89 protein-coding genes and 2 pseudogenes (2 of these 91 cut by a window edge) are annotated in these 115,343 nt (G+C 43.8%); 61 read left to right on the plus strand and 30 right to left on the minus strand.

The annotated features are described in order from the left end of the window. The 3 genes from smc to ligA all read left to right on the plus strand — a co-directional run. Positions 1-1,457 carry the 3' end of a chromosome segregation protein SMC gene (smc, locus tag ACFI6L_RS02270; RefSeq protein ID WP_462573350.1) on the plus strand. It extends 2,083 nt beyond the left edge of the window, so the window shows 1,457 of its 3,540 coding nt (coding positions 2,084-3,540); its start codon lies beyond the left edge, outside the window; its stop codon occupies positions 1,455-1,457. A gap of 20 nt (positions 1,458-1,477) precedes the next feature. Next, the gene (gene zipA / locus ACFI6L_RS02275; RefSeq protein WP_462573351.1) at positions 1,478-3,055 is read left to right on the plus strand and encodes a cell division protein ZipA; all 1,578 of its coding nucleotides are present in this window, start codon (positions 1,478-1,480) and stop codon (positions 3,053-3,055) included. Between the two features lie 291 nt (positions 3,056-3,346). Next, complete coding sequence (gene ligA, locus ACFI6L_RS02280; protein ID WP_462573352.1) at positions 3,347-5,383, plus strand: NAD-dependent DNA ligase LigA; 2,037 nt, start codon at positions 3,347-3,349, stop codon at positions 5,381-5,383. A 225-nt stretch (positions 5,384-5,608) separates the two neighbouring features. On the opposite strand, the gene ACFI6L_RS02285 is transcribed toward ligA, so the two are convergent. Continuing rightward, complete coding sequence (locus ACFI6L_RS02285; RefSeq protein WP_014949426.1) at positions 5,609-6,136, minus strand: DUF2062 domain-containing protein; 528 nt, start codon at positions 6,134-6,136, stop codon at positions 5,609-5,611. Positions 6,137-6,346: 210 nt separating this feature from the next. On the opposite strand from ACFI6L_RS02285, the gene ACFI6L_RS02290 reads away from it, so the two are divergent. The 6 genes from ACFI6L_RS02290 (at position 6,347) to ACFI6L_RS02315 (ending at position 13,708) form a co-directional block, all read left to right on the plus strand. Next, positions 6,347-8,941 carry a DNA internalization-related competence protein ComEC/Rec2 gene (locus tag ACFI6L_RS02290; protein WP_462573353.1) on the plus strand — a complete coding sequence of 865 codons (2,595 nt, stop codon included), beginning with the start codon at positions 6,347-6,349 and terminating at the stop codon, positions 8,939-8,941. A 207-nt stretch (positions 8,942-9,148) separates the two neighbouring features. Then, positions 9,149-10,897, plus strand: coding sequence for a lipid A export permease/ATP-binding protein MsbA (gene msbA, locus ACFI6L_RS02295; RefSeq protein ID WP_462573354.1), 1,749 nt, complete (start codon positions 9,149-9,151; stop codon positions 10,895-10,897). Beyond that, a complete protein-coding gene (gene lpxK / locus ACFI6L_RS02300; protein ID WP_239219948.1) occupies positions 10,894-11,925 on the plus strand; it encodes a tetraacyldisaccharide 4'-kinase in 1,032 nt (343 codons plus the stop codon). Before msbA ends, lpxK begins: the two co-directional genes overlap by 4 nt. Positions 11,926-11,930: 5 nt before the next feature. Continuing rightward, the gene (locus tag ACFI6L_RS02305; RefSeq protein ID WP_014949430.1) at positions 11,931-12,125 is read left to right on the plus strand and encodes a Trm112 family protein; all 195 of its coding nucleotides are present in this window, start codon (positions 11,931-11,933) and stop codon (positions 12,123-12,125) included. A 42-nt stretch (positions 12,126-12,167) separates the two neighbouring features. Next, complete coding sequence (kdsB, locus tag ACFI6L_RS02310) at positions 12,168-12,917, plus strand: 3-deoxy-manno-octulosonate cytidylyltransferase (protein ID WP_458731651.1); 750 nt, start codon at positions 12,168-12,170, stop codon at positions 12,915-12,917. A 131-nt stretch (positions 12,918-13,048) separates the two neighbouring features. Then, positions 13,049-13,708, plus strand: coding sequence for an SDR family oxidoreductase (locus ACFI6L_RS02315; RefSeq protein WP_462573355.1), 660 nt, complete (start codon positions 13,049-13,051; stop codon positions 13,706-13,708). A gap of 174 nt (positions 13,709-13,882) precedes the next feature. Here the strand turns inward: ACFI6L_RS02315 and ACFI6L_RS02320 are convergent, their stop codons facing one another. Together ACFI6L_RS02320 and rimO are read right to left on the minus strand one after the other, a co-directional pair. After that, complete coding sequence (locus ACFI6L_RS02320; RefSeq protein WP_462573356.1) at positions 13,883-14,695, minus strand: substrate-binding periplasmic protein; 813 nt, start codon at positions 14,693-14,695, stop codon at positions 13,883-13,885. Between the two features lie 161 nt (positions 14,696-14,856). Continuing rightward, positions 14,857-16,317, minus strand: a complete 1,461-nt coding sequence (gene rimO / locus ACFI6L_RS02325) for a 30S ribosomal protein S12 methylthiotransferase RimO (RefSeq protein ID WP_171337079.1) — start codon at positions 16,315-16,317, stop codon at positions 14,857-14,859. Positions 16,318-16,623: 306 nt separating this feature from the next. Here rimO and ACFI6L_RS02330 point away from each other — a divergent pair, with 306 nt between their 5' ends. Then, positions 16,624-17,094 (plus strand): DUF2919 family protein, encoded by a 471-nt coding sequence (locus ACFI6L_RS02330; RefSeq protein WP_014976532.1) that lies wholly within the window; start codon positions 16,624-16,626, stop codon positions 17,092-17,094. A 90-nt stretch (positions 17,095-17,184) separates the two neighbouring features. Here the strand turns inward: ACFI6L_RS02330 and ACFI6L_RS02335 are convergent, their stop codons facing one another. Further along, a complete protein-coding gene (locus ACFI6L_RS02335; RefSeq protein ID WP_014949436.1) occupies positions 17,185-17,598 on the minus strand; it encodes a hypothetical protein in 414 nt (137 codons plus the stop codon). A gap of 111 nt (positions 17,599-17,709) precedes the next feature. Beyond that, positions 17,710-18,486: a tRNA cyclic N6-threonylcarbamoyladenosine(37) synthase TcdA gene (gene tcdA, locus ACFI6L_RS02340; protein ID WP_462573357.1), complete on the minus strand. Its 777-nt coding sequence runs from the start codon at positions 18,484-18,486 to the stop codon at positions 17,710-17,712. A 220-nt stretch (positions 18,487-18,706) separates the two neighbouring features. Between tcdA and ACFI6L_RS02345 the strand changes: the two genes are divergently transcribed. From ACFI6L_RS02345 to ACFI6L_RS02360, 4 genes and pseudogenes are all read left to right on the plus strand, one after another. After that, the gene (locus ACFI6L_RS02345; RefSeq protein WP_462573358.1) at positions 18,707-19,672 is read left to right on the plus strand and encodes a glutathione S-transferase family protein; all 966 of its coding nucleotides are present in this window, start codon (positions 18,707-18,709) and stop codon (positions 19,670-19,672) included. 84 nt (positions 19,673-19,756) lie between these two features. Then, positions 19,757-20,619 (plus strand): annotated as a pseudogene (locus ACFI6L_RS02350) (pirin family protein). A gap of 115 nt (positions 20,620-20,734) precedes the next feature. Further along, the gene (locus ACFI6L_RS02355; protein ID WP_014976535.1) at positions 20,735-21,238 is read left to right on the plus strand and encodes a GNAT family N-acetyltransferase; all 504 of its coding nucleotides are present in this window, start codon (positions 20,735-20,737) and stop codon (positions 21,236-21,238) included. Positions 21,239-21,432: 194 nt separating this feature from the next. Continuing rightward, positions 21,433-22,893 (plus strand): phosphohexomutase domain-containing protein, encoded by a 1,461-nt coding sequence (locus ACFI6L_RS02360; protein WP_110289625.1) that lies wholly within the window; start codon positions 21,433-21,435, stop codon positions 22,891-22,893. A gap of 263 nt (positions 22,894-23,156) precedes the next feature. On the opposite strand, the gene ACFI6L_RS02365 is transcribed toward ACFI6L_RS02360, so the two are convergent. Further along, a complete protein-coding gene (locus tag ACFI6L_RS02365; RefSeq protein WP_014949443.1) occupies positions 23,157-23,579 on the minus strand; it encodes a DUF3429 domain-containing protein in 423 nt (140 codons plus the stop codon). 99 nt (positions 23,580-23,678) lie between these two features. Continuing rightward, positions 23,679-24,956 (minus strand): citrate synthase, encoded by a 1,278-nt coding sequence (locus tag ACFI6L_RS02370; RefSeq protein WP_014949444.1) that lies wholly within the window; start codon positions 24,954-24,956, stop codon positions 23,679-23,681. Between the two features lie 704 nt (positions 24,957-25,660). Between ACFI6L_RS02370 and sdhC the strand changes: the two genes are divergently transcribed. The 19 genes from sdhC to ACFI6L_RS02465 all read left to right on the plus strand — a co-directional run bounded on the left by sdhC (position 25,661) and on the right by ACFI6L_RS02465 (position 58,863). After that, complete coding sequence (gene sdhC / locus ACFI6L_RS02375) at positions 25,661-26,035, plus strand: succinate dehydrogenase, cytochrome b556 subunit (protein WP_423088258.1); 375 nt, start codon at positions 25,661-25,663, stop codon at positions 26,033-26,035. Further along, positions 26,029-26,376: a succinate dehydrogenase, hydrophobic membrane anchor protein gene (gene sdhD / locus ACFI6L_RS02380; protein WP_014949446.1), complete on the plus strand. Its 348-nt coding sequence runs from the start codon at positions 26,029-26,031 to the stop codon at positions 26,374-26,376. The genes sdhC and sdhD overlap by 7 nt, the downstream gene beginning before the upstream one ends. Before the next feature lies 1 nt (position 26,377). Next, positions 26,378-28,150, plus strand: coding sequence for a succinate dehydrogenase flavoprotein subunit (gene sdhA, locus ACFI6L_RS02385; protein WP_014949447.1), 1,773 nt, complete (start codon positions 26,378-26,380; stop codon positions 28,148-28,150). A 14-nt stretch (positions 28,151-28,164) separates the two neighbouring features. Further along, a complete protein-coding gene (locus ACFI6L_RS02390; protein WP_012518362.1) occupies positions 28,165-28,875 on the plus strand; it encodes a succinate dehydrogenase iron-sulfur subunit in 711 nt (236 codons plus the stop codon). Between the two features lie 176 nt (positions 28,876-29,051). Further along, the gene (sucA, locus tag ACFI6L_RS02395; RefSeq protein ID WP_462573359.1) at positions 29,052-31,871 is read left to right on the plus strand and encodes a 2-oxoglutarate dehydrogenase E1 component; all 2,820 of its coding nucleotides are present in this window, start codon (positions 29,052-29,054) and stop codon (positions 31,869-31,871) included. Between the two features lie 9 nt (positions 31,872-31,880). Further along, positions 31,881-33,392: a 2-oxoglutarate dehydrogenase complex dihydrolipoyllysine-residue succinyltransferase gene (odhB, locus tag ACFI6L_RS02400; protein ID WP_014949449.1), complete on the plus strand. Its 1,512-nt coding sequence runs from the start codon at positions 31,881-31,883 to the stop codon at positions 33,390-33,392. 152 nt (positions 33,393-33,544) lie between these two features. Further along, the gene (sucC, locus tag ACFI6L_RS02405) at positions 33,545-34,711 is read left to right on the plus strand and encodes an ADP-forming succinate--CoA ligase subunit beta (protein ID WP_014949450.1); all 1,167 of its coding nucleotides are present in this window, start codon (positions 33,545-33,547) and stop codon (positions 34,709-34,711) included. Further along, positions 34,711-35,583, plus strand: a complete 873-nt coding sequence (gene sucD, locus ACFI6L_RS02410; protein ID WP_012518366.1) for a succinate--CoA ligase subunit alpha — start codon at positions 34,711-34,713, stop codon at positions 35,581-35,583. The genes sucC and sucD overlap by 1 nt, the downstream gene beginning before the upstream one ends. Before the next feature lie 328 nt (positions 35,584-35,911). Beyond that, positions 35,912-38,773: a TonB-dependent receptor gene (locus ACFI6L_RS02415; protein ID WP_014949451.1), complete on the plus strand. Its 2,862-nt coding sequence runs from the start codon at positions 35,912-35,914 to the stop codon at positions 38,771-38,773. Positions 38,774-38,903: 130 nt separating this feature from the next. Beyond that, positions 38,904-40,424 (plus strand): tryptophan halogenase family protein, encoded by a 1,521-nt coding sequence (locus ACFI6L_RS02420; protein WP_014949452.1) that lies wholly within the window; start codon positions 38,904-38,906, stop codon positions 40,422-40,424. A gap of 290 nt (positions 40,425-40,714) precedes the next feature. Further along, on the plus strand, positions 40,715-43,765 hold the full coding sequence (locus tag ACFI6L_RS02425; protein ID WP_462573360.1) for a TonB-dependent receptor: 3,051 nt from the start codon (positions 40,715-40,717) through the stop codon (positions 43,763-43,765). Positions 43,766-43,848: 83 nt separating this feature from the next. Further along, the gene (locus ACFI6L_RS02430) at positions 43,849-48,180 is read left to right on the plus strand and encodes an alpha-1,6-glucosidase domain-containing protein (protein WP_239246694.1); all 4,332 of its coding nucleotides are present in this window, start codon (positions 43,849-43,851) and stop codon (positions 48,178-48,180) included. 166 nt (positions 48,181-48,346) lie between these two features. Continuing rightward, positions 48,347-49,207 (plus strand): patatin-like phospholipase family protein, encoded by an 861-nt coding sequence (locus ACFI6L_RS02435; RefSeq protein ID WP_239246695.1) that lies wholly within the window; start codon positions 48,347-48,349, stop codon positions 49,205-49,207. Positions 49,208-49,990: 783 nt separating this feature from the next. After that, positions 49,991-50,479, plus strand: coding sequence for an RNA methyltransferase (locus tag ACFI6L_RS02440; RefSeq protein WP_207198495.1), 489 nt, complete (start codon positions 49,991-49,993; stop codon positions 50,477-50,479). Between the two features lie 96 nt (positions 50,480-50,575). After that, a complete protein-coding gene (locus ACFI6L_RS02445) occupies positions 50,576-51,472 on the plus strand; it encodes a PEP-CTERM/exosortase system-associated acyltransferase (RefSeq protein ID WP_014949457.1) in 897 nt (298 codons plus the stop codon). Between the two features lie 122 nt (positions 51,473-51,594). Then, the gene (locus tag ACFI6L_RS02450) at positions 51,595-53,547 is read left to right on the plus strand and encodes an alpha-amylase family protein (protein ID WP_462573361.1); all 1,953 of its coding nucleotides are present in this window, start codon (positions 51,595-51,597) and stop codon (positions 53,545-53,547) included. Positions 53,548-53,703: 156 nt separating this feature from the next. After that, positions 53,704-55,644: a glycoside hydrolase family 13 protein gene (locus ACFI6L_RS02455; protein ID WP_462573362.1), complete on the plus strand. Its 1,941-nt coding sequence runs from the start codon at positions 53,704-53,706 to the stop codon at positions 55,642-55,644. A gap of 38 nt (positions 55,645-55,682) precedes the next feature. Next, the gene (locus tag ACFI6L_RS02460; protein ID WP_462573363.1) at positions 55,683-57,164 is read left to right on the plus strand and encodes an MFS transporter; all 1,482 of its coding nucleotides are present in this window, start codon (positions 55,683-55,685) and stop codon (positions 57,162-57,164) included. 1 nt (position 57,165) lies between these two features. Next, on the plus strand, positions 57,166-58,863 hold the full coding sequence (locus tag ACFI6L_RS02465; protein WP_462573364.1) for an alpha-amylase family glycosyl hydrolase: 1,698 nt from the start codon (positions 57,166-57,168) through the stop codon (positions 58,861-58,863). Between the two features lie 88 nt (positions 58,864-58,951). On the opposite strand, the gene ACFI6L_RS02470 is transcribed toward ACFI6L_RS02465, so the two are convergent. After that, complete coding sequence (locus tag ACFI6L_RS02470) at positions 58,952-59,974, minus strand: LacI family DNA-binding transcriptional regulator (protein ID WP_039227862.1); 1,023 nt, start codon at positions 59,972-59,974, stop codon at positions 58,952-58,954. Between the two features lie 296 nt (positions 59,975-60,270). Between ACFI6L_RS02470 and glnS the strand changes: the two genes are divergently transcribed. Continuing rightward, positions 60,271-61,938: a glutamine--tRNA ligase gene (gene glnS / locus ACFI6L_RS02475; RefSeq protein WP_039227768.1), complete on the plus strand. Its 1,668-nt coding sequence runs from the start codon at positions 60,271-60,273 to the stop codon at positions 61,936-61,938. Between the two features lie 95 nt (positions 61,939-62,033). Here the strand turns inward: glnS and ACFI6L_RS02480 are convergent, their stop codons facing one another. Beyond that, the gene (locus ACFI6L_RS02480) at positions 62,034-62,777 is read right to left on the minus strand and encodes a YciK family oxidoreductase (protein WP_462573365.1); all 744 of its coding nucleotides are present in this window, start codon (positions 62,775-62,777) and stop codon (positions 62,034-62,036) included. Between the two features lie 320 nt (positions 62,778-63,097). Here ACFI6L_RS02480 and ACFI6L_RS02485 point away from each other — a divergent pair, with 320 nt between their 5' ends. From ACFI6L_RS02485 to ACFI6L_RS02500, 4 genes are all read left to right on the plus strand, one after another. Then, positions 63,098-65,695, plus strand: a complete 2,598-nt coding sequence (locus ACFI6L_RS02485; protein ID WP_462573366.1) for a VolA/Pla-1 family phospholipase — start codon at positions 63,098-63,100, stop codon at positions 65,693-65,695. Between the two features lie 240 nt (positions 65,696-65,935). Then, on the plus strand, positions 65,936-68,458 hold the full coding sequence (locus ACFI6L_RS02490) for an acylase (protein ID WP_462573367.1): 2,523 nt from the start codon (positions 65,936-65,938) through the stop codon (positions 68,456-68,458). A 120-nt stretch (positions 68,459-68,578) separates the two neighbouring features. After that, positions 68,579-69,625, plus strand: coding sequence for a protease SohB (gene sohB / locus ACFI6L_RS02495; RefSeq protein ID WP_462573368.1), 1,047 nt, complete (start codon positions 68,579-68,581; stop codon positions 69,623-69,625). Positions 69,626-69,726: 101 nt separating this feature from the next. Next, on the plus strand, positions 69,727-70,350 hold the full coding sequence (locus tag ACFI6L_RS02500; RefSeq protein WP_014949468.1) for a TetR/AcrR family transcriptional regulator: 624 nt from the start codon (positions 69,727-69,729) through the stop codon (positions 70,348-70,350). A gap of 175 nt (positions 70,351-70,525) precedes the next feature. Here ACFI6L_RS02500 and ACFI6L_RS02505 read toward each other — a convergent pair whose 3' ends face one another. Beyond that, on the minus strand, positions 70,526-70,873 hold the full coding sequence (locus tag ACFI6L_RS02505) for a hypothetical protein (RefSeq protein WP_101564591.1): 348 nt from the start codon (positions 70,871-70,873) through the stop codon (positions 70,526-70,528). A 230-nt stretch (positions 70,874-71,103) separates the two neighbouring features. Here ACFI6L_RS02505 and ACFI6L_RS02510 point away from each other — a divergent pair, with 230 nt between their 5' ends. Then, positions 71,104-71,865: a Nif3-like dinuclear metal center hexameric protein gene (locus tag ACFI6L_RS02510; protein ID WP_462573369.1), complete on the plus strand. Its 762-nt coding sequence runs from the start codon at positions 71,104-71,106 to the stop codon at positions 71,863-71,865. A gap of 15 nt (positions 71,866-71,880) precedes the next feature. Beyond that, the gene (locus ACFI6L_RS02515; RefSeq protein ID WP_101564594.1) at positions 71,881-72,627 is read left to right on the plus strand and encodes a methyltransferase; all 747 of its coding nucleotides are present in this window, start codon (positions 71,881-71,883) and stop codon (positions 72,625-72,627) included. A 94-nt stretch (positions 72,628-72,721) separates the two neighbouring features. On the opposite strand, the gene ACFI6L_RS02520 is transcribed toward ACFI6L_RS02515, so the two are convergent. Together ACFI6L_RS02520 and ACFI6L_RS02525 are read right to left on the minus strand one after the other, a co-directional pair. Continuing rightward, entirely contained in the window at positions 72,722-73,762 is a 1,041-nt protein-coding gene (locus tag ACFI6L_RS02520) for a 2-hydroxyacid dehydrogenase (RefSeq protein WP_101564596.1), read from the minus strand. 174 nt (positions 73,763-73,936) lie between these two features. Beyond that, positions 73,937-74,422: a glutathione peroxidase gene (locus ACFI6L_RS02525; RefSeq protein WP_061094989.1), complete on the minus strand. Its 486-nt coding sequence runs from the start codon at positions 74,420-74,422 to the stop codon at positions 73,937-73,939. A gap of 88 nt (positions 74,423-74,510) precedes the next feature. Between ACFI6L_RS02525 and ACFI6L_RS02530 the strand changes: the two genes are divergently transcribed. Further along, on the plus strand, positions 74,511-75,386 hold the full coding sequence (locus ACFI6L_RS02530; protein ID WP_371343130.1) for an NAD(P)-dependent oxidoreductase: 876 nt from the start codon (positions 74,511-74,513) through the stop codon (positions 75,384-75,386). A 145-nt stretch (positions 75,387-75,531) separates the two neighbouring features. On the opposite strand, the gene ACFI6L_RS02535 is transcribed toward ACFI6L_RS02530, so the two are convergent. Next, complete coding sequence (locus ACFI6L_RS02535; RefSeq protein WP_187446632.1) at positions 75,532-77,115, minus strand: response regulator; 1,584 nt, start codon at positions 77,113-77,115, stop codon at positions 75,532-75,534. Between the two features lie 259 nt (positions 77,116-77,374). On the opposite strand from ACFI6L_RS02535, the gene ACFI6L_RS02540 reads away from it, so the two are divergent. The 3 genes from ACFI6L_RS02540 (at position 77,375) to ACFI6L_RS02550 (ending at position 80,704) form a co-directional block, all read left to right on the plus strand. After that, entirely contained in the window at positions 77,375-78,529 is a 1,155-nt protein-coding gene (locus ACFI6L_RS02540; protein WP_039227752.1) for an acyl-CoA dehydrogenase family protein, read from the plus strand. Between the two features lie 59 nt (positions 78,530-78,588). Further along, positions 78,589-79,719, plus strand: a complete 1,131-nt coding sequence (locus ACFI6L_RS02545; RefSeq protein WP_462573370.1) for an enoyl-CoA hydratase/isomerase family protein — start codon at positions 78,589-78,591, stop codon at positions 79,717-79,719. 136 nt (positions 79,720-79,855) lie between these two features. Beyond that, positions 79,856-80,704 (plus strand): putative RNA methyltransferase, encoded by an 849-nt coding sequence (locus ACFI6L_RS02550; protein ID WP_039227749.1) that lies wholly within the window; start codon positions 79,856-79,858, stop codon positions 80,702-80,704. Positions 80,705-81,141: 437 nt separating this feature from the next. On the opposite strand, the gene ACFI6L_RS02555 is transcribed toward ACFI6L_RS02550, so the two are convergent. Beyond that, positions 81,142-82,668: a DUF3413 domain-containing protein gene (locus tag ACFI6L_RS02555; protein ID WP_039227748.1), complete on the minus strand. Its 1,527-nt coding sequence runs from the start codon at positions 82,666-82,668 to the stop codon at positions 81,142-81,144. A gap of 8 nt (positions 82,669-82,676) precedes the next feature. Further along, entirely contained in the window at positions 82,677-82,895 is a 219-nt protein-coding gene (locus tag ACFI6L_RS02560; RefSeq protein ID WP_014949499.1) for a YejL family protein, read from the minus strand. Positions 82,896-83,054: 159 nt separating this feature from the next. Between ACFI6L_RS02560 and yejK the strand changes: the two genes are divergently transcribed. The 3 genes from yejK (at position 83,055) to ACFI6L_RS02575 (ending at position 86,050) form a co-directional block, all read left to right on the plus strand. Next, the gene (gene yejK / locus ACFI6L_RS02565) at positions 83,055-84,161 is read left to right on the plus strand and encodes a nucleoid-associated protein YejK (protein WP_014979307.1); all 1,107 of its coding nucleotides are present in this window, start codon (positions 83,055-83,057) and stop codon (positions 84,159-84,161) included. A gap of 66 nt (positions 84,162-84,227) precedes the next feature. Next, the gene (locus ACFI6L_RS02570; RefSeq protein ID WP_014949501.1) at positions 84,228-85,103 is read left to right on the plus strand and encodes a 6-carboxytetrahydropterin synthase; all 876 of its coding nucleotides are present in this window, start codon (positions 84,228-84,230) and stop codon (positions 85,101-85,103) included. Between the two features lie 38 nt (positions 85,104-85,141). Next, entirely contained in the window at positions 85,142-86,050 is a 909-nt protein-coding gene (locus tag ACFI6L_RS02575; RefSeq protein WP_283622743.1) for a M23 family metallopeptidase, read from the plus strand. Positions 86,051-86,146: 96 nt separating this feature from the next. Here the strand turns inward: ACFI6L_RS02575 and ACFI6L_RS02580 are convergent, their stop codons facing one another. After that, a complete protein-coding gene (locus tag ACFI6L_RS02580; RefSeq protein ID WP_462573371.1) occupies positions 86,147-87,973 on the minus strand; it encodes a M61 family metallopeptidase in 1,827 nt (608 codons plus the stop codon). A 192-nt stretch (positions 87,974-88,165) separates the two neighbouring features. On the opposite strand from ACFI6L_RS02580, the gene ACFI6L_RS02585 reads away from it, so the two are divergent. From ACFI6L_RS02585 to ACFI6L_RS02600, 4 genes are all read left to right on the plus strand, one after another. Then, positions 88,166-88,849: a PilZ domain-containing protein gene (locus ACFI6L_RS02585; RefSeq protein WP_014949504.1), complete on the plus strand. Its 684-nt coding sequence runs from the start codon at positions 88,166-88,168 to the stop codon at positions 88,847-88,849. A gap of 60 nt (positions 88,850-88,909) precedes the next feature. Continuing rightward, entirely contained in the window at positions 88,910-89,371 is a 462-nt protein-coding gene (locus ACFI6L_RS02590; RefSeq protein WP_014949505.1) for an Mpo1 family 2-hydroxy fatty acid dioxygenase, read from the plus strand. Positions 89,372-89,518: 147 nt separating this feature from the next. Then, the gene (locus ACFI6L_RS02595) at positions 89,519-90,592 is read left to right on the plus strand and encodes a sensor histidine kinase (RefSeq protein WP_014949506.1); all 1,074 of its coding nucleotides are present in this window, start codon (positions 89,519-89,521) and stop codon (positions 90,590-90,592) included. A 1-nt stretch (position 90,593) separates the two neighbouring features. After that, positions 90,594-91,421: a LytR/AlgR family response regulator transcription factor gene (locus ACFI6L_RS02600; RefSeq protein ID WP_014949507.1), complete on the plus strand. Its 828-nt coding sequence runs from the start codon at positions 90,594-90,596 to the stop codon at positions 91,419-91,421. Between the two features lie 112 nt (positions 91,422-91,533). On the opposite strand, the gene ACFI6L_RS02605 is transcribed toward ACFI6L_RS02600, so the two are convergent. Next, the gene (locus ACFI6L_RS02605; RefSeq protein ID WP_462573372.1) at positions 91,534-92,538 is read right to left on the minus strand and encodes an ATP-dependent 6-phosphofructokinase; all 1,005 of its coding nucleotides are present in this window, start codon (positions 92,536-92,538) and stop codon (positions 91,534-91,536) included. Positions 92,539-92,715: 177 nt separating this feature from the next. On the opposite strand from ACFI6L_RS02605, the gene ACFI6L_RS02610 reads away from it, so the two are divergent. Next, entirely contained in the window at positions 92,716-93,558 is an 843-nt protein-coding gene (locus ACFI6L_RS02610; protein WP_131136395.1) for a DUF6279 family lipoprotein, read from the plus strand. Positions 93,559-93,628: 70 nt separating this feature from the next. Here ACFI6L_RS02610 and ACFI6L_RS02615 read toward each other — a convergent pair whose 3' ends face one another. Continuing rightward, positions 93,629-94,528 (minus strand): LysR family transcriptional regulator, encoded by a 900-nt coding sequence (locus tag ACFI6L_RS02615; protein WP_273001385.1) that lies wholly within the window; start codon positions 94,526-94,528, stop codon positions 93,629-93,631. 119 nt (positions 94,529-94,647) lie between these two features. On the opposite strand from ACFI6L_RS02615, the gene ACFI6L_RS02620 reads away from it, so the two are divergent. Then, positions 94,648-95,763 (plus strand): alpha/beta hydrolase, encoded by a 1,116-nt coding sequence (locus tag ACFI6L_RS02620; RefSeq protein WP_462573373.1) that lies wholly within the window; start codon positions 94,648-94,650, stop codon positions 95,761-95,763. Between the two features lie 109 nt (positions 95,764-95,872). Further along, positions 95,873-97,105, plus strand: a complete 1,233-nt coding sequence (locus tag ACFI6L_RS02625) for an MFS transporter (RefSeq protein ID WP_462573374.1) — start codon at positions 95,873-95,875, stop codon at positions 97,103-97,105. Here the strand turns inward: ACFI6L_RS02625 and ACFI6L_RS02630 are convergent. Next, entirely contained in the window at positions 97,095-97,280 is a 186-nt protein-coding gene (locus ACFI6L_RS02630) for a hypothetical protein (RefSeq protein ID WP_462573375.1), read from the minus strand. The two genes, ACFI6L_RS02625 and ACFI6L_RS02630, sit on opposite strands and share 11 nt — an antisense overlap. 19 nt (positions 97,281-97,299) lie before the next feature. Beyond that, positions 97,300-98,940 (minus strand): response regulator, encoded by a 1,641-nt coding sequence (locus tag ACFI6L_RS02635; RefSeq protein WP_462573376.1) that lies wholly within the window; start codon positions 98,938-98,940, stop codon positions 97,300-97,302. Between the two features lie 121 nt (positions 98,941-99,061). On the opposite strand from ACFI6L_RS02635, the gene ACFI6L_RS02640 reads away from it, so the two are divergent. The 4 genes and pseudogenes from ACFI6L_RS02640 to ACFI6L_RS02655 all read left to right on the plus strand — a co-directional run bounded on the left by ACFI6L_RS02640 (position 99,062) and on the right by ACFI6L_RS02655 (position 102,776). Continuing rightward, positions 99,062-99,616 (plus strand): VC2046/SO_2500 family protein, encoded by a 555-nt coding sequence (locus ACFI6L_RS02640; RefSeq protein ID WP_014949512.1) that lies wholly within the window; start codon positions 99,062-99,064, stop codon positions 99,614-99,616. A 149-nt stretch (positions 99,617-99,765) separates the two neighbouring features. After that, positions 99,766-100,761 carry an oxygen-dependent tRNA uridine(34) hydroxylase TrhO gene (trhO, locus tag ACFI6L_RS02645; RefSeq protein WP_014949513.1) on the plus strand — a complete coding sequence of 332 codons (996 nt, stop codon included), beginning with the start codon at positions 99,766-99,768 and terminating at the stop codon, positions 100,759-100,761. Positions 100,762-100,813: 52 nt separating this feature from the next. Further along, a complete protein-coding gene (locus ACFI6L_RS02650) occupies positions 100,814-101,062 on the plus strand; it encodes an EF-hand domain-containing protein (RefSeq protein WP_039220280.1) in 249 nt (82 codons plus the stop codon). A gap of 299 nt (positions 101,063-101,361) precedes the next feature. Next, positions 101,362-102,776: pseudogene (locus tag ACFI6L_RS02655) on the plus strand (transposase). Positions 102,777-102,986: 210 nt separating this feature from the next. Here the strand turns inward: ACFI6L_RS02655 and ACFI6L_RS02660 are convergent. Together ACFI6L_RS02660 and ACFI6L_RS02665 are read right to left on the minus strand one after the other, a co-directional pair. Next, positions 102,987-103,577 (minus strand): DsbA family protein, encoded by a 591-nt coding sequence (locus ACFI6L_RS02660; protein ID WP_462573377.1) that lies wholly within the window; start codon positions 103,575-103,577, stop codon positions 102,987-102,989. A gap of 62 nt (positions 103,578-103,639) precedes the next feature. After that, positions 103,640-104,368, minus strand: a complete 729-nt coding sequence (locus ACFI6L_RS02665) for an SDR family NAD(P)-dependent oxidoreductase (RefSeq protein ID WP_462573378.1) — start codon at positions 104,366-104,368, stop codon at positions 103,640-103,642. 219 nt (positions 104,369-104,587) lie between these two features. Here ACFI6L_RS02665 and ACFI6L_RS02670 point away from each other — a divergent pair, with 219 nt between their 5' ends. Continuing rightward, complete coding sequence (locus tag ACFI6L_RS02670) at positions 104,588-105,475, plus strand: LysR family transcriptional regulator (RefSeq protein ID WP_462573379.1); 888 nt, start codon at positions 104,588-104,590, stop codon at positions 105,473-105,475. A 62-nt stretch (positions 105,476-105,537) separates the two neighbouring features. Here ACFI6L_RS02670 and ACFI6L_RS02675 read toward each other — a convergent pair whose 3' ends face one another. The 5 genes from ACFI6L_RS02675 to ACFI6L_RS02695 all read right to left on the minus strand — a co-directional run bounded on the left by ACFI6L_RS02675 (position 105,538) and on the right by ACFI6L_RS02695 (position 110,294). Then, positions 105,538-105,696 carry a hypothetical protein gene (locus ACFI6L_RS02675; protein ID WP_462573380.1) on the minus strand — a complete coding sequence of 53 codons (159 nt, stop codon included), beginning with the start codon at positions 105,694-105,696 and terminating at the stop codon, positions 105,538-105,540. An 873-nt stretch (positions 105,697-106,569) separates the two neighbouring features. Continuing rightward, positions 106,570-107,103, minus strand: coding sequence for a hypothetical protein (locus ACFI6L_RS02680; protein WP_069944406.1), 534 nt, complete (start codon positions 107,101-107,103; stop codon positions 106,570-106,572). A 242-nt stretch (positions 107,104-107,345) separates the two neighbouring features. Next, a complete protein-coding gene (locus ACFI6L_RS02685) occupies positions 107,346-108,671 on the minus strand; it encodes a DEAD/DEAH box helicase (RefSeq protein ID WP_014976575.1) in 1,326 nt (441 codons plus the stop codon). A 262-nt stretch (positions 108,672-108,933) separates the two neighbouring features. Beyond that, positions 108,934-109,587, minus strand: coding sequence for a CoA transferase subunit B (locus ACFI6L_RS02690; RefSeq protein ID WP_014949519.1), 654 nt, complete (start codon positions 109,585-109,587; stop codon positions 108,934-108,936). Then, positions 109,587-110,294, minus strand: coding sequence for a CoA transferase subunit A (locus ACFI6L_RS02695; protein WP_014949520.1), 708 nt, complete (start codon positions 110,292-110,294; stop codon positions 109,587-109,589). Before ACFI6L_RS02695 ends, ACFI6L_RS02690 begins: the two co-directional genes overlap by 1 nt. Positions 110,295-110,416: 122 nt before the next feature. Here ACFI6L_RS02695 and ACFI6L_RS02700 point away from each other — a divergent pair, with 122 nt between their 5' ends. Further along, positions 110,417-111,301 carry a LysR family transcriptional regulator gene (locus tag ACFI6L_RS02700; RefSeq protein WP_014949521.1) on the plus strand — a complete coding sequence of 295 codons (885 nt, stop codon included), beginning with the start codon at positions 110,417-110,419 and terminating at the stop codon, positions 111,299-111,301. Between the two features lie 37 nt (positions 111,302-111,338). On the opposite strand, the gene ACFI6L_RS02705 is transcribed toward ACFI6L_RS02700, so the two are convergent. Both ACFI6L_RS02705 and ACFI6L_RS02710 read right to left on the minus strand, forming a co-directional pair. Further along, on the minus strand, positions 111,339-112,097 hold the full coding sequence (locus ACFI6L_RS02705) for a hypothetical protein (protein WP_014949522.1): 759 nt from the start codon (positions 112,095-112,097) through the stop codon (positions 111,339-111,341). A 95-nt stretch (positions 112,098-112,192) separates the two neighbouring features. Beyond that, positions 112,193-112,897: a sensor histidine kinase gene (locus ACFI6L_RS02710; RefSeq protein WP_014976578.1), complete on the minus strand. Its 705-nt coding sequence runs from the start codon at positions 112,895-112,897 to the stop codon at positions 112,193-112,195. 208 nt (positions 112,898-113,105) lie between these two features. Here ACFI6L_RS02710 and cysB point away from each other — a divergent pair, with 208 nt between their 5' ends. Further along, entirely contained in the window at positions 113,106-114,080 is a 975-nt protein-coding gene (gene cysB, locus ACFI6L_RS02715; RefSeq protein WP_014949524.1) for an HTH-type transcriptional regulator CysB, read from the plus strand. 87 nt (positions 114,081-114,167) lie between these two features. Here the strand turns inward: cysB and ACFI6L_RS02720 are convergent, their stop codons facing one another. After that, positions 114,168-115,343: the 3' portion of an L-serine ammonia-lyase gene (locus ACFI6L_RS02720; protein WP_014949525.1), read on the minus strand. 198 nt of this gene lie beyond the right edge of the window; 1,176 of the gene's 1,374 nt are visible here — the last part of the coding sequence; the start codon falls outside the window, past its right edge — the gene reads right to left on this strand; it ends in the stop codon at positions 114,168-114,170.

Consider the following 115,343-nt stretch of genomic DNA (forward strand, 5'->3'; position numbering starts at 1 on the left):
AGCGCGCCAAACAGGCACTTGAACAGAGCGTAGCGCAAAAGCAGGCTATTCAGAGCGCCTTGGGTGAAAAAGAAAACCAGCGCGCACAGATTAAAAATAAACTTTCTTTGCTTGAAATGCAGCAAGAGCAGCAGTCTACACGCACTGCCAAACTTAATGACGAGTTAGCAAAGCAAGAGTTAATGTTAGCGAAAGAAGAAGAGCAGTTAGCTCAGCTTTCGGAAAAATTAGAGCTTCAAGAGGCACAAATTCTTGAACACGAAGTACACATTGACGATGTGAACGCTAAGCGTGATGCAAATGAGCGAACTACGTCAGAGTTGCGCGCGTTAGTTGATACATTAACGTCGCAAAATCATGAGCTTGCACTTAAGAAGCAGCAACTAGAGAACCACCAGAATTTATATAGTCAACAGGTTACACGTAACCTTCAGCAGCGTGAAGAGTACATAAAAAACAAAGAAAGATTACAAAAAGAACTTACACAGCTGACGTCTCCTGAAGAAATTCAAGAAGCAGAGCTTCAGTCGTTGTTGGAAAACAAAGCGGAATTAGAACAGCTGAAAAGTGCTAAGCAAAGTAGTCTTGAAGATATAGAGCAGTGGTTGCGAGAAGCTGAAAAAGGGCATCAAGCTCTGGGTAAAGACATTCAAACGCGACAAACCAATATCGATAAACTCAACATTGATATTGAAGGGTATCGGGTACGTGCGAATACGATTTTAGAACAGCTTGATGAAACGCAGCAGTCGCTGAAGAGCATTCTAGAAACCTTACCTGAAGATGCCGAAGAGAAACGCTGGCAAGAAGACCTTGAAAAAACGCAGGCTAATTTGCAGCGTTTGGGGGCAGTGAACTTAGCTGCGGTTGAAGAATATGAAACCCAGTCGGAAAGAAAGTCACATTTAGATACACAGCACAACGACCTTACTGAAGCCTTGGAAACGCTACAATCGGCCATTCGGAAAATTGATAAAGAAACCCGCACGCGCTTTTCTACTACCTTTGAACAGGTTAACGAAGACCTTAAAACGTTATTTCCCAAAGTGTTTGGGGGCGGTTCGGCGTATCTTGCGCTTACCGATGACGATTTGTTAGAAACTGGGGTGACGATAATGGCTCGCCCCCCTGGTAAGAAAAATAGTACGATTCACCTCTTAAGCGGTGGAGAAAAAGCACTAACCGCTTTATCATTGGTGTTTGCTATTTTCAGATTAAATCCGGCTCCATTTTGTTTGCTGGATGAAGTAGATGCACCATTGGATGATGCAAATGTAGGGCGCTTTTGTAACTTAGTGTCAGAAATGTCACAAACAGTGCAGTTTATTTATATCACCCACAATAAAATAGCGATGGAAATGGCCAGTCACCTCACCGGTGTTACCATGGCGGAACCGGGAGTTTCGCGCATGGTGGCGGTAGATGTGGACGAGGCTGTAGCCTTCGCAGAAGCATAACAAAGGGCGAAAGAAATTAAATGGAAGATCAATTACGTCTATTTTTACTCCTTGGAGGCACGGTTTTTATCATCGCAGTGCTTGCCCATGGTATTTGGAAAATTCGTAAAAACAGTAAGCCTTCGGAAAAAGAGCGCTTAGAGCCCCGTCAGTGGCAAGATGATGACAACGATTTCGAGTCCGACGAGCAAGAAGGCTTTGACGAGCTTGGCATTGGCGCGGTGCGCGTGGTTAGCAAATCACAAAACCAAGAGCATGAGGCTGCAAGCAATGTATCGACGAATACGGCAAATGGCCCTGCACATCACGATATCAATGAAAAACATGCTTACAGCAGCGAAGAACTTGATGACGACGATAGCTTGTCTCAACATGCCACGTCAAAAGAGCACGGTGATGGAAAAGAGGGCGCACACGGTGAGCATGCGGGTAAACGCTCAAGCAGCGTTGGTAATTCAGCTATGCCGTCTGACGGGAAAGAAGAAGCTGAGAAAGCACCAAAGCTCTATGGCTCTGTGGTTACGAATCCGAAGCCACACATGAAAGGGCAAACTCGTCCCGATGGCCCATCAACAAAAGGTGCTAACAGAGGCGACGAAAACCTTGCCGCGTTCCCTGATCCTCCTGGCTTCTTACTTCGTGAAGGCGAAGAGCAAGAGGAAACGTCTTTAGCGTCACATGCTCAGCGTGAAGAAAGCGAACAGCCAAATGCTCCAAGTAATCAAGAGAGAGCGGATAACGCGCAATCGCATGATCCAATTCAGAGTCAGGCGGGCGGTCATCAAGAAAGAGGGCGTGCAGAGCCTGTTCGTCCTGCACAGAAGTTTTATATTGACCCAACGCTGGAGGAAGAGCCTGAAACAGTGCAGCCGCCGGCTAAAGACGAAAGAGAAGTTGCTGATTTTAGTTTAGATGCACCCGAAGAGTCTGTTTCATCCAGCGATGTTCATGAAGAAAATGAACAGCCGCGACGTTTTGCACGTAACAAACGAAGCAAAACGCCAGTGAGAAGACGTGAAGAGCCGAATTTTGGTGACGATCAAATGCGTATTGATTTTGACACCAGCGAAGCAGCTAGCGCTGATTTCGGCGATGAAAGCTTTAGTGCTAATGAGTCAGGTAATGATGGTGCTGGAAGTACACCAAAGACCGCTAAGTCGTCGATTGAACCTGAGGTTTTAGTATTAAATGTAAGAACGCCAGAAGGCGAGCCTATCTCAGGCGCGGCGCTACTACCTATGCTATTAACATTAGGGTTTAAATTTGGCGATCAAGACATCTTCCATCGCCACGTAAACTCAAATGGCAAAGGGCCAGTATTGTTTAGCCTTGCTAACATGTTTAAGCCTGGGGTTTTCGATATTGATAACCTAGAGAACTTTGAAACCCAAGGTATTTCACTGTTTATGATATTGCCTATTGAGGGTGACCCTCATCAAGTGTTTAACATGATGCACAATGCCGCCCGCAAATTGGCAGATGAGTTCGGCGCACAAGTACTTGATGGGCGCCGAAGCGTATTAACGAAGCAGGGCTTACAGCAATACGTCGAGAAAATTCGTGAGTTCGAGCGCAAGCGTATGATTGCGCGCAGCTAGCGTTAACTTATCACTTGCGCCTCAATCTTGTGGATTATTCATGCAGGTGCAACAACAAAAAAGGACTTGGCTCATACCCAGGTCCTTTTCTGTTGATTAGGGTCTATTGATCTTTGATGTATAACAAGGGCTAGCAAGCCATAGCATTGTAGCGTGGCTGTACGTTTCACAACCTGACTGAAATAGATCAGGTTTTTGCAGCCCATTTGGAACATACAGTGGCTTGGGCGAATAGGCCTTGGCAACGAATTGTAATACTTTTAACTATTTAAACGGCGTGACAACAACTCCATGTCAGATTCTTTAGAACAAGCAAAGCAACAAATAGCAACACTTCGCAACACACTTAATGAGTACAACTATCAGTACTATGTGATGGATGACCCTTCGGTTCCTGATGCAGTATATGATAGAGATATGCAGGCGCTTATTGTGCTAGAAAAACAATATCCTACGCTTCAAAGCCCGAATTCTCCCAGTCAAAAAGTAGGGGGCGCAGCGTTATCGGCCTTTGAACAAGTTACCCATGATGTTCCTATGTTGTCGCTGGATAACGCCTTTGATGAAGAATCACTGCTTGCCTTCGAAAAACGTTTAAAAGACAGACTAAAAGATTCGGCAACGTTAGATTTTAGCTGCGAACCCAAGCTAGATGGTTTAGCGGTAAGTATTCTGTATGAAAATGGTGAATTAGTGCGTGCTGCAACCCGTGGTGACGGTCAGGTAGGAGAGAATATCACGGCGAACGTTCGTACCATCTCTAATGTGCCGTTAACGCTTCGTGGTGACCATTTTCCTGAGCGCGTAGAAGTGCGCGGTGAAGTGTTTATGCCCCGTGATGGCTTTGCAAAATTAAATGAGCATCAAAAAGAGGCCGGAGGCAAGGTTTTTGCCAACCCCCGTAATGCAGCGGCTGGCAGTTTACGACAGTTAGACTCTAAAATTACAGCCAAGCGCCCGCTGATGTTTTATGCTTATTCGCTAGGCGTTGTGCAACCCGAAAGTTTTGAACTGCCCACAACACACAGCGAGCGCCTTAAGCAGTTGGGTAATTGGGGGCTGCCGCTGTGCCCTGATATTGACACCGCCGAGGGCGGTAAGGGCTGCTTGGCATACTACAACCACATTTTGGAAAAGCGCGACAGTTTGCCATACGACATTGACGGCGTGGTGTTTAAGGTAAACCGTATTGACCTGCAAAATGCCCTTGGCTTTGTGGCTCGAGCGCCTCGCTGGGCAATTGCGCAGAAGTTTCCTGCGCAAGAAGAAGTGACTAAGTTACTGGACGTTGAGTTTCAGGTAGGAAGGACTGGTGCGATCACGCCGGTTGCCCGCTTAGAGCCCGTGTTTGTAGGCGGAGTTACAGTATCTAATGCTACTCTTCACAATCAGGACGAAATTTCCAGATTAGGCGTTAAAGTTGGCGACACCGTGGTAATTCGACGTGCGGGTGACGTAATTCCTCAAGTGGTATCTGTGGTAGAAGCTAATCGCACAGGTAGCGAAACTGACATTACCTTCCCAAGCCAATGCCCAGTGTGTGATTCGCAGGTTGAGAAACTAGAAGACGAAGCGGTTGCCCGTTGCACCGGTGGGTTAATTTGTGCAGCACAACGCAAGCAGGCGCTTAAGCATTTTGCTTCGCGTAAAGCATTCGATATTGATGGTCTGGGCGACAAGTTAGTCGATCAGTTAGTTGACGCTGATCTTGTGCACAGTCCCGCCGACTTTTTCACGCTTTCGTTAGGCGACGTTGTTGGGCTAGAGCGCATGGCTGAAAAGTCTGCCAGTAAGCTACTGGCATCGCTAGAAGCTTCAAAGCAAACCACGCTTGCCAAGTTCCTATACGCATTGGGGATCCGTGAGGTTGGCGAAGCTACTGCGGCAAACTTGGCTGCGCACTTCGAAACCTTGGAGGCTATTCGCGAGGCGTCGCTTGAAGCACTGGTTGAAGTCCAAGACGTTGGTGAAGTGGTGGCTACCCACATTTTCAATTTCTTTAACGAGTCACACAATACTGATGTTATTGATGCGCTGTTAAAAGAAGGAATTAACTGGCCAGCTATTGAAAAGCCTGATTCGGATAACTTGCCTCTTGAAGGCAAAACGTGCGTTATTACCGGTACACTCAGTGAAATGGGACGTTCTGACGCGAAAGCACGTTTGCAGTTACTTGGTGCAAAAGTGGCAGGCTCGGTAAGTAAGAATACCGACTTCCTAGTTGCAGGAGAAAAAGCGGGTTCCAAGCTAACCAAAGCACAAGAGCTAGATGTGGAGGTATGGGACGAAGCTGCGCTTATCGCTTTTTTATCAGAGCATGAAAAGTAGCCTGTCTGGCTTAAATTCAATAAGAGCGCTCGGCGTAATGGTTTTCCTGAATAGATTGACGCCGAACTCATATTGATAGATACCAAAAAAAAACGCCACTTCTATGAAGTGGCGTTTTTTTATAATTCTTGTTTTGTCTCTTACTGCGTAATTTGTACTGAACGTTGTAAAGGGCTTGAGAAAAGGTGAATATTTCTACAAACCCTCAAGTGTAGGGCTCTCACGCTAGTGGGCTTCTTGATTCCGCATTTGTCTGCGCCTTTCCCAAGCTTTTTTCACTTGAAAGCGCCAAACCCAGTTTAAAGAGAAATAACCCGCTAGACCAAACACAACCGAGCAAATTCCACACCCGACTAAAAATGCAGGGCCAATGGTATTAATGCTTTCTACAACCCACTGCCAACTAAACTGAAATTCAAAATGCTCAGGCTTGGTCCCAAGTACAGTAGTACCAACCTTGTAAGCCCCATAGAATATAGGCGGAATAGTAAATGGGTTAGTCACCCAAACAGTTGCAACAGATAAGGGCAGGTTTGCTCGAAATGGAATAGCTAAACCGGCAGAAAGCCACATTTGAAACGGTACCGGCCAAAACGCGAAAAATAAACCTATGCCAAATGCACCAGATGCAGAACGACGGTTTAAGTGCCAAAGATTAGGCTCGTGCAATACGCTACCAAAAATTTTTAAAGCTTTGTTTTGCTTAATGCTTTGGTGATCTGGCAAAAAACGTCGGATAAATTTCTTAGGCATAAATATCAATGCATCTCGAAAATAAAATCAAAAAAGACAGAAAAAATAACAGTAAACGGAATTGCGCAACATGAATTTGCACCACCCACATTCACTCACTGTCAATTGCTACGTGAAAACATGGTCAATCGTATCACAATTTGCTTAAGCTGTTTTTGCGCTAGCGCAATAAGTGCAGTTTCCTGGCAAAAACTTCCAAGTACTCACAGCATGGCATTGATGATTGCCATTTTAATAATATCTGTGACTATCATTATATTCATTTCGACGACAAAACCCGCTGAACATCATGCATTTCCAGAGGTGCTGCTATGTTGGGCAGTGAGCGGGCTGCTGTCTGGAGTACTTTGGGTGGCGAGTGTAGGGCATTTTTACTACGCTTGGCAACTGCCCCAAGGGAAAATTCAACAAGATGTCACAATTTCAGGTCGAGTTGTGTCGGGGGGATGTGTCTTCGGCACAGCTAGGGTGCCGGAAGCGACTTATCACTATGTTGTCGCTATTGAGTCGGTCAACCGTGAAAGCACAGCGACATTTCTAGACAAGGGTATACTTTCCCCCTTGCCTAAGCGTGTTTTAACTAGCACGTTTAATTTCAAAGCTCGTCTTAGTCACCAACGTTATGAATTCCCAAATGATCGAAAAAGCGAAAGCTTAGCCAATAAGAAAATCGCATATGCTCAACAGGGAACTAAAGGCGTGCGACCTCAATCAGTTTCTCCGTCTCAGGTGAAATTAAATTGTTTGCACAACGGCGATACCTTCACCGCAATTGTAAAACTTAAACCAGCATACGGTACAGCTAATCCTGTTGGAGCTAGCCGACAACAGCAGTTGGTTAGCCAATTTATTCATGCAACTGGCTATATCAAGTCGATAGAGCACGATAAAACAAAGCATAATCACTCAGTGCGTTATGAACTTGCTACAACATTGCAGAAGCTAGACCTGGTTCATGAAAAATGGTGGCGCGCATTGCTGCTAGGGGATAAAACGGGCTTTACGTTGGGTGATTGGACGCTGTTACAACGCACCGGCACTGGGCACATGTTTAGTATATCAGGCATGCATCTATCACTTATCGCTGGGGTCTGCTTATTGTTTTTTAACCCCGTTATATTTTTACTCACGCATGTTACAGGCCTATTAGGCAGAGCGAAATATTGGTTAGTACGTTCAGCCTCCATCAACTATCCGGCAACAGGTCGAAAGAACAGAGAGCAGCAAACAAGTAAGATGTTTCAAACCAGCGCGCCAATTAGAGCCTCTGTGCTTTGTGTGCTTGTCGCTGCTTGTTTTTGTTACGCGTTGCTTAGTGCAAGCGCATTGCCGGTTGTGCGTGCGCTGATACTGGTAACTATGGGGAGCGTGCTGTCTCTTTCTCGACATGCATGGCGGCCAGTAAATGTTGCGTTGACAATGCTTACTTTGAGCTTGTTGCTGTTTCCTCTTTCTATACTAAGCGCTAGCTTTTACTTGAGCATAGGGGCTGTACTGTGCATTTGGTTTTTAGTTGTTGTTTGGGGGCTACAGCGAGCACCATGGTATGTGTCTTTGTTTAAACTACAAGTAGCACTTACCGTAATAATGATGCCCCTAACCCTAATATGGTTTGGTAGCGCCAGTTTTATTGCAGTTGTTACCAACTTAATCGCCTTGCCCGTCATATCGTTACTTTTACCTATTTGTTTAATTTCGTTGTTAGTCCTTCATTTTGCTGAGTTGCCTTTCGCACAACAAGTTACGGGCATGCTTATGCATTACAGTGATGTGTGTTTAGGGTATTTGTTATCGCTTTTGAACGTTCTTAGTCAGTTTTCTGGGAGCGCTATCAATTTTTACGTAAGTAGTGGTGCGGCACTTTGTCTAATTGTCGCTTTTTTTATTTTTCTTTTGCCAACATGGCGGTACAAAGCTATCTGCGTAGCGCTTCTCTTGCTCCCATCGCTAAGCATTTTTCAAAAGTGGTTACCTACCAATGAATCGGCATGGGCGCTGCATGTATTTGATGCGGGCCAGGCCAGTGCTATTGCAGTGACTGCGGGTGGTCGGGCTATGATTATTGATTCTGGCGCTCAGTTTAATGGCAATGCTCATACTGCAACGAAACACCTGTTACCTTTTTTAGAAAGTAAGCATATTTCGAATATAGATGTTGTAGTTCATACGCATAGTGACAACGATCATGCAGGTGGGGCATTAGCCATTGGACAACACGCCTTAGCTAAAAAAGCCACTTTCTACACACCAACATTAGGTTGTGAGCGAGGAAAGCGTATACGCTGGCAGAACTTAACAATCAATTTTCTATGGCCGCCAAATGGCAACAAAGAAGACAACAATGCCATGTCGTGTGTGGTTAAAATAACAAGCGACGCTGGTAGCGTGTTAATTCCTGGTGACATTGAGAAAACAAGTGAGTACGCGTTGATAACCCGTGAAATCATGGATGGTTTTTCAGAGGGGGCTTCAATGGATACTTTAGCGAGTTCTACAAATCTAAGTGCCGACATTCTTATTGCGCCGCATCACGGAAGCAAAACGTCTTCTACTAATGTTTTTATAGAACACGTTGCACCAAAAGCTGTGATCTTTACGCAAGGTTATGAGAATCGATGGCAGTTTCCTGCGTATGTTGTGGCTAAACGTTACGAGCGTTTGGGCGTAACGCAATATTTAACAAGCTATCACGGATATATAAGCGCAACCTTCGATAAGAATTCTTTCCATATAGATTCCCAACGTGGAACGTTGAATAAACGCTGGTATTTACCAGGCATTACACCGCGACACCTCAAAGACTAAGTAATATCGCCAAATGCCAAAAATATTAGCTTGTAACGAAACGAAGAAGTACACGAATACCTTTAAATAGGTATGAAGTGGCCACACATTATTCACTTAGTTGGCAGACTAACCAATTTTGCCGCTATATTAGTGAATTAGAGCGAGAACGAGTACAATACTTCCAACGCGTTATTGTTAACGTTTCAAACAGGTTAAAAAAACTACATGCAACAAGCCGACAACTCGGATTATCAAATTAAGCGCTTTTTACAGTATCTTAAAGCGTATAAAGTGCCTTTCGTTTTTGCCATCATCGGTATGATTGGTTATTCCGCGGTAGATACCTTCGTATTTTCCCAGCTTCAGCCAATGATTGACGAATCACTGGGGAAAAACGACCATGACTATCTACGTCTAGCCGCATATGCGATTGTGCCGCTCTTTTTGTTACGGGGTGTTTTCAACTTTTTAGGTAGTTACACGCTAAGCTGGATTGGTGCTCAGGTGGTAATGCGCATGCGCCAGCAGTTGTTTGAAAAATACATTCATCTTCCAGTGGCATTTCACGATAATCATGCGGTTGGCGGGCTTATCAGTAAAGTCACCTACGATACAGAGCAAGTGGCTAATGCATCTGGTAAGGCGCTGCTAACATTGGTGAGGGAAGGCGCACTGGTCATCGGTTTGCTGTGTGTCATGTTCTATTACTCATGGCAGCTTTCTCTCATATTTCTTTTAATTGGCCCGATTGTGGCAGCGATTGTTTCTATCGTTAGTAAGCGTTTTCGCGTTGTAAGTAAAAACATTCAACAATCAATGGGCAACCTAACATCGTCGGTAGAGCAAGCGGTGAAAGGTCACAAAGTTGTGATCATGTTTGGCGGTCAAGAAATAGAGCAAAAGCGTTTCGAGCAGAAAAACAATCACAACCGTCAACAGTCAATGAAGCTGAATGTCACCTCTATTTTGAGTGTGTCTTCAATACAGGTAATAGCGTCAATTGCCCTTGCAGTCGTTCTGTTTATTGCCAGCACGCCCGGTATGCTTGAAAAGCTTACAGCAGGCGTATTTATTAATGTGGTCTTTTGTATGGTGATGCTGCTTAAACCTCTTAAACAGCTCACTACCATTAATAACCAATTTCAAAAAGGTATGGCAGCCTGCGCCAGTATTTTTGAAATTCTTGATGAAGCAGACGAAGAAGATAAAGGGAAAACCAAAGTAGAGCGCGCAACAGGAAAAATTGAATTTGACGACGTTACGTTCTCTTATCCAGGAAAACAGACGCCCGCGTTATCGAATGTGAGCTTTATCGCAAACCCTGGGCAGTCGATTGCTTTGGTAGGGCGCTCGGGAAGTGGTAAATCGACCATCTCGTCGCTGCTTACACGCTTTTATGTACCGCAAGAAGGTGAAATTCGCTTGGATGACACGGCGCTCAACGATATTGATCTTAAAGATCTGCGGGCGCAGTTTGCCGTGGTATCGCAAAACGTTACGCTATTTAACGATACCATAGCCAACAATATTGCTTATGGTGCGCGCCAAAATGTATCTCGCAAAGACATCGAGAATGCGGCAAAAATGGCGCATGTTGAAGAGTTCTTATCGAACTTACCTGAAGGACTAGATACGGTAATTGGTGAAAACGGCTTGATGCTTTCTGGTGGTCAACGTCAGCGTATTGCCATTGCAAGGGCAATACTTGCCGAAGCGCCCATACTTATTCTTGACGAAGCGACATCTGCCCTTGATACAGAATCTGAGCGTTTGATCCAAGACGCATTAGAAACGCTGCAAAAACGATGCACCAGCATTGTTGTGGCGCACCGCTTGTCTACCATCGAAAACGCAGATTGCATTATGGTAGTGGAGCAGGGGCGCATTATTGAAAAAGGTAAACACAACGAATTGCTTGAAAAAGGTGGTCACTACGCGCAACTGCACGCGTTGCAATTTGGTGAGACTAAGTGAGTCAATCACAAAGTAAAACCAAGCACGATAAATGGTATTTCGGCCATCCTTTAGTGTGGCTGCTCTCACCATTTGCGCTGCTGTTCTACTTTATTTCGGCAATTCGACGATTACTTTTTAAAATTGGACTCAAAAAGGCCTTTAAGGCTAATGCTCCCGTGATTGTCGTTGGCAACATATCAGTGGGCGGCAACGGAAAAACGCCAGTCGTATTAGCTTTAGCCGATTATTACCAGAAGCAGGGCATAAAGGTCGGTATTTTAAGTCGTGGTTATGGCGCTAAATCATCAGAATACCCGCGATTAGTGAAAGGCGAAGATGATGCGTCTGAAGTGGGTGACGAACCTCGTTTACTGGCCATTAGAAGCCAGTGCGACGTTGTTATCGATCCAGTCCGCGCGCGCGGAGCCGCGTACTTAAGTGACGAATTACACTGCGATTTAATTATTTGTGATGACGGCCTTCAACATTACGCACTTCATCGCGACGTTGAAATTGTGGTGATGGACGATAGAAAAGTAGGCAGTGGTTATTTGCTGCCAATGGGGCCCCTTCGCGAAGGACAATGGCGCCTTGGTACCGTTGATGCGCTAGTACATAATAGCCGTTCAATGCCGACATTTAGCCATGCTGTAGCGCCTCAATATCTAATGACCTTAGTACCAGGGGACTTCACCTCTGTTTCAAACAGAGTAAGAACCAGTCCCCTTGAAGAGATACAAAAAGTGCCGTGCAGCGCAATTGCTGGAATAGGTTCACCTCAGCGTTTTTTCTCTCAGCTTAAAGAAATGGGTATCCAGCTTTCTTCGGCTACACCGCTGGCGGATCACCACGCAATCACACGGTCAGACATACCGAATGGCAGAGTCTTAATGACAGAAAAAGACGCCGTTAAAGCTGCACCTTTTGCTCATAACGACTGCTGGTTTTTACCTGTTACCGCGCATTTAGCGCCAGACTTTTTTAATTTAGTAAATGTGAAACTTGCCAAGGCAGGTTTGAAGATCAACCAAGACGGACAGGAATAATAACAATGGCCTTTGATAAAAAGCTTTTAGAAGTTTTGGCTTGCCCAGTGTGTAAGGGAAAATTAGTTCTGAGTGATGATAGCACCCAGTTAGTGTGTCGATTTGATAGATTGGCTTTCGATATTAAAGATGGCATCCCTGTACTTATCGAAAGTAAAGCAACAGCATTGTCGTTAGACGATGTAGACGCAACACGGTAATAAAACGTTAAACTAAGTGGTAGATAAGGGCGAAATAAAGTTATGTCATTTACAGTTGTGATCCCTGCTCGATACGGCTCAAGTCGGTTTCCTGGCAAACCCTTAGCGCTTATTGACGGAAAGCCGATGATTCAACATGTGGTTGAACGTGCTAAAGAAGCTGGAGCAGATAACGTCATTGTTGCCACCGACGATGAACGTATTCAAAACGTCGTGCTAGGTTTTGCTCAAGTATGCATGACGTCTGTCAACCACCAATCTGGAACAGAGCGCATTGCCGAGGTTATCGAAAAAGAAGGCATTGCGAGTTCTACGATTGTGGTTAACGTACAGGGGGATGAGCCATTTATTCCCGCCGAAAACATCAGGCAGGTTGCAGATAATCTAGCCAATGCGCCTCAGTGTCAGATGGCTACGTTATCTACGCCTATTGAACGTGTTGAGGATGTGTTTAACCCCAATATCGTTAAGGTATTGGTAAACGAAAAGGGTGAGTCTATCTATTTTTCACGTTCTCCTATTCCTTTTGAACGCGATCACATGATGGCAAACCCGCAATCTGCAAATACGTCGCTGTACAAACGCCATATAGGTATTTATGCCTATCGTGCTGAATACATTAAGCAATATGTTGCCTATGCGCCTAGCTCTCTGGAGCAAATTGAATCCTTAGAACAGCTTCGAGCCATATGGTATGGCGATAAGATTCACTGTGAGGTGGCGATAGCGCCACCGCCAGTTGGAATTGATACCCCAGAAGATCTAGAACGTCTTTTAAAGACTATAAGTTAATAAGAAATGAGTGCTGAAATAGGGCTGACGCTTTGTAGTAAATTAGCAACAAGCCTTATCTAAACAGCCAGTTCTTGTAAAAGGTGAGTGAAACCTTTTAAACGCATACACATAGTAACAAGGGAACCGTTATGAACGTAGTTATTACCGGTGGCAACAGAGGCATAGGCCTTGCGCTTACCAAGCAATATAAAGCACGTGGTGCGAAAGTTTATGCTACCTGTCGAAACAGTTGCGACGAGCTAAACAGTGCAGGTGTGACAATCATCAAAGGTGTGGACGTATCCCAACCAGAAATGTTGGCTGAAAAGCTTGCACCTTTAATGGATGTTAACATCGATTTGCTCATTAATAATGCCGGAGTGCTCGGACGCGAGAGTATTGACGATTGGGATCCAAATACCATCGATTATCAATTTAGGGTTAATGCATTAGGTCCATTGTTAGTTACTCAAACACTATTACCGGCAATGGCAAATGACGGTAAAATTGCCATGATTACCAGTCGCATGGGTTCAATGGCAGACAATGGGTCAGGCGGCTACTATGGCTACCGAATGTCCAAAGCCGCACTAAACGCGGCGGGAGTGTCCATGGCGAATGATCTGAAACCCAAGGGGATTGCAGTAGGTATTTTCCATCCTGGATTCGTTCAAACAGAAATGGTGAATGGAGCGGGAGATATTGATGCTGATACCTGTGCTGAGCGTTTGTCACAACGCATAGATGAGCTAAATGTATCTAACGCAGGTCGCTTCATCCGTTCAAATGGTGACGAGTTGCCTTGGTAGGTTTAATGTGGCTTGCCACAAACTCAATCAATAATGCATCACACCAAGAGAGCGCTTACGAAAAGCGCTCTTTTACTTTTAACTACACCTGTCTTTAACTGTACGTGTCTTTAACTGTACGTGTCTTTAACTACACGTGTTCTTAACTACATGATTCCAACGCGCCTTAGCTTTTTAGCGCGTTAAATCATACGTATCAATGATTTGCTTAATAGACCCGTCTTTTAAACGAGCGCTAAGGGCTTGGTTAAACTCTGGAAATAGTGATGCGCACTTAGATTTGGCGGAGATAGCAAAATGTACATTGTTTGAAGATATAGGTGACTGGCTTATTAGCATGCCGTCATTTTCTGGGTCGCTCAAGTGGCTTAGTGCTGCGCTTTGTGGTGAAACTGCGTAATCAGCGCGATGTCGACGCATCATTTCATACATTTTGTCGTGGTCTTTAACTTCGATAATATTCAAGTTTGATTTAATGCTATCGAATTTTTCACCTAAGCTTATTCCTCGAGGCATCACACCAATATATTGCGCGAGTGCGTTAAGCGAAAGGTCGGTACCTCGCGTTTGAGAAAGTGAAGGAGAGAGCACAACGTAAACCTCTTCTGCTGCAAACGGTGCGGTGATAAGCCATTTTCGACTACGAGCTTCGTTCCAATAGTTTCCCGCCAAAATATCAAGCTCGCCCGCGTCGAGTTTGGATTCTATTCGTTTCCAGGGGAGCCCGGTTTCTATCTTTAGTGCGACACCTAAATCCCGTGCTAGCAGGGTTAGAACGTCAAATGCTATCCCCGTGGCTTTCAACCTTCCTTCAAACTCGTTAAATGCGTAGGGAAACCACTGTTGTGCTCCCGCGGTGTGTAAAGTCTTACACTCTGTACTGGCAAGTGCACGAGGGTTGAATACGAAAGTTAAAATGAGCACTATGCCAAATGACAAGATGTGGCGGGAAAAGTGTTTAAGTTTGGAGTAGGGTAACATTGCCATATTTTATTCACGTACCACAGAAGATGGCATTGATAGTTTTACTTGTTTAATTATGTATAGGGTCTGTTATACATAAAACCCTATCGACTGGCAATTAGCCGATAGGGTTACAAACATAACGAATAGGTGACTTTCGAGTATAGACTGCAGTTAATCGAAAGTTACAGCGCGGGATCAGCTACTTCGCCTTCGTCTTCTTCGTCTTGGTCTTCAGACAATACTGCCCATACGTCGTGTTCGTTAGCGTGAATAACTTCAGCCCAAACACGATCGCCAGGTTTTACGTCATAAACGCCGTTTAAATGAACCAGACCATCAACTTCCGGTGCGTCTGCATAGGTACGGCCGACGGCACCTTCCGCATCAACGCTGTCGATAACAACTTGATATTCGTTACCGATTCTCGCTTGAAGTCGCGCTGCGCTTATTTCGCCCTGTACTTCCATAAACCGTGCAAGGCGAGCTTGTTTCACTTCTTCTGGCACTGGGTCGGGGAGGTCGTTTGCTCTTGCACCTTCAACAGGGGAATAGGCGAATGCACCAACACGATCAAGCTGCGCTTCGCGAAGGAAGTCCAATAACTCTTCAAACTCTTCTTCCGTTTCGCCCGGAAAGCCGACGATGAATGTCGAACGAATGACTAATGATGGGCACTGTTCGCGCCACTTTTTAACGCGCTCTAATACGCGCTCAGCACTACCTGGGCGTTTCATTAACTTAAGAATACGTTTGTTGGCGTGTTGAAACGGAATATCCAAGTAGGGAAGGATCTTACCTTCGTTCATTAGTGGAATTAGGTCATCCACATGCGGGTAAGGATACACGTAATGTAATCGGACCCAAATGCCCATTTCGCCCAGCTTTTCACACAACTGTTGCATGTGTGCTTTAACCGGCATGCCGTTCCAAAAGCCTGTTCTGTGCTTAACATCAACACCATAGGCGCTAGTGTCTTGTGAAATAACTAATAGCTCTTTAACACCAGCGTCTTTCAAACGCTTAGCTTCATCGAGTACGTTACCCACTGGGCGGCTGACAAGGTCGCCACGCATAGAAGGAATGATACAGAACGTGCAACGGTGGTTACAGCCTTCTGAAATCTTTAAATAAGCATAATGACGAGGCGTTAATTTTACACCATGGTCAGGGATCAGATCTTCAAACGGATTGTGCTGGGGTTTTGGAAGATGATCGTGTACTTGCTCAACTACCGTTTCGTAGGCATGAGGCCCCGTGATAGCCAGTACATTTGGATGAAGCTCTCTAATTTCGTCTTCTTTAACACCTAAACACCCGGTAACGATAACTTTGCCGTTTTCTTTAAGTGCTTCGCCTATGGTGTCTAATGACTCTTCTACCGCCGCGTCAATGAATCCACAGGTGTTAACGATAACCAAGTCGGCATCGTTGTAGGTAGGGACTACGTCATAACCTTCGGTGCGAAGTTGAGTAAGAATACGCTCTGAATCAACTAAGTTCTTAGGGCAACCTAAGCTAACAAAACCAATTCTGCTGCCATTGCTTTGTTGCGAAGGTTTGTTGTCACTTAATACCTTCACTGGCGTTTCTAGCGTGGTGGTTTTATTTACTACTTTGTTTGGATTAAACGTTTCTACTGTCATCTAAAATATCACCTGGAAAATGACTGAGCTTAAAATGGCCGCGGATTATACAGGAAAACATGCTTGTACGCAGTATATATAATTAGCGACCAAGATATAAATTATTGACGTATCCTCACAGTACAGCCGTAAGTTAGGCACTAAATGTGAAAACAAGTTTAAACGGCCACGGGTTTCATTGTAAAAGCGGCACGAACAAGGTTTAAAAATACCTTACTCACCCCCACATTTAACACTTCTTGAAAGTAAACATTATCAGAGTTGAATGCGCTTTAGGGTTCAAATTAATAAAATAGAAGTGAATGCATGCTTAAATTACCGCTAACTTTTTATGATGAGTCAGGGCGAATTCTTCCTCCCCGTTGGCTTTACAGCGTGTTTATACTTCTATGCATTGACTGGCTCGCGTTCGTCTTTTCTCTGGCTTCCCGCACTCAAACTAGTGAGCTACTTACGTTCTTTTACCCACAAAAAGAAACGTTAGGGTTGGGGTTAGCGGCAAGTTTACCTGTGTTAATTGCGTTATCTTTGGTTAGCCAACGAGATCGCTTATGGAAAAAAGGCTTTTTAGCATGGCGCCGATGGGTTATTCCGCTGGCTCAATTGGGAGTGTTGGCATTGTTGAGTGTGCAGCTTTACTACGCTATGCATCATCACTGGGGGTTTGAAACTATTACGGGTGTAAAAATCGTTTTTTACAGTATAGCCTTGTACGCAATTTCAAAAAGTCGTCATTTAAAGTGGATGGTAGAGGATTGGGAAACACCTAACCCCTGAACCTCATTCTCCAAAAACATCTTTATCGGAAATATATTAAATGCACTCAATTGAACAGAGGTTAAACTGAGTGCAAAATCTGTGAGAACGTTAGTGGCTGCGTAAGTGGTTCCCCAACGCCTGTTCATAGTAGGCAAATACGCTGATTTGACTGTCGTTAACCAGACGTTCATAGCAAATACCCGCTAAGGCATAGGTATTTTCACCAACCTGAAGAAAAACGGCAGGTGCTTTAGGATTTGACTGATCGTAAATCCATTCACCATCTAGCTGCGCTTTTAAAATTTCTCCAACGTAAGCGCCAAAGATATTACAGATGGTGAACACTGCTTCATCTTCTAACGCTAAATCGTGATATTTATCTACGAAACTAAGTAAAATGTCGTCCACCAGTGCTACGCTAGCAGGTGAGTGGTCGAGTACAATATCGAACTCATCAGCTGCTGTTACCACAGCGTCCTTCGCGCAATCTGCCATTAATTTATTGAGTTCATCAGGTGACATGTTGTTCTCCTTCTCACCGATACTTTTGTTATAACACGCTAACGCTTAAAAAGTCGTTAAGACAAGGTGTTATAAATTTTTGACTATTGTGCGCAAGTTATCGGCCAAAGTCTATTTTTGTCCAGTTAATCTATTTATTACACTTGCAGCGGCAAACATACCAAAGGTGGCGGTTACCGTGACCACAGCACCAAAGCCGCCTGCACAGTCTAGTCGAGTACCACCTTCCATTGCAGATTTGTTGTAACAAACCGAGCCGTCAGGTTGTGGGTAGCGCAATTGCTCTGTTGAATAGATACATTCAACGCCAAAGCGGCGTTTTGGGTTTTTACTAAAATTATAGTTACGTCTAAGCTCATTGCGTAGCTTAGCTGCTAGGGGGTCTTGTGTTGTTTTAGCTAAATCGCCTTTAGTGACTTGAGTTGGGTCTATTTGACCGCCTGCACCGCCAACCGTAACAATGGGGATTTTGTTGCGTTTACAGTGAGCTATCATCGCCGCTTTAGCGCGAATACTGTCAGTGGCATCGACTACAGCGTGCATTTCTTTGGTTAAAAGCGTGGCCGTATTGTCTGGAGTGACAAAATCCTCAATACAATTCACTTTGCAAGCAGGATTTATCAAGTGAATTCTCGATGCAATGGCGTCGACCTTTGCTTCTCCTATGGTATTGGAAAGCGCGTGAATTTGACGATTTGTATTAGTTACGCAAACATCGTCTAAATCAATAAGGGTTATAGTACCAATGCCCGAACGAGCTAGTGCTTCTGCAGTCCAACTTCCCACACCGCCAATGCCGACTACAGCCACATGACTGTTGGCTAAATTATTAGTTTGCTGTGCGCCATACAAACGCACAATACCGCCTAAACGTGGATCATCAGACATGTTTCACTTCACTTAAAAATAAACTAACTCAAAGGCGTGTGTTTTCACAAAAACGTGCAAACACGCTAGCAGGGCGCGCATCATCTCAAAAGTGAACACTAAAGATCAATACACTCCAGTTTTTTCGAATAATAAATCCGATTTTAAGCGACATACGTTCTACCCAATACATGTTTAAATGAATTCATTGTTTAATGAAGTAATAAAAAGGGGCAGGCATATGGGCTTACTCGTTGATGGAAAATGGCAAGACAAGTGGTACGACACCAGCAAAAATGGTGGGAAATTTGAGCGCCAAGCATCTAAATTTCGTGACAAAGTTAGTAATGAAGATAACGCCACGTTTCCCGCTGAATCTGGTCGCTATCATCTTTATGTCTCGTTAGCTTGTCCTTGGGCCCACAGAGCGCTCATATTTAGAAAGTTAAAGGGATTGGAAGCGCATATTGATGTTTCGGTGGTACACCCTGAGATGCTTGATCAAGGCTGGGAGTTTAAAGATTACCCAGGTTCAACGGGGGATAAGCTTTATAACTTTGATTATGCCCATCAAATTTATACTAAGGCAGAACCTGAGATAACCACCCGTGTCACTGTTCCAATCCTTTGGGATAAACGAACAGAAACTATCGTTAATAATGAATCAGCTGAAATTATTCGTATTTTTAACAGTGGGTTTAATTCACTGACTAATAATGAAGACGATTATTATCCTAACGCCCAACGTGAAGAAATTGATGCCATCAACAATATGGTGTATCACGACATAAATAATGGCGTGTATAAAGCTGGATTTGCTACAACGCAAGAGGCCTATGAAGAGGCAGTAACTGCATTGTTCTGCGCGCTAGGTAGGGTTGAAGAAAGGTTGAGTAAACAACGTTATTTGGTTGGCAGCAAAATAACAGAAGCCGACTGGCGCTTATTTACCACGCTGATACGCTTCGACGCTGTGTATCACGGGCACTTTAAATGCAATAAAAAGCAAATCGCAGACTATCCAAACATCTACGGCTATATGAAAGAACTTTATCAAGTTCCGGGCGTTGCTGAAACGGTAAACTTCGACCATATCAAAAGGCACTATTACTACAGCCACACTATGATAAATCCAACCCAGGTAATCCCCGTCGGGCCAGAGCAAGATCTTATGTCGCCTCACGGTCGCGATAAAATGGGACGTTGAAGCACCCAAGGTCGGTAATACAAAAAGCTAAACGTGAAGTAAGTAAAAGATAGTGAAGGCTAAGATTTAAGGTAGATACACATTATGTCAGTGGAAGTGAGTGAACAAAAATCGATAGAGAAAGTGGTTACAGGTATGCCAACAAGTGATGGCGCGGGGGTGTCGCTTACTCGTATTATCGGACAACCTGATCTACCTCGCCTCGATCCCTTTTTAATGTTGGATTTTTTTGGTTCAGATAATCCAGGTGAATACATTGCTGGTTTTCCACCACATCCTCACCGTGGTTTTCAGACAGTTACTTACATGCTTGCAGGAAAAATGCGCCATAAAGACTCTGTAGGCAATGAGGGGGTTATTGATGCTGGTGGCATTCAATGGATGAATGCGGGTCGAGGCATAATACATGAAGAAATGCCAGAGCAGGAGGAGGGCTTGTTACAAGGCTTTCAGCTGTGGGTGAATCTTCCGGCCGTAGAGAAAATGTCAGCGCCGAACTATCAAGACATACAGCCAGATAGTGTGCCTACAGTACACATTCAAGATGCAGTAATCAAAGTGTTAGCAGGTGAAATTGACGGTGTGAAAGGGCCTGTGAAGACAACGGCGGTTGCTCCTACTTTTTTAGACGTTGCACTACGAAGCGGGAGTTCGGAATTGCACTGGGTTCGGATGAAGCTGCCTTTATTTATGTGTACGAGGGAAGCGTGGTCATTAATAGCGGCGAACTTAGCAAAGAAACAATTGTGTCGCAGGGAGAGCTGGGTGTTTTGTCACAAAGTGGCAAGCAGCTATCTGTATCCGCTGATACAGGTTGTAAGTTTATAGTGGTCTCAGGTAAACCTATTAAAGAGCCTGTTGTCCAATATGGGCCTTTTGTAATGAACACTCAGCAGGAAATTGTTCAGGCATTTAACGATTACCAAAGCGGTTCATTAGCAAAGTAGATACAAGGTTTGCCTGATTTGATTCGACGATGGGTAATTATCTATGCGGACTGGTAGTAGACTGGGCTTTTAGTCAATACCTCTTCATTAGGTTCAGCAAGGAGCTGCACTGCCAATGCATTTTGAAAGCGTCGCCGAAAAACATGTGCTATCACTTTTAGAATTTGAGCGTAGTAACAAAGCCTATTTTGAATTGTCTATAGCACCAAGAGAGGCAGCGTTTTATTCATTGGATGGCGTTGGCTACCACATTAGCGAATTGCTTTACTTACAACAGCAGAAAAGAGCTTGGGGTTTTGTGCTTGTTGATGAGCAACGAAATAACCAGATTGTAGCGCGTGCTAACATCAAAAATAGAGCAGGCGACAAGGCGGAAATCGGCTATCGAGTTGCAGAGAAGGATTGTGGAAAAGGCATTGCTTCTCGCTGCGTCTCATTTTTAATTGAGGAGGCCAAAAGCATGGGCATAAAATTGCTCACTGCTGAAGTCATGGATAATAACGCCGCTTCTGAAAAAGTTCTTATCAAGAATGGTTTTAGTCCAAAGCTGTGCTTTCGCCGAAAGTATCGTCATCAAGGCGCTTTCCATAACAGTATCTACTTCGAACTCGCGCTTTAAACTCATCGGTTGAAAACAGCGTTAGCAAAACGTTGTGCTGTTCAAATTGAATTAGTAATTCACTCCCTCTAGTGATTTAATATCAGTATGTCTAATCTCTTTTACGACGATAACAAAGGGGCGTATGCGCTTTTTTGTTGTAAAAAGCGATAATGTAATCATAAATAGTTAAAACACAGGGAATTTCGATCCAAATGGCAACCCCAATTACCTGCTTTAAAGCGTACGATATTCGTGGCGAATTGAACTCACAACTGACTGAAGATGTAGCGTATCGAATTGGCTATGCTTTTGCGCAAGAATTAAATGCGAAAACTGTTGTTGTTGGTAGTGATGTGCGTCTTACGTCAACACCATTAAAATTAGCGTTAAGCGCGGGTCTAATCGATGCTGGTGCAACAGTGACCGATATTGGCATGGCAGGAACAGAAGAAATTTATTTCGCTACCAAACACCTTGGCGTTGACGGTGGCATTGAAGTAACAGCAAGTCATAACCCCATTAATTACAACGGTATGAAACTGGTGAAGTCAGGCTCTGTTCCAATTAGTGGCGACACAGGCCTAAACGCGATAAAAGAGAAAGCGGAAGCACTAGAAGATAGCTTCGTGTCAGAGCGATTAGCACACTACACTGAGGGTGCGTTGATTGATGCTGATGCGTTTTTTAACGGTACGGCCCATGTAAAAGAAGACAAGCTTTCTGAGACCGATAAATATGCGGTTAAATCGTGTATGTCTGACTATGTATCTCACATGCTGTCTTATGTGAATTTAAGTAATTTTACGCCGTTAAAAGTGGTGGTTAATGCAGGTAATGGTGCCGCAGGCCCCGCGCTAGACGCTATTGAAAAAGAAATGAAAGTGCAGGGTGTTCCGATAGAGTTTGTTAAAGTACATCACAATGCTGATGGTACATTTCCAAACGGCATCCCCAATCCATTGTTACCTGAAAACCGTGCTGATACGGCTGACGCTGTTAAAGCGTCGGGAGCTGATTTTGGCATTGCATGGGATGGTGATTTCGACCGTTGCTTCTTGTTTGACGCTGATGGTGAATTTATTGAAGGATATTATATCGTTGGCTTGCTTGCTGAAGCCTTTATCGAGAAAAACACCGACAGTAAAATCATTTATGACCCTCGCGTATACTGGAATACAGAAGATATCGTAGCGAATGCAGGTGGTACACCCATTAAGTCGAAAACCGGCCATGCGTTCATTAAGGAGCGTATGCGCAAAGAAGATGCGGTCTATGGCGGTGAAATGAGTGCGCACCATTACTTTAGAGATTTTGCCTACTGTGATTCAGGCATGATCCCTTGGTTGTTAATTGCCGAATTGGTGTGTGTGAAAAAGCAAACACTAGCGAGTATGGTAAAAGCGCGAATTGAAGCGTTTCCATCTTCTGGTGAAATTAACAGTAAACTAAAAGATGCTGACGCAGCGCTGGAACGCGTTACAAGTAAATATCAGCCACTAGCCAGCGTAATCGATACTACTGATGGTTTGGGTCTGGAGTTTGGCACATGGCGCTTTAATTTACGTAAATCGAATACTGAGCCAGTTATTCGTTTAAACGTTGAAAGTAAAGGCGACATAGCGTTGATGGAACAAAAAACCGAAGAGCTACTTTCGCTCATTCGCGCTGAATAACCACGGTACTTTTCGTTAATAACGCTAGGTCAACAGGCCCTAGATAAGTAAAAAACGAAGGCGATAATATAGTGATATTATCGCCTTTTTTGTTTTCGAGATTTGAACTTGTTAAAGTTCTATTTATCAATCGCTTAAGCTGGTTATGCGTAACTTTACGGTTTGAGTTAGACACTCGCTTAATCACCGCAGGCTTTTGCCTCTATTACTTTTTTGCAATTAACTAATGTCATGCCTTTAACGCTAAGCTGTTAGTAGTAACGTTATACGAGCAAGTAAATCATCCAGGCGTGACAGATAACAACGACACTTGTTAATCCCATCCGCAAGCTTATGTAACTTACAATCTGCTCTTTAGGAAGACTAAGGATAAACTTGTCGTAAATAAGTACGGCGACGTAGCTTAGCGATAAAACGCCAAACACCTTCACGTCGTGAGAGAACACTAAACACAACCACCCAATTATGGTCGGCAACATAGCGACTAACATTTGCTTGTCGTAACGTTGATTACTTATTGCGTCCCACCAATGGATACCACCAAAGAAAGACAATAGCACGGCTGAGTATTGGACAAAGTAAACGGCGCTTTGTGTAAGCGATAACAGGTTAAGCTGATAAGCCAGTGGCATAGCCACAAAAGGAATGAGACCGGCAATACCTAGAAAAACCGCTGAATAGGGCATTGTTGTTCCTTGAAGTAATCTTGTATAAACAAAAATAGCGCCTTAAAGGCGCTATTTTTACTATTAAGCGTAATACTTAGCTCAGTATTTACTAATTTACTACTTAATTGGCGTGTACTTACGCTGGTTATGACCAGTGTAAAGCTGACGAGGACGACCAATTTTTTGTTTAGGGTCGCTCATCATTTCATGCCAGTGTGAAATCCAACCTACTGTACGAGACAGGGCAAAAATACACGTAAACATGTTAGTTGGAATACCAATCGCTTTAAGTACGATACCAGAATAGAAGTCTACGTTCGGGAACAGTTTCTTCTCTGCAAAGTACGGGTCACTCAATGCAATCTTTTCAAGCTCCATTGCTACTTCTAGTAGTGGATCTTTAACATTAAGTTCGCTTAGTACTTCGTGACAGCTTTCACGCATTACCGTTGCACGTGGATCGTGGTTCTTATAAACACGGTGACCGAAGCCCATAAGACGGAATGGGTCATTCTTGTCTTTAGCGCGTGCAATAAACTCAGGAATACGATCAACTGTGCCAATTTCTTCTAGCATGTTCAGACATGCTTCGTTTGCACCACCATGAGCAGGACCCCAAAGTGAAGCAACACCAGCAGAAATACATGCATATGGGTTCGCACCAGAAGAACCGGCAAGACGAACGGTAGACGTTGAAGCATTCTGTTCGTGGTCTGCGTGAAGCGTAAAGATACGGTCCATCGCACGCTCAACAGCTGGGCTGATTTGATATTCTTCTGCTGGTACAGAGAACATCATGTTCAGGAAGTTAGCTGCATAGCTTAAGTCGTTTCGTGGATAAACAAACGGCTGACCTACATTGTACTTGTAGCACATAGCAACAAGAGTAGGCATTTTAGCAATTAGACGGTGTGCGCTGCGAATGCGCTGTTCTTCATTAGAAACGTCTAAATCGCTGTGGTAGAACGAAGACATCGCGCCAACGGTACCACATAGCATTGCCATAGGGTGGGCGTCGTTGCGGAAACCGTGGAAGAACATGTTAATTTGTTCATGTACCATGGTGTGACGAGTAATTGTCTCTTTAAATTCTTCGTACTGTTCTTTTGTTGGTGCATCACCGTGAAGAAGCATGTGACAAACTTCTAAGTAGTCTGCGTCACGCGCTAGTTCTTCGATAGGGAAACCGCGGTGTAATAATACACCTTGAGCGCCATCAATGTAGGTAATTGAAGACTCGCAAGATCCTGTCGCCATAAAACCTGGGTCGTACGTGAAATAACCGTGCTGGCCTAACGTACGGACATCGATTACATCTTGTCCTTCGGTGCCAGACAAGATAGGAAGCTCGATTTCCTTACCGCCGGCTTTAAGAATGGCTTTCTGATCTGCCATAAAATGCTCTCCTCAGAATGGTTCTGTTTGCAGCGAAAACGGACGAAAATATCCGCTTCGTTGGGAAAAGTGGGCGTATTTGTACTTTATTATGCACCAACAAGTCAATTTAATTGCATATTTGCACAATAAATATTCCGAATTGCTTAAAAAAATACTAGCAATCAGATAACGATTAATTAACTCGTTGGGATTTCACTTTGCCCGATACGGTGCAATTATCAATGGCTTTTCGATAAAGGTAAACCACCGAACGATAAATATATTAACAGGTTAGTTTAAAAAGTAACCTTTTGATGAGGAATAAATACGCATACAGATTAAAAGTGCTTAATTTCTCGTTGTTATGCATAGTTATTCCATTTAGCTGCTGGTAAACTTCTTAACACTGTAATTGCGCTCGTTTAAACGTGTTGCGCTCAATTTTGATCTCTTTTTATTCAAAATAATTATCATAAAAGTGTATATAGCGACTAAAGTCTTACTACGGCACAAAAAATTGTAATTATATACTACGCTGGATATACTCAGCGGTGCTTTGGAAATGGAATAATTATTCTGTTACAGGCATTAAAGAATAATTCACAAATTGTTAACAACTCAATGGATGAGGCAATTAACAGGTTAAAAATCGAATTCACTTACTCAGGACATAATAAAGGTAAGAAATTCATTATCCCCTACGGATTAAACAGGCATACATTGTGAAAAAGCAAAGACCAGTAAATTTAGAACTCAATACTATTAAATTTCCGCCCTCTGCTATTTCGTCAATTCTCCACCGTGTAACCGGTGTTGCAATGTTCTTCGCGCTACTTTTTGTTATCTGGGCATGGGCAGTTTCTGTTCATTCGGCTGAAGGTTTCGCGGACGTACAAGCAATCATGGACGGTTTCTTTGGAAAATTTGTCGCAATTGGCACAGCTTCAGCGCTGACATATCACATTCTAGGCGGCCTAAGACACGTTGTTATGGATTTAGGTCACTGGGAAGAATTAGAGTCGGGTAACACAAGTGCAAAAGCTGTAATCGCACTTTGGGTTGTACTGACCGTAGTATTGGGAGTTGCATTATGGTAACCAACCAAGCAAGCATTAAGCGTGACGGCGTACAAGACTACGTTTCACTTCGCGCTACAGCAGCAATTATTTTCGCGTACTCGGTTTTCATGGCGTGGTTCTTTATTACCACCGATAACCTAACGTTTATCGAATGGCGAGGGTTGTTCTCTGGCCTGGCTATGAAAGTTTTCACATTGGCAGCACTAGTAGCAGTGATGATCCACGTGCGCATCGGCCTTTGGCAGGTGCTTACAGACTATGTTAAATCAGCAGGTCTGCGCGCAGGACTACAATATATCTTAAATATCATCGCATTCGGCTATGTAGCTGTTGGCCTATTCGTATTGTGGGGAGTGTAAAATGAGTTTACCCGTTCACGAGTTTGATGCAGTAGTAATTGGTGCTGGCGGTGCAGGTATGCGCGCAGCACTACAGATTTCGCAGTCTGGTAAATCATGTGCACTGTTATCAAAAGTATTTCCAACCCGTTCTCATACTGTGTCTGCTCAAGGTGGTATTACTGTAGCACTTGGTAATTCACACGAAGACAATTGGGAATGGCACATGTATGACACCGTTAAGGGTTCTGATTATATCGGTGACCAAGACGCTATCGAATACATGTGTAAAACTGGTCCGGAAGCAATTATCGAAATGGAAAATATGGGTCTACCATTTTCTCGTTTCGAAAACGGTAAAATCTACCAGCGTCCTTTTGGCGGTCAGTCTAAGAACTTTGGTGGCGAGCAGGGCGCTCGTACAGCAGCTGCAGCTGACCGTACTGGTCACGCGCTTCTACACCTTCTTTACCAGCAAAACGTAAAGAACAAAACAAAAGTTTTCTCTGAGTGGTATGCACTTGACCTAGTTAAGAACCAAGACGGAGACGTTGTTGGTTGTACCGCGATTGATATCGAATCTGGTGAAGTAGTTTACTTCAAGTCTCGCGCAGTTGTACTTGCAACAGGTGGTGCGGGTCGTATCTACGCATCTACTACAAATGCACACATCAATACCGGTGACGGTGTTGGTATGGCACTTCGTGCAGGCGTTGCAGTTCAAGATATGGAAATGTGGCAGTTCCACCCAACGGGTATCGCTGGCGCAGGAACATTGGTAACAGAAGGTTGTCGTGGTGAAGGTGGTTACCTTCTAAACAAAGACGGCGAACGTTTCATGGAACGTTATGCGCCTAACGCGAAAGACCTTGCTGGTCGTGACGTTGTTGCGCGTTCAATGATGACTGAAATTCGTGAAGGTCGTGGTTGTGAAGGCCCATGGGGTACTCACATTAAGCTTAAGCTTGACCACCTTGGTAAAGACGTTCTTGAGTCTCGTCTACCTGGTATCCTTGAACTTTCACGTACGTTTGCACACGTTGACCCAGTGAAAGAGCCAATTCCAGTAATTCCTACTTGTCACTATATGATGGGTGGTATTCCTACAAATGTTGATGGCCAATGTCTAACGGTTGATGAAAACGGTAACGACAAGGTTGTTAACGGTCTATTTGCTTGTGGTGAGATAGCCTGTGTATCTGTACACGGTGCGAACCGTCTTGGCGGTAACTCACTTCTTGACCTTGTTGTATTCGGTCGCGCGACCGGTTTACACCTTGGTAAGACATTGTCTGAAATGGCACCAACACGCGACGCATCAGAGTCTGATCTTGAAGCCTCTATGACGCGTTTCAACCGTTGGGAAAATTCAGAGAAAGGTAAGGGCGAAGACCCAGTACAAATTAAGAAAGACTTGCAGAAATGCATGCAGCTTAACTTCTCAGTATTCCGTGAAGGTGAAGCAATGGCGGAAGGTCTTAAAGAGCTTAGCGAAATTCGCGAGCGTCTTAAGCATGCACGCCTTGACGACAAGAGCGCAGACTTCAATACCCAGCGTATTGAATGTTTAGAGCTTGATAACCTAATGGAAACCGCGTACAGCACAGCAGTAGCAGCGAACTTCAGAACGGAAAGCCGTGGTGCTCACAGCCGCTTCGACTTCCCGGACCGTGATGACGATAACTGGTTATGCCACAGCATCTACGATCCGAACACTGATAAAATGCTTAAACGTGAAGTGAATATGGCGCCTAAGCTTAGGGAAGCATTCCCGCCTAAAGTGCGTTCATATTAAGAGAGGCAACGATCATGCAATTAACTTTTTCGATTTATCGTTACAACCCAGAAGTAGATGCGAAGCCTCGCATGCAAGACTACACTCTAGAAGTAGAGGAAGGTCAGGACATGATGGTGCTAGACGCGCTACTTGCACTTAAAGAGCAAGATCCGACGCTTTCTTTCCGTCGCTCTTGCCGTGAAGGTGTGTGTGGTTCAGACGGCGTGAACATGAACGGCAAAAATGGCCTTGCGTGTATCACTCCTTTATCTGCACTGGGCAAAGGTAAAATAGTAGTACGTCCACTTCCAGGTCTACCTGTTGTACGTGACCTTGTTGTTGATATGACGCAGTTCTACACACAGTACGAAAAGATTAAGCCGTTCTTAATCAACGACAGTAAGCAGCCGCCAGCGCGCGAACACTTACAGTCACCTGAAGAGCGTGCGAAACTTGACGGTCTTTACGAGTGTATTCTATGTGCATGTTGTTCAACGTCATGCCCATCTTTCTGGTGGAACCCTGATAAGTTCATCGGTCCTGCTGGTCTACTTCACGCGTATCGTTTCCTTATCGATAGCCGTGATACGGCAACTGAAGAGCGTCTTAACGACCTTGATGATGCGTTCAGCGTATTCCGCTGTCACGGTATCATGAACTGTGTAAGTGTATGTCCTAAGGGCTTAAACCCTACGAAAGCGATAGGCCAAATTAAGTCTATGCTTTTACAACGGGCTGTTTAGTACTATATTCTGATAACTTCTTAAAGTTACAGATAGTGATGCTCTAAATAGCCATCCCAAAAGGATGGCTATTTTTTTATATATTCGCTGTTATAACACTTGGTTATGCTGAGAATAACCTTATAATACATCTTGATTGTTAACTAGATTTTATAAAACGTAGCAAGGCAAATTAAATGCAAGAAAGCGTGATGAAAGCGTGGTGGGATTCCTCGCACATGGCAGGTGCCAACGCTGCCTATGTTGAAGAGTTGTATGAAACTTATTTAGAAGACCCGCAAAGTGTCTCTGAAAATTGGCGACAAATCTTCGATAACCTCCCCAAAGTCGATGGCGTAGAGTTAGAAACCAATCATACAACAATTAAAAATCAATTTAGGCAACTTGCTGCGTTAGGGCCAACCGCCCGCATGTCTAGTCCGTCTGTGCCTTCTGCAAATGTTTCAGACGACAGGCAAGTTAAAGTTCTTCAGTTAATCAATGCGTTCCGCTTCCGCGGTCATCAGCACGCAAACCTTGACCCGCTAGGTCTATGGAAACAAGAGCGTGTACGCGATTTAGAACTTTCTCACCACAGCCTTTCTGAGCAAGATTTCGATTCAGTATTCAATGTAGGTTCGTATGCCATTGGCAAAGATTCAATGCCATTGGGTGAACTGTTTAAATCGTTAAACCGCACATACTGTGGCTCTATCGGTGCAGAGTACATGCATATTACCGATACTGAACAGAAACGCTGGTTGCAACAAAAAATTGAATCTGTTCAAGCAAAGCCTGAAATTTCTCGCGACGAAAAGCTAGGAATTCTTAAAGGTCTTACTGCGGCTGACGGAATGGAAAAGTACTTGGGTTCTAAATTCCCAGGGGCAAAGCGTTTCTCTCTAGAAGGCGGCGATGCACTTATTCCTATGCTGAAAGGTTTAATCACCAAGGCTGGCACTGCAGGTACCAAAGAAGTGGTTATCGGCATGGCTCACCGTGGTCGTTTGAACGTGCTAGTTAACGTATTGGGTAAAAACCCATCGGTGCTGTTTGATGAATTTTCAGGTAAGCACGACGACTCACTAGGCGCGGGTGACGTGAAATACCACGCAGGTTTCTCGTCTGACTTCGCAACACCTGGTGGCAATGTTCACTTAGCACTAGCGTTTAACCCGTCTCACCTTGAGATTGTAAACCCTGTAGTTATGGGTTCTGTACGTGCACGTCTTGCGCGCCGCAATGATGACACGAATACAGTACTTCCTATCACTATTCACGGTGACTCGGCAATTGCTGGTCAGGGTGTAGTACAAGAAACCTTCAATATGTCGCAAACTCGCGGCTTTGCGGTAGGCGGTACGGTTCGTATTGTGGTAAATAACCAAGTTGGTTTCACCACATCGAAGACTGAAGATACCCGTTCAACGCAATATTGTACTGACATCGCGAAGATGGTGCAGGCACCGATTTTCCATGTGAACTCAGACGATCCAGAAGCGGTTGCCTTTGTTACGCAGCTTGCGCTTGAATACCGCAATAAGTTTAAGAAAGACGTAGTAATTGACCTAGTTTGTTACCGTCGCCATGGTCACAACGAAGCGGATGAGCCAAACGCCACGCAGCCGTTGATGTACCAAAAAATCAAGAAGCACCCGGTCCCACGTGTTCTTTATGCTGACCAGTTAATAGCTGAAGGTGTGATTGAGCAACGTGATGCAGACCGCTATCTTGAAGAATATCGTGAAGCGCTCGACCACGGCGCGTGCGTTGTTGAAGAGTGGCGTCCAATGACAGAGCACAGCGTTGACTGGTCTCCATATCTTGGTCACGACTGGGATACGCCTTACGATGGTTCGCTTTCAGTTGAGAAGCTCAAAGAGCTAGGTGAGTCAATCACTACTATTCCTGAAGAGCACAAGCTTCAGTCTCGCGTAAACAAGCTTTACCAAGACCGTAAAGCGATGGTTGCTGGCGAGAAAATGCTTGATTGGGGCATGGCTGAAAACTTGGCCTATGCAACTATCGTTGATGCCGGCGAAGATATTCGTATTACCGGTCAGGATTCAGGCCGTGGTACTTTCTTCCACCGTCACGCGGTATTGCACAATCAAAAAGATGCGTCGACATATATGCCACTACAGCATGTTCGTGAAGGACAGGGCGAGATCGAAATTTACGACTCTGTGCTTTCAGAAGAAGCGGTTATGGCATTTGAGTATGGTTATGCGACAGCGGAGCCTACGTGTCTGACTATTTGGGAAGCCCAGTTTGGTGACTTCGCTAACGGCGCTCAGGTTGTATTTGATCAGTTCTTGAGCTCGGGTGAAGCGAAGTGGGGCCGTTTGTGTGGTCTGACCGTTCTACTGCCACATGGTTATGAAGGTCAGGGACCAGAGCACAGCTCTGCACGCCTTGAACGTTTCCTTCAAATGTGTGCTGACCACAACTGGCAAGTGTGTGTGCCTTCTACACCTGCACAGGTTTACAACATGCTTCGTCGCCAAGTGGTGCGCCCTATGCGTAAGCCACTTATCGTAATGTCGCCTAAGTCACTATTACGTCATCCTCTTGCGGTATCTTCACTTGAAGAACTAGCAGAAGGTAAATTCCACAACGTAATCGGTGAAATTGATGATATCGATCCGAAGAATGTGAAGCGTGTCGTTATGTGTTCGGGCAAGGTTTACTATGATTTGTTAGACCAGCGCCGTAAAAATGAGCAAACAGACGTTGCAATCATCCGTTTAGAGCAACTTTATCCATTCCCACAAGAAGAATGCGCTAAAGTTGTGGCACAATACAGCCATGTAAAAGATTGGGTTTGGTGTCAAGAAGAGCCTCAAAACCAAGGCGCTTGGTACTGTAGCCAACACCATTTCTGGCAAGCAATTCCAGATGGTGCAAAATTAACATATGCAGGCCGTGATGCATCCTCGTCACCTGCAGTAGGTTATGTATCCGTTCACAACCAGCAACAGAAAGCCCTGGTTGAAAACGCACTCACAATTAAATAAGGAACAGTAATGACAATTGAGATAAAAGTTCCGGTTCTACCTGAGTCAGTTGCCGATGCCACCATTGCAACCTGGCACGTAAAGGCCGGTGACGCAGTTAAACGAGACCAGAACCTGGTTGATATTGAAACTGATAAAGTGGTTTTAGAAGTTGTGGCGCCAGCGGACGGTACAATTGGTGAGATCCTAAACGAAGAGGGTGCAACTGTTTTAGGCGAGCAAGTTATTGCTAAACTAGAAAAGGGTGGTGCTGCTGCACCAGCTGAAGCTAAAACTGAAAGCAAAGCGAAAGACGATTCTAAATCAGATGCGGCTCCAGCGGCTTCTGGAAAAACATCTGATGTTAAAGTACCAGTACTTCCTGAATCTGTAGCTGACGCCACAATCGCAACGTGGCACGTAGCTGTAGGTGAAGCAGTTTCTCGCGACCAAAATTTGGTTGATATCGAAACTGATAAAGTAGTACTAGAAGTTGTTGCTCCTGCAGACGGTTCTCTTGCTGAAATTATCGCAGAAGAGGGCGCCACCGTAACAGCTGAAGAAGTGATTGCTAAATTTGTAGAAGGTGCAGCAAGCGGCGCTTCTGCTCCAGCAGCGTCAAGCGAAAGCGATGACAGTGACGAGAGCAGCGATGCGCTTAGTCCTTCTGTTCGTCGTTTACTTGCAGAAAAAGGTGTTGACGCAGCTAAAGTGAAAGGCACTGGCAAAAATGGCCGTATCACTAAAGAAGACGTAGAGAAATACCTTAAAGGCGGCGACAGCTCAGCGAAGGCAGCGCCTGCTGCGTCTGAATCTGTTTCAGCTGACTTACCAACGGGTAATCGTACCGAGAAGCGTGTTCCTATGACGCGTCTTCGCAAGACAATTGCTAACCGTCTTCTTGAAGCGAAGAACTCTACAGCAATGCTAACAACGTTTAACGAAGTAAACATGAAGCCAATCATGGACCTTCGTAAGCAGTATCAAGACAGCTTTGAGAAGCGTCACGGTATTCGCCTTGGTTTCATGTCTTTCTACGTGAAAGCGGTAACCGAAGCCCTTAAGCGTTTCCCTGAAGTTAACGCGTCTATCGACGGTGATGACATTGTTTATCACAACTACTTCGATGTATCGATTGCTGTTTCTACACCACGTGGCCTTGTAACACCAGTACTTAAAGATACTGACACACTAGGCATGGCAGGTGTTGAAAAAGGAATTAAGGAACTAGCACTTAAAGGCCGTGACGGTAAGCTGTCATTGGCTGAACTACAAGGTGGTAATTTCACAATCACCAACGGTGGTGTGTTTGGTTCACTAATGTCTACACCAATCATTAACCCGCCACAGAGCGCTATTTTGGGTATGCATAAAATCCAAGATCGTCCAATGGCTGTTAATGGCAAAGTAGAAATTCTACCAATGATGTACCTAGCGCTTTCTTATGACCACCGTATTATCGATGGTAAAGAATCAGTAGGTTTCTTGGTAACCGTTAAAGAGATGCTAGAAGATCCAACACGTCTACTTCTAGACGTATAAGACTTTCGTCTCACGGAATTGTGGTTAGGCGTTTAGCTTGTGTATGCTTGCTTTGCGCCTAACGCAACGCTGATATTTGCCCTATAATATCAGTCAAACTAATCAAGTCGCATTTGCGGCTTTTGTCTTACTAAAAATCGGATAGAAACACCATGAATTTGCATGAATACCAAGGTAAGCAGCTATTCAAAGAATACGGTTTGCCTGTTTCTGAAGGATACGCAGCAGACACTGCTCAAGGTGCTGTAGAAGCCGCTGACCGAATTGGCGGAAACGAGTGGGTAGTTAAGTGTCAGGTACACGCGGGCGGTCGCGGTAAAGCTGGCGGTGTAAAGCTAGTTAAAAACAAAGACGACATTCGCGCTTTCGCTGAAAACTGGCTTGGCAAAAATTTGGTGACTTTCCAGACTGACGAAAACGGTCAGCCTGTGAGCAAAATCCTAGTTGAATCTTGCACAGATATCGCTAACGAGCTTTACCTTGGTGCAGTAGTTGACCGTACAACCCGTCGCGTTGTATTCATGGCATCTACTGAAGGTGGCGTTGAGATTGAAACTGTTGCAGAAGAAACTCCAGAGAAAATCCTTAAAGCTGAAATCGACCCAATTGTAGGTCCTCAGCCTTATCAAGCGCGCGAAATGGCGTTTGCTCTAGGTCTTTCTGGCGTACAAATCAAGCAATTCACTCAAATCTTCCTTGGCCTAGCTAAGATGTTTGAAGAGCTTGACGTTGCGCTTATCGAAATCAACCCGCTAGTTATCAAAACTGACGGTAACCTACACTGCCTAGACGCGAAAGTAGGTATCGATGGTAACGCGCTATATCGTCAGCCTAAGCTGAAAGATATGCAAGATCCTTCACAAGAAGATGCGCGTGAAGCTCATGCTGCTCAGTGGGAACTTAACTATGTTGCGCTAGACGGTAATGTAGGTTGTATGGTTAACGGTGCAGGCCTAGCAATGGGTACTATGGACATCGTAAACCTACACGGTGGCAAGCCAGCTAACTTCCTAGACGTTGGTGGCGGCGCAACTAAAGAGCGTGTAGCTGAAGCATTCAAAATCATCCTTTCTGATGACAATGTTAAAGCGGTATTGGTTAACATCTTCGGTGGTATCGTTCGCTGTGACATGATTGCAGAAGGTATCATTGGTGCGGTTAAAGAAGTTGGCGTAGAAGTACCTGTAGTTGTACGTCTTGAAGGTACCAATGCAGAGCTTGGCCGTGAAGTTCTAGCGAACTCTGGTCTAGATATCATTGCTGCTGAATCGCTAACTGATGCAGCGCAGAAAGTTGTTGCTGCAGCGGAGGGCAAATAATGTCTGTATTAATTAATAAAGATACTAAAGTAATTTGTCAGGGTTTCACTGGCGGTCAGGGTACTTTCCACTCTGAGCAAGCAATTGCTTACGGTACGCAAATGGTTGGTGGTGTAACACCAGGTAAAGGCGGCACTGAGCACCTAGGTCTTCCAGTATTCAATACTGTACGTGAAGCGGTAGAAGCAACTGGCGCAACTGCAACAGTTATCTATGTACCAGCACCTTTCTGTAAAGATTCAATTGTTGAAGCTGCAGATGCGGGTATCGAGCTAATCGTATGTATCACTGAAGGTATCCCAACGCTAGATATGCTTTACGTTAAAGAATACGTAGAAGCGAAAGGCGTTCGCATGATCGGTCCAAACTGCCCAGGTGTAATCACTCCTGGAGAGTGTAAAATTGGTATCATGCCTGGTCACATCCACAAGCCTGGTAAAGTAGGTATTGTTTCTCGCTCTGGTACACTTACGTACGAAGCGGTTAAGCAAACCACTGACGAAGGTTTTGGCCAGTCTACTTGTGTTGGTATCGGTGGCGACCCAATTCCTGGTTCAAACTTCATCGACATCCTTCAGATGTTCCAAGACGATCCACAAACTGAAGCTATCGTAATGATCGGTGAGATCGGTGGTACAGCTGAAGAAGAAGCCGCAGCGTTCATTAAAGCTAATGTAACCAAGCCTGTTGTTTCTTACATTGCTGGTGTTACTGCTCCTCCAGGTAAGCGTATGGGTCACGCTGGTGCAATCATCGCAGGCGGTAAAGGTACTGCTGATGAGAAATTCAAAGCACTAGAAGACGCTGGCGTTAAAACTGTACGTTCACTTGCTGAAATCGGCAAGGCGCTTCGCGAGACTACAGGTTGGTAAGCTAACGCTTAACAATTTTGTGATAAAAGCCCGCTTTAAGCGGGCTTTTTTGTGCGCGCTTATTAACAACTCTGCAGAAATGCATGTAACAAAATTACAACTATCTGCCGTAAAAGCCCCGTATAATCCATATTGTGTTGTTAAATTACATAAAGGCCTGCATATCCTTTGTTAACGGCGTGTTGCACAAATTTTATTGAATACGTATGCAGGCAATTGTGCAAACCCTAGGTCCTCTATAGCATTATCCCGACGAGATGTATTGTCATTTAATTGTCATAAGAACAACAAAAAGACAACAACTATAACCGTATGGGACACCCGTTTTATGAAACAATTTAAACCCAACCTAATTAAAGCTGCGCTTATTTCAGGCGGTATGGCGTTTGGTAGTGCACCAGCATTTGCACAAGATGCAAACACTGATGCTGTTGATGAAGCAAATCTTGAAGTAATTCAAGTTAGCGGTATTCGCGGCAGCTTACAGCGTGCTCAAGCAATCAAAATGGATAACACCTCAATTGTTGAAGCGTTATCAGCAGAAGATATTGGTAAGTTACCAGATACCAGTATTGCAGAATCAATCGCACGTCTTCCTGGTGTAACTGGTGAACGTCGTAACGGTCGTACAAGTGGTATCTCTGTTCGTGGTTTTAACGAGAACTACGTTGGTACGTCACTGAACGGTCGTGAGCTTCTAGGTATGGGTGATAACCGTGGGGTTGAGTTTGACCTTTATCCAACGGAAATCATTTCAAACATTCTGGTATACAAAACACCAGAAGCGGGCATGACTACCCAAAATATCGGTGGTTCAATTGACCTTCAAACGGTTAAGCCTCTAACGGCAGAAAGCACGTTTACCGTAAACGGCACGTTCGAGAAAAATGCTGAAGACTCTCCAAACCCAGATTTTGACAACGACGGTCATCGCATTTCTTTAAACTTTGTCGATCAATTTGCCGACGATACGATTGGTTTAGCGCTAACTGTTGCGAGCATGGAGTCTCCACGTCAGGAGCAACACTTCCGCGGTTGGGGTTACGCCACAGTAAACACTACACCAGAAAACACGTTTGACGATAACGGAAATCCTCTTTGGAACCCTCGTCGTTATGATGGTCAAGACACTGTAGACGTTCCTGATGGTACTGTTGTATTGGGCGGTCACGATTCATTCCAGCGTTCAGCAATGCTAGAACGTGACTCAATTGCCGCTGTAGTCCAGTGGGCACCTACCGATAAGCTCAATATTCAACTTGATGCGCTTTATATCGATTTCGTTGAAGACGATGTACGCCGTGGTCTTGAAGAAGGCGGTGCAGAGTGGGGTACAAGCGCTTACACAATCACTGGTGTTGAAAACGGTCTGGTAACTAGTGGTTACTCTGATGGTTTCTATAGCGTTGTTCGTAACGATGCGCGTCGTCAAGAAGCAGACCTAACCACAGTAGGCATTAATGCTGAATACCAAATCAACGACTCTTGGACACTAGAACTAGATTACTCTACCGGTAAAGTTGAAAAAGAAATTATCGATGTAGAAAGCTACTCAGGTGTAGGTCGTGCTGGTACTGAAGGCCGTCCAATTACTGCACGTAGCTGGGAAATGACATCTTCTGGAGTAATGTTCTCTGACCACCCAACTATTGCACCAGTTGACCTTACCGACCCAACACTTATTAGCCTTGCAGGTCCGCAAGCATGGGGCGCACGTCCGTTACTTGAGTCTGACGCACAGGATGGTTTCGTAAACCAGCCGCTTTTCGAAGAAGAGCTTGATACCCTTCGTTTCGACGTTAAAGGCTATGTAGATTGGGGTGTGGTTACTGGCCTATCTGCTGGTGTTGTATATTCTGACCGCTCTAAATCTAAAGACAATAACGGTGCTTACCTAACAGCGCCTTCATATCCTGGAAATGCTGCTATTCCTGAAGTGCTAGGCGTAACGAACCTTAACTTTATTGGAATTGACGGCGTGTTAGCGTACGACTCGCTAGGTCTTTTCGAAAGTGGTTATTACATTGAAAGCGATGCAAGCCGCGTTCAAAATGATCGCTTAGGTGATACTTATACCGTTGATGAAGAGCTACTAACCCTTTACACCAAACTAGACTTGGAAATGGAAGTTGGCGATATTTGGGTGCGCGGTAACGTAGGCCTTCAAGTAGTAAGTGCAGATCAAGAATCAACAGGTTTCTCTGCAACCTCTGACCGCGAAGGCTACACCATTGCTAGCCCTGTAACAGGTGGCGCAGACTACACAGATGTTCTTCCAACACTTAACCTTTCAGCAGAAGTGGCTGAGGGCCAGTTTGTGCGCTTGGGCTTGAGCAAAGTTATTTCTCGTCCGCGTATGGATGACATGCGTCCAAATACTCAGGTTACGTTCTCGTTCAACGATAACCAAATTACTAGCACTGAAATTGAAAATGGTCCATGGGGTGGTAGTGCTGGTAACCCTGAATTGCGTCCGCTTGAAGCTAACCAGTTTGACTTAGCTTATGAGAACTACTTTGCAGATACAGGTTATGTAGCTGTGTCGTTCTTCTATAAAGACATTAAAAATTGGCACCGCAGCACGTCAATTGTGGCTGATTTCACAGAGTTTTATATTCCTGAGCTACATCAGGGCTCTGAAGGTCAAACTCCTGTATTGTTCACAGGTCAAGTAAGCAGTGTACTAGATGGGTTCGAAGGTTTTGTTCGAGGTTACGAATTACAAGGTTCACTTCCATTTGACATGATCCACGATTCACTTGAAGGCTTCGGCTTGTTCGCAAGTGCCACCTTTATGGATGGTGAAGTTGACGCGGCTCCGGGGCAAACTGAAACACGTATTCCTGGACTATCAGAAGAGTCTTACAGTATGACTTTCTTCTATGAGAATGCTGGTTTCGAATTCCGTCTTGCGGCAACAAAACGCGATCAGTACCTAACTGAAGAACGTGGTGTTAGTTTGGCGTTAGTTGATGCAACGAAGCAAGGCGGTACGCTTGTTGATGCGCAAATTGGCTATGACTTTAGCGAGTCTGGTATCGAATATCTAGAAGGCCTGCGTGTTACTTTACAAGCACAGAACCTGACCGATGAAGATGATATTCAAGCGTCAGCGGCTGACGGCCGTCAAATCACGCAGTTCCAAACTTATGGAACTAACTACTTGCTAGGATTTAACTACAAGTTCTAATTTCTTCGTGTGTGTAAAGCCACCTGCTGCTTTTTGTTTTAGCTTGTGCTAAAAGAGAGAGCAAATGGTGGCTTTTCTTTTTGTATGAAAGGAACCCTTCAAAATTTTTGGTACGAATTGCGAGAAGTTTATGCAAGATCCTCATAATAAACCGATAAAGCGTGTAGTGATTGCCGGCGGTGGAACGGCAGGTTGGTTAGCTGCATCATTAATGAAAAAGGTGTTGGGTAAAGCAGTTGATATTACTCTGGTTGAATCTGAAGCGATTGGTACGGTCGGTGTTGGCGAAGCTACCATCCCGCCAATACGCCTAGTAAACCAAGTGTTAGGTATCGACGAAGCACAGTTTCTTCATGATACTAAAGCAACGATAAAACTTGCTATACGGTTCGAAAATTGGAAAACGAAGGGTGAAAGCTACTATCACACCTTTGGTGCGCCGGGCAAAAGCATGGCGTTTTGTCATTTTCATCACTACTGGGTAAAGGCGCGCCAGCAAGGCCTAAAAGACGACCTGTGGGATTTTGACCTAAATTACCATGCCGCTGAAGCGGGACGATTTGCGCAGATAAATGCCAAAGACCCAGTCGTTGAGCTACCTTTCGCTTATCATTTTGACGCCAGTTTATACGCTCAGTATTTACGAAAGCTGAGTGAAAATATGGGGGTTGTACGCAAAGAAGGTAAAATTTCACGTGTTCAACGTTTTACCGACAGCGGTTTTATTCAAGCACTTCACTTAGAAAGTGGGGACGTGGTTGAAGGGGACTTATTTGTTGATTGCACGGGCTTTAAGGGGCTATTGATAGAGGAAGCGCTGGGCGCTGGTTACGACGATTGGTCTCACTTACTTCCTTGTGATAGTGCCATTGCTGTACCGTCTGAGCGACATGAAAAAACCGCGCCTTACACGCGCTCTATTGCCCACGATGCGGGTTGGCAATGGAGGATCCCACTGCAACACAGAAATGGTAATGGCCACGTATATAGTTCACGCTATATCAGTGATGATCAGGCCTGTGACACCTTGTTGTCAAACTTAGATACCAAACCATTGGGTGACCCTAAACTGATAAAGTTTACGACGGGCAGACGACGTAAGCAGTGGTATAAAAACGTAGTAGCAGTAGGTCTATCAAGTGGATTCTTAGAGCCACTTGAATCTACCAGTATTCACCTCATTCAATCCGCAATTGTTCGCTTAATTCAGTTGTTTCCCCACAACGGCTTTGCACCGAGCTTGGAAACGGAATATAACAAGCAGTCTGAATTAGAGTTCGAACAAATCAGAGATTTTCTTGTTTTGCATTACACCGTAAATGAGCGAACCGATAGTGCCTTTTTCAATGACATGCGAAATATTACTTTGCCCGATTCCCTAGCACATAAAATTGCGTTGTTTAAAGAAAGCGGAAATCTGCTACGAGAACAAAATGATCTATTCCTTGAAAGCTCATGGCTACAGGTCTTGTACGGTCAGGGGATTACTCCTAAGGATTATCACGGTTTGGTAAACAGTGTGCCTGAAGTTCAGTTAAATCAAATGTTAACAAGGTTGTTGGAAATCAAAAAAGAGCCCATTGCTAAGTTGCCGACACATGACGAGTATATAAATGGGATGGTTGCAAAGTATAAGCGCGCAATGAGTTGAATAATTTCATATGGTTAGAAGTGCTGCGAACGAACGCATTAGCTAACTAAACAGGTAAAGGATAAAGCAGCCAAAAGGCTGCTTTATTCGTTTTTAAGGATGAATTGTTACAATTATGCTGGTTTTTTACTGGTAAATTAAAAATATGTTGCGCCTATGTAAATGAATACGTATGCATAGCATTGCTCCCTTTTTATACAAAACAGTAGTATTTGGTGTTGAACCATAAGAGGCATTTTTGGGTGTGGTAGTCCTAAAAGTGTCGATAATAAACAAGGAATGGGACACCAATGAAAACATTCAAACCCAGCACTATCATGGCGGCCTTGATAAGTAGTGGGGTCGCGTTTAGCGCAGCTCCTCTTTATGCCCAAGAGTCACCAGACACCTCAATAGACGAAGTTGAACGACCACAAGAAGATACCCTAGAGCGTATTGAAGTACGTGGTTTTAGTACCAGCTTGATCCAATCACTAAACCAGAAACGCTTCTCCGATACGGTTTCTGAACAAATATCTGCAGACGATTTGGGCGGACTTCCCGATGTGTCGATGGCGGATGCACTGACCCGCTTGCCGGGTATCTCTGCGGTAAGAACCGGGGGGCAAGCCGCGCAGATAAACATTCGTGGTCTATCCGGTGACTTTGTGTTTTCTACATTAAACGGTAGAGAGCAGGTATCGACCAGCGGAAGCCGAGCAATTGAGTTTGATCAGTATCCTTCAGAGCTTATTAGTGAGGCAGCGGTTTATAAATCACCCAAGGCATCGCTTATTGAGGGGGGTATAGCGGGTACGGTGGAACTTAAAACTGCATCACCGCTTGCCATTGAAGAGCAGCATAAATTCAGCGCCAACATGCGTGGCATGTACAACGATAGAGCGTCAGAGGTGAGTGATGCTACAGAGTATGGACATAGACTGAGTTTTTCATACCAAGGTAAATTCCTTGACGATACGCTAGGTGTATCACTAGGTTATGCTCGTTTATTCCAACCGAGTGTTTCTACTCAATTCATTGGTTTAGCTTATAACGGTCAAGTTGATGTAGACGGACTTGAAGGTGATATAGACGGGCCAGCAGATTGCCCCAATTGTGAACTCATTTCAGAAGGCTTTGAAATGCAGCACAAGGGCGGGGAAGAGACTCGCGATGGCTACGTTGCCGCGTTTGAATGGGCACCTATCGATACCTTTACACTTAAAGCTGATGCTTTTATCTCGAAATTTGACTCCGAAGCCTTTGCACGTGGATTTCGCGTTAAGCTAGGTGGAATAAACGCTGGTATAACTAATCCTGTAGTAGTAAATAATAGCGTAATTGGCGGCACATTTTCTCGTACAGACAACAGCTTTACCCGTGTTGAGTTGGTAAACGACGACAATCAAGATTTCGACAGTGTCACAAACTTAGGCGTGAATGCTAGCTGGGAAATATCGCCAGATTTAGCGGTTCAATTTGACGTCTCCCGCTCAAGTGCTGAAAGCGACTTTAGAAACGGCTTACTGTGGTCGCTTGTTGGCGAAGATGCGACAGCGGCAAACCCCGTGTTCGACGAAAACGTCCAAATTTCTTATTTACTCAACGGTTTAAACTTACCTGATATCGGTTTTAATCAAAGTGATGCTTTTACAGACTTAGACCGTGTAATGGTAAGTAAATACGGTATTTATCCGTATGAAAACAAAGATGAGTTAGACGCCTATCGCGTAGACTTCCAATATTATGTCGATGTGCCAATCATTTCTGGCTTTGAATTTGGCTATCGATACTCAGACCGGGAATATAACAATGACCGCTCTGTGTTTGAATACGGAAACGATAGTGCATTCTCAGTAAGCGAACCGCCACTTCAGTTAACTTCTGATATGATCGAAGAGGTTAATTGGAGCGGTGATTTTGGTTATTTTCCAAGTTATCTTTCCGTTGATCTAGACAGTGCACTTAATGCTTGGTTTCCAAGCGGTAGGCCACAGCCTGTTCAAACGTGGGGACCAGGCGCTGCCGGCGTTATCAATGGTCCAGGTACCGGGCCTGCTACTGCGTGGACGCTACAAGAAAGTGGCGATGTATTTGAAACAGTGAATTCTGCCTACTTGATGGCAAACATTAATACAGAAATTGGCAGTATTCCTGTTACAGGTAATGTTGGTGTTCGTTACGTTAAAAGTAAACAAAGTTCAACGACGCTACAGCGTGCTACTCAGTTAATTGAAGACCTTGAGACCGGAACATCGGTTGAAGTTAGTGACCCTACGGCTGGTGCACAAAACATTACCGACGACGTAGGGCTAATTAATAACTTTTATCGCCCAGCGTTGATAAGTCACGAATATTCTGACGTTTTGCCTTCAATTAACCTGAACTTTAAACTTACAGATGACACGCAACTTCGTGTAGCCGCCGCAAAGGTGATGGGCAGAGCGCCAATAAACCGTTTTGCCGCAAATGCGTCAACCACTATTGAAACGGTTACCGCTTTCCAAGACAGAGACTCGGGTGAAATTACGCTTTCCAACCCTACGGCAAGGGTTAGTGGTAGCGCCCGTAACAGCCCTTATTTAGAACCATTCTATGCAACTCAATACGACGTTTCGTGGGAGTATTATTTCTCAGATACGGAAGGCGCATTAGTTGTTGCTGGCTTTTATAAAGACATTGAATCGTTCGTAGAAGACATCGAAATAGAGCCTTATGATTTTGAAGCAAACGGCATTGTAATTCCTGATAACGTAAGTGTGCCGGTTTACTTGACGCCAGAGTTTGCAGGACAGGAAGCCGAACTAGCGCTTGATGAAAATGGCGACCCCATCTTTATTACCGTCCCTACTGAAAATGGTAGCTACAGCACAGCCGTAAACAATGCCGAAGGTGGCTATATTCGCGGTTTAGAAATCGCCTATACGCAAATTTATAGCATGCTGCCTGGCATGTGGTCAGGCTTAGGCGTTAGCGCAAGTTACTCTTACACCGAAAGTGAAATTCAGCGCACGCTAGGTGATGACGTGTATGCCGCTAACTTACCAGGTCTTTCTGAAAACGTTGCTACGCTAACCGTGTTTTGGGAATACGAAGGTTTTGAAACTCGCTTGTCTAGCCGATATCGCGATGCATTTGTTTCGCAGCAAGTAGCGGTAAACGACCAGGTGGTTAACTTTGACGAAGAATTGGTTATTGATTACCAAGCGTCGTACGAGATTAACGACAATTGGAGCGTACTATTTCAAGTTAATAACCTAACAGACGAGCCAACGAAGAGCTATTTCTCATCAGAAGAGCAAACCGGCACTATCCAATACTTTGGAACGCAATATTACCTAGGGATGACATATCAACTATGAAAAACAGCATCTTAGGTAATTTATTTAGCAACACGACGGAATATTCGGTTGCCAAAAGTAGCGAAAATATTCAGGAGAATTCTATGTTTACTAAAAAAAGAGTAGTGCGCGCTGCGTTACTCGTAGTAGGCGCATATACACTTGCAGGTTGCGGTGGCTCGGGCGTAGAGTCGGGCACCAACGATCTGCTTACCTGTGAGGTTCCAAATGTACCTAATTCATCAGGTACGGCTTGTGAACCGCCACCACCTATTCAATGCGATGCGCCGCTCGTACCTAATGAAGCGAACGATGCATGTGAAGCAGGTGCTGATCCAAGTTTACCTGCACCTGTATTTACCCCTTCATCTAATCAAGCTGTACTTTATTATAATCGGGCTGCTGTTGACGCTGATAACTCAAGTAACGATGCAGCTTATGAAGGCTGGAGACTACATACTTGGAACAATGACGAGTGTGATGCTTATGCTGACGCAGACACGGATTGGGCCAACGGTCGCATTCATAGCGGTATCGATCCAAACTATGGTGCGTATTGGATTCTAGACCTTAAAGACGGGTATGGAAGCTGCCACAATTTCATCATCCACAAAGGCACTGACGATGCCGGAAAAGAAATGGGGGGCGGAGACTTCCAGGGTTCTTTAGTACAAGATGATGAAACATTTGTACGCATGAATTTTACCCTTTCAGGCGAGGCAACCATATTTGAGTTCCCTATCATGTCTCTTGGTCCTCAGCCTGTTGATATCGAGGGTTTTGGCGCGCATTGGTTAGATGCCAACACTATTTTATGGGACGTACCTGAAACCGTTTCAGAGGTGAAACTTCACTATTCAGCACAGGCTGACTTAGAGAGCACTCTGGAAGAGGGTATTAACGGTACTCAAGTAACGTTAATGAGTACAACACTTACCGAAGAGCAATCTGACCGTGCGCCGCACTTATCTGCTATGCAGGCTTGGGAAGGCGACTGGTCGGTTGAAGATGCTAAAACCGTGTTGACGACACAAGCCGTAGTAGGGGGTTACGATGCTGACGGTGCGCTTGTTGTTGCGACCGGGATCCAACTGGCTAACGGAATAGACGCACTATATACGCTCGGTGAAGACGATGCCGACGAAGCTCAACTTGGTGGTATCTACTCTGATACAGGTATTACTGCCGCATTGTGGGCGCCTACTGCTTCAAATGTTGATCTTCTGATTTATAACGACAACAAGACATTAAGCCAACGTATTGATATGGTTCGCGATGATACGTCTGGTGTCTGGCGTCATGAAGGCGATATGTCCCTAGACCGTCAGCTTTACCGTTATGAAGTTACCGTCTATCACCCTATTACGGGGAATGTAGAAACGCTGCTTGTTACAGACCCATATTCTGTGTCACTAAGCACAAACGGCCGTTTCTCTCGCTTCGTAAATCTAGCTGATGATGATTTAAAACCACAAGGCTGGGATACTCATACTATTCCGACGGTTGAAAATTATGAAGATGCAGTCATTTACGAAGGGCACGTTCGTGACTTTAGCGTACGTGATATGTCTACGTCTGAGGAAAATAGAGGTAAATACCTTGCCTTTACTGAAGAGGGCACAGCACCGGTTGAGCACCTTAAAAAGCTTGTTGAAGCAGGGCTTACTTACTTCCATATACTTCCAGCAAATGACATTGCAACTATCGATGAGGATCCAACAAAAACGGTAGATTTATACGATACGGTAGGCAAACTGTGTCGCTTAAATAGCAGTGCTGCGGTATGTGAAGAAGAAAGCGCTGATGCATTGTTAATTGACGTTTACAACAGTTACGATCCTTTATCTCAAGCGGGTAAAGCCCAGCAGCTTACTAATGATTTACGCAATCTAGATACATTCAACTGGGGCTATGATCCTCATCACTTTAACGCGCCGGAAGGCAGCTATGCGTCGAGTGCAGAGGGAGTAGAACGCATTGTAGAAATGCGCGCCATGATCCAAGCACTTCACGAGATGGGGCTACGTGTTGCACTTGATGTAGTCTATAACCATACCAATGCGTCGGGTGTTTTCAGTAAGTCAGTATTAGACAAAGCGGTACCGGGTTACTACCACCGTTATGAAGTGGATACTGGTGCGATTGTTCGTGAAACGTGCTGTGATGACACAGAGCCTCGCAATGTCATGATGGAAAAGTTCATGGAAGATTCGCTGCTCATGTGGGCTGAGCATTATAAGTATGATTCATTCCGTTTCGACATCATGAGCCAAGCTACAAAAGACACTATGGTACGCTTGCGTGATGCAGTCCAAGCTATCGATGCTGACAACTATTTCTACGGTGAAGGCTGGACTAAAATAGACCGCGGTTACGAGCAAGCGAGCCAGCTCAATATGGCTGGTACCGAGATTGGTACCTATAACGACCGTATTCGCGAAGCTATTCGCCAGGGCGCTATCTTTAGACCGGAAGATGAAGGGCTATTAAGCGCGCAAGACCGCGTAAAAATGGGCATGATCGGAACGTTAAAAGACTATGTTTTGGAGACGTCTTCAGGAAGTGCAGGCGCTACCAGTAACTTAGGCGGCTATGCAGAAGATCCTGCGGATATCATTAACTACGTGTCGAAGCACGATAATGAAACACTGTGGGATCAGTTAAACTACACGCTTCCACAAGATATTACTTTAGAACAGCGGGTTCGTGCCCAAAATGTAGCAATGGGTATTAATCTTGTGTCTCAAGGTATTCCGTTTTTACAAATGGGCGGCGACATGCTTCGCTCAAAATCAATGGATAGAAATACCTATGATGCGGGCGACTGGTTTAACTACGTCGATTTCACCTACGAAACGAACAACTGGAACGTAGGTTTACCGTTGGCACAAGACAACGAAGCCCGTTGGGAAGAAATGGGTGAATTCATTTACAATCCAAATCGCGCGGCCTCAATGGCAGATATAATGTTTGCCTCTGATGTGTTTGCAGAATTGCTTAATATTCGAATGACAAGTCCGCTGTTTAGATTAACCACCGCTGAAGACATCATCGACCGTATAGGTTTCCACAATATTGGCGAACGCCAGCAGCGTGGTCTTATAGCGATGAGCATTGATGACGGCATATCTGAAAACAGCGAAGTACCTCGCCTAGATTTAGACATGATGAATGATGCGGTTATGGTGCTTGTGAATACGGGGTATGAAGAGAAGTCTATCACGGTAAACACAGCAACAGGCTTTTCGCTTCACGCCACACAAATGAATTCTGTCGATGCAGCGGTACGCGGCGCCACATTTGTAGAAGGTGAAGATGGTAATGGAACCTTTACCGTTCCTGCACTAACTATTGCTGTTTTCGTAAAACCACAGTCTGGAGCTCAAGGTTATGGTCTATCAGCGTATGCCACGTCTGGTGCGCCTGATGTTGTTCCTTACGGCGACACCATCGCTTACCTGCGTGGAGATATGAATGGTTGGTCAACGGATGATGCATTTACCTATCAGGGTAACGGTAAGTACACCGTAACAGCTACACTTGAAGGTGGCGTTACATATGGATTCAAATTCGCATCTGAAGATTGGAGTACAGTGAACTTTGGCGCAGCGGATGGTGAAGAAGGTACAGTAATAGCGGGCGAAGAAAAGGTTCTTGCACGTACTAATACCAACCTTTCATTTACACCAGCGACGAGCGCGACCTATCTGTTTACTATTGATGCGACTGATAGCGAAGCACCAATCCTTATGGTTGAGAACGAAGAGCCCTATGTTGGCACACCAGTGTATCTTCGTGGTGCAATGAACGACTGGGGTACGGCTGAGGAGTTTGCTTACCAAGGCGGACGTATTTACACTTTCTCTCGTGATGTTGAGCCAGGGACTTACGAGTTTAAGGTTGCTTCAGAAGATTGGAGTACCGTGAACTTCGGTGCGATATCAGCAGATGATTCAGATCGCAACCTTGCGCCTGGTCAGACTTTGGGGCTCGCCGCTACTAACGACAATCTTATTTTGAACATTGAAACCGCCGACCGCTATGTGTTCGTATTCAACGTCACTGATTTAAATGCGCCAACCGTTGGTGTATTTAAAGAAGCGTTTTGGGGCGACACTCAAGTTTATATCCGTGGTGGTATGAATGGCTGGGGAGCTGTCGATATGTTTGAATATCAAGGAGAAGGTGTTTATACCGCAGACATTGAATTGAGCGCAGGTAGTATTGAATTCAAAGTCGCTTCTGAAGACTGGTCGACAGTAAACCTTGGCAACCCGAACGATGCAGCAAGCAACGTAGTAACGCCTAGCGAGCCGAAAATACTTGGCGCAAGTAACAATAATCTAATGATTGAAGTTGCAGAGTCTGGTCTATACGAGTTTAAGGTATCTGGCCCTGATGGAAATGCACCTACGTTAACGGTTACGAAAAAGTAAGACCGAACAGATGCTAACTTGGTAAATTTCTAATAAACCAAGATTTAAAAACCGCGACGTAGTTTGCGGTTTTTTGTTTTTGGCATATCTCTTGATTCTCTAGTAGTATCACCAAGAAAATAGTGGTCGTACCAGAGTGGTTGAAATTATTCAAAAGGAGATGAAAATGAAACGTGCACTCGTTGTTGAAGGTGGCGCTATGCGCGGAGTTTTTGCAGCAGGCGTGTTAGACAAATTCATGGAGCATGACTACCATTCGTTCGACTTCGCGATTGGTGTTTCAGCTGGCGCAACTAATCTTTCAACCTACGTGTCGAAAATGCATGGGCTTAGTAAAACCATCATCACGCAATACGCCACAAAGAGGGAGTTTTTTAGCCCGCTTCGTTTCATAAAAGGTGGGCACATGACAGATGTTCATTGGCTATGGCATCACTCTAAACAGTCCATGAATATTCCTGCACCAGGTGAAAAAAGCAGCATGCCACTGTATGTTGGGATTACTAATGCAGAGTCAGGTGAATGTGAATATATACAAGCCACCAAAGATAATGTTGATGATTTAATGGTAGCTTCCTGTGCGTTGCCAACTGCATACCGAGACGAAATTTCAATAAACGGTACGCGATACTTGGACGGGGGAGTGGCAGATGCAATACCTGCTATCCAAGCATACAAAATGGGTGCGAAGGATATCACGGTTATTCTTTCTCAACCGTTAGGTTTTACAAAACCAGAAGTAAAGTCTGTTTGGCTAATGCAAAAGATGTATCGCAACCAGCCTGCGCTACTCGATAAGATGTTGCAGCGTGCAGCCATTTATAACGAAACGTTAGCTTTTCTCAATAATCCACCCGACGACTGCACAATCCGTGTGATAGCGCCTGATGAAGCTTTTTGCGTTAAGCGTTTAACTATGGATAAGAAGAAGTTATTGCGAGGCTACGGTCAAGGGCGGCGCATGGCAAGACGCTATCTTAAACATTGCTATGAGAATTTAGTGGAAAGACAGCGCAAAAGCGCATAGCTACCAGACTGATTTCTTCTTTCTGTACAAAGCCTGTATGCAAATCGCAACAAAAGGCTTATAGAGCTTGGTTTTTTTTCCAAGCTTTTTTTTATCTCCAATAAAACTTTAATTTTCAGCATCTTACCCTGTTTCAATTTGGCAACAGTTTAAGCTTAAGTTACTGGTTCTTACTTCTAGTACCAGTCTTACACAGCGTGAATTGTTGAACTTAGCAACGCTATTTCCCTCACACCGCTTATAACTAGCGCTGTTGACTTCCCGTTTGAACATAAGTTGCCATTTTTCCTATTTTAGTAACATTTTGAAAAAAATGAATTTTATCGAGTTTATGAAGCATTTTTATGTAAACTTTGCAGGCAATGTGCAATATTTTCATTAAATTGGTCTGCATCTTGCTGAACAGGTGGCAATAAACGCTGTTTTTTTAACGATGCGAAGATTTCAGGTGGTTCATTTATCTCAACATTAAATCCTTCTTAAAAAAGGGATTGAGTAAATAGACCAAACTGTCACACGTTATTAAAATATAGAAATTATAATTGACCACGCTTTGCAATATCACGTGCTTCTCGATAGCAAGAGGAGACCAATGCTCATTGGCAGAAATGCTTATTGGCATAGTTGAATCGCGAGTTTTGTGTCTACCGCTATTTAGATATATTTAATCATACTTAAGGTTAGTTTACGCTAACCTGTCTAGATGCGTGAGAAAGAACGTGGCAATATCAAATGCTGAATAAAAATAAAATAAATATAAACGTGCAAATTGCGAATCAGAAAATGTCAATTGGGTTAATAAACCCGAAAAATCCCGTAAATGTTGCTTCTATACTGCGAGCTGCAGGTTGTTATGGTGTGGCCAGCGTTTTTTATACTGGTCAGCGCTATCGATTTGCTAAAGATTTTAATGCGGATACGAAAGCGTTTCATAAAGTCATTCCGACCATTGGGGTCGACGACTTAAAAGAAGTAGTGCCTGAAGGTGCGTCAGTCGTAGCGGTTGAACTGGTAGAGGGTGCTACACCACTACCTTTGTTTGAGCACCCGAGCAATGCGTTTTACTTGCTAGGTCCTGAAGATGGCAGTATTGGCGAAGACGTTTTGTCTTGGTGCGATCATGTTGTCTACGTTCCTACTTTTTCATGCATGAATTTAGCGGCCACAGCAAATGTGTTGCTGTATGACCGTCTGTCAAAGTCTGATTACGTAAGTGGGGATGCACTTATCAGACAAAGTAGAGATACGAATAACAAATCTAAGATTAAATAGTAATTAAATAACTAAGGCTGTCGTTGCGAACAGGAAGTTACCCACAAGCCTAATAATAAATTAAATCAGGGGAGCTTTGCGTTGAAGATGAGAACAATGAGCGCAGTTCGAGCGTTTAATGGCGCCGTGTCTAACAAACTGAGTCGACTACCACAAACATTTTCTAGGGTACTCCCTAGTCGTTTCTCACTCGAAGAGAGTATTTCTAATTTCTTCTTTAGTCGTTACGAACTTGTGATTGCTAACGAAGAAAGTGAAAAGCAGGTGAGTTATAAAACGCGACACAAAGTGTATTGTGAAGAAATGAACTTCGAGCAGAAAAATGCCACTGCATTAGAAAAAGATAAGTTTGATGATCGCGCGATCAATTGCTACATCAAGCATTTGCCAACAGGAGAGTGTGCAGGCACGATAAGGTTGGTCTTGCCAACTGAAGCTGGCTTGGCACTTCCATTAGAAGAAAAGTGTGCGGAAGTAATTGGCGATGGTGCATTGCTACCTTCAAACTTGTCCCCACAAAGCGTCTGTGAAATCTCTCGCCTTGCAATACCGAGAGAATTTAGAGTGCGACAGTTACGCTCTAAAATCCTACCCTCTGAAAAAATTGAAAAAGTTAAACAAAAGAAAAATGTTCCATTTAACGTTGAGCATTTTCCTTATCTTTCAATTGCACTGTACTTAATGGCAACGAGTGTGTGCCTTCATTTAAACGTTAAGCATGCCTATGTGCTTATGGAGCCTAAGTTAGCAAGAAGAATGAAGGCATTCGGTATTCATTTTAATCCAGTAGGTGAAGCTATTGAATTCAATGGCAAACGTATGCCATATAGATTGTCACCGCATGTACTGCTTGATGATTTAGCAAAACCACTAAAAGGTTTTCACAGAAAGATTCATTCAGAACTAAATAGTGCGTTACAAGCTATTGGCGATGTGGCCGTTCCCACCATTGAGCATACTCGAAAGCCTCTTCGCATAGCCCATGCAGCATGACACCATGCTATCTGGAATACTAAGCCGCCTCGTCAGGCGGTTTTTTTATGTTTGAATACGTATGCATGTTTTTTAACATCCAGTTAACGCGTATCCTGTTGGCATAATTTACGTTTATCACAATGATTGCCATGCCAAATTTCCAATTTCGTTTTTGTCTTAAACCCTTGTCAATTGCTATGCTGTCAATTGGATTAACAGCGTGTACAGGGCCGACCTCTCCAGTGAATAATCAAAATCCGGTGATCAAAGACGCTAGTCTGAAACCATTTGGTCAAAACGGCGAAAGTTCGACGCTAAACGATTCTGCTGAAAGGCAAGGTAAACCTGTTGTTTATCAAGTTTTTACTCGCTTGTTTGGAAACACGAATACAAATAACCAGCCTTGGGGCACAATTGAGCACAATGGGGTAGGTAAGTTTAGTGATTTTACTCCCGAAGCGCTAAAGGCCATAAAATCTTTGGGAACCAGTCATATCTGGTATACCGGTGTGCCGCACCATGCGGTGATTAATGACTACACTGAATTTGGTATTTCAAACGACGACCCAGATGTAGTGAAAGGCAGAGCGGGCTCTCCCTACGCAGTTAAAGATTACTACAACGTTAATCCAGACCTAGCCGATGATCCAGCCAAGCGTTTAGAAGAATTTGAAGCGCTAATTGCCAGGACTCACGCAGCGGGAATGAAGGTTATTATCGATATCGTGCCTAATCATGTCGCCCGTGATTACCATTCACTTTCTGCACCTGAAGGTGTAAGTGATTTCGGCGCGCACGACGACACGTCTGTTGAATACGCCCGTGATAACAACTTTTACTATGTAGTAGGTGAAGCGTTTCAAGTGCCCACAGCTGATAACTATCAACCTCTAGGTGGTGAAAAGCATCCACTATCTGACGGTAAGTTCGAAGAGTTCCCAGCAAAATGGACAGGCAACGGTGCTAGAGCTTCGAAACCGGATATAAATGACTGGTATGAGACCGTAAAAGTGAACTATGGCGTGAAGCCTGACGGCACCTACGACTTTCCAGTTTTACCTGAAGAGTACAGTGATAAGTCTATTGAAGAACATGCCGCATTTTGGCACGAAAAAGACGTACCAGATTCGTGGTATAAATTCAGAGATATTGCACATTATTGGATAGATAAAGGTGTCGACGGTTTCCGCTACGATATGGCCGAAATGGTGCCTGTCGAGTTTTGGTCGTTTCTAAATAGCAGTATTAAACAAAAGGCACCTAATGCGTTCTTGCTAGCGGAAGTTTATCAACCAGATAAGTATCGCGAGTATATCCACCAAGGCAAAATGGATTACCTTTACGACAAGGTGGGTTTCTACGACACATTAAAAACGATTATGCAGGGGAGTGGAGAAGTAAGCAAACTGGTTACTATTCATGATGAAATCAATGATATCGCCCCGCATATGCTTCATTTTTTAGAAAATCACGACGAACAACGTATAGCCAGCCCCGACTTTGCCGGTAGTGCCCAGAAAGGTAAACCCGCGCTTGCAGTGAGTGCGCTTATTAGCAGTTCGCCTACGTTGTTGTACTTTGGTCAAGATGTGGGTGAAGACGGTAGTGAAGAGACAGGTTTTGGAGATCCAACACGTACGTCAATTTTCGATTATGTAGGCGTTCCTGCCCATCAGCGTTTTATGAACGACGGTAAGTTTGATGCAGGGAAATCTACTGAAGATGAAAAAGCACTTCACCAATTTTACCAAGACGTGATGGCTATTGCTGCCACAAACCCTGCTGTTACAGGTGAATATCAAAGCCTACACGCGCTCAATCTTGATGTGAAAGATTCAGCCTATACTGAGCAGCAATTTGCTTTTGTGCGTGCGCAAGGCGAGCACGGATTTGTGGTTGTGGCGAATTTTGACGATAAGCCTACAGGTGCAATGAAGCTTGTTGTTCCTTCAAATGTTTTAGGTAAAGATAGCGATCGGATCACGCTAGCGCCTATGCTTTCTCATGAAGGCATAACACTAGAAAAAGAGGGCATTAACTACAACGCTTCGTTCACATTGGAAGGGCTTGAGACTAAAGTATTCGCCTTCTAATTAGGTTTTATCACATGCTGCTGAGTTAACGCGAAACACCATGTTTTTTTACATGGTGTTTCGTGAATACGTATGCAGAGCATTGGTCAGATCGGACGGGCAAGGTAGTATCTCATCACCATCTTGTACTTAACGTATTTTTAACATGGGGTTGATGTGCCAAAACGTAATCGTGTAATTAATGACAGTGGTCATAAAAAAATCCAAAAGCGCGCAATTCCGCTTCTCCTCAGCTGTATCACTACATTTCCTTTGTTCTCAGTTCAATCATCTGCAAACAGTGGCATTGATGTTTACCCGCCGAATTGGTGGGTTGGTATGCAAAACAGTAATGTAGAACTGATGCTTTATGGTGATGATGTTGCCGATGACACTGTTTCAATAGCGAAAGGCGATGTAAGCGTTAAGCATAGCCAAGCCCTTGATAGTGAAAACTATCTATTCGTAACGCTAGACACGTCGAATGTTAGTGCCCAGGAACTCGTTATCAGGCTTACTGACAGCGATGGTACGACCCGTGATTTAACTTACACGTTAGAAAAAAGAGCACAAGGCTCAGCGTCGCGCAAAGGCTTTGGGCCTCAAGATGCTATTTATCTTATTGCCCCCGACAGATATGCCAATGGTAATAAGGAAAATGATAATGTTAAGGGTTATGGCGATCCCGCAGACCGTTCATTCAAAGGTGGTCGCCACGGTGGTGACATTCAAGGTATTGTTGATAACCTCAACTACATTCAGGATATGGGCTTTACTCAAATATGGACAATGCCCATGCTCGAAAATGCCATGGATAAATACAGTTATCATGGCTATTCCACCACGGATTACTACAAAATAGACCCTAGATTTGGTTCCAATGACGATTTTATTGCGTTAAGTACTGAAGCTAAATCAAAGGGTCTTGGCATTATAATGGATATGGTACTTAACCATATAGGCAGTAATCATTTATGGATGAAAGATACGCCGTCACACGACTGGATCAATAACAACGGTAAATTTGTAGGGACAACCCACAAGCGTGAAGCTCTTCACGACCCTCACGCCATAGCAAGCGATATAAAAGGGTTTAGCGATGGTTGGTTTGTGCCAACCATGCCGGACTTAAATCAGCGCAATCCGCATTTAGCGAACTACCTTATTCAAAACGCGATTTGGTGGGTTGAAAGCGCTGGGCTAAGTGGAATACGTGTGGATACGTACTCCTATCCTGATAAGGCGTTTTTGAGCCAATGGACAAACCGCATAATGGACGAGTACCCGAATTTCAATATAGTAGGGGAAGAGTGGTCAGTTAACCCCGCAATCACGGCATATTGGCAGGCGGGTAGCCACCGCCACGATGACTACGATAGCGCTCTACCATCGGTTATGGATTTCCCGCTTCAAGCCGCAGTCGTTGAAGCGTTGAGTAATGATGAAAGCTGGAATTCTGGCTTCATCTCTGTATACGAAACCTTAGCTACTGACTTTTTGTATGGCGACCCGAATAATTTGGTCATCTTTCCTGATAACCACGATATGAGCCGCATTTTTACTCAGCTCGGTAATGATAAAGACAAATGGAATATGGCTATGACGCTATTGCTCACTACGCGCGGTATTCCACAAGTTTTTTACGGTACAGAAATTTTAATGGGTAACGAAGGCAGTGAAGACCACGGTATTATTCGTTCTGACTTTCCAGGCGGGTGGCCTTCGGACAATGACAAAAACGCTTTTACCGGGCACGGTCTAACGGATGATGAGCGTTGGGCACAGCAGCGTGTGAAGGGGTTACTTCAACTGCGTAAATCACACCCTATGCAGTTTAAAGGCCTGTTGAAGCATTTTGCACCGGAGAATGGGGTTTATACCTATATTCGAGAGGCAAATGTCGATTCAGCCAGTGGTGCAGATAAATCACATACTAATCAGTCTGATAAAATATTGGTCATCTTAAATAAAAAGCCAGTGGACCTGCCTCTAAATAAGTATGCAGAGGTGCTAAGCACACACCAGACGTTAACACGAGTTAGCGATGGGATATCTTTTAAGACGACGGATACCTTAAGCTTACCAGCAATGTCTGCTAGTGTTTTCATTGTGCAGTAATCGTATTAACTATAGTAAAACAATAAATAGAGCAAAGTATGCAAGCAACTCAACCACGCCTTTCTTTCTGGCAAATATGGAACGTCAGCTTTGGCTTTCTAGGTGTTCAATTCGGTTTTGCACTGCAAAACGCAAACGTAAGTCGGATCCTTTCAGACTTAGGGGCAGACCTTCACTCGCTATCACTATTTTGGCTCGTCGCGCCAATCATGGGGTTAATCGTTCAACCAATTGTTGGCTCAGCATCTGATAGAACGTGGAATCGATTAGGTCGACGCCGCCCGTTCATTCTTGCTGGTGCAATCGCCGCAGTATTGGGTATGATTTTACTGCCGAATGCGCCGATATTTGTTGCCTTCTTGGCACCTATGGTAATGGGCGCGTTAATGGTTGCACTTATGGACGCGTCGTTTAACGTATGTTTTCAGCCGTTTCGCTCATTGGTGTCAGACATGGTACCGCCGTCACAACGCAATGTTGGCTATTCGATTCAGTCGTTACTGATTAATATAGGCGCAGTTATCGGCTCAATACTGCCATTTGTACTTACCAATGTTATTGGCCTTGAAAATACGGCACAAATGGGTGAGGTTGCACCTTCTGTTGTTTGGGCTTTCTACATTGGCGCTACAGTACTGCTTGGTACGGTCATTTGGACGGTAGTTCGTACCAAAGAATACGCACCAGATGAATACAACCGCTATAAAGGGCTTACCGAAGAGCAGCCTGCAACTGAAAAAGCGCCTAAAGCACCGCTAGGACAACGCTTAAGTGAGTTTTTCACGTTAGTAAAAGATATGCCAAAGACAATGAAACAACTTGCTGTCGTGCAGTTTTTCTCGTGGTTTGCGCTCTTTATTATGTGGGTGTATACCACACCTGCTATTACGCAACATATATGGAATGTAGATAAGCAGTGGTTTGACCCAGCTTATATTGCTGCAGCCCCGATGGTGCCTGAAACCATCATCATGGCCAAGGGAGCTGCTGGTGATTGGGTAGGGATTCTATTTGCTGCGTATTCGGTATTTGCTGCGATTTTTTCTATTTTCTTGGCAAAACTTGCTGACAAGTTTGGTCGCAAAACGGTTTACGCTTCGTCTTTAGCGCTAGGTGGCCTGAGCTACGTAAGCTTCTTGTTATTCCAAGACCTGACGATGATCAACGTAAACTTAGTGATTACTGAAGTAACAGTACCTTTGGGCGCAGTGAAGCTGTTAATCCCTATGGTAGGCGTAGGTATAGCGTGGGCTGCCATTCTTGCTATGCCTTACGCTATGTTAGCTGGTGCGTTACCTGCAAATAAAACGGGTGTTTATATGGGTATCTTCAACTTTACCGTTGCCGCCCCTCAAATTGTTTCGGGTCTAACTGCTGGCTGGATTCTAAGTTCTGTTTTCGACAACGACGCAAAGTACATTATCGTTGTTGCCGGAGTTTCTATGTTAATTGGTGCGGTTTCAGTTTTCTTCGTGAACGAGGCCGATAAGCAAGAAATTGAAGAAGCGCAGGGAGCTTAATATGTCATTTAATCGTACAACAATCGCATTAACGTTAGCTGGTTTATTTTGCTCAGCCTGCTCGAGTACATCTGTTCCTACATCTAAGGATATACGAGAAAACAGCCACGCTATCGTGGGTACCACTACGCCATTTGCTAGCGAAGCGGTGTACTTTGTTGTGACAGATCGCTTTGTAGACGGCGACCCTTCGAACAATCATGAAGAGCAGGGAGGCGATCACCCTACGTGGCAACTGCCCTTAGAAGGTCCTGAAGGTAAGAAAGCCTATGTGGGTTACATGGGCGGTGATTTACAGGGTATCTTAAACAACGCCGATTATATTAAAGAAATGGGGTTCACGGCAGTATGGATGACGCCTGTCCACGATAACCCGGACTATGCGTTTAATGGCGATGAACCCATTACTTATGGCGGTGCCTTTAAAGACGGTGGTAAAACGGGTTATCACGGCTATTGGGCAACGAATTTCTATAAAGCTGACGAGCATTTGGTTAGCGCCAATTTAAGCGTTAGTGACTATACGGCGAAAATGCGTCAGCATGGCCTTAAGTCCGTGTTTGATATTGTGGCAAATCATGGCACACCAAGCTTCACCATGGAAAAGGACTTACCCGGCTACGGGGAAATATATGACAGTGATGGAAATCTGGTTGCTGATCATCAAAACTTGGCACCTGAAGAGCTTGACCCTGAAAACAACCCGCTTCATAGCTTTTTTCACAACTATCCAGATTTAGTAAAGCTTTCTAATCTAGATGACGAAAACCCCGCCGTACGCGATTATCTCATCAACAGCTATTTGTATTGGATTTCTCAAGGTGCTGATGCATTTAGAATAGATACAATCAGGCATGTGCCTCATGCGTTTTGGCGTGAAGCGTCAGATCGTATACGCGAGCAAAACCCTGAATTTTTTATGTTTGGCGAAGCATTTGACTATGAGGCGAACAACATTGCCCAGCATACGTTACCGAAAAATGGGGGCGTCAGTGTATTAGACTTTCCTATGCAAAAGGCCATGGTGAATGTATTTGAAAAGCCGCTAGAGAGTGATTTTGCTGACTTAGAAACGGTGCTTCATCTTACGCACGGGCCATATAACAATCCATATGAATTAACTACGTTCTACGATAACCACGATATGGCGCGCATTAATGCCACTGATGAAGGCTTTATTAATGCGCATAACTGGGTGTTTACAGTAAGAGGTATTCCGGTTGTATACATGGGATCTGAAATTGGCTTCATGCGCGGTACGGCGGAACATGCTGGCAATCGTAACTATGTTGGCCAAGAGCGCCTAGACCAAGCCAAGACACATCCTATTCAACAGGCGCTTACAAAGATTGCCAATGTGCGTAAAAACACGGTAGCACTGCAGCGCGGTGTTCAAGTCAACGTTGAACTTGACGGTCATCAAGCGGCGTTTTATCGCGTTGTTGATACTGCAGAAACACAGCAGACTGCACTTGTATTGCTTAATAAGGGTAATGCCGCACAATCTTTTGCGGTTAGTGACTTTATGCAATCGGGCGACTGGACGGAACAATTATCTGGAGAAACGCAAACGGTAGAACTCGGTGATGCGTTAACCGCAACGGTTAAGCCCAATGGCGTTCAGGTATGGGTGCGCGAAGGTCAAGTAAGTAACAGCGCATTACTTGCTCAAATTAAGCATCAGTTGGCCCGCCAATAAAACGTGTTTAGCGCACAATAAAAAAGCCCCGTGGTTGTTTAACGCCCGGGGCTTTTTGTTTAGTTTCTAGGGTGTAATTTGCACACGCTTACTCACTGCCACATGACTGCCTAATAATAATATCCGCAGGCATTAAATAATCCTGAACGTCTTCGTTGTTAATGGCTTTTAATAAGGTGTTTACCAATAACTCTCCCGCCAGTTTGGTATTTTGCTGAACAGTGGTGAGCGAAGGCGTGGTGTAGGCTGAAACCGCAATATTGTCATAGCCAACCACGGCTACATCATCAGGCACATTCACTTTTGCCTGGCGCAGCGCTCTAAGCACGCCCATTGCAATAAGGTCTGATGCGCAGACAATTGCTTGGGGAAGTTCGCCACTTTGCAGCAATGATTTCACCGCTTCTGACCCCGCATCCTCAGTCGAAATAGCATTGCGTTGAACACTTGACTGATCGAGCCCATGAGAATGAAGTGTTTCAAAATAACCGTTAAAACGCGCTTTGAATTCAGGGGCGTGATCGCCATTGTCGCCAATAAACGCAAAGGAAGTTTTACCCAAGCCAATTAAATGTGACGTTATGCTTTGGCCACCTTGATAGTTATCACAACCGATACTAACCCCTGGGTGGGCTTCATCTGGCGCACCCCAACGAACAAAGTGGGTGCCCTGCGATTCAAGTTGCGCGACTTTGTTTTGGTAATCAGTATAGTCGCCATATCCTAATAGAATAATGCCGTCAGCCTTATTTGAGTCTTCATATTCTGCGTGCCAGTCATCATCTAAATTTTGGAAGGACACAAGCAGATCATAGTTTGCTTGCGCACACGCGCGAGTAATACTGCCGAGCATCGCTAGGAAGAACGGATTAATCATCGAATCATCGGACGTAGGATCTTCAAACAAGAGTAGGGCAATTGTGCTGCTCTTTTGCTTTCTCAAGTTACTTGCGTTTTTATCCACTTTGTAATTGAGTTCCCGGGCAATACGCTGAACGCGATCTCTAGTTTCTTGATTAACTAGCGGGCTATTATTTAACGCTCGCGAAACCGTCGACTGCGAAACACCTGCCAAGTGGGCAATGTCAAAAGAGGTTGCTTTTTCTTTCATAAACACCATGATTTGCTGCTACGACCTTGTTGTCGCGAATTTAGATTACCATATTTTTATAATGACGCGCGCATTTTGAGACGCAGTCGCTCAAATGCCACGCAAAATTACGATTTCGTCAGTGCTTATTTATATTTTGGAAGTCATAACGGCATTTAGTTTTAGAAGGTATTTGCAGATCGCTCTTAATTCAATCACTTGTCAGGCTTCTTTGAATAAAACATGGTTGAAGTAATTGCGAGAGTGTTATACTCAGCGAGATTTTGAAATATTACGTGCATAAGGGGAACAAGCGAATGGCCGAGACTGAACACCGTCCGACCAATTTTATCCGTCAGATTATTGATAAAGACCTGTCTAGTGGTCTACATGACGCAATTAAAACACGGTTTCCACCAGAGCCGAATGGCTTCTTACACATTGGCCACGCCAAGTCTATCTGCTTGAATTTTGGTATTGCTCAAGACTACACAGGTACGTGCAATTTACGCTTTGACGATACCAACCCTGCAAAAGAAGACATTACCTTCGTTAATTCAATTAAGGAAGATGTGCAATGGCTTGGATTTACGTGGGACGGAGAAGCGCGCTATTCATCGAATTACTTTGACCAACTACACGCATACGCCGTTGAACTTATTGAAAAAGGCTTAGCCTATGTAGATTTTTCAGCGCAAGACGTTATGCGCGAAATGCGTGGCACACTTAAAGAGCCTGGTCAAAATAGCCCTTATCGCGATACAGACGTTGAAACTAACCTCAGTGAGTTTGCCAAAATGACGGCAGGCGAATATAAAGAAGGTGAGTGTAGTCTGCGTGCGAAAATTGATATGGCATCGCCATTTATGTGTATGCGTGACCCGGTAATTTATCGCGTTAAGCATGCTCACCATCATCAAACTGGTGATAAATGGTGCGTGTATCCAATGTACGATTTTACACATTGTATCTCAGACGCCATTGAGGGAATAACGCACTCCCTGTGTACACTAGAGTTCCAGGATAACCGTCGTCTTTATGATTGGGTTATCGAAAACATTTCTATCGACTGCACGCCAAGACAGTATGAATTCTCACGTCTTAATCTAGAATATACGGTATTAAGCAAGCGTCGTCTTATTCAGTTAGTCGACGAAAACCATGTACATGGCTGGGACGACCCTCGCATGCCTACCATTGCGGGTTTACGCCGTCGTGGCTACACACCGGGTTCAATCGTTGAGTTTTGTAAACGCATTGGTGTGACTAAGATGGACAACATGGTTGAAATGTCCATGCTAGAAGCGTGCATACGCGACGACCTAAATGCAAATGCTCCTCGCGCAATGGCCGTACTAGATCCAATAAAGCTCGTTATCGAAAATTATGAGGAAGGCCAGACAGAAACGCTTGTTGCGCCAAATCATCCTAACGATGAAAGTATGGGTACGCGTAACATCGGATTCAGTCGCGAAGTGTATATAGAAGCAGAAGACTTCCGAGAGTCGGCGAACAAGAAGTTTAAGCGCTTAGTGCTTGATAAAGAAGTTCGTCTTCGCAACGCCTACGTGGTTAAAGCTAATCGCGTGGAAAAAGATGAAAATGGTAATGTCACTACCGTTTACTGTACATATGACCCTGATACGCTTGGTAAAGATCCGGCTGATGGCCGCAAAGTTAAAGGTGTTATTCATTGGGTGGATGCAGCAACAGCACAGGCAGCGGAGTTTAGGCTTTACGACCGCTTGTTTAACGTGCCTAACCCAGCAGCGGAAGAAAACTTTACCGATGCGATTAACCCTGATTCGTTGGAAGTAAAACACGGTTGGGTAGAAGCAGGATTGGCAGACAATGTTCCTGAAGTAGGAGCATGGCAGTTTGAACGCACTGGCTACTTCTGTGTAGATAAAGACAGCACAGACGACAAGCCGGTCTTTAACCGCACTGTAGGTCTACGAGATACATGGGCCAAAATGGGCGAGTAGGCACTGGCCTTTAGCCATTTATGCGCTGTAAATAAAAAACCGCTTAAGTGCTGCTTAAGCGGTTTTTTTGTTTAATGGAACATTGCTTTCGTTAATTACTTTGGTTGGCAATCAAGTGACTGTCCGGTTGTTTCCTTACTGTCTTCGCCCATTAGATAAAGATACATAGGCATAATATCTTCAGGTGTTTTTAGTGTTTCAGGGTTTTCTGCTGGAAACGCTTGAGCGCGCATTTGTGTGCGGGTACCACCTGGATTAATACAGTTAAAGCGCAGTGACTTATTTCGATATTCATCAGCAAGGGTTTGCATAACGCCTTCTGTTGCGAATTTTGATACGGCGTACGTACCCCAAAATGCGCGACCTTTTCTGCCTACGCTAGAGGTGGTGAAAATTACCGATGCACTTTCTGCCTTCTCTAGAGCGGGAATAAGCGCTTGTGTCATGAAGACCATGCCATTTAGGTTGATTTGCATCACGTCTTGCCATTCTTGCGCATCAATATCTTTAAATGCACTAAGGTGGCCTAAAATACTCGCATTGTGAAGAACACCATCTAATCGGCCAAACTGGTCAATAATGGTTTGCGTCATTTGCTGATAATGAGAGGGCGTTGCGCCTTTGATATCTAAAGGAACAATGGCGGGTTCTTGACCACCTGCTGCGACAATGTCGTCGTACACAGCTTCAAGTTTAGACACGGTGCGGCCTAATAAAATACAAATAGCGCCATGTGCAGCATACGTTTTTGCGGCTTGTGCACCAATTCCATCGCCAGCCCCGGTGATAAGAATAACTTTATCGCGCAATAAATCCGCTGGTGCATTGTAATCGTTCATCATTTTCCTTCAAAAGGTTCATTTATATCGCAATGATTGGGGCCTGTAGACCCAATTAAGAATCAAACCCCAGATCATACTCAGCCTGACTCACAAGTAAAACAATGAATGAAAATTTCTTCAAACGTAAAAAAAGTTAACAAAAGTAGTTAACAAAACTTTGCAAAGTTGCAACAAAGTCAATAAGATTGAGGAAGATACAACTGGTCTAACATGTTTAAAACTATCATCTACGCCTGTAAAGACAGGGTAGACCAAGCTACTTTTAATAGAGTTAAGTTTTAGACACAGAATAACAACAATGCTTGTAGGGAGTAGAGATGAGAAAACTCGTATTAAGTTCCAGTGTGGCCCTTGCGCTGGGTCTAGCAGGCTGTGGTGGCTCCGATGAAACCCTTTCCGACATTCAGGCCGAAACAGAAGTCCAAACACCATTTTCACGAATCGTTTTTGACCCAGCTAATGGGAACTTGAACATTCCAAACGACCTTCTGATGCTTCCAGGCGATGATGGTTTCTTTGATTACACACTGAATATTCCGGTCGATGACCCTACAGATTTTGCTGACCCGCAAAATGCACTCAACGTGTTAGACGGTTGGTCAACTCAACACCCGTTTCTAATCAATGTAGAAACACCTGCCGGCGCATCGCTTGATGCAAGTACATTATCTTCTGGTGTGTTGCTTTTTGAAGCAACGTTAGGTCTTGACCAAAGTGATCCTGACTGTGCGCAGGTTACAACACCTTCTGCGGGTTGTAAGCTTGGCGATCAACTTACCTTTGGTGTTGATTACGTACTCAGCCTTGCTGATAGCAACACAATCACTTTTGTTCCTCTTAAGCCGCTAAAAGCAGCTCAGGGCTACATGTTAGTAATGACCACTGATTTGAAAGACTCTTCTGGCAAATCGGTTCAGGGTTCAACTACGTGGGACTCAGTAAGACAAGACATCGACACTAATCCTCTATCAAGTGCAGCACAGCTTCAATTACAAGGCTTAGTTAATTCGTTAGTTAATCCAGTGCTTGGTGCGGGTTTCGACCGTGAAGACATTACTTACGTGTCAGCTTTCACCACACAGTCTATTGCCAACTCGCTTGATACCATCAAGAAGGTCATGATTAGCCGTTTTGCACAACTGGCTGCTGGCGGTGACCCGTCCGCTCCAACTGCACTACCTGCAATCACGGTAAGCGATGTATCTGCAGCGCCTAATGCCATGGAAGCACTTGGTCTTGTAAACGCTACTGTTGTAGCTGGCGCAGTAGAGCAGGGTAAACAAGGTCTACCAGATAACATTCAAGCAGCGATTGACGCTACTGATTTCAGCTTGTTAGAAACTTGTGCAGGACTTGCGGGTACGGCGTCTGGTCAACTTTCTGCTCAATGGGGTGCGCTGAACGAATTTGCTGTTGGTGTTTCTACGGGCATTTTAGCGCAAGCCGGTCCATTCTGTGCAGCTCAACGTTATGAAGGTAATATTGCATTGCCTTATTTCTTGGGTGTTCCAAGTGCAGAGAACCCACTTGCTCCAGTAAATGATTTCTGGAAGGCAGCTTGTGACAGTGGTATTGTTTTAGCTGGTGCTCCTCAAGAATTACTTGCAGACGCAGAACCAGGTCCTAATGCAGCAATGTGTTCTTCACTAGGCCTTGCTGACGTTCGTATTAACGGCGAAATGTTAGATAGCGCAAGAAACATTACTAAATTCAACCCATATCCACAGCCTACTGGCGGAAACATGGGAACAGAAACGTTAGACGTTCAGGTTACTATTCCTGACCCAGCAATTGCAGGTGCTTTAGGTTTTCCTATCAGCATGCCTGAAGCCGGTTGGCCAGTGGTTATTCTAGCGCACGGCATTACCAGCCAAAAAGAAGATATGCTTGCCATCACAGGTACTCTGTCTCTAGCAGGTATTGCGTCAGTAGCAATCGACCAACCATTACACGGTAGCCGCGGTTTTGACCTTAATGGCGACGGTACAGATGAACTGAACGCGACTACGGTTAGCGCAACTCACTATATGAACCTTGCCAGCTTGCCTACGGCTCGGGACAATCTACGCCAAAGCGTGTCAGATTTACTTGGTCTACGTTTAGGACTAAACGCAGTTGTCGATACCACAGCAGCGCAAAATGTTAAGTTTGATATGTCACGTGTATCGATTATGGGTGTGTCTCTAGGCGCTATCACTGGTGGTAATTTTGCTTCAGTGGCAAACACGTCGATGGGCGGCGATTTAGCAGCACTTGATGGCATGTTTGCTGTCAAGCAAGCTTCTCTTGAGTCTCCAGGGGGCGGTGTTGCTCAGTTCCTAATTGAGTCAGCCGCGTTTGGTCCTCTTATCAAAGGTCTGTTGCTGTCTCAGGCTTCTGAAGAGTTTGTTGCCTTGCTAAATCAACTGTATGAAACCACTGATGTGAGCGAAGAACAACTTCGCGCAGCGGTAGCGATTTTCGAAGAAAATCTTACTGCTGAGCAGGCTGCCCAAGTAAATGCAGTATTTGCAGAGTTTGCTTTTGCTGCGCAAACGGTAATGGATGCAGGAGACCCTACTAACTACGCTCAGACACTGGGTAGCAATACGCCAGTTCATATGATGACCGTAGTGGGTGATGGCAGCGACGCGAACCTTCCGGATCAAGTTATTCCAATTTCAACAGCGTTACCATTGTCAGGTCAGCTTCCTCTGGCAGCGACCATTGGCTTAGAGCAAGTGACAACCACGCAAGGTCCTGGTACAGATCCAATTAGCGGAATTGTACAGTTCAATAGTGGTGCTCATGCTTCTAGCTTAAGCCCTGCGGCGAGCGCAGCGGTAACAACGGAAATGCAAAAAGAAGTGGCGGGTTATATTGCGTCTGACGCACTTGTACTGCCAATTTCTGATGAAAGTGTTGTAGCGAACTAACCAAGGGTAGTTTGCTCCAATGGGCAGCGTTACAACTGCTTACATTTTATAGAAAGAAAGCCGGCGTTATTGCCGGCTTTTTTGTAGAAAAATTATAATGTTGTTTGAATGTTTTCATTTGTTAATGTAGTGTGAATTCAGGTCGGATCAGTTTTACTTATGCTGTAATTAACACCGCTTTGAAGACGCGTGCGGTAAGAGTGGTTGACCTTTTTCATTTATCATTAGGGAACATTTGAGATGATTGACAACACCTTTAACGCTAAACGGACGCTTATTGCGTTATCACTCACTGCACTTCTCGGTGCGTGCGGCGATAACGATAACGACTTTTCTAACGTAGAACAACCAGCGCCCACAACGCCTACGACACCCGAACCAACACCAGCACCAATTCCAGCATTTTCTCCTGACGGTACACTGTCCGCGGATGTTACCTGGACCACCTATGGCGTTCCGCATGTGAAAGCCGATAACCTAGAAAGTATGGCTTACGGTGTGGGTTATGCGTTTGCACGCGATAACCTTTGCGTACTGGCCGACCAGATTGTTAAGTATAACTCTGAGAGAGCTAAGTATTTTGGTCCAGATACTGTACCTGGTAGCGGTGATTCAGAGCACCTTATTAACGATTTCGGTTTTCTTACTCTAGGTATTAGAGAGTTAGCAGAAGAGAACTTACCTCGGTTGTCTGCTAATTCACGTGCAATGTTTCAAGGCTACACTGCTGGATACAACCGGTACTTAGCTGAAACTCCTGTAGAAGAACAAGATCAAAGCTGTGCTGGCCAACCATGGGTCACTGAAATTGATAGTGTGGATCTATTAACGTACTCATTAGGCGTGGCGCTATTACCTGGGGCCGCTAATTTCTTAGGACCTATGTTTATTGCAGCGCCTGAAGGTGAGAGTTATCTACCTACTCCAGCTGCGTCCTCAAGTGACGTTGCTTCTACATTTAAGATTTCACCAACGGTAGGTCTGCCTGAAAAAAATCCTCAAGAAATGGGCTCTAATGGTTGGGGGTTAGGCAGCGATAAAACGACCAATGGCAAAGGTATGGTTTTAGGCAATCCGCATTTTCCTCACACAGGAAACCTACGCTTTTGGAATTTCCATGCTCAAGTACCCGGACACTTGAATGTAACAGGTGGCTCGTTGATGGGATTGCCTGGTGCAGTAAATATTGGATTTAACGAAAACGTTGCATGGACACACACCTTCTCGACGGCTGAACATTTTGTTGTGTATCAGCTGACCCTCGACGAAAATGATGAATCTGGCCTTACCCATATGGTTGATGGCAACAGACGCACCATCTATGAAAAGCCACTTCAAATTGATGTCGCAGTGGGTGGAGGGCAAACCATTAAGCTTAATAAGACCGCGTATTACACCAACTACGGTCCAATGATTGAAGTGCCTGGTAACTTTGATTGGAATGGTAATAATGCCTTTGCCATAAAAGACGCAAATCTGCCTAACTTCGATATTGTAGACCATTGGCTTGCCATGAATATGGCGACATCCATGGACGAGTTTAAGCAGGCGTTTAAAGATTACGACGGTGTTATTTTCAATAATACAATGGCTGCCTCTGATGATGGTCAAGTCTTCTACATTGACGATTCAACCGTGCCGAATCTAACCGAAACCGCAATTGAGCAACTAACCACAAACCCGTTACTTATTCAAACTAAAGCGGCTGCTGGCTTTACCGTATTACCGGGTAACATTTCGCAGTTTGATTTCGAAGGACCCGTTCCATACGAAGAAGCGCCTAAGTACGAGGGCACGGATTCAGTTCAAAACTCGAACGACAGCTATTGGTTAACGAATTTAAACTCACCAATTGTTGTAAGCAATCCGCTATTTGGTAGCGTGGAATATCAACAAACACTACGCTCAAGAATGGGTCAACAGTTTATTGGAAACGAAGCGGGAAGTGACGGAACCTTTACGCCAGACGAAGTGGAAGGCTTACTGTTTAATAACAGAAGTTATTTAGCAGAGAATATTTTGCCTTCATTGCTTTCGCTATGCGCCGCGCAAGGTTCAACACCTGTAGATGTAGACGGAACTAGCGTTGATGTTTCACAAGCCTGTGCTGCGTTGGAGGATTGGGATGGCACCATGAACCTTACAAGTACTGGTGCACACGTGTTTAGAGAGTTTGCATTCCAGTTTAACCAAGCGCCACAGTGGGAGACGCCGTTTTCACTAGAATCACCAGTCACTACGCCTTCTGGCTTGATGCAAAATGACGTTACTCTTGAACAATTGGCAAGAGCAACACAAGTTATTGAGCAAGCAGGTGTCGCATTTGACGCGCCGCTAGGGGACGTTCAGTTTGTTGAGCGAAGCCTGCCAGATGGCACGGCGTCTGGTATCAAACTACCATGGGCTGGTGCACACAATATTGAAGGTGGCTTTAACGTGTTTGACGTTATAAGCAACAGGAACGGTACGTTGCTTCCACGTCATAACTACGAGCCTGTGAATAGTAACACCATAATGAGTGCAGAAGCTGAAGGCTACCATATTAACTATGGCACCAGTTGGGCTATGGTTATTAACTTCACTGATGAAGGCCCCAAGGGACGGGGTATTCTGACCTACTCACAATCTCGCAAGTATGGCAGTGAACACTTCTTAGACCAAACTCAGCTTTATTCTACGCAGCCTACGCTAAGAGATATCTTCTTTACTGACGAGGAGATAGAGGCTAACAAGATAGAGCAAGTTACCCTATCGTCAGAATAAGATGAGACTGGTATTATAACGTAATTAGCAAAGCGGCGTTGCTTTTCACAAAGCAAGGCCGCTATTTACGTTGTGGGTAAACAACGACGCTTACCCGTTTTATTTTACTAGGAGTAAAGTTTGGAGTTTTTGTACGAGTACGGTTTGTTTGTTGCCAAGGCAGTAACGCTAGTAATCGCTTTTATTGTGGTTGTATCTACCATTGTTGGCTTAGCGAGTAAGCAAAAGCATGGGAAAGGGCAACTTGAGATCGTGTCTATTTCTGAGCAGTTGAAAGACATTACAAATTACGCGAAACAGGTTCTGTTAGATAAAAATGCGTTAAAGAAATTAGCCAAGGAACAGAAAAAAGAAGCGAAAGCTAAAAATAAGCCAAAAAACAAAGCCAAAATCACAGAACAAGGCGAAGAGTCTGAGAAGTCCCGTCTTTATGTCATCGACTTTAAAGGTTCGATGGACGCCAATGAAGTGGAACACTTACGCGAAGAAATTACCGCTATCTTATGTGTCGCAAATAAAGAAGACGAAGTCTTGGTTCGACTTGAAAGTGGTGGGGGGGTTGTACACGGCTATGGACTTGCAGCGTCTCAACTTCAGCGTATCAAGGAAAAGGGTCTTAAACTAACGATTGCGGTAGATAAAGTGGCGGCAAGCGGTGGTTACATGATGGCTTGTGTTGCAGACAAATTACTGGCGTCTCAATTTGCTTACATTGGCAGCATAGGCGTTTTAGCTCAGTTGCCTAACTTCAATAAACTATTGAAGAAAAATGATATTGAGTTTGAACAACACACCGCTGGTGAATTCAAGCGTACTCTAACCGTATTTGGTGAGAACAACGATGAAGGCCGCGCGAAATTTAAAGAAGAAATTGAAGAGATTCATGTACTGTTCAAAGACTTCGTTCAAAGCCAGCGTCCAGATATGGACATCGATAAAGTCGCCACAGGCGAGTATTGGCCAGGTATTAAAGCTAAGTCGCTTGGTTTAATTGACGACATCACAACCTCAGATGACTATATTCTTTCTCATTATCCCGCACGCGAAATATTTAGTGTTAAGTATGCTGTGAAGAAAAATGTAGCAGAGAAACTGGGGATGTCTGCAGCAAATGTTGTTGAGCGCGTGTTTATGAAATCAATGAGCAAAGCGCGTCACTGGTTTTAATAGCGACAATTTGTCTGTGTTGATAATTCAGGACCGATAAAACGATTGTTAACACAGACATACGTTAAATTTTTAACCTACAAAAAGATAATAAAAAGAATATGGCACGGCATACTAAAACCGATATATTAGATGCGGCAGAATACTTATTTTCTCAAAGCGGGTTTACTCAAACATCCATGCGCGAGATTACTGCCAGAGCAGAAGTGAATTTGGCGTCGGTGAACTATCACTTCGGCAGTAAGAAGAATTTAATTCAAGCCGTGTTTAAAAGGTACTTTGATCACCTAATGCCGCAGGTAGAGTCTTGCTTGGCGTCTTTGACACCTATGGAAGGTGCTAAGGGCGTTGAGCAACTCTTGTATTCGTTGATCCCTCCTATGCTTAACCTCAACACCATTTCAGAGCAGGGTACTTCTACGTTTGTTAAGTTGCTAGGACGTGGCTACAACGAAACTCAGGGGCATTTGCGTAAGTTCTTAATGAATGATTACGGTGATTGTATCCGTGCACTTGTCGACGCTATAAGGCGTTGTCTTCCTGATTTACCTGAGGAAGAACTATTCTGGCGCTTGCATTTTGCGATGGGAAGTTTTGTATTTTCAATGGCGTCGAGCCAAGCGCTAACAGAAATAGCTGAGTCTGACTTTCACAAGCATGTCGATATAAAAGAAGTTATCCAGCACCTAGTTCCATTCGTAGCCCAAGGGCTAGCAGGCAAATAATTCAAGCGCGCTCGTTAAACACTCAGTTGAGAAAGAGTGGTAAGCTATTATTATTTCATAATAAATAGTGAAGGGGTCACATAACATAAGTGCCTCAACGACACTTACGGTATGCGACATTTATTGCGTTTTTACACCAGTAGCTAAACTAGATATTAAATCAGGTTATGCAAAATTATCGAGGAAGGGTTGCGCCAGGCGCCTCTGCATTGAGCTTTTCTGCCCAGAAATCCTTTACCGAAAATCCTGACTTTTTGGATGAAGGTGCCTTTTTCTTCGCTGGTTTCGCTGCGGCTTTTGCCTCTTTCTTTGGCGCTTTTTTCTCTTCGCTTTCACTCGTGGCGTCAGTAGAGCCAGAAGCTAACGACGCAGTCATCTCTTGAAGCTGTGCTAAACGGACGTTCTTACCGCCATCTACACTGTACCAACCACTTTTGCTTTCAATAGATGGTGCTTTGCCGTTCGCCTTTTTATAAGCTTCGGTAAATGCTGCTACCACTTCGTCTTTGTCTAAGTTTGCCATGCTTTTTTGCTCTTTATTTTGTTAAGATGACGAACGCTATGCGACGTATGTAATTGCTATAACGCTGAGAAAAACTCGCCCAGCGTAACGACCAAGCCAGCAAGTGTCGCAAAACTAAAATTGGATCTACTCACCACTCATAATTGTCTAATTACAGGTATAATGCTAAACGTTCGCGTCTTTTTATAACGTTTTTTGAACAATTTGTCTAACTTTCAACCGGAGGACTTGTGTCTATTACCCGCCTAGAACTACAAAATTATCTTGATGGAATGTTAAGGGTTAGCGAGATCAGTGATTATTGCCCCAATGGATTACAGGTAGAGGGCGCAAGTAAAATTGAGAAGATAGTTACCGGTGTAACTGCGTCACAAGCACTCGTTGATGCCGCCATAGAAGCTAAGGCAGATGCGCTAATTGTTCACCATGGTTATTTTTGGAAAGGTGAGTCACAAGTGATTGCGGGCATGAAAAAGCGCCGCCTTCAAGCGCTACTGTCAAATGATATCAATTTGTTTGCTTATCACCTTCCACTGGATGTACACCCTGAATTTGGCAACAACCGACAACTTGCATCGCTAATAGGCATTCAAAATATAAGTGCGGTGAGCGGTGTGAAGCCTGTTGGCGTTGTTATGCTCGGAAATTTTGAAGAAGAAATTGAAGGGTCAGCGTTACAGGTTAAATTACAGAAGTTGCTAGGGAGAGACGTGCTGATTGAGGGGCCTGTATCAAAACCTATATCGAAGCTTGCTTGGTGCACGGGAGGTGGACAAGGGTTCATCGAACAAGCGGTTGAACTGGGCGTCGATGCATTTATTACCGGAGAAGTGTCTGAACAAACTGTACACACGGCAAGGGAAATGGGGATAACTTTTTTTGCTGCTGGTCATCATGCTACTGAACGCTACGGTGTGAAATCCTTAGGAGAGCACATTGGGCAGCAATTCGACGTGCCTGTCGAGTTTATTGATATTGACAATCCTGCTTAGCGATGACTGTAGTATATGAATAACGATCGTATCTTCGATGGTATTGCAGAAAAATTCTCAAGCAATATATATGGCACTACTAAGGGAAAGCTCAGGCACACCTTATTATGTGATGTTCTCGAGCCTTATTTAACCACGCCTGTTCGCGCTATTGAAATAGGCGGGGGGACAGGTGTAATGACAGCGCATATTGCTTCTAAAGGGCATTCTGTTGTGTTAACTGACGCGTCGAAGGATGTGCTTAAACAAGCTGAGACACTGCTTGCAGATGCACCAAATATTACAATTAGGCATCAATATTTGCAGCAGATTGAGGATTTAGACAGTTTTGATTTAGTGATTTGCCATGCGGTTTTAGAGTGGCTGGATGCGCCCTTTGATGCTATCGATTTTATGTATAAGAACATGAAGCCAGGGTCCCATTTAAGCCTAAGCTTTTTCAACCAAGATGCGAATTTGTTTGCCAATGCTATCTACGGAAACTTTGATTACATCGCGAAAGGGATGAAAGTTAAAAAGCAAGTTAGACTGAATCCAAAACAGCCGTTAAGTGCAACCCGCGTGGTTGAACATTGTGAATCATTGGGTTTCAAAATTATCGAAAAAGCAGGCATTCGTTGTTTCCATGATTACATGCGAGATATAACCCATCAAAGCAGCAAATTTGATGACTTACTTGCGCTAGAGCGGCAGTATCATAGGCAAGCGCCTTACCTTTGGTTAGGAAAATATTTTCAGCTGATTCTAGAAAAAGAGAAATAGAAAAAGCCAGTAAAAAAGAGTTTGTTGGGATATTTACGTGGCGGACTACATAGGGTTACGAGCGCGCTAATACGTAGATAGTTGTCGTGACGCCTTAGAGCGCGTTCTCACCCGTCATAATATTATTGACCGTGATTTTTGCGATTTCCTCTAAGGCTTCGAGCGTGAAGAACCCTTGGTGGCCCGTTATTAAAACGTTCGGAAACGTAGTTAAGCGCTGAAAAATATCATCCTGAATTATGTCTTGTGAATGATCGTTAAAAAACAGTTCGGATTCTCTTTCGTAGACATCTAGCCCTAAATATCCAATTTTTTTCGACTTAAGCCCTTTAATGATGGCATTGTCATCGACGAGCCCGCCTCTTGACGTATTAATTAGCATGACGCCTTGAGGCATTTTATCAATACGCTTAGCATTGATTATATGATGACTCTGTTCGTTGAGCGGGCAGTGCAGGGTAACTATAACGCTTTTTTCAAGTAGTTCATTTAGCGTTACATAATGGGCTCCCATTGCGGTTACATCACTATTTGGATGCGGATCGAAGCAAAGCACATGACATCCAAACCCCAATAGTATGCGAATAACCACTTGTCCAATCTTTCCTGTGCCAATTACCCCTACGGTTTTACCGTGAAGCGTAAAGCCCATCAATCCTCCAAGATTGAAGTTGCCTTCGCGTACTCGGTTGTATGCTTTATGTGTTTTTCGGTTTAACGTAAGGATTAGCGCAATTGTATGTTCAGCTACGGTTTCAGGGCTATAAGCGGGTACGCGGCTTACAGTGATACCTGCCTTTGCTGCTGCATCCACATCAACATTGTTGAAGCCAGCGCAGCGAAGCGCAATATGTTTAACCCCACAGTGTTTTAGAACTTCAATGGTTTTCCTATTAATGTCGTCATTTACAAATACAACAACATCGCTGAATCCACTGCAACTCGCTGCGGTTGAAGCGTTCAGAGGGTGTTCAAAAAATGTGGCATTGATGGTTTTGTCACTAGCACCGTTTAATGTTTCCAGCAATTCAGAAAACAGAGCGTGTTCATAAGAGCGAGTACTAAAAAAAGCGATGTTTTTGTGTTGTTGGTCGCTGAGGTTATCGTGCGCTTTTTTACGTGCAGAGGTATTCATTTTAGTACCCAGTTAAGTCACTTAGACGGCAAAAAATTACCACATTCACATTCAAACTACATAGATGTAGATCAAAAAATCTAGCGGGATGTATTGAGCACTAACGCATTAGGTATATTTCAAAACGCTCGTTCACTGCCGCCATGCCGGCGGCTATCTAAACTGCAAAGCGTACTAATTCGCTGATAAAAGCTTAGCGATGTCTTTCTCAATGGCTTCTGGTTTTACAGTAGGTGCATAACGTTTTAGCACCTTGCCTTGAGCATTAACTAAGAACTTAGTGAAGTTCCATTTTATACGTTTTGTGCCAAGAAGACCGGGGGCTTCGTTTTTCAATTCCTCAAAGAGCGGATTGGCATCTGGACCATTTACATTTGTTTTCTTAAATAATGGGAATGAAACGCCAAAATTAAGGCTACAAAATTGCGCAATATCTTCGTCGCTACCTGGCTCTTGATGTCCGAACTGATCGCAGGGAAATCCTAAAATTTCAAAGCCCTTATCGTTGTATTTTTTATAGAGCGACTCTAGTCCTTCATATTGAGGAGTAAAGCCACATTTGCTTGCCGTATTAACAATAAGTAATACCTTACCCTTGTATTGTTCAAGGGTAGTTTGTTCACCGTTGTTCAACGTAATAGCGTGTTCATAGAGCGCCAAAATTATTTTCCTATATTTTTGTTGTTGTTAAGTCTGTTACTCTTAGGTAATCCAACCATCTTTGTTAAGTATCTAGAGTATATTTTGTATGAGTAATTTGAAAGTGAGTTTTTTGGGCTTGGGTGTAATGGGCTATCCTATGGCAGGGCACTTGAGCAAAGCTGGCTATTCGGTCACTGTTTATAATCGTACCTCTCAAAAGGCGCAGGATTGGCTTTCAACCTATAACACTGGCGACGCTAAAGTCAGTGCTAGCAATACCGTTGCGCAGGCGTGTGAAGGCGCTGACATCGTATTTATGTGTGTGGGTAACGACAATGATGTAAGAGATGTGGGCACACAGGCGTTAGCAGTGATGAAGACGGGCAGTGTGCTGGTCGATCATACGACTGCATCAGCAGATATTGCCAGAGAACTATATAAAAGCTGCCAAGATAAGCAAGTTGGCTTCTTGGATGCACCAGTTTCTGGTGGCCAGGCTGGGGCTGAGAATGGGCAGCTGACCATTATGGTGGGCGGCGATGAAGACGTATACAGCAAGGTTGAGCCGGTAATGGCACATTATGCACGACACAGTCAGTTACTTGGTAAGAGTGGCAGCGGTCAACTAGCAAAAATGATGAATCAGATTTGTATTGCCGGCATCGTACAAGGCTTGGCCGAAGCATTGCATTTTGGCCAGCGTGCTGGGCTTGATTGTAATGCGGTTGTCGATGTTATTAGCAAAGGCGCAGCTCAGTCGTGGCAGATGGAAAACAGAGCCAGCACTATGCTAAATAACAGCTTTGATTTTGGTTTTGCTGTTGATTGGATGCGTAAAGACTTAAGCATTGCATTGGATGAAGCGCGTAAGAACGGTTCGACTTTGGCGCTTACGGCACTTGTTGATCAATATTATGCAGATGTTCAAAAGCTTGGTGGCGGCCGTTGGGATACATCGAGTTTACTTACCCGACTAAAATAACGCTAACAGACTAACAAGAATAAAAGGCCCGCTGTTTTACAATAAGATGTAATAAACAGCGAAAAACAGTGACGTTCTGGAAGCGGTGCGTTGTTATCCATAACGCAGGTTATGGGTGTTGCTTTAGTAATTTGCTAATTAAACATTACAGCGCCTGTTCTTGAGCAGATAGGGTAAGCTGTTCCAAACGGGCCTTGTTAACGTCACTCAAGGGGAGTGACATTATCTTGTCGAGTAGCTGTCTGACGTTAAATTTTCGGTAAACACCTGTGTCTGACTCAATCATGCACTGAAGAAGGTTTAGGCCAAATGCTGCGGTATCGGGGGAGAGTTGGAAAGCATCATAAAAATGCCTCATTGCCTTGTTGAATAAGCCTTCGATAAAGAGTTGTGTGCCGGCCTCGTTTATAGAAATGGCCTGTTCGTGATTTAAACCTAACCTTTCTCCACCCGAAAAAATCAGCTCGTCATTCATAACCTGTTCTGAAATAGCTTGTAACTCCGCGTTTTTGCGCTTAGCCATCAAGAGTAACTCACCAGCTTTACGTTCGTCTCCAAGACCGTGATGTACTTTTGCGGCAATAACGAGGATAGACGGCTCAGTACGAAGGTAATTGTCGACGTAGTCGCTTTCAAGCAAATGTGCTGCTTTTTCTAAGTCGCCGTCCAGCACAGCCGAGAAAGCCAAAAGGTAGTCTCTTTTTTGTAAAGTCTGCGGGTCGCCCTGACTTCTTCCGGCAATGCCTACTAATTTTCTAGCCTGAGACAAGCTTTCTTTTCTATTGGTTTCAGGCGACTCTTCTGCAAGAAACAAATAGAACTCAGCGAGCTCAAACGTAAAGTCATTGAACCTGTCTTTTGCACTGCGATGCATAGCCCGTTTCTTCTGTAAGAGATCGATGGCTTCTACAACCTTGTCCTGCTTTTGATAGGCAATGGTTTTTAACTTTGCAGCTGGTAGGCTTAATTCACTAAACTTAATTTCATTTAAGTATTTTTCTACTTGATCGTAGGAGTCTTGTTCAAATGATATGGATGCAAGCCATTCAAATGCCTTGTCGCGAGCCAAGCTAGAGTTAACCATTTGGCTCAAATGGCTTTTACAATGTGGCCATTGACCCGAAGCGTACTGGCACTTTACTTTTCCCCATTGTGCCCAAAGAACTTTGTCAGAGCGGGTTAACACGTCGTCATAAATACTCAACGCTCGTTGCAAATCACCATTCTCGAAAAGAAGACGCGCATAAAGCTTTCTAATTTCAGCAACAAGCCGAGGAGGAATGCCTTCGGTGATCTTAGCTCTAACGACACTAATTGCTCGGTCAAGTTGTTTGTTATCCAGCGCGTGCAATACGTTTTTAACAAAGTCTCGATAACTTAAGTAATGGTTAATTTGGCGGGTTAGTGAAGCAATGGTGTATGGCTTAATAAGCAAAACGTCAGGCTGTAAATCCATTATACGGCCAATAATTTGCGGTGAGCGATCAGACGTTAAGAAAATAATGCCTGTGCTAGGTCTTATAAAGCCTGCCTCTCTTAAACTCTGGATCCATTCCACGCCTGTTTTGCCTTGACCTAGGTGATAGTCCATTAACAGGAGTTCAAAGTTTTGCTTTTTAAGTGCCGCTTTCAGTTCTACACCAGATGCAAAGCTACTTACCGATAAGTTAGCAATTGACATTAAATGTCCTCGAAGCGCAGTCCGAGCAGTAGCATTGTCTTCTACTATAGCTATTCTGAATTCCACGGCGACCAAACAAGGTTTACTTACATCAACCTAGCTTATCAGCGGCGAGATAAAAGTGCATTATTAAAAAGGATAACTTTTTTCTGCTTCGTGCTGGAATCTATAAAGAAATAGCATTTCTCGTCACAAAATATTTACGTTAACCCTCAATGTTTTTAAATAATAATTTACCTTTACGTTTACGTAAGGGGTAAGTATTGGTTATTGTAGTTCAAAAGCAAATCAATTGAGGATATGCCTAATGAATTTTGAATTAACCGATGACCAGTTAGCCTTTGAAGACACCGCCCGTCAATTCGCTCAGCAAGAGCTAGCACCTAACGCCGCTATGTGGGATAGAGAACATCACTTCCCAGTAGAAGCAATAAAGAAAGCGGGTGAATTAGGCTTCTGTGGATTGTATGCGCCTGAGAGTGCAGGTGGGTTGGGTTTATCTAGGCTCGATTCCTCCATAATCTTCGAGCAGCTTTCAATGGGATGTACCACGACTACAGCTATGTTAACCATACATAACATGGCAACGTGGATGATTGCCACTTGGGGCACCAGTGAAGTTAAAGATATGTGGTGTGACCAACTGGTAACCGGTGACAAGCTGGCATCATATTGCCTAACCGAGCCTGGCGCTGGTTCTGATGCAGCGTCGCTTAAAACAAAGGCGACGAAAGCTGACGGTGGGTATGTCCTTAACGGGTCTAAGGTGTTTATCTCTGGTGCTGGCAGTACGGATGTTCTTGTTGTAATGGCGCGTACAGGGGAAGATGGTCCTAAGGGCGTATCTGCATTTGCGGTTCCGGCTAATGCCGACGGGATTGAGTACGGTAAAGCCGAAGAAAAAATGGGGTGGAATGCACAGCCCACTCGTATGATCACGTTCGATAACGTGAAATTAGATGCTAGTTGGTTACTTGGCGAGGAAGGACAAGGCTTTAAAATGGCCATGCAAGGGCTTGATGGCGGCCGAATTAATATTGCAACTTGCTCGGTAGGAACTGCACAGCAGGCGCTAAACGTTGCGCGTGACTACATGAATGAACGTGAGCAGTTTGGTAAACCTATTGCAGGTTTCCAGGCATTACAGTTTAAATTAGCTGATATGGCTACTGAACTTGTTGCAGCGAGACAAATGGTACGTATGGCGGCTTGTAAGCTGGATAATAACGACCCAGACAAAACCACCTATTGCGCTATGGCGAAAAGGTTCGCGACAGATGTTGGCTTCAATGTATGTAACGATGCCCTTCAGCTACACGGCGGGTACGGTTATATCAAAGAATATCCGTTGGAGCGTCACTTCAGAGATGTGCGCGTACATCAAATATTGGAAGGCACCAATGAAATTATGCGCGTTATCATTGGTAGACGTTTGTTGTCAGATGAGAGAAGTGTACTGTAGTACACTTCGCTAACGAACTAATTCAGGCACGATTTAATGGACTGTGGGAAGGAGTGAAAATGACAGATGTGGAATCGGTAGTCATTGTTGATGAAATCAAGACGTCTAGCAACGACTACACAATAGGCCGTTTAACGCTTAACAAGCCAAAGGCATTAAATGCATTGGATTTGGAAATGGCTAGCATCATGCTTGACGCGCTTCAGCGATGGCAGTCTCGCAACGATATCGTAGCTGTTGTGATCGATGCTGCTGGCGAGAAGGCATTTTGCGCCGGTGGTGACATAGTGTCTATGTACAAATCGATGGTGGAAGCTAATGGGCAAATTCCAGCTTTCTTAGAAACATTTTTCGAAACTGAGTACACGCTAGATTATACTATTCACAATTACAGTAAGCCTATTGTTGTATGGGGCAGTGGTATTGTTATGGGCGGTGGCATGGGACTTCTATGCGGTGCAAGCCATCGAATAGTAACCGAAACCTCTCGTCTTGCTATGCCGGAAATTACGATAGGTTTGTACCCGGACGTAGGCGGAAGCTATTTTCTACCTCGCTTACCAGGTAAAGCAGGTCTCTTCCTAGGTTTAACAGGCGGCCAAATGAATGGCTCCGATGCTTGCTTTGTAGGGCTTGCAGACAGTTTGCTGGCGAGTACCGAAAAAGACACTTTGATTAATACCCTCGTAGAATACACGTGGGAAAAGACCGACAGCGAAAGTTTGGCTTCTAGTGTTTCGCACATTATCGACACAATGAAAACGCCAGAAGAACTTCCCAATGGCAACGTCGAGCCGAATATGGCACTTATCAATGACTTGTGTTCGGCTGACAATGTTACCGACGTAGTTCATGCCATTCTTAACGCAGACATGAGTGAGAATAAGTGGTTACAGAGAGCGCAAAGCACTCTAGCCAAAGGTTCTCCTATCACTATGCATTTGGTTTTCGAGCAATGTAAGAAAGGTGCGAATATGACGTTGGCTGACTGTTTTAGAATGGAAGCTGATATGTCCTGTCGATGTGGAGAAAGTGGTGAGTTCCAAGAGGGGGTAAGAGCGCTTTTGATTGATAAAGACATGTCACCACAGTGGAAATACAAAACAGTAGATGAAGTGCCGCAAAGCGCAATAGCACATTTCTTCACTTCTCCATGGGCTGAAGAGCAACATCCATTGGCAAAGTTGTAGTGTAAAAGTTCTCCAAATAAGCACGAAAGCGCCCAGTATTAGTGTTAACTCGGCGTGTGATGTTGTTACGCTTATTGCCGTAAAGGTGTCGGATTTGATATCCTTTACGGCAAATTCTCAGTAAAAAGAACCTGTCATGTGGCACTGCCCACTTTGTAAACTCCCTATCTCATTACATACAACGCCTATTCGCTGCGAAAATAACCATACCTTCGATAAAGCGAAATCTGGTTACGTTAACCTTTTGCCCGTTCAATTTAAAAAATCGAAACTTCCGGGTGACGACAAAGCAATGGTGAGAGCCAGAAGGGAATTCCATCAATTAAATGCCTATAAGCCGTTGAAAGATAAATTAGTGACGCTGGTGGAAAAGGTACTAAATGAAACGGCCACCAATGAAGAAGCATCAAAGAATGCCATAAAGGTTTATGACGCGGGTTGTGGTGAGGGGAGTTACTTGGATGCGATGGTACAAGGACTTTCAGCGAGTGGTTTAAAGGTTGAAGGAGCAGGTAGCGATATCGCCAAAATCGCAGTAGAGCTGGCAGCTAAAGCGTACAAACAAGCACAGTTCGTTGTTGCTAGCAGTTTCGATTTACCCCTAAGCGGTAACTCGCAAGATGTGATGATTCAGGTTTTCGCACCTGGGAGTAATGAAGAATATGTGAGGGCTCTTAAAAACAATGGCCTTTTAGTGACGGTCGATCCTGCGCCTGAACACCTGTTTGAGCTTAAACAGCAGGTGTACGACAATCCAAGACAGCATGAAATCGACAACCAAGAACGAGATGGGCTTACACGGGTTTACAATGAATGCTTTTCCTTTCCTATCCATTTCGAAAGCGAAGAACATGCGCTGGCACTTATCAAAATGACGCCGTTTTACTGGAAACTGCCAAACGGCAAAATCGATGAGATTGTTGAAACGTTGAAAAGCGTCACCGCAGATTTCCATATTCAGCTATGGCAAAAAACACCACAGTAATATCTAATACCAGTCCGCATAGATCATTACCCACTCAGCGAGAGTTAAAATGTTCGTAATCGCGGCGTGTTACCGCAGGTATAGTGGTTCTACATCGAGGTAACACAACAAAGTGTACGGACATTTTAAACTTGCCAGCGCCTTCTGAGTGGGCAATTATCTTTGCGGATTGGTATATAGTGGATTACCCATCGGATTCAATGGTGGGTAATCCACACCTCTAGCTAGATGGCCTAAAACTATAGTCTTTATTAGTTTGCGTCCTTAACACAGTGTGTTGCGAGAACCCGCTTGGGCCGGTGTTTCGTTAAGTGCTGGTTTTCTAGATTATTTATGCAAAACAATTAGATGGGTGGTTATGCGTAACTCATATTGGGTGGTTGTACATAACACCGAAGCGCTTAACGGCAGACTTTCCTTAGTCTGCCGCCAGAATTTTAATTCTGTGTTGAGAATCGTGATAGGTGTTTAATAGCCTGACTTAATAAATCGACATTTAGCGCTTCTTTACTGCGCTTGCCAGTCGCCATGTCGCTTATTTCATAGCTGCCGTTACTAAGTACGTCAGTACGCTTATTGTCATGGAACACAACAATGCGTTCACCAGAGGTGCTAACTAGCCATGGTCTTGAAGGAGAAAGTAAGCTTTGGCCAGTAGAATAAAACGTAGCAGGGGCGTTGCATCCCAATGCTCCTAAAATGGTAGGCGCTAAATCTTCCGTGCTGGCTAAGCTAGCATTCAGTTTAAGGGTACTGTACAGCGTGCCTTTGCCACTTTCGCTACCAAAGCCAGTTGCAACAATCACATCGTGTTTGCGCGCCAACGTGTTTTTCACATAGCTTTCGATATCAGCACTCTTCAAAAACGCAATATGCAAACCATCATGATTGTTGCTCAGTGGTTGCAAATATCCCGCTAATTGAGGCAACGGCAACGCTTCATCGCTGTGAATAGAGACCGGCATGCCAGACCCCAATGGAAGCGCTAATAACACCGGACGCTTTTGAGATAAAGCGTCTTGGTATATTTCGGGAACACCAAATAGCGTAGTAGTCATTAAGCCTTCTATGCTGCTGGCCGTCGAATAGTAATTGGCTACTTTGTTTAAGGTGTTGCGCTTAATGTTACTTAAGTCCACCACCTGTTCGTTATCAGTCTGGACAACCACGGTTAAGTTTCTATTAGTTTCAATAGAACAATAAACCGGCTCGGCTGGGTAAGTGATATTGTGAATATCAGGGTTGAACTGAAGTTGTTTTCTTTCTTCATAAGCCGCTAAGTCAAGCAAGCCATAACGCGACATAGTCGTTTTAGCAGTCGCAGGATAAGAAAGCGGAAACATGTTGTCCTGCTTGATGATAGGTTGATACAACTTGGCATCAGCCCACACGTGTATAGCGTGACTGGTAACAAAACAGCTGACAAAAAATGTAGTAACAGGGATGCCCACTTTATGGCGAGTGAAGCGTTCAACACGTTTCCAGATTGCATTGGCTAAGACCAGCTGGAAGCCAAGCCAAACGATAAACAGAAGAAATAAAAATGCCCACTGTTGCCAGCTTTCTATCGCCATTGTTGACTGAGCTTCACTGCGCAGTAAATCCGCGGCGTGAAAGCTAATATGGAAGCCTGTGCGATTAAATAGTAACGCATCGAAAGCCAAGAGCGCTAGCCCCACAGCTGCAATAATAGACGCGCTGACCTTTATGACTCTGGGGTTGTTAACCAAATAGCAAAGAGGGAGGATAAAAATAACAAAGCCAAAAAAGGTCATAAAACCAATATGACCGAACCAGTTGGCTAGAAGATACAAGGTGCCGACACCTGTGCCAGGCATAGGTGATGAGAAAACAAAAATCGAGGCAATAACTATGGCGATGATAATGTTCGCCAAGGCAAACCAATGCCCCCAATTTACCAGTTTAGTAACACGCTGGCGACGAGGTGATTCGGCAAGTATCATGCAATCCCTTAGCTATTTTTAACGCTTTTCTTGAGTACGTCGGCAAACTGCGTTGCCATGGCTTCGCGATTTTCAGGGGCTACCTGAGTATTTAAAATGTGCGTAATGACATTTCCTAACACCATAAGTGAAAGATCGCGGTTTGCACCGCCTTCTTCAAGGGTTAGAATAACGTTATTCATTAGCGTTTCGAATTCGTCGTTGCTATAGCGGCTCTGTTGGGGCATTGCTACGCCTCTTTTTTATGATTTCTTTGATAAAAAGAATGGTTTTACACGTAAAATGATTATAATCGTTGTTTGAGTGAGTACAATCATTCATTCTAAAATCCCGCAATTCTTTGGATATTTCTGACACTTTTTAAGCAACAGGACACCCGATACTCTATGAGTGCACTGATTCATCACTTTGTTGTACATCGTTTGATTGTAAACAAAGAAGAGAAAATTGAAGCAATTCCACGTGACAACTGCTTAGCTGTTACTCCGGAAATCGAGCTTCTTGCCCATCAAATAAACCACAGTTTCAATGCTAAACCTGGAAAAGGGGTTGGCCACTTCGTGACGGAAGTTACCCGTGAAGCAAAAGTGGAAAACGAAGAAGGCGAAGCGACTACGCAAAAAAGCACCGAGAACGTAGCAGAGTTCGCGGAAGGCCTTAAGCAATACATGGATATTCAAAAAGCGGCGGGTGATAACGTTGAAGATGCATTCCATGCTTTTTCGGTATCAGCGACCAATCGCTTAGTTCGCACTTTGGCAGAAACGGGTACGGTTGAGACCGGTTTTCTTATTTTCTGCCAGTATGAGTATTTAGCCACACAGTATTTGATGATTGCATTGTTAAATACCCGCTCGCACGTTGAAGTGACAAACTCTTTAGACCTTTCCGCGCGTGAACACTTGGATTTAGCAAAAATGCAGCTCGCTGTGCGGTTCGATTTAACTCAGTGGGATATTCAGCCAGAACAGCAGCGTTACGTTAGTTTTATTAAAGGTAGAATGGGACGTAAGGTATCAGACTTCTTTATGCAGTTTGTAGGCTGCGAAGAGCTGGTTGATGTTAAACAGCAAAATAAACAACTGATTTCTACGGTGGATGCCTACCTTGCCAGTGAGTCACTAGACCCGCAAGAGCAGCACCAGCATAGAGAAGAAGTTAAATCGTACTTTAAAGAAAAGATTGATGCGGGCGAGAGTTTATCGGTAGATGAATTGGCTAACCGACTTCCACAAAATGAAGAAACTAGCAGTAACTTTTCTGCGTTTACACAGTCTATGGAAGTACCGCTTGAAAAAGAAATTCAGCCAGACCCTGCAGCGTTGAAACAACTTGCTAAATTTACCGGTCAGGGCGGTGGTATATCGCTTAGCTTCGAACGCAAATTAATGGGCGATCGGGTATTTTACGACCCAGCTACGGATACGCTAACAATCCGTGGAATTCCACCTAATTTAAAAGATCAGCTTAATCGCCAATCTTCAATGGACTAGTCGCTGCGAAGCAAAGATAAAAAACGTATACTAGTTAGTAGAATATAAACTCGATTCAAGGGTGTTATGCAATTATTTGTAAATGATTTGACAGTGATGGACTTCTCTTACCTTTGCCCAAAACGCGGCATGGTAGGGGAAAGCTGGATTGTCGATGTGATTTTGGACGGTGAGCTCAACGAAGAGAGCATGGTTCAAGACTTTGGTCACGTGAAAAAGAACTTAAAGCGACTAATCGACGAATATGTTGATCACAAGTTGCTTGTACCTGCTGAATACAGCGGTTCAGAGGTTATTCACGACGACGATTCTGAACAGGTAGAAGCGCGCTTTACCTGCATTGATGGGCGTAGCATCATGCTACATTGCCCCGCTGAAGCTTATGCATTTGTTTATTCTGATGAGATAAACATGGAATCTGTTGGCGTTTACTTAAAAGAAGTATTGGCGACTCATCTTCCAGAAAACGTTGAAAACATTACGCTGCATTTACGTGAGGAAGTCATTAATTCTCCGTATTATCACTATACCCACGGGCTTAAAAAGCACGACGGTAATTGTCAGCGCATAGCGCACGGTCACCGTTCGCGTATTGATATTATCCTTGACGGCAAAGTGTGTGTTGAAAGTCAGCAGTATTGGGCTGACCGTTGGGCCGACATATATATAGCAACCCGTGAAGACGAAATAGCGTACAGCGACAGAAAGCTTAAAGGTCAAGTTTCAAATGAAGCGGATTACTACTGTTTTGCTTACGAGTCGTCACAAGGCTATTTTGAACTATTAATTCCTAAGTCAGATTGTGAAGTCATCGAAACCGACTCTACAGTTGAGTGTTTGGCGCAGTATCTGCTTGAAGAGCAGAAGAAACGCACGCCTGATGGCGTTTGCCAAGTTATCGCTTATGAGGGCGTAGGTAAAGGCGCCACAGTAAAGGGTTAACATTTGACCACAGCTCGTTATAGGGAAAGGAAACAACTATGGCATTCACGCTTTCAAAAAACGCATTGCATAGCGCACTATCTCGTGTAATGAGTTGTGTAGTGGCAATTAGCACAGTTGCCTCTATGCCATTTGCTTATGCAGATGTAGAGTTAAACGGCCAAAAAGAAGCGTTATCTAGTCAAGAGCAAGTAAACGTAGTGTTGAACGGTAAGTTTACGCAAGGTGCCTTACTGCGCGGGCAAGCTCCCGCTGGGGCCAAAGTAACGCTTAATGGCGAAACTGTTCAAACCAACAAAGACGGAAAATTTGTTGTTGGCTTTGAACGGGAAGCGCCACTGCAGCAAACGTTGGTTGTAAAATTAGACAACGGCCAAAAGTGGCAGCGAGACATTACCCTTGAAAAACGCGAATACAACATTCAGCGAATTGACGGGCTAGAGCAAAAAATGGTTTCTCCGCCAGCAGAAGTGACGGCGCGTATTAAGCAAGACAATATCAACGTAGCTAACGCGCGAAGCGGTAATACTGATTTAGATGCATTATTCACCCGGTTTGAGTGGCCTGCGAAAGGCGTTATTTCCGGTGTTTACGGTAGTCAGCGCATTCTAAATGGCGTGCCGAAATGGCCGCATTATGGTTTGGACATCGCCAATGAAACGGGCACGCCTGTGTATGCACCTGTTGATGGTGTAGTAACAATGGCTGATGATCTCTATTATTCGGGTAACACCTTGATTCTCGACCACGGCATGCGCGTGTTTTCAACGTTTCTTCATATGGACACTATAACGGTAGAAGTGGGTGAAACCGTTAAGCAAGGCGAGCAGATTGGAACGATAGGTTCAACAGGGCGCTCTACAGGCCCGCATCTGGATTGGCGTATTAATTTGGGCAACACTCGTTTAGACCCACAGACTATCATTTCGGGGTCTCCCGAAGAGTAATCATTAATTTGATTTAGTTTTAACAGTTATAAAGAAAAAGGCGCTTTCAGGTAAACTCTCAAAGCGCCTTTTTAGTTTTTACGCTACAGGGCGGAGTTATTTCCCCAGCCACTGATTAAGCTTTTCTTCATCAGTGATTTCAAAGTAAGCCATTTCTTTTCTTGCCTGAGTTACCTCAAGAGGCAGGGTTAGAAGCCGCCCGTCTCGAATAAGCGTTAACTCCACCTGCGACGTTTGGGCATTATCTAATAGGCGCTGAAGCTTCTGGGCATTGACGATATGACCGTCTAGCCCAATGATGACATCGTTTAAAAGAACACCAGCCTTCATTGCGGCAAGACCCTCAAATACCTGCATTACCGTAAGTCCGAAGGTAGCTGGCTTTAACGTGGCGCCAAGCTGATTTTTAATAGCAGGCAGCGAGGAGGCACCGCCTTTATCTTCACCTGACACGCGAGCACGAACCGCATAGTTAACGCCCATTTCAGATACTAACGAAGCCAATTCTACATCGTCTGTGCCATACACCACGCGATTTAAGTATTCTGAAACATCAATGCCAAAATGCGTTGTACATAGATTTTGGATCACGTCATCAGGCGTACCTTTTTCATCCACGCCATAGTGTTTCCACAATAACTGCATCAAGGTATCTAAATTCACTTGTTCGTTTGACTGCTTACGAAGGAGTAAATCTAACCCAAGGGCGATAATGCCTCCCTTGGTGTAATAACTTACGATATTGTTAGTAGCGCTCGCATCTTGCTTATAGAATTTTGTCCATGCGTCGAAACTACTTTCAGCTGCACTTTGTTTAAAGCGACCAGCGTTTTGCAAAAGTCGACTGACATTTTGCGCAACAATATCGAGGTATTTCTGTGGTTCAATAACGCCGGTTCTAGCAAGGGTGACGTCATCATAGAAACTGGTAAAGCCTTCATAAATCCACAGCTGATTCGTGTATGTTTCTTGAGATAAGTCTGGTTTCACCATTACGCTAGGTTTAATGCGCTTAACATGCCATGTGTGGAAAAATTCATGGCTGCACAGACTTAAGAACGTAATGTAGCTGTCGGTTTTTTTCTCACTTTCACCAACTTGAGGAAGGTCGAAGCGAGGGTAAAGAAGGACAGTAGAATACTTATGCTCTAAACCGCCGAACCCATTGTCGGCAAGCAGCGTCATAAACAGGTAGTTATTAATAGGTTGTGGAGCACCAAACAAATCTAGGTGGTGCTTGCAAATTGGCGTTAAGTCATTTGCTATGCGCTCATAATCAATATTGTTGTTACCTGAGAAAAGTAACGTAAACGTAATGCCGTCAACCTCAAAGCTGTGAGTGTCTGCAATGCCCACATAAATGGGATGATCAATGAGCTCATCGTAATTTTTTTCAACGAAGTGCCACCGAGACGGCCTTGTACTTTCACAACGAGAAGGCATTGACGTATAAGCCTTCCAATTCGAGGTTGCAGAATCGCTGTCGTTCAGCTCAATGTCCACCTCACACGGCACATTCTCGAAGCCGGAAACGTTTAGAAACGCACTGGTTCCATTTATAAACGCATATTGGTCGTTCATAAAAGCAGAGCGAATAGATAAGTCGTTGGCATAAACCGAATAAACGACCGTACATGGTTTTCCATCTGTGTCTACACGCCAAGATTGTTTATCGAGCTTAGTTACCGAAAGGCTATAAACGCTTCTATCGCCAACATTTTCAGTACTATGACCTTCAGAAGTGTTTGCAGTTAGCTCGATAATGCTTTTTGCAAAATCGCGCACCATGTAGCTTCCCGGGATCCAGCTTGGAAGGCTAAGCTCAATTGATGAGCCAGAATGCTCAGGTATTTGCAGCGCGACAGTAAATTGATGGGCACGCCAATTGGAAATAGTTAACGTATAGCGAAGAGCAGAGGTCATAAACGTCCGAAAAGATAAGCAAAACTATCCCTCAACTATATCAACCTATTGAGTTAATCCCAATAGATTGCCTGCTACTAACGGGCAATTTTTACGTTTATTGAACATGGTTTTCAATCGTAGTATTGATAAGTTTTTGTTTGATGCGTACATTGAGTTAAATGACATTAAATCCAGCAATAACAAATACAAATGGCTGAAAAAATACAAAGCAATTTACTAAGCGAAGATAATTTGGAATCGTTGCGTACGCTGGTACCCGGCGATACAGTAGATTTACAAATTGCTATGCCTGCAGCGCCAAAGCGTGTGAAGACTGACTACATAGGCATGCTTATTGATGAATGTTTGCTTTTTCATATTCCAACATCGGCGAAGTGGATTACCGTTAGGGATGCTCTGACTGTTGGCAACGATATCGTGGTGCGTTCTGTGCTTGAGGGCGATACTGGCCAGGTTATTGCGTTTAAAGTGAAAGTACTCAAATTGCTTTCAAAGCCATCAGGCTTACTTATTACAACCTTTCCAAAACGTATTGAAAGTATAGGGCTTCGCGCTGTAAAGCGTGCTCAACTTGGCGTTTCAGTAACGTTAGAAGCTGACGTTTATCCCAGTGACGAAAACGTAACGGGGATCATCATAGATTTAAGTGAAAAAGGGTGCAAAGTAGCGTTACAGGTCAAGCCAAATTGGCCGGTAATGCTCGATGAAGCTGAGGTTAAGCTAAACTATTCGTTGGACGGTAAAGAAGTAGCGCTTACTGCAAAAGTTAAAAATCATAAGCTTGATAGTGATGTGGTTTATTATGGGCTCGCCTTTACCTGTGAAGAAAAATTGATAAAAACGCTGTTGTCCCGACACACATTGTTAACGTAGGAAAACAATAGTTGGGTGCTCTTTAGATAATAATCAAAATAACAGGCTAAGGGGATCTACATGAGAAGTATTGAGCGACTTTTAATGCAGTACGGTGAAAGCCACCAAAACAAGACCAACGTTATCATCCATGCTATTGCCGTACCCAGCATCTATTTCGTAACGATAGGTTTGCTGTGGAGTTTGCCGGTACCTGAAATGATAGCGCAATTCGATATAACGTGGGCGCATATCATAGCGGTTCCCGTATTGTATTATTATTTTATGTTGTCTGGTCCGATTGGGGCTGCAATGACCCTCTTAACTATACTGTGTTTCGGTGCAGTTAATACCCTAGACCACTTCAGTATCTCAGTATGGTTATTTTCTCTTGTACTGTTTGTCGTTATGTGGATTTTGCAGTTTATTGGCCATCATATCGAGGGCAAAAAGCCTTCGTTTTTTGACGATTTGCGCTTTTTGCTGGTTGGCCCAGCCTGGTGGTGGGTGCACTGGCTGAAAAGAATGAATATCAGTTACTGAGCTTAATCAGCGAATTGATATAGCCAAAACATGTCTAATTTCAAGATTTTGCCCTGCGACAAGAAGCATAAGGGGCACGACCAAGGCGCTTGGGTCGTGGCAAGGCTTGCGTATAATCTTCTTATAAGTTTTTAAATTGGTAATATTGTGAGTCGCTTTCAGCGTGTAATAGAAAGTAATGAACGTTTATTTTGGACGTTGCACAGTGCAGGCTGGGCAGGGTTCGCAATAATTTATTACATCGGATCTTTTCTCCATGATGTTCGACCCATTTGGGTTTTCATCATCATGCTTAATGCCTATGCAGGATGGTTGCTAACCATTCCGCTTCGCTACATCTATCGATGGGCAAGAAAGCAATCACCGCTCAACATGATCATCATAGTGATTGTGTCGTGCTACTTAATTGCTTTGCTATGGGCAGTGGTAAAAAACATTAACTACTGGGAAATCTACAAGCACGGATATCGCCCAGACGAATGGTATATGTATTTTACCAACACTATTAACTCGCTAATAATGGTGGGTTGTTGGAGTGGTGTGTACTTTGGCATCAAGAACTTCCAAATGCTTCAAAAAGAGAAGCAGAACGCGTTAAAGGCGAGTACCATGGCGCACCAAGCTCACATAAAGATGTTGCGCTATCAACTCAACCCGCATTTTCTCTTTAATACGCTTAACGCTATCTCAACCCTTATTCTTTTAAAAGAGAACGACACAGCAGAAGCGATGGTGTCGCGTTTGAGTGACTTTCTACGTTATTCATTAGACAACGACCCGATAAAGCGAGTACCGCTAGGTCAGGAAATAAAGGCATTACGACTCTATCTAGAGATAGAGAAGGTACGTTTTGACGATCGTCTAGAAGTGCTATGGGACATCGATGAAGGGTGTGAAAGTGCACTTGTGCCGAGCATGATCTTGCAGCCCATTATTGAAAACTCAATAAAGCACGCCATATCTAAGATGGAAAATGGTGGACGTATAGCGATTACGGCACGTACATTTGGCAATGATTTGTTAATGGATGTTGCCGATAACGGCCCTGGTGCAGATATCAAAGACGGAACACTTAGTCGAGAAAACGGCGTAGGCCTAGCCAATATAAAAGAGCGTTTGCAATCCCTCTATCATCGTAATTTTGCATTCTCTATAGAACACAATCAGCCTTCAGGCGTGCGAGTTAGAATACGCATTCCCTATGAAGTTAAGGACGTATAACATGACAAAGCAAGTGATTAAAACCATTGTAGTGGACGACGAACCTTTAGCACGCAAGGGCCTTCGTGCCAGGTTAGAGCGTCATGATGATGTGCAGGTGCTTGCAGAGTGTCAGAACGGCCTGGAGGCTGTAAGTAGCATTTCTCAACATCGTCCAGATTTGGTGTTTTTAGATATTCAAATGCCTGGCTTAAACGGCTTTCAGGTTATTCACAAGTTGCGCGAACTGAAACAGCCCATTCCCATGATCGTTTTCGTAACTGCTTATGACAGCTACGCAATAAAAGCATTTGACGTGCATGCTTTAGATTATCTGTTAAAGCCAGCAGACGACGAGCGCTTAGGTGCGGCGTTAAACAAAGTACGTGAATATTACTCAACTCAGCATCAAGATGAGCAGTCACAAAAATTGGTAAGCCTTGTTGCTGAACTTACTGGCGATGATTGCGAAGAGATTTTACGCAAGTTAGCTAATGGTGAGCCGGTTGAAACCAATCCATACCCAGATGTATTGGCTATTAAAGATGGCTCAGAAGTAACGCGCGTAAACGTTCAAGACATTCAATGGATTGATGCTGCAGGTGATTATATGTGCGTTCACGCACTGGATGGCATGCATATAATGCGCAAAACCATGAAAGAACTTGAGCAGGAACTAAACCCACAGTTCTTTGTTCGAGTGCACCGTTCAGCTATTGCTAATATCCGTTTTGTTAAAAAGTTAGTGAGCCATATTAGTGGCGAATATCATTTAATACTTCAAAATGATACAGAACTTAAAGTGAGTCGCAGTCATCGTGATAAAGTGAAAGCGGCAATGAAGATGTAAAGAAGCTTGAGCATGAAGTACTAAAAGGCGGTGTTTTATTATAAAGCACCGCCTTTTTTGTTTTTTACAATCTATGAAAGTTTCAAGTTAAACAGCGTCTGAACCATCTTACTTAGTCGCAGCTGTATCTTTCGTTCATTAGGGTACGCATAGCGTCAACCCGGGCTTGATTGAGAGGCTTTGTTTCTTCCCAAGTTTTGGATAGGGGTACGGTAATAGGGCGCTGATTAACTTCACCAACCATTATGTTGGTGACGTCGCTTCCTACTAAGCTTATGGCGAATTCGCCAAGAGTAGTGGCGAGTAGTCGGTCCTGTGCTACCGGCGAGCCGCCACGTTGGACATGTCCCAAGGTTACTGGCCTAACGTCGTTGATATTGTGATACTGCAAAGCTTCGGTTAATCCTGTTAAGCCATTAGGCCAAACGTTTTCAGCTACTACAACAATAAAACTGACGGGCCCTTTCAAAGCACGCTGCGCTTTTATCTGGTTTACGATCTTTTTGATTTCAGTCTCAGCGGATTCAAAAAACTCAGGAACAACCACATAGTCAGCCGCAGCGGAAAGGGCACCATTTAATGCTAAAAAGCCAGCATTGCGACCCATTACTTCTACAAGGAAAATACGTTCGAACGCATCAGCTGTATCACGAACTTTATCGATAGAACTCATGGCGGTATCTATTGCGGTAAAGTAGCCTATAGTGGCATCAGTACCCGCTATATCGTTATCAATTGTTCCCGGAATACCAAGAATCTGGCCATCCCATAGTTCGCTCAACTTTGCTGCGCCGCGAAAAGATCCGTCACCACCGATTACAATAAGTGTGTCGATCTCGGCCTGTCTCAAGTTATCAGCCGCTTTGATAAGCCCTTCACAATTTTTAAATTCTTTACACCTTGCGCTGTGTAGTATGGTGCCGCCTTGCTGGATAAGATTGTGCGTTGAATCAAGAGATAGAGGAATAAACTCTTGCTGTAGTAATCCGTTGTAGCCGTGCTTGTAGCCAAGTAAGGTAAAATTAGCTTTCTGACACGCAATAATTGCGGCACGTATACATGCATTCATACCTGGGGCGTCGCCACCAGAGGTTAAAATTGCGACACGTTTTGACACATTAAAGTCCTTCTTTTTACAGGCAATGCCATTAAAGTAGAGTAAAGGCTGTGCAACGTAAAGTTCTCTATTGCGGATATTTATTGCGTAATATCAAAGTAAAATTCAATTTTTCAGTACACAGCAATAAGCGTTTTTGCTTGTCACGACGTAACTAACGTAAAAAAAGGAAATACTATGCGTTCATTGTTGGTTGTTGTCTTTATTATTTTTCTTACTTCATGCAGTTCTAAGCTGGCCTATAACAACCTGGATTGGTGGGTGTATTGGTACATGGACGACTACATCGAGCTTAAAGATGAGCAAGAGGAGAAGTTTGATGCGCATTTACAAAACTGGTTGAGCTGGCACAAGAAGAGTGAACTTACTCGTTATAAAGCGCAATTAGAGGATATAAAAAAGCAGATTCAGAATGACACCCTTAATTCGAGTATTGTTTATAACAACCTTGAGCTAGCTAGATCGCATTGGGAGCGCGTACGAGACGAGGTCAGTCCTGAACTAGCGGCTATAGCTAAAACACTCGATGATGAACAAGTTGTCACCCTATTTGCGGCATTAGAAAAAGACAATAAAGAAGAAGAGGAAGAGCGACAAGAGGCGCTGGAAAAGTCTGAAGCAGAGAGACTTAAAGATAGAATTGAGCGAATACAAGAAACAATAAGTGAGCGTATTGGAGATCTAAGTAAAGAGCAAAAACAAATTGTTAGCACCTACGCACAACAATTTATTTCTACAGGTGACGCTTGGATAACGTATCGCAGAAACATTCAAAATGCGGCAAGAAAGCTATTCGTTTCGCGCAAGCAAAACGAAAGGTTTGAGCAAGAATTGGTGTCGCTAATGCAAAATCCGGATAATTATAAAAGCGATGTGTACAAGCAAAGTAGTGCTCATAATATGACTGTGACAGCAACGCTACTGGCCGAGATATTTTCAACTCTTTCAGAGAAACAGCGTCAAACACTGATTGAAAACGTGGATGAGCTAATCGAAACGGTTGATAATTTTATGGATTAGATGTTTGTTTCTTACGTCACATTATCTGGGCTGCACTAGTGTTTAGAGTAGCCCCAGACGTTATTACCCTCTAATCTAGTTTGCTGAATTTAAATCGTTCTACAAAAGCTTTGAAAGCCGGTGAAGACTGTCGTCTATTTGGGTAGTACAAGTGAAAGCCGGGAAAATAAGGACACCACTCTGTTAGTATCATTAGAAGCTTCCCTTCTTGTATGTATGGTTCAGCAAGTTGCTCAGGTACATATGCCAAACCAATACCGTCGATGGCTGCATTTAGCACGTGCATAATACTATTAAAAACTAACTTCCCATTTCCTCTGACAGTAAACTCTTTGTCGTCTTCTTCAAACTCCCAAGCATAGATATTTCCATCAGGTCTGTGACGAATATCCACACATGAGTGAAAAGTTAAGTCATAAGGTGTGGCAGGAAAAGAGTTTTGATCAAAATAATCTGGAGAACCGACGACCACTAAGCGCATAGGGGGGCCAATAGGAACCGCGATCATATCCTGACTAATCGATTCGCCAAGTCTAATACCTGCATCAAACCTTTCGCTTACAACATTACTAAAACCATAATCTACAAAAAGCTCGACGGTTATGTCTGGGTAATCCTTAATAAATTCCGCTAATTTTGGTCTTAAGCACAATTCTATTTGGTCGTCAGTACAGGAAATTCGGAGCGTACCTGCGGGCTTATCTCTTAATTCACCTAACGCCTCTACTTCCTCATTTATTCGTTCAAACAGAGGACTAAGGGAACCAATTAGCCTTTCACCTGCTTCGGTAGCGGATACGTTTCTTGTAGTTCTGGAAAGTAAGCGAAGTCCAAGTCGATCTTCAAGTGCCCTCATTCGGTGACTCAAAGCAGATGGAGTTACCCCTAACTTAGCAGAGGCTTTTGTAAAGCTCTGCTCTCGCGCTACAGCTAGAAAAGCTTGTAGATCATCTATTTTATTAATTTTCATTGATGAAAAAAACTCAGTAGTTCATTTAGATTATGCCTACTAATCAATTTAAGAGGCTTGTGTCAACATAAAAATGAATGAAGAGTACCGCCAGACAATAGCAATGAGGATGAGAATTTATGCAACCACTTAGTCACCAAAAAGCAGTAGCAGACGATGTGATTACTGATCGGAGAGACTTTTTGAGGAGTTCAACTTGTATTGCAGCAATTAGCGCGATTGGGCTTTCTGCTAATAGTTCCTTTGCAAGTGATGAGGGGGCTAACAAGGTTGAACAAAGTGCCAAATGGGATAAAACATTTCCAAAAAGTAACAAGGTTGAGCATCGTAAAGTTACCTTTAAAAATCGCTACGGGTTTACGTTATGTGGCGACTTATATCAGCCTAAAAATGTAAAAGGAAAACTTCCGGCACTGGCGGTCAGTGGGCCGTTTGGAGCAGTAAAAGAACAGGCTTCAGGTTTGTACGCTCAGACATTAGCTGAGAAAGGGTTCATAACCTTAGCTTTTGACCCTTCATATACAGGGGAAAGCAGTGGAGAGCCTCGAAATGTCGCGTCACCGGACATCTGCACTGAAGATTTAAGTGCCGCGGTAGATTTTTTTGGCTTAGTGTCCAGAGTAGATAGAAACCGCATTGGTGCCATAGGTATCTGTGGCTGGGGAGGGTTCGTTTTAAATGCCGCTGCGGCAGACAAGCGCATTAAAGCCGTAGCAACAAGTACAATGTACGATATTTCACGAGTAAGTGCCTATGGTTACAACGACAATATGAGCTTTGTCGAACGTACAAACATACTAGAACAACTAAGCACTCAACGTTGGAAAGATACTGAAGGTGGTAGCTACGCTTATCAGCCACCTTACAATAAGGGGGTGACCGAGGACGCTCCGCAATTTATGATTGATTATCATGATTACTATATGACCTCACGTGGTTACCATGAGCGCGCTGTCAATTCAGGTAATGCGTGGACAATGACTAATCCTTTATCGTTCATGAATGCACCTATTTTGAACTACATCAAGGAAATTTCTCCACGTCCAATTTTGTTTATTCACGGTGAGCAAGCCCACTCCCGCTACATGAGTGAAACAGCTTATCACGCGGCAGCTGAACCAAAAGAATTAATGGTCATCCCCGATGCAGTACACACTGATCTATATGACGGTGGTGAAAACCATATTATTCCTTTTGAAAAATTATCTGAATTCTTCAATAAGCACCTAAGTTGACACTGGCCCGTCTAATCTAGGACGGGTGGACTCTATTTCACAAAGAGGTAAGTAACCGAGGCTGCACTGTTTTCCTTCATTAAATCTACAGACGTAACAAAAGAGTCTTATGAAAGAACTATCAAGTAAGGTTTCACAGATGTTGGTCTGTGAATGTACAAATTTCGATGAAAAGCCTTCGTACTGGAGTGGCGTATTCGCGATGGCACTTTGTATTTTCACACTTGTGGCCTCCGAGTTTATGCCAGTGAGTCTGCTTACGCCAATCGCCCATTCCTTAGATGTCACGGAAGGTATGGCAGGGCAAGGGATTGCAATTTCCGGTGCTTTCGCCGTTTTTACCAGCTTATTTATAACGACTATTACAAATGGTTTGAATCGCAAAAGTTTGTTGCTGATATTAACAATACTGATGGGTGTGTCAGGTGCCGTTATTGGTTTTGCAAATAGCTATTACACCTACATGATAGGTCGTGCACTCATAGGGGCAGTTGTTGGTGGTTTTTGGTCAATGTCAGCCGCAATTGCGATGCGATTAGTTCCTAAGGAAAGTGTTTCTAGGGCGTTAGTAATTTTTAATAGTGGAAATGCATTTGCCATCGTAATTGCTGCCCCTCTTGGAGCTTATCTTGGCACTTTAATAGGTTGGCGCGGTGCCTTCTTATGCCTAATTCCAGTCTCTTTTATTGCGTTGCTTTGGCAGTACATAAGTTTACCTTCAATGCCAGTCAAAAAGCAGTCAAAAAGCATGCGTAACGCATTAGCCACGTTCACATTGCTTCGCCGACCAATTGTTCTCCTTGGCATGCTTTCTGTGGGCGTGTTTTTCATGGGGCAGTTCAGTCTCTACACCTATATTCGACCATTCCTAGAAACGGTGACTCTAGTAGATGCTACCACGTTGTCGTTAATTTTGATGCTGATAGGTGCCTCAGGCTTCGCAGGTACAATGTTGATCAACATTCCCCTAAAAAAGGCATTTTATCCTACGCTGATAGTAATTCCGACTATTATGGCCGCTACTGCTTGTGGATTAGTTTTTGTTGAGTATTCGGTGACAGGCGTGACCATATTGCTTGGCATTTGGAGCTTAGTTTCTACAGCAGCGCCAGTCGGTTGGTGGGCTTGGATCCCTAAAACATTCCCTGAAGATGCAGAAAAAGGCGGTGGCTTACTCGTTGCGGTTATTCAATTGTCAATCGCTTTGGGGTCAACAGTGGGTGGGATACTTTTTGATTCTGGAGGTTTGGAAATAACTTTTTTAGTGAGCGCGCTCTTACTAATAATATCAGCTGTGTTCACACTTCGAACTGCCCAACTAACACCTAGTCCTATGAAATAGTCGGCTGTGCGATTTTATAAACCGGAAATATTACACCACTGTTTAGCTCTTCAAATGTCATTCTGTGAATACCAGCATCGGCTAGTATAAAAGACTCGTTCTGACTTAGCGCCTGTTCATTGGCGCTAACCTCGTTGATTAAAATTGCCACCATTAAAAAAACTAACAATTTCATAGCTCACCAGTTTTCTAATTCAAAAGCCAATATATTTAGAGAGTTCATCTCTAAGGTTGCTGTATTTTTCTTTGTAAGGCGCCTTAAGTGACATATCGTCAATCAATTTAAAAAGCCGCTTACACTCATTAATGAGTTTCATTTCGGCTTTATCTTCTTTGATTGCAATTTGTAGAAGACATTGCAATAGATTAAGCGCAACCCCTGTATTTACAGGAGCAAAGCCTTGAGCAAGGGCAAACGAAGCTTTAGCACGTTCGTAATCTTGCTGCTGATAGTGTTGAATGCCTTCGCGGTTGAACTGTTGATAACTGGCTAAGTTTTTCTGAGCATTGAGGGCTTGCGCATCAAGCATGTTTAAACTGTTTTGGTCGAGCTCATCCTGTCTTGAAGTTAAAAGTGCATTCAACTGTAGCGCATCATCAAACTCACCCAGTTTATACATAACGTTAATACTGTCAGGAATAAACGCGGTAGGAACACCCGTGTACTTATCGTCAAGAAGTGTTTGTGACGTTGTTAAGTGGCGTTTGGCATCAATCAGTTTGCCGTCTATAGCGCTAATTCTAGCGTTGACGATTGTACCAAATATATCTACGTCAAAATCTCTGTCCATTTTTTGAAGATGTTCATCAAACTTTCCTCTTTGCAGAGTTAGTAATGCTTCTTGCTGATACTTATTGCGCTGGCGCTTGTCGTCTGCAAACTCTGCGACATCTAAAAGGCTTCGGATAATACCGCACCAGTGCAAACTTGTTTTGTGAACGGTTCGTTTCGATAAATCCCAGATCGCTTGGCTTGAACTCGCTGCCAGCACTAAATCGTCATTTTGCCGACCTATTTCACAGGCTTTGAAATGCCTGGGTAGGGAGTAGGGCGACAGTTTTATTGCTTCTTTTATTGCATCTAGTGCTTTGTCGCCAGATGTCGTGGCTTGGTGTGCTTGCGCAAGAATATCGTGAGCGTCTGCATTGAACCGGTTTCGCTTTAGCGTTCTCTTGGCAATTAAAATCGCTTTCTCATATTCCTTTAAAAGCAAGTAAGTTTTTCCAATAGCTATTTGTGCCCACAGCACGGGTTTTCCGTCAATGTAGTCACGTAATACATCTAGCGCTTTATCGGGTTGCTTTATACGCCAATATAGCTCGACTAATAGCTGTTCACAGTGACCTTTATAGTGGGAAGGGGCGTCAAGTAACGCTTCGATATGGTCGATTGCACTGTTTATTTCACCATGTTCAACGAGACTAAACGCTTGCTGGAGAAACTGTCTTTTCTGCCACGCACGAACAATACGAGACTTCAGCTGAACTTGAGAAAAGGGCTTAATTAAAAAATCATCGGGTCTACGTTCAATACTGCCCAACACTACCGGTCGAGCGCTATCTGCGCTTATCAGAATGAACACCGATGTGGGACTGATAAGCCTTCGAGTACGCAACTCTTCAATGAGCTCATAGCCATTTTTGTTGTCAGCTCCCAAGTGTAGATCACAAATTACAATATCAAACTTATGCTTTTTACATAGTGATACCGCTTGTTCAGCAGATGACTTCGTAACTACATCAGATGCGCCCATCGAATGCATCAGCCCCTTTAATAAAAGAAGGAAAGGGCGTTGGTCTTCAACAATCAGTACTTGTTTGTTGCTAAATTGCATTTCAAATCCATGAATGAGCACGCGATTACTTTATAGGAGTATATCTAATTTTAGATAATAAGCTTAAGAAAAACATTATCTTGCCGAAAACATAAGTATACATATGAAGTTGTAAATAAGAATGTCGCAAGAAACTGTCGAAGCTCGTGAGCAAATACCTATTGACCCCAGTATATACTGGGAGCGCAGTGGTGTGCTTGCTAAAGCATCTGCGCAGGGAGCGTTGTTCTCTTTATATCTTGCTATGCAGCAACATAGTGTTGCCGAGCCATTTGAAATTGAAGCGGTTGCGTCAGAATCTGATGATAAAAGCAGCATCGAATCCAAGCTTGCATCGTTAAATTATTATAGAAGGCCATCGCTAGCTGCTAATGAAAGCGAATGGGGCAGAATGCGCGTTTTGTCTGAGTTAGTATCTCAAGACTATGCGGCAGCAAGGTTATATTTAAGTATGAATCCCTCTCCACTTTCACAAACTGATGATGCTAAACGTCTACCCGACGATGTAGTAGATAATTGTAGTTTGGCAACACAAAAGCGGTTGAAAAAGGAATACGCTAACACCGTGAAGGAAGATAATACGCTGCTATACGATATCCTTTCATCACAAGATAAAGAATACCATTCACAACAAGAAAATTCGTCACACTTCACATCTTTTGAGAATATTGCATAGCAGTCATTTCAATTCGTTGTTGCGTGCTAAGTTTGGGTTGACGTAGGAGCGCTAATTCGTATCCGCCCTAGTTTTTATCATTCCTTTTTGTTATATTGCGCGCCGCATTTTTGCACTGGTCTTACGCTCCAATCAGCAAAGGTTAAAATATGTCTAAATATATTGTATGCGCAATGTATAAATTTGTTGCGCTTGAAAACTTCAAAGAAATCCGCCAACCGCTTCTCGAAACAATGGAAGCTAATGGCATTAAAGGTACACTTCTTCTTGCCCACGAGGGGATAAACGGTACGGTTTCTGGTACCCGTGAAGGTATCGACGCATTACTTGCTTATTTAAACAGCGACGAGCGTATTAATCCTATTTCTTGCAAAGAATCTCTTCACGATGAACAGCCGTTCTATCGCACCAAGGTAAAACTGAAAAAAGAAATTGTGACCATGGGCGTTGAGGGTATTGACCCTCGCAAAACCGTTGGTACTTACGTAAAACCTAAAGACTGGAACGCACTTATTAGCGACCCAGATGTTACGGTTATTGACACGCGAAACGGTTATGAAATTGAAATTGGTACGTTCAAACACGCTATCGACCCTAAAACCGAAACGTTTCGTGAGTTTCCTGAATACGTAGCGAAAGAGCTCGACCCGTCAAAAAATAAAAAAGTGGCTATGTTCTGCACCGGTGGTATTCGCTGTGAAAAATCGACGGCTTACTTGAAAGAGCAGGGGTTTGACGAGGTTTATCACTTAGAAGGCGGTATTCTACAGTACCTTGAAGATGTACCGAAAGAAGAGTCATTGTGGGAAGGCGATTGCTTTGTATTTGATAATCGCGTTGCAGTTAACCATGACTTAGAGAAAAGCCATTATGAGCAGTGCTACGCGTGCAGACTTCCAATTACTGAAGAAGACAAGCAGAGTGATAAGTATGAGCCGGGTGTAAGCTGCCCACACTGCTTTGGTACCCATACCGACGATCAAATTGCTCGCTTTAGAGAACGTGAAAAACAGGTTCAGCTGGCAAAAGAGCGTCAACAAGAGCACGTAGGAACGGAAGCGCGTTTGACCATGGAACAAAAGCGTCAGGAAAAAGCAGAAGCTCAACGTTTACGCGCACTTAAAGCAAAAGAAAATCAGGCGTAGACAGCTAGAAAGAAGGGCGTTACACTCGTGCTTATTGCAGTTGAAATAAGGAATGCGAGTGAGCACTCAACTTTCAGAATCTAAAATTGAAGAAATTAGAAAGGACTTCAGCTTTTTCGATCGTGATGGCAACGGCCAAATCGATTTGCCGGAGTTCATCGAGCTTCTAACCGTTATTTCACCAAAAACGAAAGCTAGCCACGTACAAGAAGGCTTTAAGCTTATCGATAGTAACGACGACGGTTACATCGACTTTGAAGAGTTTTTGGAGTGGTGGCAAGAAGGATGGTGGGAGTACTAAGTTTAAACTTAGTAACACTTATCGTCGACTGAGGCTTTTCGACACGCTAGGCTAAGCGTGGAAACGAGGGCTAGGCCACGTAAAAGAGCCAATTGAAAACGAGTGCTTTTAAGCACTCGTTTTTTTGTGTGTTGAGTTTGGCGTTTCGTGTTGGGAGTGAGATATAGCTTCCTTTGAATAGCCTTCAATGTCGGCTTCGAGCGTAAAGCGGACATCGGGACAAGGAGTTTTTCCACCTCAAAGGACAGTAGACCAAACCCAACTTCATCTGCACACTGAAATGCCAATCCTTGGCAAGGATGCATTTGTTAGTAGCTCAATACTCTACCTATAAACGACATCGCCCAGAGCAGACATTGCTGTATCAATTAGTCGAAAGTCACTATCCAGAATTTATAAAGCAGCTTTCAGATCAAGGAAAGTCGTTACCACGCCATTTGGAAAAAGAGTTTGCCGAATTTCTTAAGTGTGGTCGTCTTGAACACGGATTTTTGCGTGTTATTTGTGACGACTGCAAACATGAGAAGCTGGTCACGTTCAGTTGCAAACGCAGGGGGTTCTGCCCAAGTTGTGGGGCAAGACGTACGGCAGAGAGTGCCAAGTTGCTAGTTGATGATGTTCTTCGAGGCCACCCAGTCCGCCAATGGGTGCTAAGCTTACCTATCCCACTGCGTTTATTGCTCGCTAGATATTCCAAAGAGCTCAGTAAAGTCATGCAAATCATTCTTCGCACAATTTCCACTGACATCATCCATCGAGCAGGTTACTTGAAAAAGCAAGCCAAGACCGAGGCAGTGGCTTATATCCAAAGATTTGGTAGTGTACTGAATCTCAATATCCACTTCCACATGCTATTTCTAGAAGGCGTCGTCAAAAAAGAGCGAGGTCAAACCACATTCAAACGTGTCAAAGCCCCTAGCCATAGCGATATGGAGCGGGTTGTCAACACCATCAGCCATCGAATCGTACAATATCTGGAAAAAGCAGGACAGATCCAACGTGACATGGACAACACCTTTCTAAACTTGCAGATTGATGATGAAGATAGTTTATTGCCATTACAGGCCGCATCGGTTAGTTATCGTATCGCTGTGGGGCCAGATGCAGGTAAAAAAGTGTTCAGCCTACAAGCAGTTCCAGCCAAAGATTCGGAAAACTTTGGTCAACTCGCAAAGATAGCTGGATTTAGCTTACATGTAGGTTTTTTTGCTGATACCCACCAATCTGATAAATTCGAACGCCTTTGCAGATACATCGCAAGGCCAGCGGTGAGTGAAAAACGCTTAAGTCTAACCTCCACAGGCAACGTCAGATATGAACTCAAGATGCCATATACAGATGGTGCCACTCACGTTTTCTTTTCGCCGATTGACTTCATAGGCAAACTTGCTGCACTTGTGCCACCACCTAGACTCAATCTTACTCGTTTTTACGGGGTATTTGCCCCCACGCCCGCAGTATGTCGTGGGCTCAGCGGTTAAAGCGAGTATTCAACATTGATATTACCATTTGCGAAGCGTGTGAGAGCATCAATGTCAAAATTGTCGCTTGTATTACACAGCCTACTATCATCAACAAGATATTGATGCACTTAGACAAAAACGGCTCTCCCATTACTGCCAACACATGCAGAGCACCACCGTTAGATGAAGTACTAGAACCACCGTCATTTGAAGACTTTGTCATTCAGCGAAATTTCTATTTTGGGGCTTAAAAGTCCTACCGCAAAATAGAGCTTGAGCATTAATTTGTTGAGGCACCATCTTTCACATTTCACGAACAATTATTCAGTACCAATGGCCTGCGAACTCAACTATGTGGCGGACAATTAGTTCATCACTTCATTACCAAACTTCAATCTGAGTATGCGAAACAAGTCTTTAATTCAGCTGGTATAAAGGGTAGTAAATAGCGTTTGTTCTTCTTATACTTTTACCATATCTTCTATGAAAAACACGCGATCTTGACCAAAGAACATTTCATCGCCCACGAACATGGTAGGCGCACCGAAACAGCCTTTTTTCACTGCTTTCTGAGTATTTAATTTTAGTTCCGCTTTAATATCATCGGTCTCAATGAGTGATAAAAGCGCATCAGCGTCCAGCCCATTTTCAATTAGCTCGGTCCGCAGTATTTCTTCCACTCCAACGTTCAGCCCTTTCACCCACATTGCGTTGAACAATACGGTTAGATACTTTTCGAAAACGCCCATTTTTTTGGCTGCAAAACAGCCTCTCATTATGGTTAGCGTGTTAATAGGAAAGTGTGGATTCATAATAAAAGGAATACCGTAGAGCTTGGCATATCTTGGCAAGTCATACTTCAGCATATAGCGTCCCTTGGCGGCAACAGCACCGGGAGATACATTGTTTGTGGCCTTGTGTACTGCACCCAGCAGCATGGGCTCGTAAGCGATATCAGCATTGTAAGTACTGGCAATTCTTTTAAGCTCGCCATACGCGAAATACGCCGTTGGGCTACCAATGTCGAAATAAAAATCTATTTGTTGGTTCATTCAGAATTCTCTTTTTTATTTGTTAAGTGGTTAATTTATTGCTTTAATGGGCGAATCTTGGTCTACCATTTTTCTACCCATGGACGTATGTCTAATTCGAATGTCCACGCATTTCTGGGTTGCTCGTGCAGCATTACATAGTTTGTAGCTAAATCTGTAGGCTGCACCACACCATCTTTTGATGACAATGTTGCATAGTCGGGGTGATTATCTTTGATCCACTGTGTTTCAACGGCGGCATCAATAATGACGTGAGCAACATGAATATTTTTCGGGCCAAGCTCTCGTGCCATCGACTGGGCAAGCGCTCGCAACCCGTGTTTTGCGCTGGCAAATGCACCAAAAGATGCGCCACCACGAACGCTTGCAGTTGCACCGGTAAAAATAATGGTGCCGCTATTGCGCTGAATCATTTTGCGCGCGGCTTCACGCCCCACCAAAAAGCCCGAAAAGCACGCCATTTCCCATATTTTGTAAAACTTCTTAGCAGTTGTGTCGAGAATGCTCATGGGCACATTTGCCCCAATATTAAAAACCACCACTTCTATAACGCCAATATTGGCCTCAATGTCAGCAAATAACTGCTCTACCTGCTCTTCATTTCTGGCATCAACGCCATACCCATGAGCATCAAAACCTTCTGCCCTTAAGGTTTCAGTATAGGCAGATAGTGACTGCGCATTTCGCCTGGCCATACATACGGTAAAACCTTTCAGCGCATAAGCCTTGGCAATGGCACCACCAATGGCATCACCTGCCCCTACCACTAGGGCCACTTTGTTATCTTTCATCAATAACTCTCCACTTTAGACAATAAATTAAAAGCAACTAGCAACAACGATGATGTTAAGTTAATCTGACCATTCGGCTTTTAAAATTCATTTATTGTTAACTTAAGGTAAGTTTTACTAATCTTTAAGCATCAAAAATCTGTGCATTTAAGGTCAATACACGTACTACCTAGACACCTAAAACTGACTTAAGAGCAAAAAGAGTAAAGAGCGAGTACTGTGAACCCACCTCCTATCCAATGGTTACCTGTTTTTTATTATGCAGCCCAGTACAAGAGCTTTCGAAAAGCGGCTGAGCGCCTGTGCGTATCGCCGCCGGCGGTGAGCCAACATATAAAAAGCCTCGAAGCGTATTTGGGTGTGCGTTTATTTAAGCGAAATGGCCCGACGCTCACGCTAACCGATGAAGGTAAGTTTTATTATCAAAGTATTCAGCCAATAATGATGCACTATCACAGCAGCTTTAATGAGTTTGATAGGCGGTTTAACAAACGCGTATTGCGCTTAAATACCCCTCTTTTTATTGCTCAAGAGCTCCTTATTCCAAACTATATGCATTTTAAAGTGATAGAGCCGAATGCGGAGTTGCGCATTTCTACTGGCACAGAATACATCGACTTTGATTCCAACATTGCCGATGCCGCAATACGCTTTGGACATGGAAATTGGCCCGAGTTAAACGCAAAACTGTTATGCAAAGTAACTGCTAGCCCAATCTGTTCAACTATTTATGCAAGTTCACATATCGATAGTCAGCAAATACTCGAAGAGCAATTGAATAACCAGGTTATTCTTACTACCGATGAGAGCATTAAAGAGTGGCGACAACTGTTTCCCAACATTACGCCTAGAGAGGTTGTGGTGTGCGACTCTTACTTTTCAATTATTAAATCAGCTGAAATGGGCGTAGGTATTGCCCTTGGCATTTTTCCAGCGGTTAACAATTGGATAAACAATCAAAAGCTACAGTGCCTTACTCATCAAATGTTTGAAATAGAGGCGGGCTATTGGTTTGTTTACCCTAAACAACGCACTGACAACACATTGATTGACGCAGGTTACAAGTGGTCGTCTCAACTATTTGGTAAGTTGCCGAAGTTAGGGTGATTAAGAAGATTCCAAGCGCACTACAAAATCAATTCCCAATACCCGTAGAATAGCCCGCTATTTTACGGGTGGCTTCTACACTTGGCTTTTTGCACTGCTTGTACGTATATGCTTGTCGCATTTACCGGTGTTTCTTTGCTGTTGCCCAACAAGCTAATAACGGTGCTTACCGAACCGTCTGAACTAAAGATAGGCGCACTTACTACATTAATGTCGGGCAAAAAATCTTCTTTAAAACAGCACAAGTTGCTTTGTTTTATGTCTTCAATTCGTAGAACACCGCTTTTTTTATAGGCTTACCCATGTAGCGTGGCATAGGTGCAAATGCAGTGAACCGAAAATTAAAGTACTCAATGAATATGGCGTGTATGATATAGATTCAGATTTTCAATGATAAGCCCCATAAAAAACGAATCAGTTTCAAATATTTTTTGATAATAAAAATTCGATAATAGATAATATCAACAGCAGCGTGCATTTCACAATTCATTGGATAGGCGCGATGTGGGGCTAACCTATCAACAAGAAAACCGTATTCTCAAGCTGCTAGCGCCAATCAAGTACGAAACCGTATACCTGTAGGAAAGCGTGTATTTATACGTCCTGTACACGTTGAATAAGGCAGATACGTTAACATTCTAGTTCTTTTTAAAAATACAACAATAAAAAACCCTCGTCTTAGCGAGGGTTTTTATATCAATCTAAATTAGCAGAAGCTTAGTGTTTACAGTAAATAAGTCGTTTAATACTGCCCAGTAAAATCAATAAGTGGGTGGAACCTTATTTTTAATAAAGATGTTTAACAAAAATCGATCTTATAGTCGAAATTTTGTCAGTAACTGTCTTCCCCAAGCTAGTACTTAAGCGACAGCTATGAGCGTTTAGCGGACGTTGGACATAACTTTTGCGGAAGTCCGCTTCAGACAAAGAGCGGAAGGTCAACGATTCGAGCTTCGACTTCTGATTTTGGCACAAAACGGAAGTAGTCGAATAAAAGTAGGATTGTCAGTATCTTCTCTCAAACGAACCTTTAACACAAACGCTACTGTAAACAATCACCGCCGCCCTAAAAAGCAATCCTTGGTGAATACAAATTACCAATCAGCGCTGTATACTATATTGGCTGCGGACGCCTCTACTTCTAGTGGGGCTTTATCGTAACCGTATTCAGCCATGTCGAAAAAGTGTTGGGTGACAACTTCATCTAAACTGGCTCGTTCAATCTGTAACACATGCACTAATTCGTGGGCTAACTTTGGTCTATTAAGCTCGAAATCTTTACGAGCATAAATCGAATAGCCGAAAACTTGTGCGTTATTTATTATTCCTTCTCCAACAAGTCCAACGGCTTCGCCAAACACTTTAAGCGCGAAGTTTTCGTAGGGATATGGCACTTCATCTACATAAACAATTCTTACTTTCTTAGGCTGTTTTATGCCTATCTCCGATGCTAGCGCCAATTCTTGTTCGTTCAACGGTTGACCTATTTTTAAGCCTTTCATATCTGTTTCATGTGCCCACTCTATGTATTGCGGCAACAATACGCGTGCTATTATTTTTTCATAGGAAAGTGCCACAACGACTATTACTATAAACAAGGCTAACGATACGAACTTTATAAATTTCATGTGGTTAAAATCCATTTTAAAGGGGGAGTTTGTGCCGCTTACACGCTTTGTTACAAACAGTTGAAGCGTGTAGTCAGCACAATCGACTTGTTTCTATATGCGTAGTAGAGCATATGATGGCGAAGTGTTCCATCAAAGGGCTGCAGGAAATGTGATTAAAAACAATGTGAAAGGTTACACACCGCTATTCAATAGTGAATTGTGACTAGCGGCGGTGATGGTTCAAACTACGATATAGAGTTTTACTCGTCGTCGTCAGACAGAGTGTTTCTTGGCTTGCGTTTCACAGGAACCATACCAATGTCTTCTCCAGACATGGTATCGACACGTTTTTTAGTGCCAGGTTTTGCTGGTTTCGCTACGCGCTTTTTACCACTTTTTGCATTTGATTGTTTCGATACTTTTTTCTTCGGCGTAAAACCTTTGAAAGACGCCGAGAATTCGTCATGCGGTGAACACTCTAACGCATATTGAAGGTGATTCTTAAGCCCCTCGAAACTGTTCCAATCACGAGGGCCAATTAGCGAGAATGCTTCGCCTTTTTGCCCAGCACGGCCTGTACGGCCGATACGGTGAATGTATTCATCCGCGTTCTTAGGAAGGTCAAAGTTAACCACCAATCCAACTTTTGATAGATCTAGTCCACGAGAGGCGAGGTCGGTAGTAACCAGAATACTGTGCTGTCCACGAGCAAACGCACTCATTACTGCTGCGCGTTGGCTTTGTAGCATATCACCACGAAGCGCAATAGCTTCTAAGTTTTGTTCGTTAAGCAGTGCTGCAATTCTATCGGTATCTTCACGGGTAGCTGTAAATACGATAGCTTGGTTGTAGGTACGATTGGCTAGTTCAAACTGTAAAATTTGATCTTTGTTATCAACATTGTCTGCAAAGAAGCACTTCTGTTCGATATCGCCATGCTCTGCGGTTGAGTCTCCTACAGCTACACGGACAGCGCCTTTGGTTAACTGCGTTGTCATATGCTTTAGCTCAATATTATCGAGCGTGGCAGAAAACAACATAGTTTGACGCTTTCTGTGATCAGCATAGTCGTTAATCATTTTAAGCTGAGCAGAGAAGCCTAAGTCTAACATTCGGTCGGCTTCATCAAAGATAAGCAACTCTAAACCGTTTAAATACACACTTTTATCTAATAGATGGTCGGCTACACGACCAGCGGTACCAACGATAATGTGAGGGTTACGGCGAAGCGCTTTAACTTGGTCGTTATAATTTTCACCACCCACAATAAGTGAACAAGTAAGATTTAGCCCGGTACACATTGATTTAGCTTCAATGAAAACTTGTTTGGCTAGCTCTCGAGTTGGCGCAAGAATAAGTGCGCGTGGGTCTTGACGACTAAGGGCTTTTTGCGACATTAGCCTGTTTATAGCTGGCACTAAAAAGGCGAAGGTTTTACCTGACCCCGTTTTTGATGACGCAATAATATCTTTGCCCTGAATAGCTGGCAGCATAGTGCGTTCTTGAATTTCGGTTAGCGTCGAAATGTTTTTCGTTTCGAGCTTTGAAATAATTTTGTGGTGAACAGGTAAATCAGTAACTAGCAAGAAGGTATAGCCTTTTTAAAATGACATTCGGGCGCATTATCCCTTAATGCACGGTGCATTTAAAGGTTTATTGGAAAGGCTTATGAGTTTGCAGACTGAAGGCAGGTGCTTGTAACAATCGTTACTCAACGAAGAATATAAAGTTAAAGCAAAAATGTGAGTTAACTCAATGGCGCGCGCTTACCACAAGAGCATAAATGCTGAATGATAAGCGCGACATTGCGAAGCACAATTAAATGAAAAGCACAATTAAACGCAGAGTTTAAAACTGCATTTCAGGTACATTTTCAGGAACAACAAGCTTTCCGCCCGTTTTCTCTTTAATTTCGTCTACGCTGACGCCCGGTGCACGTTCTTGAAGCACAAATGCGCCGTCTTCAACACTCAGCACCGCTAAGTCGGTAATAATGCGCGTAATACAGTTAACACCGGTTAACGGTAAGGTGCATTCGCCAAGTAGTTTTGGGTTACCGTGTTTGTCGGTATGGGTCATGGTAACTATTATGTTCTTCGCGCCAGCAACTAAGTCCATAGCACCGCCCATGCCTTTAACGAGTTTGCCCGGTATCATCCAAGACGCAATATTGCCCGATACATCAACCTCAAATGCGCCAAGTACAGTAAAATCAACGTGGCCGCCGCGGATCATGGCAAAGCTCTCAGCGCTACTAAAAATAGATGCGCCTGTGATAGCCGTTACCGTTTCTTTACCAGCGTTTATCATATCAGCGTCAATTTCACTTTCAGTCGGGTAGCGTCCCATCCCCAAAAGGCCGTTTTCTGATTGCAGCATCACGCTGATGTCATCTGGTACATAGTTAGCTGCAAGGGTAGGGATACCAATGCCTAAATTAACGTAATCGCCGTCTTTAAATTCCTGAGCGACGCGCATTGCGATTTGTTCTCTACTAAGCATTACACTGACTCCTTGCTAACTACACGGCGTTCAATACGTTTTTCAAATGAACCTTGAATGACACGGTTTACATAAATCCCGGGAGTGTGGATCTCGCTAGGGTTCAATTCACCAGGCTCTACAATTTCCTCTGCTTCAACCACAGTGATTTTACCTGCAGTAGCGGCCATAGGATTAAAGTTTTGTGCTGTATGGCGATAAATACAGTTTCCGTAAGTATCTGCTTTCCATGCTTTTACAATGGCAAAGTCGCCAGTAATAGCATGTTCAAGAATATAAGGGCGACCGTTGAATTCTTTGACTTCTTTTCCTTCACCAACAGGCGTACCATAACCTGTGGCAGTGTAGAAGGCAGGAATGCCAGCACCACCAGCGCGCATTTTTTCCGCCAGCGTTCCTTGAGGTGTAAGCTCAACTTCCAACTCACCGTTAAGCAGTTGTTTTTCAAACAGGGCATTTTCACCTACATAAGAAGACACCATTTTTGCTATTTGTTTGTCTTCTAGTAAAAGACCCAAGCCAAATCCATCTACACCGCAGTTATTAGAAACTACAGTAAGTCCAGATACGCCCATTTTCTTAATTTGGCCTATCAGTCCTTCGGGTATACCACACAACCCGAAACCGCCCGCAATGACTGTCATACCATTTTCAAGGCCAGCCATTGCTTCTTCGTATGAGGATACAACTTTGTTAAATCCCGCCATTCTCTATCTCCAATGCATTTGTTAAAAATAAGTATCGACATTGTTGCTTCATTTGTAAAATCGAATTAATCTTGCGATTAATAAAAACCATTTATTAATCGCTGAGATCACTTGAAAAGTTTATGGATGTTTCATACCGTCAAATAAAAGCGTTTGTAGAAGTGGCCAAGTCATCAACCTTTGCTGAAGCCGCGGTAAATCTACATTTAACACAGCCAGCTTTGTCATCGGCAATTAAAAAAATGGAAGAGCAGTTAGGCGGTAAGCTATTCCAACGCAATACACGCAATGTAAGCCTAACACCAGAAGGAGAGGTGTTGTTTCCAAATGCTTTGAGGCTACTGCACGACTGGGACAATACTTTTTCTGATATTCAAAATTTGTTTGCTATGGCGAAAGGGCAGCTTACCATTTGCGCTATGCCGTCATTTGCCGAGTCTCATTTACCGAATATCTTGTCAGTATTTCATCAACGAATTCCAAACGTAAACTTACGAATTGTCGATGTAGTAATGGAACAGGTAATTCATGAAGTTACTACAGGCCGCAGCGAGATTGGGTTCTCGTTTGAGCCAGAGCGCAAAGATGGTTTAGTGTTTAAAAGCCTTTTTGCTGATGAGTTTGTTGTTGTGACCAACAAAGCACAATCAGCCCATTTAGGGGACAAGTTGCATTGGCAGGACTGCCTAAAACTTCCATTGGTAATGATGAATAGGGGATCTGCGGTACGCCACTGGACTCAATCTAAGCTAGCACAATATGGTGAGCTGAATATAATCGCGGAAACGGGGCAGCTATCTACACTAGGAAAACTTATTCTAAATGGTTTAGGTATATCTATTATGCCGGCGATTTGTAAAGCGCAAATGGAGGGATTGGGGCTAGTAACAAAAGAAATTAGTGACATGCCTCTGGTGAAAAATATTGGAATAATTCGAAATGCGCGAAAAGGGTTATCGCTGCCGGCTCAATCTATGTGGGACATGGCCGTAGCGCATTATGAGTGAAATAATGCGCTTTATAGTTTCTAAGAAAAGGTTCGACCTACCACTTCTTCTTAGGTGCGAACAACTCGTCTAACTCGTCTCTTTCTTCTTCTTGCTTCTTGGCGCGATCTTTTTCGTTCACGCTCTTAAGGTTACTTTGGATTTCGTGTAACCACTCGTTAAGTGTAGCAAGTTTAGACATTGAGTATTCGTCTTGGGGATTTTGATTTTCTAGTGCGTTTTTCGCCTTTTCAAAATACTGTCTGGCTGACCCAAGCATATTGGTTTGAAGTGCAGCGCGGCCGCGCTTAATCAATGTTTCTACATTTACTTTTACCTGCAAGCGTTCAAGCTGCTTATCTTCATCCATGAATACTTTAGAATCAATTTGCCCTTTGCTATGTTCTGAACGAAGAATAATGCGCAGTTTCTTAACGGCCTGGATGTATTGAATGATCATTTTGTCGTTGTCGGGTAACGCGAAATCGTTAGTGATACCGCTATTGTCCGAAAGAGCAGCGGCGGTTGCTTGCTCACTGCTTGAGATACGCTGTTTTAGTTCAGATGTACTCGATAAATCGTTCATTGCTTTCAAGGCATTTAGAATACGATTGTGAAGTATGCCCATAATGCGCGAAGAAACAGGCATGTTTACACAGGCGGCAATAACGTTCTCAGTTTCGTCGACAATAGTACGCTGTTTGGCAAGTTCAGTTCTGCGCTCAGCCTCTTGCTTTTGACGATGTTGTTGCATTGCATTGATAAAGATAGCTGCGATTAGCAAAACAACAATTAATATAATAATAATCACGTACATGCGTGTGTTTCCGTCTGTTTTTTATTTTTTATAACGTTAACGTATTACTACGTACGAGCGTTACTTTTTGTATTACTTAATGTTATCGGTCAATCTTACGGTATTTTTACTTCAAATACACTTCCACCGAGACTCCCGCCGTTGGAAAGGGCAATTGAGCCCACTTTATCTCCTTGAGAATGTGCGTTTGCAATTAACTTCGCAAAAAATAACCCCAACCCCGTTCTTCCTTGGCTTAACTCAAAATCACAGAGCTCTTCGTGGCTTTTGGTTAACATCGCTTCGGGATAGCCACGACCATCATCCTCTATTTTAATGGTCATGAAGTCGTTCTCGTCTGCCTTGGCACTTACTATTATTTTGGATGTTCCATATCGCATTGCGTTAATGATTACATCGTTTAATAACAAATAAATTAACTCACTGTCTAAGTACCAGCTAAGGTCATCTTCGATAGCGATGCTTATATCAATATTTTTCTGAGATACATATAACGCATTAGAGCCAACAACATCTTCAACCAAATCTTTGATGAAACTTTCGTCAACGGTAATGGGTAAACTTTCTAATTCAGCCCTGTACAAAGAGAGTACTTGAACAAGATTGGTGTTGAGCCTAGATGCTTCATAATGAACACTCGCAACCTGCTCTCTAGCTTTCTCGTCGTGAGGAGAAAGGGCGTCGCTGAGTGTTTCAATAGATTGAATAAGGAGAAAAAGTGAATTTTTCATATCGTGCACAGCAGCTGCCAACACCGATGAAAAATCAATTGTGGATGTAACTTGTTTACTGCTACTCATTATCTATCTAACACCGTGCTTTTTAATCACCTACCCATAATGTAGAAGAAATCGGACAAAGGCGAATAAATCCCACTCGAAAATGCAAAAATTCAATTATTTTCAACTTTATAATGCCAATTTCGTAATAGCAACTAGTAAAAAAAGGTGGTTTTGGTTATAACGGGGGGAGTACAGTGTCAGTCTATCGCATTAAACGGTGTAAAATATGAAGCTACAGCAACTACGGTATATCGTAGAAGTCCTCAATAACAATTTGAACGTGTCAGCAACAGCAGAAAGTTTATATACCTCACAGCCGGGTATCAGCAAACAAGTTCGCATGTTGGAAGATGAACTAGGTGTTCAGATTTTTGGCCGTAGCGGTAAGCATTTAACACACGTAACAGACGCGGGTAATGATGTAATCAATATAGCTCGTGAAATATTAGCCAAAGTAGAGAGTATTAAAGCGGTAGCAAGGGAGCACACGCTTCCAGATCAAGGTAAACTTAATATTGCGACCACGCATACGCAAGCCCGTTATGCATTACCTGATGTTATTCAGGGGTTCATGAGCAAGTATCCAAAAGTGTCATTACACATGCATCAGGGCACGCCGTCTCAAATTAGCGACCTGGCTGCCAAAGGCGAAGCCGATTTTGCTATCGCTACCGAGGCTCTCCACTTGTACAACGATTTAGTCATGCTTCCTTGTTATCACTGGAATCGCAGTGTAATAGTAAACAAAGACCATCCGTTGTCGAAAAAGGGCACTATCGATATTTCAGACATTGCCAAATATCCGTTGGTTACTTATGTTTTCGGTTTCACCGGGCGCTCTGAATTAGACCAAGCGTTTGAAAGAGCAGGGCTAACACCTAAAATAGTCTTTACCGCAACAGATGCCGACGTTATTAAAACCTATGTCCGCTTAGGTGTCGGTATTGGTGTTATTGCGTCGATGGCGGTAAGCGAAGAGTTAGATGATGATCTTGTTAAGATAGATGCAAGTCACCTGTTCGATTACAGCACGACGAAAATTGGATTTAGAAAGGGGTCGTTCCTAAGAAGTTATATGTACGATTTCATTGAGCGTTTTGCGCCTCATCTGACCAAGGACAAGGTTGAGAAAGCTATGATGCTGAAAAATAACGAAGAAGTGGAAAAAATGTTTAAAGGCGTGACGCTTCCAGTAAAGTAAACGCAGCGCTTGTTGAAAACGTTCATTAAAAAAGGGGCTAATTGCCCCTTTTTTGCGTTTCACATATTGTCTAGTTAGAGCGAGGCGCTAACATTCGATAATATTTACCGCGAGTCCACCTCTCGCCGTTTCTTTATACTTAGTCTTCATATCGTTGCCGGTATCGCGCATAGTTTTAATGACCTTATCTAGTGATACTTTTTGCTCACCGGTTCCGCGCAGTGCAAGACGAGAAGCATTAATGGCTTTGATTGCACCCATGGCATTTCGCTCAATGCATGGAACCTGAACCAAGCCACCAACAGGGTCACAAGTAAGGCCGAGGTTGTGCTCCATACCGATTTCCGCAGCGTTCTCTACCGAGGCAGCTGTGCCCCCCATAATTTCAGCTAACGCGCCTGCAGCCATCGAACAAGCGACGCCTACTTCTCCTTGGCAACCTACTTCAGCACCTGAGATTGACGCATTCTCTTTATAGAGAATACCAATAGCGCCTGCGGTAAGCAGGAATCGGCTTGCTACTTCTTCATCAACAGGTCGAATAAACTTATCTACGTACTGTAGAACCGCCGGAATGATACCCGCTGCACCATTTGTAGGTGCAGTTACAACACGGCCGCCAGCTGCATTTTCTTCGTTTACAGCTAAAGCAAACAAGTTAACCCAATCCATAGTCTGCATAGGGTCGTTTGTGTGTTCAGTTTGAAGTCGACGGTATAGTCCAGGTGCGCGGCGAACTACTTTAAGCCCGCCAGGTAAAATACCTTCGCTTTCGATACCTCGCTGAATACAGGCTTTCATCACTAACCAAATGTTGTGTAGCTGTTGCTTCACTTCGTGCTTGGGCCTGAAAGTTGATTCGTTACGTAGCATCAGTGAACTAATGCTTAAGCCGTTAGTTTTACACAGAGCAAGAAGGTCACCGGCCGTTTTAAAAGGGAAGGGTACTGATGCTTGCAGGCTGGCCGCATGCGCTTTGGTCGCATCGAAGTCTTCGTCTTTTATGATAAAACCACCGCCAATACTGTAATAAGTTTGCTGTTTTACAAGCTCATCTTTCGCGTACGCATAAAACGTTAAGGCATTAGCGTGTTTGGGGAGCGTTTTACGGCGGTGAAAAACAATGGCGTTTTTGTTAGGAAAGCGCACTAATTTCTGGCCATTAAGGCAAAGCTTTTCCGTGTTGCGTATTTCTTCAAGTTTAGTCTCGATGCTGTCCACATCGACAACGTCTGGAAGTTCTCCTAGTAAACCGAGGATAAC

The organism is Alteromonas sp. G4i35 (assembly GCF_054960375.1).

Bases quoted from the DNA above. Each gene is read 5' to 3' on its own strand.
- zipA (WP_462573351.1), top strand. From the start codon at position 1,478: ATGGAAGATCAATTACGTCTATTTTTACTCCTTGGAGGCACGGTTTTT.
- ligA (WP_462573352.1), top strand. From the start codon at position 3,347: ATGTCAGATTCTTTAGAACAAGCAAAGCAACAAATAGCAACACTTCGC.
- ACFI6L_RS02285 (WP_014949426.1), bottom strand. From the start codon at position 6,136: ATGCCTAAGAAATTTATCCGACGTTTTTTGCCAGATCACCAAAGCATT.
- ACFI6L_RS02290 (WP_462573353.1), top strand. From the start codon at position 6,347: ATGGCATTGATGATTGCCATTTTAATAATATCTGTGACTATCATTATA.
- msbA (WP_462573354.1), top strand. From the start codon at position 9,149: ATGCAACAAGCCGACAACTCGGATTATCAAATTAAGCGCTTTTTACAG.
- ACFI6L_RS02305 (WP_014949430.1), top strand. From the start codon at position 11,931: ATGGCCTTTGATAAAAAGCTTTTAGAAGTTTTGGCTTGCCCAGTGTGT.
- kdsB (WP_458731651.1), top strand. From the start codon at position 12,168: ATGTCATTTACAGTTGTGATCCCTGCTCGATACGGCTCAAGTCGGTTT.
- ACFI6L_RS02315 (WP_462573355.1), top strand. From the start codon at position 13,049: ATGAACGTAGTTATTACCGGTGGCAACAGAGGCATAGGCCTTGCGCTT.
- ACFI6L_RS02320 (WP_462573356.1), bottom strand. From the start codon at position 14,695: ATGGCAATGTTACCCTACTCCAAACTTAAACACTTTTCCCGCCACATC.
- rimO (WP_171337079.1), bottom strand. From the start codon at position 16,317: ATGACAGTAGAAACGTTTAATCCAAACAAAGTAGTAAATAAAACCACC.
- ACFI6L_RS02330 (WP_014976532.1), top strand. From the start codon at position 16,624: ATGCTTAAATTACCGCTAACTTTTTATGATGAGTCAGGGCGAATTCTT.
- ACFI6L_RS02335 (WP_014949436.1), bottom strand. From the start codon at position 17,598: ATGTCACCTGATGAACTCAATAAATTAATGGCAGATTGCGCGAAGGAC.
- tcdA (WP_462573357.1), bottom strand. From the start codon at position 18,486: ATGTCTGATGATCCACGTTTAGGCGGTATTGTGCGTTTGTATGGCGCA.
- ACFI6L_RS02345 (WP_462573358.1), top strand. From the start codon at position 18,707: ATGGGCTTACTCGTTGATGGAAAATGGCAAGACAAGTGGTACGACACC.
- ACFI6L_RS02355 (WP_014976535.1), top strand. From the start codon at position 20,735: ATGCATTTTGAAAGCGTCGCCGAAAAACATGTGCTATCACTTTTAGAA.
- ACFI6L_RS02360 (WP_110289625.1), top strand. From the start codon at position 21,433: ATGGCAACCCCAATTACCTGCTTTAAAGCGTACGATATTCGTGGCGAA.
- ACFI6L_RS02365 (WP_014949443.1), bottom strand. From the start codon at position 23,579: ATGCCCTATTCAGCGGTTTTTCTAGGTATTGCCGGTCTCATTCCTTTT.
- ACFI6L_RS02370 (WP_014949444.1), bottom strand. From the start codon at position 24,956: ATGGCAGATCAGAAAGCCATTCTTAAAGCCGGCGGTAAGGAAATCGAG.
- sdhD (WP_014949446.1), top strand. From the start codon at position 26,029: ATGGTAACCAACCAAGCAAGCATTAAGCGTGACGGCGTACAAGACTAC.
- sdhA (WP_014949447.1), top strand. From the start codon at position 26,378: ATGAGTTTACCCGTTCACGAGTTTGATGCAGTAGTAATTGGTGCTGGC.
- ACFI6L_RS02390 (WP_012518362.1), top strand. From the start codon at position 28,165: ATGCAATTAACTTTTTCGATTTATCGTTACAACCCAGAAGTAGATGCG.
- sucA (WP_462573359.1), top strand. From the start codon at position 29,052: ATGCAAGAAAGCGTGATGAAAGCGTGGTGGGATTCCTCGCACATGGCA.
- odhB (WP_014949449.1), top strand. From the start codon at position 31,881: ATGACAATTGAGATAAAAGTTCCGGTTCTACCTGAGTCAGTTGCCGAT.
- sucC (WP_014949450.1), top strand. From the start codon at position 33,545: ATGAATTTGCATGAATACCAAGGTAAGCAGCTATTCAAAGAATACGGT.
- sucD (WP_012518366.1), top strand. From the start codon at position 34,711: ATGTCTGTATTAATTAATAAAGATACTAAAGTAATTTGTCAGGGTTTC.
- ACFI6L_RS02415 (WP_014949451.1), top strand. From the start codon at position 35,912: ATGAAACAATTTAAACCCAACCTAATTAAAGCTGCGCTTATTTCAGGC.
- ACFI6L_RS02420 (WP_014949452.1), top strand. From the start codon at position 38,904: ATGCAAGATCCTCATAATAAACCGATAAAGCGTGTAGTGATTGCCGGC.
- ACFI6L_RS02425 (WP_462573360.1), top strand. From the start codon at position 40,715: ATGAAAACATTCAAACCCAGCACTATCATGGCGGCCTTGATAAGTAGT.
- ACFI6L_RS02430 (WP_239246694.1), top strand. From the start codon at position 43,849: ATGTTTACTAAAAAAAGAGTAGTGCGCGCTGCGTTACTCGTAGTAGGC.
- ACFI6L_RS02435 (WP_239246695.1), top strand. From the start codon at position 48,347: ATGAAACGTGCACTCGTTGTTGAAGGTGGCGCTATGCGCGGAGTTTTT.
- ACFI6L_RS02440 (WP_207198495.1), top strand. From the start codon at position 49,991: ATGTCAATTGGGTTAATAAACCCGAAAAATCCCGTAAATGTTGCTTCT.
- ACFI6L_RS02445 (WP_014949457.1), top strand. From the start codon at position 50,576: ATGAGCGCAGTTCGAGCGTTTAATGGCGCCGTGTCTAACAAACTGAGT.
- ACFI6L_RS02450 (WP_462573361.1), top strand. From the start codon at position 51,595: ATGATTGCCATGCCAAATTTCCAATTTCGTTTTTGTCTTAAACCCTTG.
- ACFI6L_RS02460 (WP_462573363.1), top strand. From the start codon at position 55,683: ATGCAAGCAACTCAACCACGCCTTTCTTTCTGGCAAATATGGAACGTC.
- ACFI6L_RS02465 (WP_462573364.1), top strand. From the start codon at position 57,166: ATGTCATTTAATCGTACAACAATCGCATTAACGTTAGCTGGTTTATTT.
- ACFI6L_RS02470 (WP_039227862.1), bottom strand. From the start codon at position 59,974: ATGAAAGAAAAAGCAACCTCTTTTGACATTGCCCACTTGGCAGGTGTT.
- glnS (WP_039227768.1), top strand. From the start codon at position 60,271: ATGGCCGAGACTGAACACCGTCCGACCAATTTTATCCGTCAGATTATT.
- ACFI6L_RS02480 (WP_462573365.1), bottom strand. From the start codon at position 62,777: ATGAACGATTACAATGCACCAGCGGATTTATTGCGCGATAAAGTTATT.
- ACFI6L_RS02485 (WP_462573366.1), top strand. From the start codon at position 63,098: ATGAGAAAACTCGTATTAAGTTCCAGTGTGGCCCTTGCGCTGGGTCTA.
- ACFI6L_RS02490 (WP_462573367.1), top strand. From the start codon at position 65,936: ATGATTGACAACACCTTTAACGCTAAACGGACGCTTATTGCGTTATCA.
- ACFI6L_RS02500 (WP_014949468.1), top strand. From the start codon at position 69,727: ATGGCACGGCATACTAAAACCGATATATTAGATGCGGCAGAATACTTA.
- ACFI6L_RS02505 (WP_101564591.1), bottom strand. From the start codon at position 70,873: ATGGCAAACTTAGACAAAGACGAAGTGGTAGCAGCATTTACCGAAGCT.
- ACFI6L_RS02515 (WP_101564594.1), top strand. From the start codon at position 71,881: ATGAATAACGATCGTATCTTCGATGGTATTGCAGAAAAATTCTCAAGC.
- ACFI6L_RS02520 (WP_101564596.1), bottom strand. From the start codon at position 73,762: ATGAATACCTCTGCACGTAAAAAAGCGCACGATAACCTCAGCGACCAA.
- ACFI6L_RS02530 (WP_371343130.1), top strand. From the start codon at position 74,511: ATGAGTAATTTGAAAGTGAGTTTTTTGGGCTTGGGTGTAATGGGCTAT.
- ACFI6L_RS02540 (WP_039227752.1), top strand. From the start codon at position 77,375: ATGAATTTTGAATTAACCGATGACCAGTTAGCCTTTGAAGACACCGCC.
- ACFI6L_RS02545 (WP_462573370.1), top strand. From the start codon at position 78,589: ATGACAGATGTGGAATCGGTAGTCATTGTTGATGAAATCAAGACGTCT.
- ACFI6L_RS02550 (WP_039227749.1), top strand. From the start codon at position 79,856: ATGTGGCACTGCCCACTTTGTAAACTCCCTATCTCATTACATACAACG.
- ACFI6L_RS02555 (WP_039227748.1), bottom strand. From the start codon at position 82,668: ATGATACTTGCCGAATCACCTCGTCGCCAGCGTGTTACTAAACTGGTA.
- ACFI6L_RS02560 (WP_014949499.1), bottom strand. From the start codon at position 82,895: ATGCCCCAACAGAGCCGCTATAGCAACGACGAATTCGAAACGCTAATG.
- yejK (WP_014979307.1), top strand. From the start codon at position 83,055: ATGAGTGCACTGATTCATCACTTTGTTGTACATCGTTTGATTGTAAAC.
- ACFI6L_RS02570 (WP_014949501.1), top strand. From the start codon at position 84,228: ATGCAATTATTTGTAAATGATTTGACAGTGATGGACTTCTCTTACCTT.
- ACFI6L_RS02575 (WP_283622743.1), top strand. From the start codon at position 85,142: ATGGCATTCACGCTTTCAAAAAACGCATTGCATAGCGCACTATCTCGT.
- ACFI6L_RS02580 (WP_462573371.1), bottom strand. From the start codon at position 87,973: ATGACCTCTGCTCTTCGCTATACGTTAACTATTTCCAATTGGCGTGCC.
- ACFI6L_RS02585 (WP_014949504.1), top strand. From the start codon at position 88,166: ATGGCTGAAAAAATACAAAGCAATTTACTAAGCGAAGATAATTTGGAA.
- ACFI6L_RS02590 (WP_014949505.1), top strand. From the start codon at position 88,910: ATGAGAAGTATTGAGCGACTTTTAATGCAGTACGGTGAAAGCCACCAA.
- ACFI6L_RS02600 (WP_014949507.1), top strand. From the start codon at position 90,594: ATGACAAAGCAAGTGATTAAAACCATTGTAGTGGACGACGAACCTTTA.
- ACFI6L_RS02610 (WP_131136395.1), top strand. From the start codon at position 92,716: ATGCGTTCATTGTTGGTTGTTGTCTTTATTATTTTTCTTACTTCATGC.
- ACFI6L_RS02615 (WP_273001385.1), bottom strand. From the start codon at position 94,528: ATGAAAATTAATAAAATAGATGATCTACAAGCTTTTCTAGCTGTAGCG.
- ACFI6L_RS02620 (WP_462573373.1), top strand. From the start codon at position 94,648: ATGCAACCACTTAGTCACCAAAAAGCAGTAGCAGACGATGTGATTACT.
- ACFI6L_RS02625 (WP_462573374.1), top strand. From the start codon at position 95,873: ATGAAAGAACTATCAAGTAAGGTTTCACAGATGTTGGTCTGTGAATGT.
- ACFI6L_RS02630 (WP_462573375.1), bottom strand. From the start codon at position 97,280: ATGAAATTGTTAGTTTTTTTAATGGTGGCAATTTTAATCAACGAGGTT.
- ACFI6L_RS02635 (WP_462573376.1), bottom strand. From the start codon at position 98,940: ATGCAATTTAGCAACAAACAAGTACTGATTGTTGAAGACCAACGCCCT.
- ACFI6L_RS02640 (WP_014949512.1), top strand. From the start codon at position 99,062: ATGTCGCAAGAAACTGTCGAAGCTCGTGAGCAAATACCTATTGACCCC.
- trhO (WP_014949513.1), top strand. From the start codon at position 99,766: ATGTCTAAATATATTGTATGCGCAATGTATAAATTTGTTGCGCTTGAA.
- ACFI6L_RS02650 (WP_039220280.1), top strand. From the start codon at position 100,814: ATGCGAGTGAGCACTCAACTTTCAGAATCTAAAATTGAAGAAATTAGA.
- ACFI6L_RS02660 (WP_462573377.1), bottom strand. From the start codon at position 103,577: ATGAACCAACAAATAGATTTTTATTTCGACATTGGTAGCCCAACGGCG.
- ACFI6L_RS02665 (WP_462573378.1), bottom strand. From the start codon at position 104,368: ATGAAAGATAACAAAGTGGCCCTAGTGGTAGGGGCAGGTGATGCCATT.
- ACFI6L_RS02680 (WP_069944406.1), bottom strand. From the start codon at position 107,103: ATGAAATTTATAAAGTTCGTATCGTTAGCCTTGTTTATAGTAATAGTC.
- ACFI6L_RS02690 (WP_014949519.1), bottom strand. From the start codon at position 109,587: ATGCTTAGTAGAGAACAAATCGCAATGCGCGTCGCTCAGGAATTTAAA.
- ACFI6L_RS02695 (WP_014949520.1), bottom strand. From the start codon at position 110,294: ATGGCGGGATTTAACAAAGTTGTATCCTCATACGAAGAAGCAATGGCT.
- ACFI6L_RS02700 (WP_014949521.1), top strand. From the start codon at position 110,417: ATGGATGTTTCATACCGTCAAATAAAAGCGTTTGTAGAAGTGGCCAAG.
- ACFI6L_RS02705 (WP_014949522.1), bottom strand. From the start codon at position 112,097: ATGTACGTGATTATTATTATATTAATTGTTGTTTTGCTAATCGCAGCT.
- ACFI6L_RS02710 (WP_014976578.1), bottom strand. From the start codon at position 112,897: ATGAGTAGCAGTAAACAAGTTACATCCACAATTGATTTTTCATCGGTG.
- cysB (WP_014949524.1), top strand. From the start codon at position 113,106: ATGAAGCTACAGCAACTACGGTATATCGTAGAAGTCCTCAATAACAAT.